This window comes from Sphingomonas gellani (assembly GCF_900110035.1).
Taxonomy (GTDB): Bacteria; Pseudomonadota; Alphaproteobacteria; order Sphingomonadales; family Sphingomonadaceae; genus Sphingomonas; species Sphingomonas gellani.
This window is the reverse complement of the sequence record NZ_FOCF01000002.1, coordinates 341,341-451,694: the sequence shown is the minus strand read 5'-3', so window position 1 is coordinate 451,694 and position 110,354 is coordinate 341,341. Positions and strand designations below refer to the sequence as shown.

At 67.7% G+C, this 110,354-nt stretch carries 110 protein-coding genes, 4 tRNA genes, 1 pseudogene and 1 riboswitch (2 of these 116 only partly in view); of the genes and pseudogenes, 48 read left to right on the top strand and 67 right to left on the bottom strand.

Translation table 11 applies throughout. From position 1 onward, the window contains the following. Nucleotides 1-821: the 5' portion of a polyprenyl synthetase family protein gene (locus BMX37_RS06405; RefSeq protein WP_093664649.1), read on the bottom strand. 208 nt of this gene lie to the left of the window's left edge; only the first 821 of its 1,029 coding nucleotides appear in the window; its start codon is at nucleotides 819-821; its stop codon lies off the left edge, out of view. Nucleotides 822-947: 126 nt separating this feature from the next. Between BMX37_RS06405 and BMX37_RS06400 the strand changes: the two genes are divergently transcribed. Both BMX37_RS06400 and BMX37_RS06395 read left to right on the top strand, forming a co-directional pair. Next, entirely contained in the window at nucleotides 948-1,226 is a 279-nt protein-coding gene (locus BMX37_RS06400) for a chorismate mutase (RefSeq protein WP_093664647.1), read from the top strand. A 130-nt stretch (nucleotides 1,227-1,356) separates the two neighbouring features. After that, on the top strand, nucleotides 1,357-1,860 hold the full coding sequence (locus BMX37_RS06395) for a hypothetical protein (RefSeq protein ID WP_139198038.1): 504 nt from the start codon (nucleotides 1,357-1,359) through the stop codon (nucleotides 1,858-1,860). Between the two features lie 922 nt (nucleotides 1,861-2,782). Here the strand turns inward: BMX37_RS06395 and BMX37_RS06390 are convergent. The 8 genes from BMX37_RS06390 to mdh form a co-directional block, all read right to left on the bottom strand. Then, the gene (locus BMX37_RS06390) at nucleotides 2,783-3,082 is read right to left on the bottom strand and encodes a GCN5-related N-acetyltransferase (protein ID WP_093664643.1); all 300 of its coding nucleotides are present in this window, start codon (nucleotides 3,080-3,082) and stop codon (nucleotides 2,783-2,785) included. Next, nucleotides 3,079-4,083 (bottom strand): helix-turn-helix domain-containing protein, encoded by a 1,005-nt coding sequence (locus BMX37_RS06385; protein ID WP_093664641.1) that lies wholly within the window; start codon nucleotides 4,081-4,083, stop codon nucleotides 3,079-3,081. The genes BMX37_RS06390 and BMX37_RS06385 overlap by 4 nt, the downstream gene beginning before the upstream one ends. A gap of 18 nt (nucleotides 4,084-4,101) precedes the next feature. Further along, nucleotides 4,102-5,508, bottom strand: a complete 1,407-nt coding sequence (gene lpdA / locus BMX37_RS06380; protein WP_093664639.1) for a dihydrolipoyl dehydrogenase — start codon at nucleotides 5,506-5,508, stop codon at nucleotides 4,102-4,104. Nucleotides 5,509-5,596: 88 nt separating this feature from the next. Beyond that, entirely contained in the window at nucleotides 5,597-6,913 is a 1,317-nt protein-coding gene (odhB, locus tag BMX37_RS06375) for a 2-oxoglutarate dehydrogenase complex dihydrolipoyllysine-residue succinyltransferase (protein ID WP_093664637.1), read from the bottom strand. 52 nt (nucleotides 6,914-6,965) lie between these two features. Then, entirely contained in the window at nucleotides 6,966-9,902 is a 2,937-nt protein-coding gene (locus BMX37_RS06370) for a 2-oxoglutarate dehydrogenase E1 component (protein WP_093664841.1), read from the bottom strand. 100 nt (nucleotides 9,903-10,002) lie between these two features. After that, on the bottom strand, nucleotides 10,003-10,893 hold the full coding sequence (sucD, locus tag BMX37_RS06365) for a succinate--CoA ligase subunit alpha (RefSeq protein ID WP_093664635.1): 891 nt from the start codon (nucleotides 10,891-10,893) through the stop codon (nucleotides 10,003-10,005). A 72-nt stretch (nucleotides 10,894-10,965) separates the two neighbouring features. After that, nucleotides 10,966-11,109 (bottom strand): GIY-YIG nuclease family protein, encoded by a 144-nt coding sequence (locus tag BMX37_RS19445; protein ID WP_425288436.1) that lies wholly within the window; start codon nucleotides 11,107-11,109, stop codon nucleotides 10,966-10,968. Between the two features lie 195 nt (nucleotides 11,110-11,304). Then, nucleotides 11,305-12,267: a malate dehydrogenase gene (mdh, locus tag BMX37_RS06355; protein WP_093664633.1), complete on the bottom strand. Its 963-nt coding sequence runs from the start codon at nucleotides 12,265-12,267 to the stop codon at nucleotides 11,305-11,307. Between the two features lie 172 nt (nucleotides 12,268-12,439). Between mdh and BMX37_RS06350 the strand changes: the two genes are divergently transcribed. Further along, nucleotides 12,440-13,588, top strand: coding sequence for an acyltransferase family protein (locus BMX37_RS06350; protein WP_093664631.1), 1,149 nt, complete (start codon nucleotides 12,440-12,442; stop codon nucleotides 13,586-13,588). Here BMX37_RS06350 and zapE read toward each other — a convergent pair. Both zapE and BMX37_RS06340 read right to left on the bottom strand, forming a co-directional pair. Further along, nucleotides 13,527-14,636: a cell division protein ZapE gene (gene zapE / locus BMX37_RS06345; protein WP_093664630.1), complete on the bottom strand. Its 1,110-nt coding sequence runs from the start codon at nucleotides 14,634-14,636 to the stop codon at nucleotides 13,527-13,529. The genes BMX37_RS06350 and zapE overlap by 62 nt on opposite strands. Nucleotides 14,637-14,714: 78 nt before the next feature. Next, nucleotides 14,715-15,494, bottom strand: a complete 780-nt coding sequence (locus BMX37_RS06340; RefSeq protein ID WP_093664628.1) for a succinate dehydrogenase iron-sulfur subunit — start codon at nucleotides 15,492-15,494, stop codon at nucleotides 14,715-14,717. Nucleotides 15,495-15,645: 151 nt separating this feature from the next. On the opposite strand from BMX37_RS06340, the gene BMX37_RS06335 reads away from it, so the two are divergent. Further along, entirely contained in the window at nucleotides 15,646-16,662 is a 1,017-nt protein-coding gene (locus BMX37_RS06335; protein WP_093664839.1) for an SDR family oxidoreductase, read from the top strand. Here the strand turns inward: BMX37_RS06335 and BMX37_RS06330 are convergent. The 6 genes from BMX37_RS06330 to sdhC all read right to left on the bottom strand — a co-directional run bounded on the left by BMX37_RS06330 (nucleotide 16,659) and on the right by sdhC (nucleotide 21,199). Further along, complete coding sequence (locus BMX37_RS06330) at nucleotides 16,659-17,105, bottom strand: DMT family transporter (RefSeq protein WP_093664626.1); 447 nt, start codon at nucleotides 17,103-17,105, stop codon at nucleotides 16,659-16,661. The two genes, BMX37_RS06335 and BMX37_RS06330, sit on opposite strands and share 4 nt — an antisense overlap. Before the next feature lie 39 nt (nucleotides 17,106-17,144). Further along, nucleotides 17,145-17,993, bottom strand: coding sequence for a glycoside hydrolase (locus BMX37_RS06325; protein ID WP_093664624.1), 849 nt, complete (start codon nucleotides 17,991-17,993; stop codon nucleotides 17,145-17,147). Further along, nucleotides 17,990-18,307, bottom strand: coding sequence for a hypothetical protein (locus BMX37_RS06320; RefSeq protein ID WP_093664622.1), 318 nt, complete (start codon nucleotides 18,305-18,307; stop codon nucleotides 17,990-17,992). Before BMX37_RS06320 ends, BMX37_RS06325 begins: the two co-directional genes overlap by 4 nt. A 296-nt stretch (nucleotides 18,308-18,603) precedes the next feature. Beyond that, nucleotides 18,604-20,406, bottom strand: a complete 1,803-nt coding sequence (gene sdhA / locus BMX37_RS06310; protein WP_093664618.1) for a succinate dehydrogenase flavoprotein subunit — start codon at nucleotides 20,404-20,406, stop codon at nucleotides 18,604-18,606. Further along, complete coding sequence (gene sdhD / locus BMX37_RS06305; protein WP_093664616.1) at nucleotides 20,406-20,789, bottom strand: succinate dehydrogenase, hydrophobic membrane anchor protein; 384 nt, start codon at nucleotides 20,787-20,789, stop codon at nucleotides 20,406-20,408. Before sdhD ends, sdhA begins: the two co-directional genes overlap by 1 nt. Then, the gene (sdhC, locus tag BMX37_RS06300; RefSeq protein ID WP_280139227.1) at nucleotides 20,789-21,199 is read right to left on the bottom strand and encodes a succinate dehydrogenase, cytochrome b556 subunit; all 411 of its coding nucleotides are present in this window, start codon (nucleotides 21,197-21,199) and stop codon (nucleotides 20,789-20,791) included. Before sdhC ends, sdhD begins: the two co-directional genes overlap by 1 nt. A 201-nt stretch (nucleotides 21,200-21,400) precedes the next feature. Here sdhC and BMX37_RS06295 point away from each other — a divergent pair, with 201 nt between their 5' ends. The 4 genes from BMX37_RS06295 to BMX37_RS06275 all read left to right on the top strand — a co-directional run bounded on the left by BMX37_RS06295 (nucleotide 21,401) and on the right by BMX37_RS06275 (nucleotide 25,753). Further along, nucleotides 21,401-22,747, top strand: coding sequence for a methyl-accepting chemotaxis protein (locus tag BMX37_RS06295; RefSeq protein WP_093664837.1), 1,347 nt, complete (start codon nucleotides 21,401-21,403; stop codon nucleotides 22,745-22,747). 267 nt (nucleotides 22,748-23,014) lie between these two features. Further along, nucleotides 23,015-23,734 carry an SDR family NAD(P)-dependent oxidoreductase gene (locus tag BMX37_RS06290; RefSeq protein ID WP_093664613.1) on the top strand — a complete coding sequence of 240 codons (720 nt, stop codon included), beginning with the start codon at nucleotides 23,015-23,017 and terminating at the stop codon, nucleotides 23,732-23,734. Continuing rightward, on the top strand, nucleotides 23,724-24,674 hold the full coding sequence (locus BMX37_RS06285; RefSeq protein WP_093664612.1) for a 50S ribosomal protein L11 methyltransferase: 951 nt from the start codon (nucleotides 23,724-23,726) through the stop codon (nucleotides 24,672-24,674). Before BMX37_RS06290 ends, BMX37_RS06285 begins: the two co-directional genes overlap by 11 nt. 509 nt (nucleotides 24,675-25,183) lie before the next feature. Then, nucleotides 25,184-25,753 (top strand): hypothetical protein, encoded by a 570-nt coding sequence (locus BMX37_RS06275; protein ID WP_093664610.1) that lies wholly within the window; start codon nucleotides 25,184-25,186, stop codon nucleotides 25,751-25,753. A 304-nt stretch (nucleotides 25,754-26,057) separates the two neighbouring features. On the opposite strand, the gene BMX37_RS06270 is transcribed toward BMX37_RS06275, so the two are convergent. Continuing rightward, nucleotides 26,058-26,438, bottom strand: a complete 381-nt coding sequence (locus tag BMX37_RS06270) for a VOC family protein (protein ID WP_093664609.1) — start codon at nucleotides 26,436-26,438, stop codon at nucleotides 26,058-26,060. Between the two features lie 13 nt (nucleotides 26,439-26,451). Next, a complete protein-coding gene (gene phhA / locus BMX37_RS06265; protein ID WP_093664608.1) occupies nucleotides 26,452-27,321 on the bottom strand; it encodes a phenylalanine 4-monooxygenase in 870 nt (289 codons plus the stop codon). Here phhA and BMX37_RS06260 point away from each other — a divergent pair. Then, nucleotides 27,302-28,072, top strand: coding sequence for a TIGR02117 family protein (locus BMX37_RS06260; protein WP_244501420.1), 771 nt, complete (start codon nucleotides 27,302-27,304; stop codon nucleotides 28,070-28,072). The two genes, phhA and BMX37_RS06260, sit on opposite strands and share 20 nt — an antisense overlap. On the opposite strand, the gene BMX37_RS06255 is transcribed toward BMX37_RS06260, so the two are convergent. Together BMX37_RS06255 and BMX37_RS06250 are read right to left on the bottom strand one after the other, a co-directional pair. Beyond that, nucleotides 28,054-28,335, bottom strand: coding sequence for a hypothetical protein (locus tag BMX37_RS06255; protein WP_093664607.1), 282 nt, complete (start codon nucleotides 28,333-28,335; stop codon nucleotides 28,054-28,056). The genes BMX37_RS06260 and BMX37_RS06255 overlap by 19 nt on opposite strands. Before the next feature lie 4 nt (nucleotides 28,336-28,339). Next, complete coding sequence (locus tag BMX37_RS06250; RefSeq protein ID WP_244501419.1) at nucleotides 28,340-29,350, bottom strand: glycerophosphodiester phosphodiesterase; 1,011 nt, start codon at nucleotides 29,348-29,350, stop codon at nucleotides 28,340-28,342. A 69-nt stretch (nucleotides 29,351-29,419) separates the two neighbouring features. Between BMX37_RS06250 and BMX37_RS06245 the strand changes: the two genes are divergently transcribed. From BMX37_RS06245 to BMX37_RS06225, 5 genes are read left to right on the top strand one after another with little or no spacing between them, the layout of a single operon-like run. Further along, nucleotides 29,420-29,950: a 2Fe-2S iron-sulfur cluster-binding protein gene (locus tag BMX37_RS06245; RefSeq protein ID WP_093664605.1), complete on the top strand. Its 531-nt coding sequence runs from the start codon at nucleotides 29,420-29,422 to the stop codon at nucleotides 29,948-29,950. Next, on the top strand, nucleotides 29,947-30,930 hold the full coding sequence (locus BMX37_RS06240; protein ID WP_093664604.1) for an FAD binding domain-containing protein: 984 nt from the start codon (nucleotides 29,947-29,949) through the stop codon (nucleotides 30,928-30,930). The genes BMX37_RS06245 and BMX37_RS06240 overlap by 4 nt, the downstream gene beginning before the upstream one ends. Nucleotides 30,931-30,934: 4 nt before the next feature. Continuing rightward, a complete protein-coding gene (locus BMX37_RS06235; protein ID WP_093664603.1) occupies nucleotides 30,935-33,190 on the top strand; it encodes a xanthine dehydrogenase family protein molybdopterin-binding subunit in 2,256 nt (751 codons plus the stop codon). A 29-nt stretch (nucleotides 33,191-33,219) separates the two neighbouring features. Then, complete coding sequence (locus BMX37_RS06230) at nucleotides 33,220-34,143, top strand: XdhC family protein (protein ID WP_093664602.1); 924 nt, start codon at nucleotides 33,220-33,222, stop codon at nucleotides 34,141-34,143. Continuing rightward, the gene (locus BMX37_RS06225; RefSeq protein ID WP_093664601.1) at nucleotides 34,130-34,741 is read left to right on the top strand and encodes a nucleotidyltransferase family protein; all 612 of its coding nucleotides are present in this window, start codon (nucleotides 34,130-34,132) and stop codon (nucleotides 34,739-34,741) included. Before BMX37_RS06230 ends, BMX37_RS06225 begins: the two co-directional genes overlap by 14 nt. A gap of 326 nt (nucleotides 34,742-35,067) precedes the next feature. Here BMX37_RS06225 and BMX37_RS06220 read toward each other — a convergent pair whose 3' ends face one another. The 13 genes from BMX37_RS06220 to BMX37_RS06165 all read right to left on the bottom strand — a co-directional run bounded on the left by BMX37_RS06220 (nucleotide 35,068) and on the right by BMX37_RS06165 (nucleotide 49,225). Next, on the bottom strand, nucleotides 35,068-36,276 hold the full coding sequence (locus BMX37_RS06220; protein WP_093664600.1) for an ABC transporter permease: 1,209 nt from the start codon (nucleotides 36,274-36,276) through the stop codon (nucleotides 35,068-35,070). Nucleotides 36,277-36,279: 3 nt separating this feature from the next. Continuing rightward, nucleotides 36,280-37,092, bottom strand: coding sequence for an ABC transporter ATP-binding protein (locus BMX37_RS06215; protein WP_244501418.1), 813 nt, complete (start codon nucleotides 37,090-37,092; stop codon nucleotides 36,280-36,282). Further along, nucleotides 37,019-38,404, bottom strand: a complete 1,386-nt coding sequence (locus BMX37_RS06210; protein ID WP_093664599.1) for an efflux RND transporter periplasmic adaptor subunit — start codon at nucleotides 38,402-38,404, stop codon at nucleotides 37,019-37,021. Before BMX37_RS06210 ends, BMX37_RS06215 begins: the two co-directional genes overlap by 74 nt. Beyond that, on the bottom strand, nucleotides 38,404-39,897 hold the full coding sequence (locus tag BMX37_RS06205) for an efflux transporter outer membrane subunit (RefSeq protein WP_093664598.1): 1,494 nt from the start codon (nucleotides 39,895-39,897) through the stop codon (nucleotides 38,404-38,406). The genes BMX37_RS06210 and BMX37_RS06205 overlap by 1 nt, the downstream gene beginning before the upstream one ends. A gap of 233 nt (nucleotides 39,898-40,130) precedes the next feature. Then, a complete protein-coding gene (locus BMX37_RS06200) occupies nucleotides 40,131-42,146 on the bottom strand; it encodes an acetyl-CoA carboxylase biotin carboxylase subunit (protein ID WP_093664597.1) in 2,016 nt (671 codons plus the stop codon). Then, nucleotides 42,136-42,381: a hypothetical protein gene (locus BMX37_RS18465; RefSeq protein WP_139198037.1), complete on the bottom strand. Its 246-nt coding sequence runs from the start codon at nucleotides 42,379-42,381 to the stop codon at nucleotides 42,136-42,138. Before BMX37_RS18465 ends, BMX37_RS06200 begins: the two co-directional genes overlap by 11 nt. A gap of 121 nt (nucleotides 42,382-42,502) precedes the next feature. After that, nucleotides 42,503-43,492 carry a biotin synthase BioB gene (bioB, locus tag BMX37_RS06195; protein ID WP_093664596.1) on the bottom strand — a complete coding sequence of 330 codons (990 nt, stop codon included), beginning with the start codon at nucleotides 43,490-43,492 and terminating at the stop codon, nucleotides 42,503-42,505. Further along, nucleotides 43,492-43,860 (bottom strand): lysozyme inhibitor LprI family protein, encoded by a 369-nt coding sequence (locus tag BMX37_RS06190; RefSeq protein ID WP_093664595.1) that lies wholly within the window; start codon nucleotides 43,858-43,860, stop codon nucleotides 43,492-43,494. Before BMX37_RS06190 ends, bioB begins: the two co-directional genes overlap by 1 nt. Further along, nucleotides 43,857-46,064, bottom strand: a complete 2,208-nt coding sequence (scpA, locus tag BMX37_RS06185) for a methylmalonyl-CoA mutase (protein WP_093664594.1) — start codon at nucleotides 46,062-46,064, stop codon at nucleotides 43,857-43,859. The genes BMX37_RS06190 and scpA overlap by 4 nt, the downstream gene beginning before the upstream one ends. Then, the gene (locus BMX37_RS06180) at nucleotides 46,064-46,843 is read right to left on the bottom strand and encodes an enoyl-CoA hydratase-related protein (RefSeq protein WP_093664593.1); all 780 of its coding nucleotides are present in this window, start codon (nucleotides 46,841-46,843) and stop codon (nucleotides 46,064-46,066) included. Before BMX37_RS06180 ends, scpA begins: the two co-directional genes overlap by 1 nt. After that, nucleotides 46,840-47,262 carry a methylmalonyl-CoA epimerase gene (mce, locus tag BMX37_RS06175; protein WP_093664592.1) on the bottom strand — a complete coding sequence of 141 codons (423 nt, stop codon included), beginning with the start codon at nucleotides 47,260-47,262 and terminating at the stop codon, nucleotides 46,840-46,842. The genes BMX37_RS06180 and mce overlap by 4 nt, the downstream gene beginning before the upstream one ends. A 48-nt stretch (nucleotides 47,263-47,310) precedes the next feature. Next, complete coding sequence (locus BMX37_RS06170; RefSeq protein ID WP_093664831.1) at nucleotides 47,311-47,580, bottom strand: GIY-YIG nuclease family protein; 270 nt, start codon at nucleotides 47,578-47,580, stop codon at nucleotides 47,311-47,313. A 118-nt stretch (nucleotides 47,581-47,698) separates the two neighbouring features. Next, nucleotides 47,699-49,225, bottom strand: coding sequence for an acyl-CoA carboxylase subunit beta (locus BMX37_RS06165; protein ID WP_093664591.1), 1,527 nt, complete (start codon nucleotides 49,223-49,225; stop codon nucleotides 47,699-47,701). Nucleotides 49,226-49,299: 74 nt separating this feature from the next. Between BMX37_RS06165 and acs the strand changes: the two genes are divergently transcribed. Then, entirely contained in the window at nucleotides 49,300-51,234 is a 1,935-nt protein-coding gene (gene acs / locus BMX37_RS06160) for an acetate--CoA ligase (RefSeq protein WP_093664590.1), read from the top strand. Between the two features lie 19 nt (nucleotides 51,235-51,253). On the opposite strand, the gene BMX37_RS06155 is transcribed toward acs, so the two are convergent. Next, the gene (locus tag BMX37_RS06155) at nucleotides 51,254-52,432 is read right to left on the bottom strand and encodes an MFS transporter (RefSeq protein ID WP_093664589.1); all 1,179 of its coding nucleotides are present in this window, start codon (nucleotides 52,430-52,432) and stop codon (nucleotides 51,254-51,256) included. Nucleotides 52,433-52,520: 88 nt separating this feature from the next. Here BMX37_RS06155 and BMX37_RS06150 point away from each other — a divergent pair, with 88 nt between their 5' ends. The 6 genes and pseudogenes from BMX37_RS06150 (at nucleotide 52,521) to BMX37_RS06125 (ending at nucleotide 58,062) form a co-directional block, all read left to right on the top strand. Continuing rightward, nucleotides 52,521-53,084: a hydrolase gene (locus tag BMX37_RS06150; RefSeq protein ID WP_093664588.1), complete on the top strand. Its 564-nt coding sequence runs from the start codon at nucleotides 52,521-52,523 to the stop codon at nucleotides 53,082-53,084. Then, nucleotides 53,071-54,153: an AbrB family transcriptional regulator gene (locus tag BMX37_RS06145; RefSeq protein ID WP_093664587.1), complete on the top strand. Its 1,083-nt coding sequence runs from the start codon at nucleotides 53,071-53,073 to the stop codon at nucleotides 54,151-54,153. Before BMX37_RS06150 ends, BMX37_RS06145 begins: the two co-directional genes overlap by 14 nt. A gap of 10 nt (nucleotides 54,154-54,163) precedes the next feature. Then, a complete protein-coding gene (locus BMX37_RS06140) occupies nucleotides 54,164-55,132 on the top strand; it encodes an NAD(P)H-dependent glycerol-3-phosphate dehydrogenase (protein WP_139198036.1) in 969 nt (322 codons plus the stop codon). Nucleotides 55,133-55,139: 7 nt separating this feature from the next. Beyond that, nucleotides 55,140-56,003, top strand: coding sequence for a phosphorylase family protein (locus BMX37_RS06135; RefSeq protein WP_093664585.1), 864 nt, complete (start codon nucleotides 55,140-55,142; stop codon nucleotides 56,001-56,003). Nucleotides 56,004-56,105: 102 nt separating this feature from the next. Continuing rightward, nucleotides 56,106-57,396, top strand: a pseudogene (locus tag BMX37_RS06130) (UDP-glucose dehydrogenase family protein). Nucleotides 57,397-57,468: 72 nt separating this feature from the next. Then, nucleotides 57,469-58,062, top strand: a complete 594-nt coding sequence (locus BMX37_RS06125; RefSeq protein WP_093664584.1) for a hypothetical protein — start codon at nucleotides 57,469-57,471, stop codon at nucleotides 58,060-58,062. A 325-nt stretch (nucleotides 58,063-58,387) separates the two neighbouring features. On the opposite strand, the gene BMX37_RS06120 is transcribed toward BMX37_RS06125, so the two are convergent. The 8 genes from BMX37_RS06120 to BMX37_RS06085 form a co-directional block, all read right to left on the bottom strand. Then, the gene (locus BMX37_RS06120) at nucleotides 58,388-59,161 is read right to left on the bottom strand and encodes an ABC transporter ATP-binding protein (RefSeq protein WP_093664829.1); all 774 of its coding nucleotides are present in this window, start codon (nucleotides 59,159-59,161) and stop codon (nucleotides 58,388-58,390) included. After that, nucleotides 59,152-60,129, bottom strand: a complete 978-nt coding sequence (locus BMX37_RS06115; protein ID WP_425288439.1) for a FecCD family ABC transporter permease — start codon at nucleotides 60,127-60,129, stop codon at nucleotides 59,152-59,154. Before BMX37_RS06115 ends, BMX37_RS06120 begins: the two co-directional genes overlap by 10 nt. Next, the gene (locus tag BMX37_RS06110) at nucleotides 60,129-60,929 is read right to left on the bottom strand and encodes an ABC transporter substrate-binding protein (RefSeq protein WP_093664582.1); all 801 of its coding nucleotides are present in this window, start codon (nucleotides 60,927-60,929) and stop codon (nucleotides 60,129-60,131) included. Before BMX37_RS06110 ends, BMX37_RS06115 begins: the two co-directional genes overlap by 1 nt. A gap of 9 nt (nucleotides 60,930-60,938) precedes the next feature. Continuing rightward, nucleotides 60,939-62,852, bottom strand: a complete 1,914-nt coding sequence (locus BMX37_RS06105; protein ID WP_425288438.1) for a TonB-dependent receptor plug domain-containing protein — start codon at nucleotides 62,850-62,852, stop codon at nucleotides 60,939-60,941. 197 nt (nucleotides 62,853-63,049) lie between these two features. Further along, nucleotides 63,050-63,255, bottom strand: a riboswitch (cobalamin riboswitch). An 83-nt stretch (nucleotides 63,256-63,338) separates the two neighbouring features. Next, nucleotides 63,339-63,415: transfer RNA gene (locus BMX37_RS06100), tRNA-Arg, on the bottom strand. Further along, the gene (gene nth / locus BMX37_RS06095) at nucleotides 63,406-64,116 is read right to left on the bottom strand and encodes an endonuclease III (RefSeq protein ID WP_093664580.1); all 711 of its coding nucleotides are present in this window, start codon (nucleotides 64,114-64,116) and stop codon (nucleotides 63,406-63,408) included. The genes BMX37_RS06100 and nth overlap by 10 nt, the downstream gene beginning before the upstream one ends. Before the next feature lie 26 nt (nucleotides 64,117-64,142). Beyond that, nucleotides 64,143-64,871, bottom strand: a complete 729-nt coding sequence (gene dapB / locus BMX37_RS06090) for a 4-hydroxy-tetrahydrodipicolinate reductase (protein WP_093664579.1) — start codon at nucleotides 64,869-64,871, stop codon at nucleotides 64,143-64,145. 193 nt (nucleotides 64,872-65,064) lie between these two features. Then, complete coding sequence (locus BMX37_RS06085) at nucleotides 65,065-66,063, bottom strand: SDR family oxidoreductase (RefSeq protein WP_093664578.1); 999 nt, start codon at nucleotides 66,061-66,063, stop codon at nucleotides 65,065-65,067. Between the two features lie 131 nt (nucleotides 66,064-66,194). Between BMX37_RS06085 and ligA the strand changes: the two genes are divergently transcribed. Next, nucleotides 66,195-68,258, top strand: a complete 2,064-nt coding sequence (ligA, locus tag BMX37_RS06080; RefSeq protein WP_093664577.1) for an NAD-dependent DNA ligase LigA — start codon at nucleotides 66,195-66,197, stop codon at nucleotides 68,256-68,258. Nucleotides 68,259-68,421: 163 nt separating this feature from the next. Beyond that, nucleotides 68,422-71,901, top strand: coding sequence for a TonB-dependent receptor (locus BMX37_RS06075; protein WP_093664576.1), 3,480 nt, complete (start codon nucleotides 68,422-68,424; stop codon nucleotides 71,899-71,901). A gap of 67 nt (nucleotides 71,902-71,968) precedes the next feature. On the opposite strand, the gene BMX37_RS06070 is transcribed toward BMX37_RS06075, so the two are convergent. Further along, a complete protein-coding gene (locus tag BMX37_RS06070; protein WP_093664575.1) occupies nucleotides 71,969-72,244 on the bottom strand; it encodes a hypothetical protein in 276 nt (91 codons plus the stop codon). A 132-nt stretch (nucleotides 72,245-72,376) separates the two neighbouring features. On the opposite strand from BMX37_RS06070, the gene BMX37_RS06065 reads away from it, so the two are divergent. After that, a complete protein-coding gene (locus BMX37_RS06065; RefSeq protein ID WP_093664574.1) occupies nucleotides 72,377-73,507 on the top strand; it encodes a sensor histidine kinase in 1,131 nt (376 codons plus the stop codon). Then, nucleotides 73,504-74,313, top strand: coding sequence for a LytR/AlgR family response regulator transcription factor (locus tag BMX37_RS06060; RefSeq protein WP_093664573.1), 810 nt, complete (start codon nucleotides 73,504-73,506; stop codon nucleotides 74,311-74,313). The genes BMX37_RS06065 and BMX37_RS06060 overlap by 4 nt, the downstream gene beginning before the upstream one ends. An 80-nt stretch (nucleotides 74,314-74,393) precedes the next feature. Here BMX37_RS06060 and BMX37_RS06055 read toward each other — a convergent pair whose 3' ends face one another. The 4 genes from BMX37_RS06055 to BMX37_RS06040 form a co-directional block, all read right to left on the bottom strand. After that, nucleotides 74,394-75,383 carry a ferritin-like domain-containing protein gene (locus BMX37_RS06055; RefSeq protein ID WP_093664572.1) on the bottom strand — a complete coding sequence of 330 codons (990 nt, stop codon included), beginning with the start codon at nucleotides 75,381-75,383 and terminating at the stop codon, nucleotides 74,394-74,396. Nucleotides 75,384-75,403: 20 nt separating this feature from the next. Beyond that, the gene (locus BMX37_RS06050) at nucleotides 75,404-76,408 is read right to left on the bottom strand and encodes a ferritin-like domain-containing protein (RefSeq protein ID WP_093664571.1); all 1,005 of its coding nucleotides are present in this window, start codon (nucleotides 76,406-76,408) and stop codon (nucleotides 75,404-75,406) included. Between the two features lie 310 nt (nucleotides 76,409-76,718). Further along, the gene (locus BMX37_RS06045; protein WP_093664570.1) at nucleotides 76,719-76,988 is read right to left on the bottom strand and encodes a DUF3297 family protein; all 270 of its coding nucleotides are present in this window, start codon (nucleotides 76,986-76,988) and stop codon (nucleotides 76,719-76,721) included. Between the two features lie 93 nt (nucleotides 76,989-77,081). Continuing rightward, the gene (locus tag BMX37_RS06040; protein WP_093664569.1) at nucleotides 77,082-77,444 is read right to left on the bottom strand and encodes a hypothetical protein; all 363 of its coding nucleotides are present in this window, start codon (nucleotides 77,442-77,444) and stop codon (nucleotides 77,082-77,084) included. A 134-nt stretch (nucleotides 77,445-77,578) separates the two neighbouring features. Here BMX37_RS06040 and BMX37_RS06035 point away from each other — a divergent pair, with 134 nt between their 5' ends. Together BMX37_RS06035 and BMX37_RS06030 are read left to right on the top strand one after the other, a co-directional pair. Continuing rightward, nucleotides 77,579-78,028, top strand: coding sequence for an EVE domain-containing protein (locus BMX37_RS06035; RefSeq protein ID WP_093664568.1), 450 nt, complete (start codon nucleotides 77,579-77,581; stop codon nucleotides 78,026-78,028). Between the two features lie 34 nt (nucleotides 78,029-78,062). Then, entirely contained in the window at nucleotides 78,063-78,755 is a 693-nt protein-coding gene (locus BMX37_RS06030; protein ID WP_244501417.1) for a hypothetical protein, read from the top strand. Nucleotides 78,756-79,026: 271 nt separating this feature from the next. Here the strand turns inward: BMX37_RS06030 and typA are convergent, their stop codons facing one another. Continuing rightward, nucleotides 79,027-80,865: a translational GTPase TypA gene (typA, locus tag BMX37_RS06025; protein ID WP_093664567.1), complete on the bottom strand. Its 1,839-nt coding sequence runs from the start codon at nucleotides 80,863-80,865 to the stop codon at nucleotides 79,027-79,029. Nucleotides 80,866-80,958: 93 nt separating this feature from the next. After that, nucleotides 80,959-81,615, bottom strand: coding sequence for a hypothetical protein (locus BMX37_RS06020; RefSeq protein WP_244501416.1), 657 nt, complete (start codon nucleotides 81,613-81,615; stop codon nucleotides 80,959-80,961). A gap of 156 nt (nucleotides 81,616-81,771) precedes the next feature. On the opposite strand from BMX37_RS06020, the gene BMX37_RS06015 reads away from it, so the two are divergent. From BMX37_RS06015 to BMX37_RS06005, 3 genes are all read left to right on the top strand, one after another. After that, nucleotides 81,772-82,986 (top strand): toxic anion resistance protein, encoded by a 1,215-nt coding sequence (locus tag BMX37_RS06015; RefSeq protein ID WP_093664566.1) that lies wholly within the window; start codon nucleotides 81,772-81,774, stop codon nucleotides 82,984-82,986. Between the two features lie 7 nt (nucleotides 82,987-82,993). Continuing rightward, nucleotides 82,994-83,710, top strand: a complete 717-nt coding sequence (locus tag BMX37_RS06010) for a hypothetical protein (RefSeq protein ID WP_093664565.1) — start codon at nucleotides 82,994-82,996, stop codon at nucleotides 83,708-83,710. A 115-nt stretch (nucleotides 83,711-83,825) separates the two neighbouring features. Further along, entirely contained in the window at nucleotides 83,826-84,068 is a 243-nt protein-coding gene (locus BMX37_RS06005; RefSeq protein WP_093664564.1) for a hypothetical protein, read from the top strand. A 558-nt stretch (nucleotides 84,069-84,626) separates the two neighbouring features. Here BMX37_RS06005 and BMX37_RS06000 read toward each other — a convergent pair. From BMX37_RS06000 to ubiA, 3 genes are all read right to left on the bottom strand, one after another. After that, nucleotides 84,627-85,406 (bottom strand): 3'(2'),5'-bisphosphate nucleotidase CysQ, encoded by a 780-nt coding sequence (locus BMX37_RS06000; RefSeq protein ID WP_093664563.1) that lies wholly within the window; start codon nucleotides 85,404-85,406, stop codon nucleotides 84,627-84,629. Further along, complete coding sequence (locus BMX37_RS05995) at nucleotides 85,399-86,748, bottom strand: TldD/PmbA family protein (protein WP_093664562.1); 1,350 nt, start codon at nucleotides 86,746-86,748, stop codon at nucleotides 85,399-85,401. Before BMX37_RS05995 ends, BMX37_RS06000 begins: the two co-directional genes overlap by 8 nt. A 79-nt stretch (nucleotides 86,749-86,827) precedes the next feature. Continuing rightward, the gene (gene ubiA / locus BMX37_RS05990) at nucleotides 86,828-87,727 is read right to left on the bottom strand and encodes a 4-hydroxybenzoate octaprenyltransferase (protein WP_093664823.1); all 900 of its coding nucleotides are present in this window, start codon (nucleotides 87,725-87,727) and stop codon (nucleotides 86,828-86,830) included. A gap of 81 nt (nucleotides 87,728-87,808) precedes the next feature. Here ubiA and BMX37_RS18750 point away from each other — a divergent pair, with 81 nt between their 5' ends. The 5 genes from BMX37_RS18750 (at nucleotide 87,809) to BMX37_RS05970 (ending at nucleotide 91,181) form a co-directional block, all read left to right on the top strand. Further along, a complete protein-coding gene (locus tag BMX37_RS18750; RefSeq protein WP_170841865.1) occupies nucleotides 87,809-87,964 on the top strand; it encodes a hypothetical protein in 156 nt (51 codons plus the stop codon). Next, entirely contained in the window at nucleotides 87,961-88,416 is a 456-nt protein-coding gene (locus BMX37_RS05985) for a hypothetical protein (protein ID WP_093664561.1), read from the top strand. The genes BMX37_RS18750 and BMX37_RS05985 overlap by 4 nt, the downstream gene beginning before the upstream one ends. A 91-nt stretch (nucleotides 88,417-88,507) precedes the next feature. Then, the gene (locus BMX37_RS05980; RefSeq protein ID WP_093664821.1) at nucleotides 88,508-89,251 is read left to right on the top strand and encodes a 16S rRNA (uracil(1498)-N(3))-methyltransferase; all 744 of its coding nucleotides are present in this window, start codon (nucleotides 88,508-88,510) and stop codon (nucleotides 89,249-89,251) included. Between the two features lie 46 nt (nucleotides 89,252-89,297). Next, a complete protein-coding gene (locus tag BMX37_RS05975) occupies nucleotides 89,298-89,723 on the top strand; it encodes a nuclear transport factor 2 family protein (RefSeq protein WP_170841864.1) in 426 nt (141 codons plus the stop codon). Between the two features lie 60 nt (nucleotides 89,724-89,783). Beyond that, entirely contained in the window at nucleotides 89,784-91,181 is a 1,398-nt protein-coding gene (locus tag BMX37_RS05970; RefSeq protein WP_093664559.1) for a glutamate--cysteine ligase, read from the top strand. A gap of 91 nt (nucleotides 91,182-91,272) precedes the next feature. Here BMX37_RS05970 and BMX37_RS05965 read toward each other — a convergent pair whose 3' ends face one another. Beyond that, nucleotides 91,273-92,562, bottom strand: coding sequence for a methyltransferase family protein (locus tag BMX37_RS05965; RefSeq protein WP_093664558.1), 1,290 nt, complete (start codon nucleotides 92,560-92,562; stop codon nucleotides 91,273-91,275). Nucleotides 92,563-92,596: 34 nt separating this feature from the next. Between BMX37_RS05965 and BMX37_RS18745 the strand changes: the two genes are divergently transcribed. Further along, nucleotides 92,597-92,803 (top strand): hypothetical protein, encoded by a 207-nt coding sequence (locus tag BMX37_RS18745; RefSeq protein ID WP_170841863.1) that lies wholly within the window; start codon nucleotides 92,597-92,599, stop codon nucleotides 92,801-92,803. 81 nt (nucleotides 92,804-92,884) lie between these two features. Continuing rightward, nucleotides 92,885-92,958 (top strand) — tRNA-Gly (locus BMX37_RS05960). 259 nt (nucleotides 92,959-93,217) lie between these two features. Here the strand turns inward: BMX37_RS05960 and BMX37_RS05955 are convergent. The 6 genes from BMX37_RS05955 to BMX37_RS05930 form a co-directional block, all read right to left on the bottom strand. Then, complete coding sequence (locus BMX37_RS05955; protein ID WP_093664557.1) at nucleotides 93,218-93,616, bottom strand: GFA family protein; 399 nt, start codon at nucleotides 93,614-93,616, stop codon at nucleotides 93,218-93,220. A gap of 149 nt (nucleotides 93,617-93,765) precedes the next feature. Further along, complete coding sequence (locus tag BMX37_RS05950; RefSeq protein ID WP_093664556.1) at nucleotides 93,766-94,527, bottom strand: SDR family NAD(P)-dependent oxidoreductase; 762 nt, start codon at nucleotides 94,525-94,527, stop codon at nucleotides 93,766-93,768. Nucleotides 94,528-94,558: 31 nt separating this feature from the next. Next, entirely contained in the window at nucleotides 94,559-95,746 is a 1,188-nt protein-coding gene (locus BMX37_RS05945; protein ID WP_093664555.1) for a zinc-dependent alcohol dehydrogenase, read from the bottom strand. Next, the gene (locus BMX37_RS05940) at nucleotides 95,743-96,330 is read right to left on the bottom strand and encodes an SRPBCC family protein (protein WP_093664554.1); all 588 of its coding nucleotides are present in this window, start codon (nucleotides 96,328-96,330) and stop codon (nucleotides 95,743-95,745) included. The genes BMX37_RS05945 and BMX37_RS05940 overlap by 4 nt, the downstream gene beginning before the upstream one ends. A gap of 200 nt (nucleotides 96,331-96,530) precedes the next feature. Then, complete coding sequence (locus BMX37_RS05935) at nucleotides 96,531-96,935, bottom strand: host attachment family protein (protein ID WP_093664553.1); 405 nt, start codon at nucleotides 96,933-96,935, stop codon at nucleotides 96,531-96,533. Between the two features lie 119 nt (nucleotides 96,936-97,054). Further along, nucleotides 97,055-97,140, bottom strand: a tRNA-Tyr gene (locus BMX37_RS05930). Between the two features lie 129 nt (nucleotides 97,141-97,269). Here BMX37_RS05930 and BMX37_RS05925 point away from each other — a divergent pair. The 3 genes from BMX37_RS05925 (at nucleotide 97,270) to BMX37_RS05915 (ending at nucleotide 100,304) form a co-directional block, all read left to right on the top strand. After that, nucleotides 97,270-98,898 (top strand): M20/M25/M40 family metallo-hydrolase, encoded by a 1,629-nt coding sequence (locus BMX37_RS05925; RefSeq protein WP_093664552.1) that lies wholly within the window; start codon nucleotides 97,270-97,272, stop codon nucleotides 98,896-98,898. A gap of 5 nt (nucleotides 98,899-98,903) precedes the next feature. Beyond that, nucleotides 98,904-99,659 (top strand): 23S rRNA (guanosine(2251)-2'-O)-methyltransferase RlmB, encoded by a 756-nt coding sequence (rlmB, locus tag BMX37_RS05920; protein ID WP_093664551.1) that lies wholly within the window; start codon nucleotides 98,904-98,906, stop codon nucleotides 99,657-99,659. A 108-nt stretch (nucleotides 99,660-99,767) separates the two neighbouring features. Continuing rightward, nucleotides 99,768-100,304, top strand: coding sequence for a GAF domain-containing protein (locus BMX37_RS05915; RefSeq protein ID WP_093664550.1), 537 nt, complete (start codon nucleotides 99,768-99,770; stop codon nucleotides 100,302-100,304). Between the two features lie 126 nt (nucleotides 100,305-100,430). On the opposite strand, the gene BMX37_RS05910 is transcribed toward BMX37_RS05915, so the two are convergent. Continuing rightward, entirely contained in the window at nucleotides 100,431-100,748 is a 318-nt protein-coding gene (locus BMX37_RS05910; protein WP_093664549.1) for a 2Fe-2S iron-sulfur cluster-binding protein, read from the bottom strand. Nucleotides 100,749-100,805: 57 nt separating this feature from the next. Here BMX37_RS05910 and BMX37_RS05905 point away from each other — a divergent pair, with 57 nt between their 5' ends. Both BMX37_RS05905 and BMX37_RS05900 read left to right on the top strand, forming a co-directional pair. Continuing rightward, a complete protein-coding gene (locus tag BMX37_RS05905) occupies nucleotides 100,806-101,435 on the top strand; it encodes a DNA-3-methyladenine glycosylase family protein (protein WP_093664548.1) in 630 nt (209 codons plus the stop codon). An 86-nt stretch (nucleotides 101,436-101,521) separates the two neighbouring features. Continuing rightward, nucleotides 101,522-101,797: a hypothetical protein gene (locus tag BMX37_RS05900; RefSeq protein WP_093664547.1), complete on the top strand. Its 276-nt coding sequence runs from the start codon at nucleotides 101,522-101,524 to the stop codon at nucleotides 101,795-101,797. A 138-nt stretch (nucleotides 101,798-101,935) separates the two neighbouring features. On the opposite strand, the gene BMX37_RS05895 is transcribed toward BMX37_RS05900, so the two are convergent. Beyond that, nucleotides 101,936-102,238, bottom strand: coding sequence for a polyhydroxyalkanoic acid system family protein (locus BMX37_RS05895; RefSeq protein WP_093664546.1), 303 nt, complete (start codon nucleotides 102,236-102,238; stop codon nucleotides 101,936-101,938). Between the two features lie 16 nt (nucleotides 102,239-102,254). Then, complete coding sequence (locus BMX37_RS05890) at nucleotides 102,255-102,674, bottom strand: VOC family protein (RefSeq protein WP_093664819.1); 420 nt, start codon at nucleotides 102,672-102,674, stop codon at nucleotides 102,255-102,257. Nucleotides 102,675-102,763: 89 nt separating this feature from the next. On the opposite strand from BMX37_RS05890, the gene lnt reads away from it, so the two are divergent. The 3 genes from lnt (at nucleotide 102,764) to BMX37_RS05875 (ending at nucleotide 106,822) form a co-directional block, all read left to right on the top strand. Then, nucleotides 102,764-104,326: an apolipoprotein N-acyltransferase gene (lnt, locus tag BMX37_RS05885; protein ID WP_244501415.1), complete on the top strand. Its 1,563-nt coding sequence runs from the start codon at nucleotides 102,764-102,766 to the stop codon at nucleotides 104,324-104,326. Nucleotides 104,327-104,394: 68 nt separating this feature from the next. Then, the gene (gene metK / locus BMX37_RS05880) at nucleotides 104,395-105,615 is read left to right on the top strand and encodes a methionine adenosyltransferase (RefSeq protein ID WP_093664544.1); all 1,221 of its coding nucleotides are present in this window, start codon (nucleotides 104,395-104,397) and stop codon (nucleotides 105,613-105,615) included. Between the two features lie 103 nt (nucleotides 105,616-105,718). Continuing rightward, nucleotides 105,719-106,822 carry a hypothetical protein gene (locus BMX37_RS05875; protein WP_139198035.1) on the top strand — a complete coding sequence of 368 codons (1,104 nt, stop codon included), beginning with the start codon at nucleotides 105,719-105,721 and terminating at the stop codon, nucleotides 106,820-106,822. A gap of 98 nt (nucleotides 106,823-106,920) precedes the next feature. Here BMX37_RS05875 and BMX37_RS05870 read toward each other — a convergent pair whose 3' ends face one another. Further along, a complete protein-coding gene (locus BMX37_RS05870; protein WP_093664542.1) occupies nucleotides 106,921-107,535 on the bottom strand; it encodes a phosphatase PAP2 family protein in 615 nt (204 codons plus the stop codon). 65 nt (nucleotides 107,536-107,600) lie between these two features. Here BMX37_RS05870 and trmB point away from each other — a divergent pair, with 65 nt between their 5' ends. Further along, nucleotides 107,601-108,281 (top strand): tRNA (guanosine(46)-N7)-methyltransferase TrmB, encoded by a 681-nt coding sequence (trmB, locus tag BMX37_RS05865; RefSeq protein ID WP_093664541.1) that lies wholly within the window; start codon nucleotides 107,601-107,603, stop codon nucleotides 108,279-108,281. 183 nt (nucleotides 108,282-108,464) lie between these two features. Here the strand turns inward: trmB and BMX37_RS05860 are convergent, their stop codons facing one another. Beyond that, nucleotides 108,465-108,716, bottom strand: a complete 252-nt coding sequence (locus tag BMX37_RS05860; RefSeq protein WP_093664540.1) for a hypothetical protein — start codon at nucleotides 108,714-108,716, stop codon at nucleotides 108,465-108,467. 172 nt (nucleotides 108,717-108,888) lie between these two features. Between BMX37_RS05860 and BMX37_RS05855 the strand changes: the two genes are divergently transcribed. Together BMX37_RS05855 and BMX37_RS05850 are read left to right on the top strand one after the other, a co-directional pair. Then, a complete protein-coding gene (locus BMX37_RS05855; protein ID WP_093664539.1) occupies nucleotides 108,889-109,350 on the top strand; it encodes a DUF2721 domain-containing protein in 462 nt (153 codons plus the stop codon). Then, complete coding sequence (locus BMX37_RS05850; protein WP_093664538.1) at nucleotides 109,347-109,736, top strand: DUF4345 domain-containing protein; 390 nt, start codon at nucleotides 109,347-109,349, stop codon at nucleotides 109,734-109,736. Before BMX37_RS05855 ends, BMX37_RS05850 begins: the two co-directional genes overlap by 4 nt. On the opposite strand, the gene BMX37_RS05845 is transcribed toward BMX37_RS05850, so the two are convergent. Continuing rightward, nucleotides 109,731-109,805: transfer RNA gene (locus BMX37_RS05845), tRNA-Glu, on the bottom strand. The two genes, BMX37_RS05850 and BMX37_RS05845, sit on opposite strands and share 6 nt — an antisense overlap. Nucleotides 109,806-109,872: 67 nt before the next feature. After that, nucleotides 109,873-110,354 carry the final stretch of a single-stranded-DNA-specific exonuclease RecJ gene (gene recJ, locus BMX37_RS05840; RefSeq protein WP_093664537.1) on the bottom strand. Its footprint extends 1,297 nt past the window's final position, so only the last 482 of its 1,779 coding nucleotides appear in the window; the start codon falls outside the window, past its right edge; it ends in the stop codon at nucleotides 109,873-109,875.

The following is a 110,354-nucleotide window of genomic DNA, read 5'->3' as shown; positions in this document are numbered from 1 at the left end:
TTCCAGAACTTGCGCTCTTCCTCCGATCCGCGAGCGTAGGCGAGGATGACGGGCAGCGTCACCTTGCCCTCGCGGAAGTCGTCGCCCGCGTCCTTGCCCATCGTGTCGGCGTCGGAGACATAGTCGATCGCGTCGTCGACCAGCTGGAACGCGATGCCGAGATTGCGGCCATAGGCGTCCAGCGCCGCCTCCTCCGCCTCTCCGCGTTCGGCGACGACCGCGGCGATGCGGCAGGCGGCGGCGAAGAGCGCGGCGGTCTTGGCCACGATGATGTCGAGATAGCGATCCTCGCCCAGGTCGATGCGGCGGGCGGCGGTGAGCTGGTTCACCTCTCCCTCTGCAATCACGGCGCTGGCACCGGACAGGATCTGCAACGCCTTCAGGCTTTCGGCCTCCACCATCAGCTCGAACGAGCGGGAGAAGAGGAAGTCGCCGACCAGCACGCTGGCGGGGTTGCCCCAGATGATGTTGGCGGTGCGCTTGCCCCGGCGCAGGTCGGAGCCATCGACCACGTCGTCGTGGAGCAGCGTCGCGGTATGGATGAACTCCACCGCGGCGGCGAGGCGGTGGTGGCGCGTGCCGGAATAGCCGATAAGCCGCGCGCTGGCGAGCGTCAGCATCGGACGCATCCGCTTGCCCCCGCCCGCGATCAGGTGGCCGGCGAGTTCGGGGATCAGCGGGATCTGGCTGCGCATGCGGTCCAGGATCACCGCGTTGACCATGTTCATGTCGCCCGCGATCAGCGCCATCAGCGGGCCGAGCGAGGGCTGCGGCCGGGGGTCGCCGGCGGGGGAGTCGAGGCGGTGAACGGTGGCGGTCATGCTGGGCACGCCTTGGCGGACGGGCGGGGGCAACGCAACCCTTGGCCGCCCCGTCCGCGCCGTCCGCACCCCCTTGCCGCGCGCGGTCGCGCTCCGCATAGGACGAACCGAGCGAAGGGAGCCCCGATGACCGACACCGTGCTGCAAGGCTATCGCAAGAGCATCGACAATATCGACGCGGCGCTGGTCCACCTGCTCGCCGAGCGGTTCAAGGTCACGCAGGCGGTCGGGCGGTACAAGGCCGAGTCCGGACTGCCCCCCGCCGATGGCGCGCGCGAGGAGCGGCAGATCTCACGGCTGCGCCAGCTGGCCGAGGATGCGGAGCTGGACCCGGAGTTTTCCGAGAAGTTCCTGCGCTTCATCATCGACGAGGTGATCCGCCACCACCAGCGCCTGCGCGGCTGAACGACGCCGTGCCGATGGTACGGCAACATGGGTTATATCGGCGGGTCATCGCGGCGTGCGACGTTGCGCAGTGCAGCGAGAACGCGTACGTTTCCGCTGGAATCGGGGGTCTGCGATGGCGACGACGGGCATGATTCTGGCGCAAATGCTGGCCTTGCAATTGGCGCAGGTGTCTCCGCCGCCCGCGCCGGAAGGGTGCGCCGCCACCTCTCCCCTGACCAGCGAATATGAGGGCTGGTACGCGATGCAGGGCGTGTCTGCCGGCACCGGCATCGCCGCGCCCGCGACGTTGGCGCTGGGCCGCAGCGTCCGGGCGACGCTGGTCCCGGTGGCGCGCGTGACCTTTCCCGCCGCCGTCGCGCGCAGTGTCGATGCCGGTGGCATGGGTGGCGTGTTCGCGGTCGATGTCGACAAGCCGGGGGTGTACCGGCTGGCGGAGGATTCGATCGCCTGGATCGACATGGTCGCTGGCGACAAGCTGTTGACCGCGGTCGCCCACGGCCACGGCCCGGAATGTTCGGGCATCCGCAAATATGTCGACTTCCGGCTGACCGCGCCGGGCCGGTACCTGGTCCAGGTGGCGGGCAGCAAGGTGGCGGGCATCGCGTTGATGGTCAGCCGGGTGGGGGATTGAGGCGGGGTTTGTCGGGGAAGGATGTGACGGGCGGCAGGGGGCGGATGGCGCGGGGGTGTGCCGCCCTTGGCTCTGCGTCGGTCGTGCTTTGGTGTGCCGCGACGAGAGGATGGCTGGGGGCCGGGTCACGCACCTGAAGTGGGGTGGGATTCTCGCAGCATGACAGGTTGAGCGGATCGGTCCGGCGATCTTGTCCGGCGAGGCACTCCGCTCATGATCTGTCTGCCCGGAGATCAGAGTTACCCGATCGCGGTGCGATAGGACGGGCGTTCGTGGTCAGTCGAGTGTGCGGTCGCATGACGCATTTCGCCGGTTGCCACTCCACTCCATTCGCAATGCGAACAGGATGGATAGGGGCAGCCGGGTTCCGTCTTGCGCGTGCCAGTGGGTCGGGGATGCGGGATGGCAGTTGGCTGTGGCTTTAGCTGTAGTTCTGGCTCTTGCCCTTGCCTTGATCACCGTCTTGGCCCAACCGCACACCACGCTGTCGAGCAGCGTGGAGAGCTGTGGCTGAATTGCATAGCGCATTTAGCTGGCCGTCGCGTCGCTCGGTTTAGTTGGCCGGTGCGTTGGATGGGTGCAGGCGGGTCGCGGAACCTGACGGCGTGGGGCGGAGATGCGGTCGCGCATCTACGCTCTGCCTTGGTCGCGGCTGGCCTGATCGTCCACCAGGTTTGAGACTGCCGTGGAGGCTCCCCCCGGCCGGAGGACGTTGCATCGGCGGATCGACAGTCACGCAGAGATGGGTGAGTGGCGAGCGGTGGCTTGGCCAGCGGGCCCGTCTGTCGTTTGGGCGTGTCCAGTGTCGGCGGGGACAGATCGGGGCACTGCGCTCCCTCTAGTCAGGGCTAACGCGGGGCGATCGCCAGCTACTCGGCCGATGGTCGCAGGCCGGCCGTGTCGTGTCGAGCCTTCAGAACTCTCATACCCGCTTGCCGCGCCATTGCAGGGAGCGGTGGTTGAGCGCGGCGAGGTCGGCGCGTCCGGCGAGGGCGTCCTGACCCAGGTCCAGCGCCCGGCGCAGCGCATCGATCGCGACGTGGCGATAGGCGGGGCGTCCGGTCACGTGATCGTACCAGCGGCCGCCGAGCGCATTGTCGAGCAGGATGCGTTGGAAGCAATGGTCCGCGCGTACGGGCCATCCACGTGCAGCGGCGCAGTCGGGCATGACGCGCCGGGTCAGGTCCAGCCACGCCGCCTCCAGCGCGGCACGCTCGTTCATGGCGCGGGCGTGGGGGCCGGAGAGGATGGACTGTTCGTGCGCTTGGCAGCAGGTGAGGTCGGCGCCCTGCCCGGCGATGCGACATCGTGCAACGCATGCGTCGCGGCGCCCAGTACGGCCGCGCGTGCGACGATGCTGGCGTGCAGGAAGCGGTTGGCGTTCTGGAGGAAGCGTCGCGGCGTGGTGCCCAGAAACGTCTCCGCATCGCGCAGAAAGTGCGGCACGTCGAAATAGCTGCCGTCGATCACGCTGTAATCGGCCGGTTCCCCTGTCCGCATCAGCGCAAGGAACGAGCGCAGGAACCGGGCGCGGCGGAGCAGCAGCTTTGGCGTCATGCCGAAATGACGCTGCGACAGCCGTCGCAGGGCATGGGTCGGGATGTCGAGCCGGGTGGCGGCGTCCCCGCTTTCGACCACGCCGTCCTGGAGCATCAGCACGGAGAAGCGGCGGATCAGCGGCTCATCGGGATGGGGCCTGGCGAGCAGCGGCGCGAGCAGGTCGTCGAGCAGCGGCTTTATGTCCGCATCGTCGTGCAGTGCGTCCAGTCCGTCGGTCAGCCGATTGGACAGCCCGGCGCCGAACACGCTGGCCAGCGGCACGACCCGGTTGTGCAGGTCGCTGGCCATGCGCCGGGCCAGCCGGGCCCAGCCGATCGCGCTGACCCCCACCCCGACCATGATGCCGCCATTGGTTTCCGCGCAAAAGGCCCGGCTGGTCGGACCGTACAGGCTGGCGCGGGAGAGCGGGCCGAAACGGGTGTTGCGGATGCTGACGCATAACGGCCCCGCATCCACCACGACGGAGATCATCGGCGGCGCGGGCATGAACCAGTTCACCGCCGGTATGCTGCCGTCATGGGCATAGACGGCATAGGCGGTGACGCATTCCGCCAGTGCGGGCGCGGGCGCGTCGTAGCGCATCCGCATGCCCGGCGGCATGGCGAAGACGGAAGCGGGAATGTTCGACGTGTGCGTGCCGCCGCGAACCTGCTCCGTCTTCAACCCTGCCCCCGCTTGCGATCAGACGTGTATGGGTTTGCCCGTCACGCCCATCGCCGCTTCCTTGATCGCCTCCGAATGGGTCGGATGCGCGTGGCAGGTATAAGCGATGTCTTCGGAGGTAGCCCCAAATTCCATCGCCTGTGCTACTTGAGCGATCATAGTACCGGCAAGTGACGAAATGATCCACGCGCCCAGGACGCGGTCGGTTTTCGCATCCGCGATCACCTTCACGAAGCCGTCGGTGTCGCGATTGGTCTTGGCGCGGCTGTTGGCGGCGAAGGGGAACTTGCCGACCTTGATCTCGCCGACCTTTTCCTTTGCGGCCTCTTCGGACAGGCCGACTCCGGCGATCTCGGGCGTGGTGTAGACGACGGACGGGATGATGTCGTGATTGACGATCCCGGTCTGTCCGGCGATGTTCTCCGCCACGGCGATCCCCTCATCCTCCGCCTTGTGCGCGAGCATCAGGCCGGGCGCGACGTCGCCGATCGCCCAGATGCCGTCGACATTGGTGGCGAAGTCGTGGTCGATCGCGACCTGGCCCCGGTCGGTCAGCTTCACGCCCGCCGCATCCAGGTTCAGCCCGTCGATGTTCGGCTTGCGCCCGATCGCGACAAGGACGGCATCGGCGTCGAGGGTCGTCGCCTCTCCACCGGCGGCCGGTTCGACCGACACGGTGGCGCGGTCGCCGTCGACGGTGACGCCGGTGACCTTGGTCGACAGCAGGAACTCCATGCCCTGCTTCTTGAACAGCTTGCCCGCCTCGCGGCGAACCTCGCCGTCGAAGCCGGGCAAGATCTGGTCGACATATTCGACCACCGTCACCTTCGCGCCGAGGCGGCGCCAGACACTGCCGAGTTCGAGGCCGATGACGCCACCACCGATCACCACCAGATGCTCGGGCACCTTGGGCAGCGCCAGCGCGCCGGTGGAGTCGACCACGACCTTCTGGTCGATCTCGACACCGGTCAGCGGGGTGACGGACGATCCGGTCGCGATCACGATGTCGCGCGCGGTCACGGTCTGGTCCCCGACCTGCACGCTGTGGTCGTTCTGGAACGCGGCGCGGCCCTTCAGCCACGTGACCTTGTTCTTCTTGAACAGGAACTCGATGCCGCCGGTCAGCTCCTTGACCGCCTTCGCCTTTTCGGCGTGCATCTGGTCGAGGTTCAGCGTGGCACCCTGGATGTCGACGCCGAACTTTGCGAGATGACCGCCGGTCGCCTCCTCGAACAGCTCGGACGCGTGGAGCAGCGCCTTGGACGGGATGCAGCCGACGTTGAGGCAGGTGCCGCCCAGCGTCTCGCGGCTTTCGGCGCAGGCGGTCTTCAGCCCGAGCTGCGCGGCGCGGATCGCGGCGACATAGCCACCCGGCCCGGCACCGATCACGAGGACGTCATAGTCGTACTGCTGTTGGTCAGCCATCTTCGGAGCACCTTTTTGTGCCCCCGCACAGGCGGGGGCCCAGTCCGCGCCCCCGCCGGCGCGGGGACAGGGGGTTATATAGTGGGTCTTACAGGTCGATCAGGATGCGCGTCGGATCCTCGATCGCGTTCTTCAGCGCGACAAGGAAGGTCACCGCCTCGCGACCGTCGATCAGGCGGTGATCATAGCTGAGCGCGAGATACATCATCGGGCGCACCACCACCTGGCCGTCGCGGACCACCGGGCGTTCTTCGATCCGGTGCAGGCCGAGCACGGCCGCCTGGGGCGGGTTGATGATCGGCGTCGACATCAGCGATCCGAACACGCCGCCGTTGGAGATGGTGAAGGTGCCGCCCTTCATCTCGTCCATCTTCAGCGTGCCGTCCTTGGCGCGCTTGCCGAAGTCGCCGATCGTCTTTTCGATCCCGGCGACCGTCAGGTCCTGCGCGTCACGGATCACCGGCACGACCAGGCCGTTGGGCGCGGACACCGCGACCGAGATGTCGGCGTAATCGTGGTAGACGATCTCGTCACCCTCGATCGAGGCGTTGACGGCGGGGATGTCCTTCAACGCCATGGTCGCGGCCTTCACGAAGAAGCCCATGAAGCCGAGGCGCACGCCGTGCTTCTTCTCGAACAGGTCCTTGTACTTGGCGCGGGCCTCGATCACCGCGGTCATGTCGACGTCGTTGAACGTCGTCAGCATGGCGGCGGTGTTCTGCGCCTCCTTCAACCGCTTGGCGATGGTCTGGCGCAGGCGGGTCATCTTGACCCGCTCTTCCTTGCGGCCGGGCTGGGCGGCGGCAACCTGCGGCGCGGGTGCCGAGGTGGCGGCGAGTGCCGCGGGCTTGGCGGAGGCGGCGGCGGCGACGTCCTCCTTGGTGATGCGCCCGTCACGGCCGGTGCCGGTGACGGTGGACGGGTCGACGCCATGTTCCAGGATCGCACGGCGCACGGACGGCGACAGCGCGGCGGGCGTGTCGCCCCCGCCCTGATTGTTGCCGCCCTGATTGTTGCCGCCCTGGTCGTTGCCGGCAGGCGCATCCTGCGTGCGGGGGCGGATCTGCTCGCCCGGGCCCGGACCGGTGCCGGCCTTCGCCTTGTCAGCCATATCGGCATTGCCCTGCGTCGCGGCGGGCGCGGGTGCGGCCTGGGCGGCCGCGCCGTCGCCCGATCCGACCGTGGCGATCATCGCGCCGACCGAGACGGTGTCGCCGACCTTTACCGCATGTTCGCCCATCACGCCCGCGACGGGCGAAGGCACCTCGACCGACACCTTGTCGGTTTCCAGGCTGGCGATCGGCTCATCGGCCTTGACCGGGTCGCCGGGCTGCTTGAGCCACTCGCCAAGCGTGGCTTCGGTGATCGATTCCCCGAGAACCGGGACCAGGACTTCAGTTGCCATCTGCTTCTCGCCTTGTTGCGCCCCCGCATCCCGCGGGGGCCCAGACACAGTTTCAGTTCTTCTTCGTACGCCGCACTTCGTCGCGGACCGAATGACCCAGCGCGTCGGCGACCAGCGCCGCCTGTTCCAGCTGGTGCCGCTTCATCAGCCCGGTCGCCGGAGAGGCGGAGGCCGCACGGCCCGCATAGCGCGGCCGCTTCGGCGTGACGCCCGCCTTGACCATCGCCTCTTCGACAAAGGGTTCAACAAAGGTCCAGTAGCCGTTGTTGCGCGGTTCCTCCTGCGCCCAGACCACTTCCTCCAGCGCGGGCATGCGCTGCAGCCGCGCGATCAGCGCATCGGTCGGGAACGGGTAGAGCTGCTCGACGCGGACGATCTGGGTGTCCGTGTCGCCGGCGGCGTCACGCGCCTCCATCAAGTCGTACGCCACCTTGCCCGAACACAGCACCATCCGCTTGGTCTGCGCATCGGCCGCCCCACGCGGGTCGGACAACAGGCGATGGAAGTGCGCGTCGCCCTGGAAATCGGCCGCCACCGACACCGCCGCCTTGTGACGAAGCAGCGACTTGGGCGTGAAGATCACCAGCGGCTTGCGGAAGCTGCGGTGCATCTGCCGGCGCAGCAGGTGGAAATAGTTCGCCGGCGTCGTGCAGTTCGCGACCTGAAGGTTGTCTTGCGCGCAGAGTTGCAGGAACCGTTCCGGACGCGCGGAGCTGTGCTCCGGCCCCTGCCCCTCATATCCGTGCGGCAGCAGCAGGACCAGGCCGTTGGCGCGCAGCCACTTGGCCTCGCCCGCCGCCAGATACTGGTCGATCATGATCTGCGCGCCATTGGCGAAGTCGCCGAACTGCGCCTCCCACAGGACCAGCGTCTTCGGGTCGGCGAGCGCATAGCCATATTCAAAGCCGAGCACGCCATATTCGCTGAGCGGCGAGTCCAGCACCTCGAACCGGCCATGCTCGCTGGTCGCGAGCGGCACATATTTGTGCTCGTCGTTCTGGTCGACCCAGACGGCGTGACGCTGCGAGAAGGTGCCGCGCCCGGAGTCCTGACCCGACAGGCGGACACCGTACCCTTCCGCGAGCAGCGCGCCATAGGCCAGCGCCTCGCCGGTCGCCCAGTCGAAATTCTCTCCGGTGGAGAACATCTGCCGCTTGGCATCGAGGACACGGGCGAGGGTCTTGTGGATCGACAGATGGTCGGGGACCGTCGTCAGCTTCGCGCCGAGCGCGTCGAACAGCTTGGGCGTGATGCCGGTTTCGGCGGCGCGACGCGCACCCTCCCCGTCCGACGGTGCGGACAGGCCCGACCAGCGGCCGGCGAACCAGTCGGCCTTGTTCGGCTTGTACCCCGAACCCGCCTCGAACTCGCCCTCCAACAGGGTCGTGTACTGCTTCACGGCCTCATCGACCCAGGCCTTGTCGACGACACCCTCGGCGGTCAGCCGCTGGGCGTACAGGTCGGCGACGCCGGGATGATCCTTGATCGCGCGGTACATCACCGGCTGGGTGAAGCTCGGCTCGTCGCCCTCGTTGTGGCCGAAGCGGCGGTAGCACCACATGTCGATGACGACGTCGCGGTGGAACTTCTGCCGGAACTCCATCGCCATCTTGGTGGCGAAGGTCACCGCCTCCGGATCGTCGCCGTTGACGTGGAAGACCGGCGCCTGAACGCCCTTCGCCACATCCGACGGATAGGGCGAGGAGCGCGCGAACTGCGGGCTGGTGGTGAAGCCGATCTGGTTGTTGATGATGTAATGGACGCAGCCGCCGGTGTTGTAGCCGCGGATGCCCGAGAAGCCGAGGCATTCCCAGACGATGCCCTGCCCCGCGAACGCCGCGTCGCCGTGGATCAGCACCGGCAGCGAGGCGTCGTGGTTCTCCAGGTCGCTGTTCAGCGTCTGGATCGCGCGAACCTTGCCCAGCACCACCGGATCGACGGTTTCGAGGTGCGACGGATTGGCGACCAGGCTCATGTGCACCTTGACCCCGTCGAACTCGCGGTCGGACGAGGTGCCCAGATGGTATTTCACGTCGCCCGAGCCCTGGATCTCCTCCGGGTTGGCGGAGCCGCCGGCGAATTCGTGGAAGATCACGCGCAACGGCTTGCCCATGACGTTGGCGAGCACGTTCAGGCGGCCGCGATGGGCCATGCCGAACACGATCTCGCGCACGCCGTACTGGCCGCCGTACTTGATGACCGACTCCAGCGCCGGAATCATCGATTCACCGCCGTCGAGGCCGAAGCGCTTGGTGCCGACATATTTGCGGCCCAGGAACTTCTCCCACTGCTCGGCCTGGATCACCTTCGACAGGATCGCCTTCTTGCCGTCGTTGGTGAACTGGATCGCCTTGTCGCGGCCCTCCATGCGGTCCCGGAGAAAGCGGCGCTCCTCCACGTCGACGATGTGCATGAACTCCAGGCCGACATTGCCGCAATAATTGCGGCGCAGCGTGTCGACCAGTTCGCGCACAGTCGCCCAGTCAAAGCCCATGGTGCCGCCGAGATAGATCGGACGGTCGAGGTCGACGTCGGTGAAGCCGTGATATTCGGTGCGCAGGTCGTCGGGCAGCTCGCGCCGCGACAGTTCCAGCGGATCGAGATTGGCGGCAAGGTGGCCGCGCACACGATAGGTGCGGACGAGCAGCTGGGCGCGGATCGCGTCGGCGGCGGCGCGGATCACCTCGTCCTTCGACGGCGCAGCGGCGGCAGCGGCGGCGGGCGCAGGCTTTCCACCGCGCGCGGGCTTGGGCGCCGGCTCCATCTGCGTCGGATCGAGCGCGGCGGTCAGGTCGTCGGTGGTGGACAGCGGCCAGCGATCGCTTTTCCAGCTCGCGCCCTGCGGTCCGGCCTCAAGACCCTGGAAGAAGTTCTGCCAGCCGGGTTCGACGGAGCCGGGGGAGCTCTGGTAGCGGGCGTAGAGCGCCTCGATGAAGGCGGGGCTGACGCCCGCCGCGATGTCGGAAAAGTCCTGGCCTTCGTAGCCCATCTTCGTCTCCTTCGTCACCCCGGCCGAAGCCGGGGTCCAGGGTCGAGAGCGGTGCGCCCGTGGCTCTGGATCCCGGCTCGCGCCGGGATGACCGATTGGTTTAGCCCTTCAACACTTCAAGCAGGGTCGAACCGAGTTCGGACGGTGAGGCCGCCACCTTGATCCCGGCCGCTTCCATCGCGGCGATCTTGTCCTCGGCGCCGCCCTGGCCGCCCGACACGATCGCGCCGGCATGACCCATGCGACGACCCGGAGGCGCGGTACGGCCCGCGATGAAGCCGGCCATCGGCTTCTTGCGGCCACGCTTCGCCTCGTCACGGAGGAACTGCGCCGCTTCTTCCTCGGCCGAACCGCCGATCTCACCGATCATGATGATCGATTCCGTGGCGTCGTCGGCGAGGAACAGTTCCAGCACGTCGATGAAGTTTGTGCCGTTGACGGGATCGCCGCCGATGCCGACCGCGGTGGTCTGGCCCAGGCCGGCGTTCGAGGTCTGGAACACCGCCTCATAGGTCAGCGTACCCGATCGGGAGACGACGCCCACCGAACCCTGCTTGAAGATGGAGCCGGGCATGATGCCGATCTTGCACTCGCCGGGCGTCAGGACGCCGGGGCAGTTCGGGCCGATCAGGCGCGACTTGGAACCGGACAGCGCACGCTTGACGCGCACCATGTCGAGCACCGGAATACCCTCCGTGATCGCGACGATCAGCGGCACCTCGGCGTCGATCGCCTCCAGGATCGAGTCCGCGGCGAAGGGCGGCGGCACGTAGATCACGGACGCACTGGCGCCGGTCTTCGCGACCGCCTCCGCCACCGTGTCGAAGTTCGGCAGACCCAGCTCCTCATGGGTGGTGCCGCCCTTGCCCGGCGTGACGCCCCCGACCATCTGCGTGCCGTAATCCAGCGCCGCCTTGGTGTGGAAGGTGCCGGTCTTGCCGGTCATGCCCTGCGTGATGACCTTGGTATTCCGGTCGACGAGGATGCTCATCTGGGTTCCCAACTCCTTGTGTCCCCGCGAAGGCGGGGACCCAGACTGGGCTCCCGCCTTCGCGGGAGCACGTTAGCGACAAATGGATTCGAACAGATCGTTCCAATCCGGGTTAAGGTCTTCAATCAGGCGCAGTTTCCATTGCCTGCTCCACTTCTTCAACCGGAGCTCACGCTGTCTTGCTGGCTCCAGTTCGTCGTGCACCTCATACCACACGAGGTGCCTGCAACCGTACTTCCTCGTGAACCCGTCGACGGCGCCGGTTCGGTGTTCTCACGCGCGCCTTAGCAGATCCACTGTCGAGCCGAGGTGCAGCGTGCCATTTCGTCCGCTCGCCACCATGTAAACGCAGGCCTGTTCGATCATCCCAGGCGCCCCGCTACTGGCCCCCGGCCTTCGCCGGGGAACCGGTCACTTCAACGTTTCGTCGATCCCCTTGCACGCGACCAGCAGTTCCTTCACCGCGTCGACCGACACCTGCAGGTTGCCCTTCGCCTCGTCGGACAGCTTGACCTCGACCACCTTCTCGACGCCGCCGGCGCCGATCACCACCGGCACGCCGACATACAGGTCGTCGATGCCGTACTGCCCGGTCAGGTGGGCGGCGGCGGGCAGAATCCGCTTCTGGTCGTACAGATACGCTTCCGCCATCGCGATGCCGCTGGTCGCCGGCGCGTAATAGGCCGAGCCGGTCTTCAGCAGCGCGACAATCTCGCCGCCGCCGCCGCGCGTGCGCTTGATGATCTCGTCCACCTTTTCCTTGGTGGAGAAGCCCATGTCGATCAGGTCGGCGACAGGAATGCCGGACACAGTGGAATATTCCAGAACCGGCACCATGGTGTCGCCATGGCCGCCGAGCACGAACGTGTTCACGTCCTTCACCGACACGCCGAACTCCTCGGCGAGGAAGTGGCTGAAGCGCGCCGAGTCGAGCACGCCCGCCATGCCGACCACCTTGTTGTGCGGCAGGCCGGAGAATTCGCGCAGCGCCCAGACCATCGCGTCGAGCGGATTGGTGATGCAGATCACGAACGCGTCGGGGGCGTTGTCGCGGATGCCCTCACCGACCGCCTTCATCACCTTCAGGTTGATGCCGAGCAGGTCGTCGCGGCTCATGCCCGGCTTGCGCGCGACACCGGCGGTGACGATGATGACGTCAGCGCCCTTGATGTCGGCGTAGTCGTTCGACCCCTTGATGCTAGCGTCGAAGCCCTCGACCGGGCCGCACTGCGACAGGTCCAGCGCCTTGCCCTGGGGCACGCCCTCGACCACGTCGAACAGGACGATGTCGCCCAGCCCCTTCAGCGCGGCGAGATGCGCGAGCGTGCCGCCGATGTTGCCGGCGCCGATCAGCGCGATCTTCTTGCGGGCCATCCAGTGCTTCTCCGTAACCAAAGGTGCGTCTGTTTGCGGACGCGACATAGGCGCATCGGCCAACAGGGGCAACCGCTAAACGACCAGATACATTCGCGGTATCGATACTGGTTCGCAGTAGCGATAGCGGGCGCTAAGCACATCTTAATCGCTATGGGTCATAGGGTAAGCCGTGCCACCTGCCCCCCGCCCCGCGCGCCCACTGCTTGCGCTGGACCTGCTGCGTTTCCTGTGTGCGGTGAGTGTAGTCACCTATCATTATCTGGGCGCGGCGGCACATTCGCCCAGCCCGCATGCGAAACTCGCGTTGAGCGGTGTTGCAGTGCCGACCGGTGCGATCGCAGCGACATGGTGGGGATGGGTCGGTGTCGAAATCTTCTTCGTCATCTCCGGCTATGTCATCGCATGTTCCGCGCGTGGGGCGACATGGTCGGGCTTCCTGCGGCGACGGGCCCTGCGGCTGTATCCGGCGGCGCTGGTCTGCGCATCGGTTAGTCTGGCGGTGCTGCTGGCCGGGGCGGTCGCGCCTGCCGGGCGGCTTTTCGCCGAATGGAGTGTCAGCGCCGCCCTGCTGCCGGCGGGTGCGCCGGTTGACGGATCCTATTGGACGTTACCGATCGAGATCGCATTCTACCTGCTGATCGCCGGGATGCTCGCGCTGCCTGTGCGCGGCGAGCGAATCCTGGAGGCGAGCGGCTGGGGATTGGGACTCGTCAGCACCGCAGTCCTGCTGTTCGGACCGCCGCTCGGCTGGACGGAGGGCGCGCTCCATGTGGTGGCGCAATTGTTGATCTATGGTCCGGAATTCGCGCTGGGGATGGCGCTGGCCGACAGTCACGGTGCCGCGTCGCAAAGCCCGTTGCGACTGCTATGGGTGGCGGTGCTCGCGGCGATGACGCTGGGAACCACCTGGGTAAGCGCCGTCGAGGGGGCGGTGCGGATCGGCGCACCGATGCAGCCATGGGTGCCGACGCTGATCGTCGCGATCGGCCTGGGCATCCTGATCGCGGCGCCGCGATTGCAACCCGGACTGGAGCGCTTGCGGGGCGCGCGGCACATTCCGATGCTGGGGCTGATGACCTATCCGCTCTACCTGGTCCATCAGGATGCCGGGCTGACGATCGCAGCAGCGCTGGTGCGGCGTGGCGTGTCCTATGGCGCGGCGGTGGCAGTCTCGGCAGCGCTGGCGTTGGCCTTCGCCTGGGTCGTCGCGGCGCGGGTCGAGCCGGCGGTGCGCGGCTGGCTCGCCGCGCTGGACCTCAGGCGCTTCCGTGCCCCTGTTCCAGATAGCTTTCGGAACGCATTTCCTCCAGCCGGCTGACCGTGCGCTGGAACTCGAAGGCGCCGTCGCCGCCCGGGTAGAGGCGGTCCGGCTGGGCGTCGGCGGCGGCGAGCAGCTTCACCTTGTGCTCATACAGCGCGTCGATCAGCGCGACGAAGCGCGCGGCCTCATTGCGGTTCTCCGGGCCCAGCACGGGAATGCCGACCAGGATGACGGTGTGGAACCGCCGCGCCACGGCCAGGTAATCGGCGGCGCCCCGCGCCTCCCCGCACAGGCGCTGGAAGGAAAAGACGGCGACGCCCTTCAGTGCCTTGGGCACGTGCAGCGTCCGGCCCTGTACCGTCAACTCCTCGGAGGGGACATGGGCGCGATCCTCTACCGGATAGTCGGTCAGGCGAAAGAAGGCGGCGGACAACTGCTCGGTTGCGACCGGGCCGTTGGGCACCAGCCACGTGTCCTGCGCCCCCAGCCGGTCGCGGCGGTAATCGGTCGGGCCGTTCAGCGCCAGCACGTCCATGCGGTCTTCGATCAACGCGATGAAGGGCAGGAAATGCTCGCGGTTGAGGCCGTTCGCGTACAGGTCTGACGGCGCGCGGTTGGAGGTGGTGACCACCGTCACGCCGCTTTCGATCAGATGGGTGAACAGCCGCGACAGGATCATCGCGTCGGGGCTGTTGGTGACCATCATCTCGTCAAAGGCGAGCAGTCGCGCATCCTCCGCCAGCGCGGCGGCGACAGGCGCGATGGGGTCGCCCGCCTCCTTGCGCCGTTCGACGGCGATGCGGGCGTGGACGTCGAGCATGAACTCCGCGAAGTGGACGCGGCGTTTGCGGCGGATGTCCACATTGGCGAAGAACAGGTCCATCAGCATGGACTTGCCCCGGCCCACGCCGCCCCACAGGTACAGCCCGCGCGGCGCCGACGGCTTTCCGCGCAGCATCCGCCACAGCGTGCTGCCGCGGCTGGGCACGGCCATCAGTTCCGCGCGAAGCTGTTCGAGGCGGGCGGCGGCGGCGGCCTGTTCGGGGTCGGGGCGCAGTTCCCCGGCGGCGACGAGGGCGTCGTAGGCGGACTGGACGCTGGTCATGGGAGTCTCAGGCCCCGCTCGCGGATCGGGCGCCCGGTCGATGCCCGGACGACCGTAACCACGGGGCGAGGGAGCGGATCAGAGGACCCGCTCTGCCTCCATTTTCTTGATTTCCGCGATCGCCTTGGCCGGGTTCAGACCCTTGGGGCAGGTGTTCGCGCAGTTCATGATCGTGTGGCAGCGATACAGGCGGAACGGATCCTCGAGATTGTCGAGCCGCTCTCCCGTCACCTCGTCGCGGCTGTCGGCCAGCCAGCGATAGGCCTGGAGCAGGATCGCCGGGCCGAGGAACTTGTCGGAGTTCCACCAATAGCTGGGACACGAGGTCGAGCAGCACGCGCACAGGATGCATTCGTACAGGCCGTCCAGCTTCGCACGATCCTCCGGCGACTGGAGCCGCTCCTTGCCGGCGGGTGCGGGCGTGACCGTCTGCATCCACGGCTTGATGGAGGAATATTGCGCGTAGAAATGGGTGAAGTCGGGGACCAGGTCCTTGATGACTTCCATGTGCGGCAGCGGCGTGATCTGCACCGTGCCCTTCACATCCTCGATCGCGGTGGTGCAGGCGAGGCCGTTGCGACCGTCGATGTTCATCGAACACGACCCGCAGATCCCCTCCCGGCACGAGCGGCGGAAGGTGAGCGAGCTGTCCTGCTCCGCCTTCATCTTGATGAGCGCGTCGAGCACCATCGGGCCGCACTCGTCGAGGTTGACCTCGAACGTGTCGTAACGTGGGTTCTCGCCCGAATCCGGATCGTAGCGATAGACCTTGAACGTCTTGGTGCGTCCCTGGCTGGACGCCTTGTGGGCCTGGCCCTTCTTCACGACACTGTTCTTGGGCAGCCTGAACTCGGCCATCTGGCGCTCCTTTGCTGCGATGCGGCTATGCCTTTCGGCGACGGCGCGCAACCCCTTGAGACGAGGCCGATGGCGCGGACGGATTGAAAGGGGGCAAGGAACCCCTGCCCGATCAACCGGTTGGCTGAGGCGTGCCACAAAGGATCGCATGATGACCGTGACGTTGAAGCCGCTTGCCGAGCAGGTGATGGTGATTACCGGCGCAAGTTCGGGGATCGGGCTGGTCACCGCGCGCATGGCGGCGCGACAGGGGGCGAAGGTGCTGCTGGTGGCGCGCAGCGAGGCGGCGCTGGCGGATGCGGTGCAAGGGATCGTTTCGAGCGGGGGCGCGGCGGATTACTTCGTCGCCGACGTCGCGGACGAGGCGGCGGTGCAGGCGGCGGCGGAGCATGCCGTGCGCCGGTTCGGGCGCATCGACTGCTGGGTCAACAATGCGGGCACGGCGATATACGGCAGGCTGGAGACGATCGGCGATGCCGACCATCGCCGGCTGTTCGAGGTCAATTACTTCGGCGCGGTGCATGGCTGCCTGGCGGCGATCCCGCACCTGCACGCGGCGGGCGGCGGCGCGCTGGTCACGGTGGCATCGATCGCGTCGGACATGCCCAGCCCGCTGATGGGCGCCTATGCCGCGACCAAGCATGCGGTGAAGGCCTATGTCGAGACGTTGCGCATGGAGCTGGCCGAGCGGGACGCGCCGATCGCGGTGACGCTGGTCAAGCCATCGGGCATCGACACGCCGATCGGTCAGCACGCGACGAACCTGGCAGGGGGCGAGGCGCAGATCCCGCCGCCCGTCTACGCGCCCGAGCTGGTCGCGGATGCGATCCTGTTCTGCGCCAGCCATGTGCGGCGCGACATCACCGTCGGTGGCGCAGGGCGGGCCCAGGCGCTGTTCGCGCAACATTTCCCGCGGCTGTTCGAAAAGCTGGCACCGGTTGCGGCGCGCGCCTTTATCGACAAGGAGAAGCGTCAGCCGAAGCCCGCGAACCTGTTCGCCGCCGACGCTCCGGGCACGGGACAGGAGCGGTCAGGCGAACATGCGCCCAAGCCGTTCAGCCTGTACACCGCCGCCGCCAAGCACCCCGGCGCGACGGCGGTGGTCGGCCTGGGCGGGCTGGCGCTGGCGGTCGGCGTGCTGTTCGCCAACGGCCGCAAGCGCGACTAGCTGCGGCCCACCAGCGCCGCCCCCGCCAGGACCAGCACCGCGCCCGCGATCCGCGGCAGCGACAGGTCGTGGCGCGGGAGGCCGAGCAGGCCGTAGCGGTCGAGGACTAGCCCGGCGAGCAGCTGTCCCGCGATCGCGGCGGTCAGGAGCGCGCCGGCACCGATACGCGGGGCGAGGAAGGCGGCGGCCGCGACGAAGAACGCGCCGTACAAGCCGCCCAGCCAGACATAGGGCGGCAGCGCCCGCATCTCCGGCGTCCAGCGCGCGGTGCCGGTCGCCAACGCCATCGCGCCCAGGGCGACGATGCCGACCGCAAAGGAGATCAGCGCCGCCATCAACGGCGACCCCGCCGCCCGGCCGACCAGGGCATTGGTCGGCGCCTGCACCGCCAGCAGGATGCCGCCGACAAAGGCGATGGCGGAGAACAGCAGGCCCGATGTCATGACGCCGCCCTGAACCCGCACGGGGCGGACGGCAAGCGTTCAGCACACCTCCGCCGTGAAGCGCGGCAATGGGCCGGGCGGCACGCGATCGGGATGTTGCCAGAAGCGGTCTGCGGCAAGGTGGTGCCGGTCGCCATAGACCTGGCGCAGCACGGCGGCGAGCGGCGGATCATAGGCGGACAGGTCGGCATCCGACAGCACCGTGCGCCCGTCGAACCGCGCGACGGGGGCGGAGTTGAACCAGAACTGCGTCCCCACCGCCCAATATTCCTCCGCGGTGGTGGAGGCATATTCGCCCTGCCAGCGCCCCGCCTTCATCGCGGCGGCGTAGGCGGCATGGATGCGCGTGTAGAGCGGCAGGTCGGCGGTATAGCTGGCGCGGAAGATGTCGTGCGAGAACTCATGCACGAAGATGTTCTGCCCGTGGTAGCGATCGTTCGCCCCGGCGAGCAGGTTCTCCGTCGCCGCGCTGGTCAGGAGGCCGCCCATGCCCCGCGCGCGGGCGTCCCAATATTGCCGGTCGGTGTAGCGGCCGATGCGTTCGTCATAGTGCTTGCGCTCGCACCGGGTCAGGCGCGCATCGTCGGGGGCCGGCTTCTTCCAGTCCGCCTGTTCGGGCAGGTCGAGGGTGGTTTCCTCCGGCGCCATGACCGCGACGCGGTAGCCCTGCCGCACCATCTCCCTTGCCAGGTCGGGGCGGTGAGAGAGCATGTCGGTGACGATCGCGGCTGCGGTGTCGAGCGCTTCGGGCTGGGTTCGTGCGGAGGACACGACCGGGATGCCGGCGGCGTTGCGATATTGCGTGTAGAACGGGTCGAGGTGCAGGGCGGCGGGCGGCGAAGCGGCTGCGCTGGCAAGGAGAGCCGCGGCGAGCAGGCGTGCGATCATGTGGCGATAATCTCGCCGGAAGACATTTGTACCGGATTGTGACCTGCATGCGCGGGGCGTGCGCTCTCGATCGAGCTTTCGAGAACGCGGCAGGCGATCAAGGTGCGGTGACGGTACGTGTCCGCCCGAATACCGCTTGCCGGATTGTGGCGGGGTGCTCCCTGGTCCTGAAAGCTTATCCGCTGCACCGTCCAGCCCTCGAACGCCGCGACGTCCTCACATGCGGCGTCGCGGTCTGCCTTGATTACGATCGGATCGTGCAGGCCGAGCGGATCGGCCTGCGCGGAGGGGCGCCATCGGACAGTGACGGTCACGGCGCCTCGCGTCGCGTCCTCAGAGAAGCAATCGTAGCAGCCCGGCTCAGGGAGCTTGGGGGATCGTCGGGTGCGGGGGCGATCCGCACCGTCAGGATGCCGTCGAAGCGCGCCTCTTCCCGCTCTCGCGCGCGGAGCCGGGCACGCACCGCCTCGATCAGCGAGGCGCAGTGCCCGTTCCGGATGCGATGTTGCGCCGCGTCGTCCGAGGGCCCGAGTGTGACTGTCACCGCGTTGGCAAACCGCAAAGCCACCATGCGACGGTGAAAGTGTCACACTCGTTCAGCAAGATGCCCTCAATACACCCGCTTCTTCGGCTTGATGTACTCCACCTCGTCGGTGAGGGTGTAGTCGTGGACGGGGCGGTAGTCGATCGCGGTGGCGCCGCCGGTGCCGCCCCAGCCGGTGAAGGTGGTGATGGTGTGCTTCATCCACTCGCCGTCGTTGCGGTCCGGATAGTCCTCGTTGACATGGGCGCCGCGCGATTCCTTGCGGTTGGCGGCGGAGTTCATGGTCACGACCGCCTGCGCGATCAGGTTGTCGAGTTCCAGCGTTTCCACCAGGTCGGTGTTCCAGATCATGGATCGATCCTGGATGCCGACGTCGCTCATCCGGTTGTAGGTGGCGGCGATCAGGTCCTTGCCCTCGTTCAGCAGGGCATCGTCACGGAACACGGCGCAATGCTTTTGCATGGTGCGCTGCATCTCGGAGCGGATCTGTGCCGTCGGGGTTCCGCCCTTCGCGTTGCGGAAGTGGTCGAGCCGGGTGAGCGCCAGCTCCTCCGACCCCTTGGGCAGCGCATTGTGGGTGGTGTTCGGCTTCGTGATGTCCGCGATCCGCTTGCCGGTGGCGCGGCCGAACACGACCAGGTCGATCAGGCTGTTGGAGCCGAGGCGGTTGGCGCCATGGACCGACACGCACGCCGCCTCGCCCACCGCGAACAGGCCGGGCACGACGCTGTCCGGGTTGCCGTCCTGCAGACGCACGACCTCCCCGTGGAAGTTGGTCGGGATGCCGCCCATGTTGTAGTGGACGGTCGGCGTGACGGGCAGCGGCTGGCGGGTCAGGTCGACGCCGGCGAAAATCTTGCCGGTTTCCGTGATGCCGGGCAGCCGCTCGTGCAACACCTTGGGATCGATATGATCGAGGTGCAGGAAGATATGGTCCTTGTGCTGACCCACGCCGCGCCCTTCGCGCATTTCCATCGCCATCGAACGCGACACGACGTCGCGCGAGGCCAGGTCCTTCGCGGACGGGGCATAGCGCTCCATGAAGCGCTCCCCTTCCGAGTTGGTCAGGTAGCCGCCCTCACCGCGCGCACCCTCCGTGATGAGGACGCCCGCGCCGTAGATGCCGGTCGGGTGGAACTGCACGAACTCCATGTCCTGGAGCGGCAGGCCGGCGCGCAGCACCATGCCGCCGCCATCGCCGGTGCAGGTGTGCGCGGAGGTCGCCGAGAAATAGCAGCGGCCATAACCGCCGGTCGCCAGCACGGTGTTGTGGCTGCGGAAGCGGTGGATGCTGCCATCCTCCATGCACAGCGCGATGACACCACGGCAGGCGCCGTTTTCCATGATGAGGTCGAGCGCGAAATATTCGACGTAGAAGTCCGCGTCGTAGCGCAGCGACTGCTGGTACAGCGTGTGCAGCATCGCGTGGCCGGTACGGTCGGCGGCGGCGCAGGTGCGCTGAGCAGGCGGGCCCTCGCCCATGTTCTGCATCATGCCGCCGAATGGGCGCTGGTAGATGCGCCCCTCGTCCGTGCGGCTGAACGGCATGCCGGCGTTTTCCAGCTCGTACACCGCGGCCGGCGCCTCGCGCACCATGTATTCGATCGCGTCCTGGTCGCCGAGCCAGTCGGACCCCTTCACGGTGTCGAACATGTGCCAGGTCCAGTGGTCCGGGCCCATGTTGCCGAGGCTGGCGGCGATGCCGCCCTGTGCCGCGACGGTGTGGCTGCGCGTCGGGAACACCTTTGTGATGCACGCGGTCTTCAGCCCGTTCTGAGCGCATTCCATGACCGCGCGCAGGCCGGACCCGCCCGCCCCGACGACCACCGCGTCGTACGTGTGGTCGATGATCTTGTAGGCAGCAGGCATCAGTGAGAGGCTCCGAACGCGATCTTGAGGATCGCGAAGATGGCGACGGCGCCGAGGCCGACGGTGAAGAAGTTCAGCAGGACCAGCGCGACGATGCGCGTTTCGTCATGCTGGTAATCCTCAATCACCACCTGCAACCCCAGGCGGAAATGGTAGAACACCGACAGGACCAGCAGCGCCATGGGGATCGCGACCCAGGCCGACTGGAGCCAGCCGTGCAGCGACACATAGTCGAAGCTGGACCGGTTCAGGATCGAGGCGACGAGCCACAGCATCAGGAACAGGCTGGATCCCGCGGTGATACGCTGCCGCCACCAATGGTGCGTGCCCTCCTTGGCGGAGCCGAGCCCGCGAACGCGGCCGAGCGAGGTGCCGGTGCCCATTACTTCATCCCCAGGTAAAGCCAGAACGCCGCCGTCGCGACCACCGAGAACAGCAGCGTCGCCAGCGCCCCCGTCTTGTTGCGCTTCAGCTCGAAACCGGCGCCGGTGTCGAGCACCAGGTGGCGGACGCCCGAAGCCATATGCTGGAACAGCGCCAGCGTGATGCCGATGCCGACCACATAGCCGATCACGTTCAGGCGGCCGTCGTCATGCGTGAAGACGTCGCGGAACGTGGCATAGGACCCCTCCCCACCCGCAAGCGCGGCAAGGAACCAGACCAGCAGCACGCTGCCCACCGTCGACAGGACGCCGCCGGTCGCGCGGTGCAGGATGGAGACCAGCATGTGCGGGCCCCATTTATACACCTGTATATGGGGGCTGATCGGGCGGGCGGGCGTGCGCGAGGCCAAGATGCTGTTTCCTTGGGTATTGGCGGCAAAGGGCGGATCGTCGGACCTATTAGGCGTCCCGTGCCATGATGCAAGCCGCGCGGGCATCGCAGGGTGGCCGGGTCGGCCGGCCTAACCGCCTGTTAACCAGCGGCGGGGTAGCCGGTCGGTGACCATCCATCGCTCGCACCCGTGAGGACCCTGGCCGTGCCGAAGACCATAATACCTGCCCCAACCACCGTGGCGGCGACCATCGACCTGGACGCGCTGATCCGGGTGTTCGACGGCGGCGACAATACGCTGGTCGAGCGGGCGGGCGAGCTGTGGCCGATCCTGGAGCCGGATGCGGCGGAAATCGTGCAGGCCTATTGGGACCATTGGCGCCGGGCCAACCCGAACGCGCCGGAATGGTCCGCGCTGCAGGCGGAAAACCGGATGCGTGCGGGCAAGACCTATCTGCGCAACCGGTTCTGCAACGTGGCGGGCCGCGAGTGGGTCGAATCGCTGGAACGCTCCGTCGCGTCCGCCTATGCCGCCGACGTCACCACCAAGGACGTGCTGGCCATGTCGTGCGCCAGCGACCGCGTCGCGCTTGCCGTGTTGATGCGCCGTGTGCCCGCCGACGACCCGCGCCATGGCGACATGGTCGACGTGCTGCTGCGCCTGTTCGGGATGGAAACCGAGATCACGGTGGAGCTGTTCGCCGGGTTCGCCGCGCATGTCGAGCTGCATGGGCGCGAGCGGCTGGCCGATGCGTTCCGTGACGGCATCGCCACGATCGTGGAAACCGCGACGGACGAAGGCCACGCGCTGCGCAACCAGGCGGCGCGCAGCTCCGCCTCCGCGCGCGGGGTGCTGGGCAAGGCGTCGGAGGTCGCGGCGGCGGCCGAACAGTCGGCGGTCGCGATGCGCGAGGCGGCGCAGACCGCGGCCGGGCTGATCCGCGCGATCGAGGATGCGCGCACCGAGGTCGAGGCGGCGGCGGAAATCTCCACCCGTGCGGCCAGCCAGGCGGGCCAGGCGGTCGGCATGAGCGAGGCGCTGAGCGATCACGCCAAGTCGATCGAATCGATCCTGGGCCTGATCCGCGACATCGCCGGGCAGACCAACCTGCTCGCGTTGAACGCCACCATCGAGGCGGCGCGCGCGGGCGATGCGGGGCGCGGCTTCGCTGTGGTGGCGCAGGAGGTGAAGAGCCTGGCCAACCAGACCGCGCGCGCGACCGATGACATCGCCGCGAAGATTGCCGCGATCCAGTCGGCCACCCGGTCCACGGTGGACACCAACGCGTCGATCAAGGCGACGGTGGCGGAGGTGCAGGACAGCGCCGACCGCATCCGCTTCGCCATGGAGGCGCAGGCGCAGACGGTGACCGCGATCACCGCCGCCGTGGACGAGACGGCGTTGGCGGCGGACAGCATGTCCAACACCATCGCCGCGATCCGCGAGGATACCGAGGCGGTGGCCAGCGAGATCGACGGGGTCGGTCGTGGCTTCGACGGGCTGGACTCGAAGCTGGTGCAGTTGAAGAGCAGCGCGGGCGAGTTCGTGGCGAAGTTCGCCGCCTGACCGGGTGTGCGTGGGCCGGGTCGGCGGCGCGTGGGCGCTGCCGCGCCCGGAACCCTCGCGAAGGCGGTTCGGCGCAACCTCCGCGTGCTTCACTGAGCGAAGTCGAGTGATCGCGTCGTCCGGCGGCCGTTCGCGACCGCCCCTCTGACGGGCGCGGCGGGCTTAAGGTTGTCGACGCCATATCTCGCAGCGCGGGCAGCTACGCTCCCACATTGGTTTGCCGTTCAGGGCGTGGCGCAACGCGGCGTGGCCGTTTAAGGCGCGGCGATGACCATTCTCCTGACCGGGTCCAGCCGCGGCATCGGCGCTGCGATCCATGACAGCCTGACCGCACGCGGCGCCACCGTGATCGGCCATGCCAGCCGCGATGCGGACGGGCGCATCGGCATCGACCTGGACGAGCCGGATGGCGCGGACCGGCTATGGGCGGCCGCGCTGGAGCGGGCGGGCGGGCGCATCGATGCGCTGGTCAATAACGCCGGGGTGTTCGAGGCCAACCCGCTGGACGGCGACGATGCCGAATGGCTGGCGGGGTGGGAACGGACCATGCGGATCAACCTGACCGCCTCGGCGCAACTGTGCCGGCTGGCCGTGCGTCACTGGCAGGAGCGCACCACGCGCGACGGGTACACGGGCGGCCGCATCGTCAACATTGCCAGCTGCGCCGCCTATCGCGGCGACAGCCCCGCGCACTGGCATTATGCCGCGTCCAAGGCGGGCATGGTGGCGATGACCAAGACGATCGCGCGCGGTTACGCACGAGAGGGCATTCTGGCCTTTGCCGTGTGCCCGGGTTTCACCATGACGGGCATGGCGGACGATTATCTGGCCAGTCGTGGCGGCGACAAGCTGCTCGCCGATATCCCGCTGGGCAAGGTCGCGGACCCGGCGGAGGTCGCCTCAGTCGCCACCTATCTGACGCTGGACGCGCCGCCATCGATGACGGGTGCGGTGCTGGACGTGAACGGAGCAAGCTATGTCCGCTGAATCACAGGCCGCGCCCGACAGCTGGAAGGTCACCCTGCCCTGCACCCGTGCCGAGGCGGAGGCGATCGACGCGGCGTCGGACATGGCCGTCGACGCCGTGCTCATGACCACGGAGGAGGTGGAGGACGATGTCGAGCGCTGGCGACTGGACGCGTATATGGACGCGGAGCCGGACGCGGACGTGCTGGCGGCGCTGACCGCGCTGGTGCCGAGCGCGGCTGGTACCGCGCCGACGATCATGCCGCTGACCGCCGAGGACTGGGTGGCGATGAGCCAGTCGGGTCTGGAGCCGATCCGGGAAGGGCGCTTCGTGGTGCATACCGACGCGTTTCCGGCGGAGGCTCCGGCGGGGGGTCGCGCGTTCCTCATCAATGCGGGACAGGCGTTCGGCACCGGGCATCATGGCACCACGGCGGGTTGCCTGGCGATGCTGGACCGCCTGGCGGACCGGCGGTTCGAGCGGGTGGTGGACCTGGGCACGGGCACCGGCCTGCTTGCCTTCGCCGCACGCGAGCTGTGGCCCGAGGCGGCGGTGATGGCGACCGACATCGACCCCATCGCGATCGACGTGACGCGCGAGAATGCGGAGCGCAACGCGGTCGCGCGCGTCGATCTGGTCGTGGCGGACGGCACGCGCGACGCGGCGATCGCCAATGCGGGACAGTTCGACCTCATCGTCGCCAACATCCTGGCCGGCCCGCTGATCGCGATGGCGCCGGAGATCGCGGCCATCGCCGCGCCGACTGCGACGATCGTGCTGGCCGGCCTGTTGTCGCGCCAGTTCGACGAGGTCGCGGCGGCCTATCGCGCGGCCGGGTGCCGGGTGGACGAAACCGACGTGCGCGGCGACTGGACGGTGGTGCGCCTGACCGCCGGCGTCGCGGCGGCGAGCGGTGCGGCGGCTGAGGGCGACCGGGAGGCCTGGGCGACCGATAGCTGAGGGTGATGGGTCAGGTTAGCCTTCGGGCGCGGCAATTTAGCTGGACGCCGGCGGTCGCCCGGTCGGGGGTTGCTGCCGGCCGAATGGGCTGGCCATTGGCTTTCGTCCGCTTGCAGACGCTCGCCTCGCTGATCAAGATTGCCGGATGAGCTATGACAAGCGACCACCCAATTGGGGGTGTTTGACCGCGATAATGCTTATGACCCCGATCGCGATGGTCGTGCTTGGTGCAACTATGATGGGCGGTGGCGGATGTGAGGGACGTAAACCGACCTGCGTTGGCGACTACACGCCCTTGTGGATCATGATGGGTGTCTTGGTCGCTGTCTCAATCGGGCTAGCCTTAACCGTCAACATTCTGGTCGCGGGAGTCCGCTCTTGGCTCAGGAAGCGGATCGGCAGCTAAGCACCCGAAACCGGACTGGCGAATCCCGCCCAGTTCAGAACATTGGAAATTGCCAATGCGCCGCCCGATTGCGGACCTTAAGCTCGCCGCTTAGCATGCTCGTATGAGGGTCCGGTTCGCCGCAGCCATTTTGTTGAGCGTCAGCCCGCTTGGTGCCTGTTCGGCCTTTGCGACGCGGAAGCTGGAAGGCCATGTCTTCGCTATTCCCAAGCTGAACGACATCCCGGACAGCGACGCCCCGTTCTTCCTTCAGCCCCTCAACCCAGACGACGGGTTCTCTTTCTACCTCAATCCGCAAGCGCGCTTGCCGGAGCAGATTCTGATTGGCGTAGCGAGTAGGCACAGGATGTGCGCCCGTGCTGCAGGAACGCAGGCACTCATAAACTCGACCGTATGTGCGGCCACTCCGCTGCTCTGGCGCGGTCGCCCGCTCCGCAAGGTAAGCGATGGCGTCTTCTGGTCTTACAACTTGCCGGCAGCGGCCGGTCAGAAAGCGCCAGCGTCGCTGGCGAGTTGTTCTGCCATCAGCGGAGATCCAAGAACGGGGCTCTGCACTGCGAACCTGCCGTTCGACGATCTCGTGCTGACGGTACACTTCCGAGATGATCAGGTCGGTTCGCTTGCGTCGTTCTTCGATCAAGCGGCTGCCGACCTGCGCAGTTGGGAGCAGTAGGAGGTAGAGGCAGCTATGCGAACGGACGCACCGCATAGCTGCCGTTCCGCACCCCCCATTCAGGCCACTTAGCCGATGGCGGCGATTTGCATGCGTTCGTGTCCCGGATCACAGCGTCTCACGTGGCCACTGCCAGGTTCGGTGGTAACTGGAACACGCGAGCCGTTGGTCGGCGGAGTACTTCCTCCTCGGGGTGGGGCGTTTGACGAGCCGCTGATCCTTTAGTTGCAGGCGGCTGTCGATCCGTCTCCGAATACACGCCGGAAGTTCACGCTGAATCCATCCCCAATCCAGCCCCCATCGATCAGCCCGCCGGCTCCCACAATTCGACCGCGTTTCCTTCCGGGTCGTGGATGCGGGCGAAGCGGCCGACGCCGGGTTGGTCCCAGTCGGGGCTGGTGATGACCTCTACGCCCCCGGCCCGCAGGTCGTCGAGCATCGCGTCCAGCCCCGACACGCGCAGGTTGAGCATCCATGCCTTGTCGGCCGCGAAATAGTCGCTGTCGGCGGGAAAGGGCTGGAACGCGACGGGGCCGCCCTGCACGCCCCAGGTCCACTCGTCCGCCACGCCCGCTCCGGGTGCGGCGCAGCCCGGCCCGACGCCCAGATGCCGTTTGTACCAGGCGGTCAGCGCGTCAGGATCGCGGGCGCGAAAGAACAGGCCGCCGATGCCGAGTACGGGCATGATGCGCTCTCCCTCAAGCGGCCTTGCCGCGCGCGTAATCCTGCGTGCCGTGGGTCAGCACGTCGTCCCCGGGCACGATCTGCGCCACCGGAATGTCCGGCTGCTGCTTCAACGTGTCGTAAAGGGGGGCGAAGTCCGTCTCCACCGTCAGGCGCAGAAGCTCGTCGAAGCTGGGGATGACGAAATAGTTCTGCTGGAAATCGTCGATCCGGTATTCGGTCCGCATCACCCGCGCCAGGTCGAGCATGATCCGGTTGGGACTGGGATCGTCGAGCGCGAAACGGCTTTCGGAAAAGCTGGACACGATGCCCGCGCCATAGATGCGCATCCCCTCCGGCTCCGCGACCAGGCCGAATTCCACCGTGTACCAGTAGAGGCGGCCCAGATACTTCAGCGCGTCCAGGCCCAGCGCCCGCTGCCCACCACGGCCGTATGCGGCCAGATAGTCGGCGAACACCGGATCGGCGAGCATCGGCACATGCCCGAACACGTCGTGGAAGACGTCGGGTTCCTGGAGATAGTCGAGCTGGTCCGGGCGGCGGATGAAGTTGCCCGCGACGAAGCGGCGATTGGCCATGTGGTCGAAGAACACGTCGTCGGGAACCAGGCCGGGCACGGCCACCACCTGCCAGCCGGTCAGTTTCATCAACCGGTCGGACAGCTCCTCGAAATCGGGAATGCCGGGGCGCGACAGCTTCAGCACGTCCAGCCCGCGCAGATACGCCTCCGACGCGCGGCCGGGCAGCAGCTTCGCTTGGCGCGCGAACAGCGTGTCCCAGGTGGCGTGCTCCTCCGCGGTATAGTGCGACCAGTCCTGATCGACCGTCCAGTCGGCCCGCGCGCCCGGCGGGGGCGAGTCGAGCATGTGCGTTTCCTCTGCCATGGCATTGATCTATCATGATCCGGTGGCGGAGCGAAATGGACGGGGGAGGCCCGGCAGGCGGGCGTGGCGGGCCGGCAAGGGCGTGCTGCTGGCGATGGCAATCGCGGTGTTCGGCTATGTGGCGGCGGGCCTGACCGGAGGCGCGCTGGCGGCGAATGGCGAGTGGCGGCAGCCGGACGAGGGCGTCACCATCTATCTGGAAGACAACGGCATCCACACCGACCTGGTGCTGCCGAAACGGGCGGCGGGGCTGGACCTGTCACCCCTGACACCGGCCCGCGATCTGGCCGATCCGCGCTTTGCCGGCTACCCCTGGCTGGCGGTGGGCTGGGGAGAAGCGGCGTTCTTTCTCGACACGCCGAACTGGTCCGACCTGCGCCTGGCCACGGTGCTGCACGCCGGGCTGGGCAGCGACCGGACGCTGGTACATGTGGAGCATGTGCCGCAACCCCGCCCCGACGCGGTCAACGGCACGCGGCGCATCGTGCTGAGGCCGGAGGAATATGGGCGGCTGGTCCGCTTCGTCGCCGCCAGCATCCGCCCGGGTGGCGCGCGGCATCGCGGGTACGACCGGTACGATGCATTCTACGAGGCGAGCGGGCATTACGACGCGCTGCGCACCTGCAACGCCTGGACCGGCAGCGCGCTGCGCCATGCGGGGGTCAGGGTCGGGCGCTGGACCCCCTTCCCCATCACGGTGCTGGGCTGGTTCCCACCGCCGGGCGGCCCCCCTCAATTGCCGGCGCGATAGCCCGCATAGCTGCCGCAGCGCTGGTCGTCGGGATGCTTGTGGCACTGCTTCTCGAACTCACGCCGTTCGCGCCCCTCCTTCGCCTCCTGCTTGCGCATCTTGCGGCCGTAGTTGCGGTCGGCCTCTTCCTGGCTGGTGGTGCTCCAGTCGACGACCTTGCCCGCCGCCTGGAACGGTGCCTTCACCACGCTGGCGGCAGTGCTGACGCAGCCGGCGGTCATCGGCAGCACGCACAGGGTCGGGAGAAGGGCACGGATACGCATGGGCTCAAGGGTCCTTTCGGCAAAGCGCCTGGGCGCCAATGTCGGGATGATCGGTGAAAAAGCCGTCAATTCCAAGCAGGAGCGCCGCCCGCAATTCGGCCAGCAGGTCCCCCGACGCGCCGGCCTGCGATCCATGCCGGTATCGGGCGGGCAGAAATGCGTTCTCGCGCCTGTAGGTCCAGGGATGCACGCGCAATCCGGCCGCGTGCGCATCGCGGACAAGGCCGGACGGGGTGTCCCCGGTCCATAGCTGCGCCTTGGCGGGGCCGATGCCATAGGCATAGCCCGCGATGTCGCGCAGCCCGTCCGGCGTCAGCATCGCCGCATAGCTGGGCCACGTCTCATCCGCCGGGCCGCCCGCCGCGTCGACAAGCTGGATCAGGCGTATGTTCGTGATGCGGCTGAGGCGACGCAGATTGCCCACCTCGAACGACTGGATGAACACCGGCGCATCCGGGCCGGTCCAGCCGGCCGCGTGCAGCTGGTGGACCAGCAGCGCGTCGACGGGATTGCCGATCGCCGCGAAATAGCTGGGGTGCTTGGTTTCGGGATAGATGCCGATGGTGCGACCGGTGTCGGCCGAACGCCTGAGCGCCAGTGCGATGATCTCCGCCAGGGTCGGGACGGCATAGCGGCCGTCATGCGCGGCGCTGTCGGGACGCAGGTCGGGCAGGCGTTCGCGGGCGCGCAGCGTCTTCAGTTCCGCCAGCGTGAAATCCTCCGTGAACCACCCCGTGACCGAACGGCCGTCGATCAGCTTCGTGGTGCGTCGGCCAGCGAATTGGGGATGATCCGCGACGTCTGTGGTGCCGCCGATCTCGTTCTCGTGCCGGGCGACCAGCACGTCGTCGCGCGTCGGTACCAGATCGGGTTCGATGAAGTCGGCACCCTGGTCGATGGCGAGGTCATAGGCGGCCAGGGTATGTTCGGGCCGCATGCCGCTGGCACCGCGATGCGCGATCAGGATCGGCGGCGACAGCGGGTGGTCCGAGGCGGTATTTTCGTTGCGAATCATTCTCATGCCCTCATCACGGAAACCGTGTCGCGCCACCGCGTTACGTTGCAAAGGCAATCGGGGCAGATCATGCATTTCACCATCAACGGCCAGCATCATGAGGTCGAGGCGGACATTCGCACCAGCCTGCTCGACCTGGCGCGCGAGCATCTGGGGCTGACGGGCAGCAAGAAGGGGTGCGACCATGGCCAGTGCGGCGCGTGCACGATGCTGGTCAACGGACGCCGCATCAACAGCTGCCTGACGCTGGCGGTGATGCACCAGGACGACGAGATCGTGACGATCGAGGGCCTAGGTCAGCCGGACAAGCTGCACCCGTTGCAGGCCGCGTTCGTCAGCCATGACGGATACCAGTGCGGGTACTGCACGCCGGGCCAGATCTGTTCGGCGGTCGGCATGCTGGACGAGGCGAAGAAGGGTTGGCCCTCGCACGTGTCCGCCGACCTGACCGACGCGCCGTTGGACGATCACGAGATTTCCGAGCGGATGAGCGGCAACATCTGTCGCTGTGCCGCCTATCCCAACATCGTCGACGCCATCGCGGAGGTAGCCGGCCTGTCCGATGAACAGCGCCAGCCGGAGCGGGAGGTCGCGGCATGAGGAGCTTCACCTACGCCCGCGCGGACACTGCCGAACAGGCCGTGCGCGACAACGACGCCGACGGCTGTGTCTTTATCGCGGGCGGCACCAACCTGCTCGACCTGATGAAGCTGCAGGTGGAGACGCCGGAAAAGCTGGTCGACATCAGCCGCCTCCCACTGGCCGAGATCGAGGAGCGCGAGGATGGCGGTCTGACCATCGGCGCGCTGGTGCCGAACAGCGACCTGGCCGCCGACCGTCGCGTCATCGAGAAGTACGAAGTGCTGAGCCGCGCGTTGCTGGCTGGCGCGTCGGGACAGCTGCGCAACAAGGCGTCGACGGGCGGCAACCTGCTGCAACGCACGCGCTGTTATTATTTCTACGATCTGGCATCCCCCTGTAACAAGCGTGAGCCGGGCACCGGTTGCAGCGCGATGGGCGGGTTCAACCGCGTGCTGGCAGTGCTGGGCACCAGCGAGCATTGCATCGCCACGCACCCGAGCGACATGGCGGTGGCGATGCGGGCGCTGGATGCGACGGTCGTCACGCTGAAAAAGGATGGCGACAAGCGGCGCATCTCCATCCACGACTTCTACCGCCTGCCGGGCGACACGCCGCACATCGAGACGGTGCTGGAGCCGGGCGAGCTGATCACCCATGTCGAGCTGCCCGCGCCTGTCGAGGGCGCGCGCCATGTATACCGCAAGGTGCGCGACCGTGCCTCCTACGCGTTCGCGCTGGTGTCGGTCGCCGGCGTGGTGACGGTGGAGGACGGGCGCATTGCGCATGCCGCGTTGGCGTTCGGCGGCCTCGGCCCGATGCCGTGGCGCGATGACGCGGTGGAGGCGGCGCTGGTCGGCCAGGCACCATCCGATGCGGCGTTTGGCGCGGCGGCGGATGCGCTGTTTCGCGATGCACAGGGCTATGGCCACAACGATTTCAAGATCCCCCTCGCCCGTCGCACGCTGATCGCGACGCTGCGCGAACTGACGGCGGAGTAAGCACATGCTGGGTTTGGAAAAGCTGTTCGGCGGGGACGATACCAACGCGCTGAAGATGGACGAGCCGCATCCCGAAAGTCTGCTCGACACCGGGGCGCAGGACGTGATCGGGAAGCCGCTGGACCGGATCGACGGGCCGCTGAAGGTGGCGGGTCGCGCGACCTACGCCGCGGAATATGACCTCGACAATGTCGCGTACGGATTCCTGGTCGGCTCCACCGTGGGCAAGGGCAAGGTGGTCGACTTGCATGCCGAGATCGCGAAGGCGGTGCCCGGCGTGATCGACGTCATCACCGACTACAAGACGTTCCTGCGCAATCCAGGACAGGGCGGCGAGACCAAATCGCCGACCCAGGGTGTGGAGAGCGTAGATTACTGGGGAGAGCCGGTCGCGATCGTGGTCGGCGAAAGCTACGAAGCGGCGCGCGACGGCGCGTACCGGCTGCAACAGGCGATCGACTTCGAGACAAAGGAAGGCCGCTATAATCTGGACGCCTACCGGGACGAGGCGAAGACGCCGCCGCCCGGCGTGATCCCGCCCGATTACAAGCAGGGCGATGTGGAAAAGGCGCTAGCAGAGGCCGCGGTCACGCTGGACGCCACTTACGACACGCCCAGCCAGAACTCGGCCGCGATGGAGTTGCACGCCAGCATCGCGAGCTGGGACGAGGATGGCCGGCTGACCATCCACGGCGCGTATCAGATGCCATCGTCTGACCGGCAGCAGTTGGCCGACGCGCTGGGCCTGTCGAAGGACAAGGTGCGCATCATCGCCCGTTACGTCGGCGGCGGCTTCGGATCGAAGCTGGGCATCGCGCCCGAAAGCGTCGCGGCGGCGGTGGCTGCAAAGACGCTGGGCCGGCCGGTCAAGGCGGTGATGGCGCGCCAGCAGGTATTCGACGCGACCGTGCGCCGGTCCGACACGGAACAGCGCGTGCGGCTGGGCGCGGACGCGGATGGCCGTATCACCGCGATCGCGCACGAGACGCTGGGGTCGAACCTGCCGGGCGAAGGCTTTTTCGAACCGACAGGTGCGTCGACGCACTTCGTCTATCCGGGCGAGAACCGGCTGATCACGCACCGCGTGGTCGAGCTCGACCGGCTGCTGTCCGGATCGATGCGTGCGCCCGGAGAGGCGGTCGGCATGCTGGCGACCGAAAGCGCGATGGACGAACTGGCGGACAAGATCGGCATGGACCCGATCGAACTGCGCCGCCGCAACGAGCCGGAGCAGGACCCGCAGAAGCAGGTGCCGTTCTCGACGCGCCAGGTGGTCCCCGCGCTGGACAAGGGCGCCGAGCTGTTCGGCTGGGACAAGCGCAAGGGCGTCGCCGAGGATCGGCGCGGCGAGTGGTTCCATGGCCTGGGCGTCGCCACTGCGGCGCGGTCCAACGTGCTGCAACCCTCCGCGGCGAAGGTGACGATCGATGGTCAAGGCCGCGCCATCGTCGAAACCGACATGACCGATATCGGCACCGGCACCTATACCATCCTGGCTCAGATCACCGCCGAGATCCTGGGACTGCCGATCGAGGTTGTGACCGTCCATCTGGGCGACACCGATGCCCCTCCCGGTGCAGGATCGGGCGGATCATGGGGCGCGGGATCGTCCGGATCGTCGGTCTATCTGGCGTGCGAGGCGCTGCGCAAGCAGGTCGCGGACAAGATGGGCGTCGCCGCCGAGACGATGACCATGAAGGACGGCCGCGTCATCGCGGACAACCGTTCGGTGCCGCTCGCCGAACTGGTTGGGGACGGCATGTCCGCGACCGGCGAGATCAAGCCCGGCAAGCAGGAGAAGGAGACGACCCAGGCCTCCTATGGCGCGCACTTCGTCGAGGTCGCGGTGAATGCCGTGACGGGTGAGGTCCGGGTGGTGCGGATGCTGGGCGTATTCGCCGGAGGCCGCATCCTGAACGAGAAGACCGCCCGGTCGCAATGCATCGGCGGCATGGTGTTCGGCATCGGCGGTGCGCTGACCGAGGAGATCGTCCACGATCCGCGCAATGGCCGCGTCGCCAACCGCGACCTGGCGGAATACCACGTGCCGGCCAATGCCGACGTGCCGCAGATCGAGGTGCATTTCCTGCCCGAACGCGACGTCCATGCCAATCCGATCCATGCCAAGGGTCTGGGCGAGCTGGGCATCTCCGGTGCCGGCGCGGCGATCGCCAACGCGATCCACAATGCGGTGGGCGTGCGGGTGCGCAGCTTTCCGATCACGCTGGACAAGCTGCTGGACGGTTTGCCCCCGGTGTGATGTGGCGGGCATCGTGGTAAGACAGGCGGATGGCTGAAAACGACAGTGTGATCGCGGCGGCGCGGGCGTGGCGGGGTGAACCGCTGGCTCTCGCCACCGTCACCTCCACCTGGGGCTCCGCCCCCCGCCCCCGCGGCAGCCACATGCTGGTCCATGCGGACGGGCGGTTCGAGGGGTCGGTATCGGGCGGCTGCGTCGAAAGCGACATCATGCAGACCGCCGCCGAGGTGATCGCCGGCGCGCCGTTTCAGGTGAAGCGCTACGGTGTCGCCGACACGGCGGCGTGGGAAGTCGGCCTGCCCTGTGGCGGCGAGATCGAGGTCATGGTGCAGCCCGTGTCGGCCGAGGGGTTCGACCCGGAGCTGTTCGACCGCATCGCGGAGGCGCGGGACGACGGCCGCGCGCTGACCGTCGCCACCGACCTGTCCACCGGGCACAGCTACCTGAGGCCGGTGGAGACGGGATCGGTGTTCGCCAACCGCTACGACCCGCCGCGCCGGCTGCTGATCGTGGGCGCGGTGCAGATCGCACAGGCGTTGGCGCAACTGGCACGCACGCTGGGCATCGAGACAGTGGTGATCGACCCGCGCGGCCGCTTCCTGACCGAGGAACGCTTCCCCGGCGTGACGCTGGACGATCGCTGGCCGGACGAGGCGGTGGAGGCATGGCGGCCCGGTCCGGCGACGGCGGTGGTGACGCTGAGCCACGATACCAAGATCGACGATCCGGCGCTGATCGCGGCACTGAACAGCCAGGCCGCCTATGTCGGCGCGCTGGGGTCGCGGCGCAGCCATGCCGCCCGGCGGGAGCGGCTGGCGGCGGCTGGGCTGTCGGTGGAACAGCTCGACCGGATCGACGGCCCGGTCGGTATCGACATCGGCGCGATCGGCCCGTCGGAGATCGCGCTGTCGGTCGCGGCGGCGATGATCGCCGCCTTCCATGACAAGGTCTGACGGTGGCGCCACCGTCAGGCCGAGGATCGAACGCAGCGCGCTGATCCTGCTGGCGGCGGGCCGCTCGTCCCGTTTCGGCGCGGGGTGCAACAAGCTGGAACAGGACCTGCACGGCCTGCCCCTCGGCCTGCACGCTGCGCGGGTGCTTGCGTCACTGCCCTTTGCGGTACGGGTCGCAGTGGTTGCCGGCCATGATCTCGACCTGAGCGCGTACGGATTTCAGGTGATCCGCAACCACGACCCGGCGGCGGGCATGGCGCGATCGATCAGGCTCGGCGTGGAAACGGCGGAACGGCAGGGTGTAGAGGCCGTGGTGGTGGCGCTGGCCGACATGCCGTGCGTGACCGCCGCCCATGTCGAGCGGCTGTTCGAGGCGGCCGACCGCGCCGGGGTCGTGGCATCAAGCGATGGTGATAGCGCCAGCCCGCCAGCCCTGTTCGGGCGCGCACATTTCGCAAGTCTGAGGGGACTGAGCGGCGACATAGGGGCCCGCGACCTGATCCGCGCCGCCCGTCACGTCATGGCCAGACCGGCCGAACTGGTCGATGTCGACACGGCGTTGACGCTGGACGCTCTACGGACTGCGCGCGAGAGCTAAGGCTGGAGCATGGCAGAGGGGCGGCTGCACCTGTAGGCGGCGCGGCGCCACTGCTACCTGACGGCGGGTCGAGCCTCGCACCTGCCGGCGATAGCGGCAGGCCGATATCGCGCCCCATGCCGCCACGTCTCTGGCGAGCGGCGTACGGTTCATGGCGGCACATGATCCCACGGACCCGCCGCAGCTCTGCCTAACCCGTCGACCGAGGCGGATCCTCACCTCCATCTTCAAACAGTGCTTGATCGCCGCGCTGGGCGAGGTCCGTCACATATCCCGCTCCGGCTCGGATGCATCTCAGCCTCACCCCCGATTGGCGCCCACCACGCTTATTCGTGCCGCAGCGCGTCGATGGGGTTGAGGGCGGCGGCGCGGCGGGCGGGAAAGTAGCCGAACACGACGCCGATGATCGCCGAGATGGCGAAGGCGAGGATGTTGATCCCCGGCACGAACAGGAACGGCAAGCCGCCCAGCGCGGAAAGCGCGCCGACCGCGAGTTGCGCGATCACCAGCCCGATCAGCCCGCCCAGGCACGACAGGGCCACTGCCTCCACCAGGAACTGCATCAGCACCTCGCGCGCGACCGCGCCGATGGCCAGGCGTATGCCGATCTCCCGCGTGCGTTCGGTCACCGACACCAGCATGATGTTCATGATGCCGATGCCGCCGACCACCAGGCTGATCGCCGCGACCGCCGTGACGATGCGGGTCAGCAGAACGGTGGTGGAGGAGAAAGTGTCGGAAATCTGCTTGGTATCGAAGATGTTGAAATCGTCCTCCTTGCCGCCGGTGATACTGCGCCGTTCGCGCAGCAGGTCGGTGATGGAGGATTGCACCGCGTCGGTGGAGAAACGCTGATCGACGCCGACCAGCATCAGGCGGATGTCGCGGTTGCCGGTGAAGCGGCGCTGCACCGCCTTGATCGGCATGACCACCGTGTCGTCCTGATCGCCGCCGAACCCCGCCTGGCCGCGCGTGGTCAGCGTGCCGATCACGTCGCAGCTGATGCTGCCGACGCGGAACCGCTTGCCGACCGGATCGATGCCGGGGAACAGGTTCTTCACCACCGTACCGCCGATGATGCACACCGCCTTGCCCGCCTGTTCCTCCGCCGGGGTCCAGCGGCGGCCGTCGAGCAGCGGCCAGGGTTGTACCTGGAAGATCGCGTCGGTGGTGCCGTTGACCGTGGTGGACCAGTTCGCGCCCTCGTACACCGCGGTGACGGTGGCCGATGCCTGGGGCGCGACCGCCGTGACGCCGGCGACCTGATCGGCGATCGCGGTCACGTCCTCCGGCTTGAAGTCCGGCGGTCGCGGGCCGCCGCCGCCGCGGCCGAAACCCTGGCCGGGCCGGACCTGAAGGATGTTGGTGCCGAGCGCGGCGATGTTCTTTTGCACCTGAAGCGTGGTGGCGCGGCCCAGCGTCACCATCGTCACAACCGCCGCGACGCCGATGATGATGCCGAGGATGGTCAGGAACGAGCGCAGCTTGTGCCGGGCGATCGAGCGCAGTGCGAGGGTGAGGATGGTGCCGAACATGGCTCAATCGTTCTCCGGGACCACGCCGGGGCGGTGGTTCCGTTCGATACGTTCGACCAGCCCGTCCTTGAAGTGGACCACCGTGCGCGCGAAGGCGGCCATGTCGGGCTCGTGCGTCACCATCAGCACGGTGATGTTGCTGGTCCGGTTCAGGTCGGTGAGCAGCTCCATGATCTCCACCGACCGTTCGGAATCGAGGTTGCCGGTCGGCTCGTCCGCCAGCAGCACGTCGGGTTGGGTGACGATCGCGCGGGCGATGGCGACGCGCTGTTGCTGGCCGCCCGACAGCTCGGCGGGCGTGTGGTCCCACCAGCGATCGAGCCCGACCTTTTCCAGCGCGGCCATGGATAGATCACGCCGCGCCTTCTTCTCGTCGCCACGGTACAGCAGGGGCAGCTCGACATTCTCCAACGCCGAGGTGCGCGACAGCAGGTTGAAGCCCTGGAACACGAAGCCGAGATATTTGCGCCGAAGCAGCGCGCGCTGGTCGCGGTCCAGCGTCTGCACCGGGAAGCCGCGAAACAGGAACTCGCCCCCGGACGGCACGTCGAGACAGCCCAGGATGTTCATGGTCGTCGACTTGCCCGATCCGGACGGCCCCATGACGGCGACGAAATCGCCGCCATCGATGTCCAGGTCGACGCCCTTCAGCGCCTGAAACTGGGTCGCGCCGCTGCCATAGGTCTTGATGACGTCGCGCAGCCGGATCAGCGGCGCGGCGTCGGCCGGGGGGGCGGCGGGGTTACTGGCCACCGCCCTGCCCGCCCCGCCGCTGACGACCGCCACCGCCGCGCCGGCCCGATCCACCGGCGGCATCGGACCCGCCGGACAGCTGGCCGGTGATGACCTGCTGACCCGGTTTCAGGTCGCCGTCGATGACCTCCGTGCTCGACCCGTCGGTGTCGCCGGTGGTCACCTGCACCGCCTGTGGCGAGCCGTCGGCACCCTTCACGTACACCGTCTGGCGGGCGCCGCGCACGGTGGTGGCGGTGCGCTCCGGCCGGTCACGACGGAAGCGCGGGGCGAGCGAGCCGGCGATCCCACCGCCGGCCTGATCGCCGCCCGCCGTGGGACGGAAACGCAGGGCTGCGTTGGGCACCAGCAGCACGCCGCGCTTGTCCGACGTGACGATGTCGGCCGTGGCGGTCATGCCGGGGCGCAGTTGCAATGTCGGGTTGGCGACGGTCAGGTCGGCGGCATAGCTGACCACCTGACCCGTCGTCGCGGTCGCGCTGGTGGCGGAGGAAGAGCTGGTCGCGGAATTGACCGTCAGGTTGGACCCCAGGTCGACGCGGGTGATCTCCGCCGGGAAGGTCCGCCCCGGAAAAGCATCCACGGTGAAGCTGGCCTTTTGCCCGACCTTCACCTGTCCGACATCGGCCTCGTCGATCGCCACCTCCAGCTTCATCTTGCTGAGGTCCTCGGCGATCACGAACAGCGTCGGCGTGTTGAACGAGGCGGCGACCGTCTGGCCGGGATCGACCTGGCGCGCCAGCACAACGCCGGACACCGGGCTGCGGATGATGGCGCGGGCGCGCTGCGTCTGACTCTGGGCGAGTTGGGCGCGGGTCGCGACAACCGTCGCCTGCGCCGCCTTCAGCCCGGCGAGCGCGCGTTGGTAATCGGCGCGGCCGGCCTGCAGCTCCGTGCCCGAGGGGACGCGGCCGTTCGACAGGCGATACACCTCCTCCAGCCGGTTCAGCTGCGCGCGGCTTTCGGCGACGGTCGCCTGTGCCTGGCCGACCTGCGCCTGGTTGGCGTTGATCTGCGCGCTGATCTGGCGGATCTGATCCTCGATCTGTTCGGGATCGATCAGCGCGAGCGGCTGTCCGGCGGAAACATGGTCGTTGACGTCGACCACCACCTTCGTGACCAGACCTGACAGCTGCGAACCAACCGTGACCTGGTTGGTGGGCGCCAGCTTGCCCGTGGCGGAAACGGACACGGTCAGGTCGCCGCGTTCCACCTGGGCGGTGGCGTACCCCGCCTCGCCCTTGCCCGAGAACCAGCTGCGCGCGAGCAAGGCCAGCAGGATGACGCCGATCGCGACCAGCACCCATTTCAGGTAGCGGCGCCACGCCGGCACGGGCCGGGTGCCCAGGAACTCGTCGAGCTGTTCGTTCGCCATCAGTTGCTTTCCGTGGAGGCACGCGGCGCACCCGCCGCCGTCGCGGCGCTGGCGGTGCGGGCATCGGGGATCGCGGCCGCTTCCCACCCGCCGCCGAGCGCCGCGTACAGCGCGACCAGCGCCGTCGCCTGATCGGAGCGGGCCTGGGTCAGGCCGTTGCGGGCGCTGAGCAGCGCGGATTCCTGCTGGTTCAGGGTCGTGAAGTCGGCCAGGCCGGTGCGGTACTGGCTGCGCGCCAGGATCGCGGAATTGTTCGCTGCGTCATAGGCGATCCTGAACTGCGCCTCCCGCTGGCGCGCGGTGTCGAGCGCGACGATCGCGTTTTCCACATCCTCCAGCGCGGTCAGCACGGTGCCCTTGTAGGTCGCGAACGCGGCATCGGTCGCCGCCTCCGCCGAACGCACCTGCGACCGCAACCGGCCACCGTTGAAGATCGCCTGGGTCAACCCGGCGAACAGGCCGCCGGTGATCGCATCGCCCAGATTGCCGATCGAGGTGGCGTTGGTCTGGATGTTGCCGGTGATCGCCAGCGCCGGATACAGCTGTGCCTTGGCGACGCCGATCCGCGCGGTCGCGGCGGCCAAGGCGCGTTCGGCCGACAGCACGTCGGGCCGCTGGCGCAGCGTGTCGGCCGGAATGCCGACGCCGACGGTCTGCGGCCCTGTGGGGATCGGCCGCACCGCCGCCATCTCGGCTCGCAGCGCGCCGGGTGCCTGGCCGGTCAAGACGCCCAGCCGCGCGACGGCGGCGGCATATTGCTGTTCCAGCGTCGGGATGGTCGCCGCGGTCTGCGCCCGCTGCGCACGGGCCTGTTCGACATCGACGGAGGACACCAGCCCGGCCTGCACGCGGAAACCGGCGATCTCCAGATTGTCGTCCTGGATGGCCAGGCTGGCGCGCGCATTCTCCACCTGGGCCTGATAGGCGCGGGCGAGGACGTAGTTGCGCGCGACCTCGCCTTCCACCGACACCAGCACCGCGGCATAGTCGAAGCCCGCCGCCTGTTCCTCCGCCCGCGTCGCCTCCACCGTGCGGCGGACCTCTCCGAACAGGCCGAGCTGGTATTGCGCGTCGAGGCCGAGCGAAAAGCTGTCGCCGGCGGAGCGCGAGATGGTGGTCACGGTGCCGTCGGGCAGCGTCAGGTTGCTCTGGCCGCCGACCAGGTTGAACGAGCGGTTGTAGCCGCCCGAACCGCTGATCGTCGGCAGCAGGCTGCTGCGCGACTGGACCAGCGCCTCGCGCGCCTGACGCAGCCGCGCGACCGATTGGGCGAGGTCGGTGTTGGCGGTGCGCGCCTGCGTCACCAGCCGGGCCAGCACGGGATCGTTGAAACGATCCCACCAGCGCGTCAGGTCCTCCGCCGTCGCGGTCGCGGGAACGGAATAGGCGTCGGGGACGCCCAGCTCGGCCGGCGTGCCGGGGCGATAGTCCGGCCCGACCGAACAGCCGGCCAGCACCATCGGGGCGAGAAGAAGCGCGCGGGGGCGGATCATGGCGTCATGTCTGGCCAGCACACCTGCTCCCGTCCAGCGCTATAATGTCGCAATTTGTCGCGGTTGCGGGACGGCTGCCCTACGTTCGTATCCGCGCGGGCGGTGGTGCGGCACAGGGCCGGTCCGTGCGAGATCCAGCTGCCACACCACGCCTGCGCGTCCCAGCCTCAAAGGACGCCCCCTGCCTGCGTGGGAACACCGGCCATCGGATCGGAGCAGCGCGTGCGGATCCGTCACTCCAGTTCGAGGATCACCTGATCCACCGCCAGGCTGGCGCCCGCCGCGACCTCCACCGACTTCACCGTGGCCGCCTTTTCGGCGCGCAGGATGTTCTCCATTTTCATCGCCTCCACCACGGCGAGCGGCTGGCCGGGCTGCACCGTGTCACCGGGCTGCACATCCAAGCGGACCAGAAGCCCCGGCATCGGCGCGATCAGGAACCGCGATAGGTCGGGCGGCACCTTTTCGATCAGATGCTTTGCATAGGGCGCGATGCGGGCCGGCAGAACCCGCGCGACATGGCTGGCACCGCGCGCGGTCAGGCGGAAGCCGGTGCGCGTGCGCTGGAGGCGGACGGACAGCGGCTCGCCATCGACCTCCGCATGGACCAGCCGATCGCCGGGCGTGTATTCCAGCGCTAGGTCGACTTCCTCGCCGTCGATGACGATCGTGTCGCGCGACAGCAGCACCTGATGCTCCCGGCCGCCGATCCGCACCACCCATTCGCCGGGTGGCGGCAGGCGGCGACCGAGCTGGCCGTCGACCCGCCGCGCCCGGTCCGCCTCCGCCGTCGCGGCGAATGCGGCGATGCCGGCCAGCGTGCGCAGCAGCGGCTCAGCGGCGGGCGCGCCGGCGAACCCGTCGGGATATTCCTCTGCGATGAAGCCGGTGGTGAGCGCGCCGGACCGGAAGCGGTCGTGCTGCATCAGCGCCGACAGGAAGTCGATGTTGTTGCCGACCCCATCCAGCTCGAACGCATCAAGCGCCGCGACCTGCAGGTCCGCCGCCTCGTCACGCGTCGGCGCCCAGGTGATGAGCTTGGCGATCATCGGGTCGTAGAACATCGACACCTCGCCGCCCTCACGCACGCCGTCATCGACGCGGACATAGGCGGTGTCGGTCGTGCCGATCGGCTGCTGGTGCGCGGCGGCCTCCGGCGGGGCGTAGCGGGTCAGGCGGCCGATCGAGGGCAGAAAGCCGCGATACGGGTCTTCCGCATAGACGCGGTTCTCGATCGCCCAGCCGTTCAGCACGATGTCGTCCTGTCCGAAGCCAAGCGGTTCTCCGGCGGCGACGCGGATCATCTGTTCGACCAGATCGATACCGGTGATCGCCTCGGTCACGGGATGCTCGACCTGGAGGCGCGTGTTCATTTCGAGGAAGTAGAAGCCCTGGCCGGTCGTGTCGGCGCCGGACACGATCAGTTCCACCGTGCCGGCCGAATGGTAGCCGACGGCGCGGGCCAGCGCGACCGCCTGCTCCCCCATCGCGCGGCGCATGTCGGGCGTGACGAAGGGGGACGGTGCCTCCTCCACCACCTTCTGGTGGCGGCGCTGGATCGAGCATTCGCGCTCGCCCAGATAGACGATGTTGCCGTGCCGGTCGCCCAGCACCTGGATCTCGATGTGGCGCGGGCTTTCGATGAATTTCTCGATGAACACCCGGTCGTCGCCGAAACTCGCCAGCCCCTCGCGCTTGGTCGCCTCGAACCCCTCGCGCACGTCCTGTTCGCCGTAAGCCAGGCGCATGCCCTTGCCGCCGCCGCCGGCCGATGCCTTCATCATCACCGGATAGCCGATGTCGGTCGCGATCCGCACCGCCTCGTCCGTGTCGGCGATCTCGCCCAGATAACCGGGCACGACGTTGACGCCGGCCTGTTTGGCCAGCTTCTTCGATTCGATCTTGTCGCCCATCGCGGCGATGGCGTTCGGCGGCGGGCCGACAAAGGCGATGCCGGCATCGGCACAGGCGCGCGCGAAGCTTTCCCGTTCCGACAGGAAGCCATAGCCGGGATGGATGCAGTCGGCGCCGGTTTCGCGCGCGGCGAGCAGGATCAGTTCGGCCTTGAGGTAGCTTTCGGCGGCGGGCGCCGGGCCGAGGCGGACGGACTCGTCGGCCATCAGCACGTGCGGCGCGCGCGCATCGGCGTCGGAATAGACCGCGACGGTGGCGATCCCCATCCGCTTCGCCGTGCGCATGACGCGGCACGCAATCTCTCCGCGATTGGCGACCAGGATTTTATTGAACATTAGCGACTCCCGCGCCGAAAGATGCCGACCGTCCCCACAGCCAAAGCGCGGGGAAGCCGATCAGAATAGCCAAGGCAATGACGTGCTTACGATCACTGCACGTTGTTCCGCCCACCCATCCAATAATTACATTTTCTGGGCAGTCGCCCATCAGTGTGACCAGCGCGATCAGGAAGAACAGGCCCACCAACGCTCCCGTCCACAGGACGAAGGCGATGACCCGTCGCCAGTTCATCGCGCGACCTCCCCGTTCCCCCGAGAAGGCCGGAGTCCAGCTTCGGCGCGGAACGCCGACCGCGCTACCGCGCGAGTTCCTGTCCAGGGCTGGACCCCGGCCTGCGCCGGGGAACAAGAGGTCACTCCGCCGCCACCCGCATCGGCTCCTCGCCTTCCATCGCGCGCAGGCCCAGCTTTGCGAACAGCGCCGCGTCGGCGCTGTCGCCGGCGTTGCCGGTGGTGAGCAGCTTGTCGCCGGTGAAGATCGAGTTCGCGCCTGCCATGAAGCACAGCGCCTGTGCCGCGTCCGACATGCTCTCACGACCTGCGCTCAGGCGTACCATGCTCTGCGGGCAGCAGATGCGGGCCGCGGCAACGACGCGGACGAATTCGATGTCGTCGACGCGCGCCATCGGCGTGTCGGCGAGCATGTCGCCAAGCGGCGTGCCACGGATCGGCACCAGCGCGTTGACGGTGACGCTTTCGGGATGGCGCGGCAGTGTGGCGAGCGCGTGGACGAAGCCGATGCGGTCCTCCCGCGTCTCGCCCATGCCGACGATGCCGCCGCAGCACACCGACACGCCCGCATCGCGGACGTTGGCCAGGGTATCCAACCGGTCCTGATAGGTACGTGTGGAGGTCACGCGATCATAATATTCGGGCGAGCTGTCGAGATTGTGGTTGTAGTAATCGAGGCCCGCGTCCGCCAGCATGCGCGCCTGGCCCGCGTCCAGCATGCCCAGCGTCATGCAGGTTTCCAGGCCCATCGCCTTCACGCCCTCGATCATCGCGACGACCTTGGGCATGTCGCGCTCCTTGGGTGACCGCCACGCGGCGCCCATGCAGAAACGCTGCGACCCGGCCGCCTTCGCCTCGGCGGCGGCGGACAGGACGCTGTCGACGTCCATGATCTTTTCCGCCTTCAGGCCCGACCCATGGTGCGCGGATTGCGAGCAATAGCCGCAATCTTCCGGACAACCGCCGGTCTTGATCGACAGCAGCGTGCACAGCTGCACCTCATCCGCCGCCTGGTGCGCGCGGTGCACCTGCGCCGCGCGGAACACGAGTTCGGTGAAGGGCAGGTCGAACAGGGCGCGAATTTCGGCGCGGGTCCAGTCGGTACGGATCATCAGTGGGGATCGCCCTTGAGCTGGCGGGTACGGGCACGGGTCAGCTGCGCGAGGCAGCCGCTATACTGCATGGGCTGCATCGAGCCGCCCTCATATTGCTGGGCGACACGGCGGCATTCGCTGTCGCGGAACTGGAGCCATGCGCGCTGCGACGCGAGCAGCAGGGCCGCCGCGTTACCGCCGCCCCGCCGGGCGTCCGCCATCGCCGAGCGATACTGGACGTTGAGCGCGGCGTCGGCGCGCCGGTAATCGCTACCGGCCTGCGCGTTCAGCGTCTGCTGCGTCTGTGACAGGGCGGGAGTGGTCAGGGCGGAAGCGGTCAGGGTAGCTGCGCCCAGCAGGGCGAGCGACGTAAGGGAAACTCTCATTCGGCAGCATCCTCCTGGGGCGGCATGTTGTGACCGAGCAGGCGCAACACCTCCTCGGCGGCTTGAATCAGGTTGGTACCGGGGCCAAAGATCGCCTGCACGCCGGCATCGCGCAAAGCCTGATAGTCCTGGGACGGGATGACCCCGCCGGCCACCACCTTGATGTCCGAGCGGCCGGCATCTCGCAGGTGGCCGATCAGTTCGGGGATCAGCGTCTTGTGCCCGGCGGCGAGGCTGGACGCGCCGACCACGTCGACGCTCTTCTCGATCGCCAGCGCCGCCGCTTCCGCCGGTGTCTGAAACAACGGGCCGGGCACGATCTCGAACCCCAGGTCACCGAACATGGACGAGACGAGGTTGGCGCCGCGATCATGGCCGTCCTGGCCCATCTTCGCGACCAGCATGCGCGGGCGGCGGCCCAGGCGGCGCTCCGTCGCGTCGACGCCCTCGGTCAACCGGGTCCAGCGGGCATCACCCTGATACGCACTGCCATAGACGCCGCTGACCGGCGTCGGCTGCGTGCCGAAGCGACCAAAGGCGACTTCCATCGCGGCGGATATCTCGCCCAGCGTGCAGCGGGCGCGGGCACATTCCACCGCCAGCGCCAGCAGATTCCCGCTGCCCGTCGCCCCGATACGGAGCGCGTTCAGCGCCGCCATCGACGCCGCCTCGTCACGGGTGGCGCGCACCCGCTCGATCCGGCGGACCTGCGCCTCGCGCACGGCGTGGTTGTCGATGTCGAGCACGTCGACCGACGTGTCCTCCGCCGGGCGGTACTTGTTGACGCCGACGATCACCGTTTCGCCCTTGTCGACGGCGGCGGCGCGCGCGGCGCTCGCCTCCTCGATCATCGCCTTGGGCCAACCGGCGGCGACCGCGCGGGCCATGCCGCCCTCCGCCTCCACCTTTTCGATGATCTCCCAGGCCCTTGCGACCAGTTCCTGCGTCAGGCTCTCGACATAATAACTGCCGCCGAGCGGGTCGACGACCTTCGTGATACCCGCCTCCTCCTGCAACACCAGTTGGGTGTTGCGGGCAATGCGTGCCGAGAAATCGGTGGGCAGCGCGATCGCCTCGTCCAGCGCGTTGGTGTGCAGCGACTGGGTGCCGCCCAGTGCCGCGGCCAGCGCCTCCACGGTTGTGCGGATGACGTTGTTGTAGGGGTCCTGTTCCTGAAGCGACACGCCGCTGGTCTGGCAATGCGTGCGCAGCATCTTGGAGCGTTCGTCCTTCGCTCCCAAGTCGGTCATCACCCGGTGCCACAGGGTGCGCGCCGCCCGCAGCTTCGCCACCTCCATGAAGAAGTTCATGCCGATCGCGAAGAAGAAGCTGAGACGCCCTGCGAACTTGTCGATGTCCAGCCCGGCCGCCATCGCCGCGCGCGCATATTCGCGCCCGTCCGCGATGGTGAAGGCCAGTTCCTGCACCTGCGTCGCGCCCGCCTCCTGCATGTGATAGCCGGAGATGGAGATGCTGTTGAACTTCGGCATCTCCGCGGAGGTGTAGGCGATAATGTCCGCGATGATCCGCATTGAGGGTTCGGGCGGATAAATGTACGTGTTGCGGACCATGAACTCCTTGAGGATGTCGTTCTGGATCGTCCCGTCGAGTTGCGCGCGCGACACGCCCTGTTCCTCACCCGCGACGATGAAGAAGGCGAGGATCGGGATCACCGCGCCGTTCATGGTCATCGACACCGACATCCGGTCGAGCGGGATGCCGTCGAACAGGATCTTCATGTCCTCGACGCTGTCGATCGCGACACCCGCCTTGCCGACGTCGCCGACGACGCGGGGATGGTCGCTGTCATAGCCGCGGTGCGTGGCGAGGTCGAAGGCGACGCTCAGCCCCTTCTGCCCCGCCGCCAGATTGCGGCGGTAAAAGGCGTTCGATTCCTCCGCGGTGGAGAAGCCGGCATATTGGCGGATCGTCCAGGGTCGTCCGGCATACATTGACGCGCGCACCCCGCGCGTGAACGGCGCGAAGCCGGGCAGGCCAGGATCGGCGGCGACATCGTCGGCCGTATACAGAGGCTTGACGTCGATGCCTTCGGGCGTGTGCCAGGTCAGGTCCGCGCCCTTGACTTCCTTCTCGGCCAGGCGCTGCCAGTCGGCGAGGGTCGCCTGCGCCGCCGGTTCGGGCAGGTCGCGCGGGCGCGGCGCGGCTCCGGCATCCTCACCCGAGTTCTGTTCTATCTCGGCCATCAGCGACCAGTGAACGTCGGCGACCGTTTCTGCAAGAAGGCTTGGGCGCCCTCCTTCCCGTCGTCGCTGCCAAGCGCCGCGCGCTGCGCCGCCGCTTCCGCGGTCAGCGCGGTGGGGTAGTCGCTTTCCATGGCGCGGTGGACGGCGCGGCGCATCAGTCCCAATGCCACGGTCGGTCCGGCGGCAAGGCGCTCCGCCAGCGCGAGCGCCCGGGCGTCTAGCATGTCGTCATGCACGACCTGATGCACCAGGCCCCAGTCATGCGCCTGCACGGCCGACACACGCTCCCCCAGCATCATCATCTCATAGGCGCGGGATCGCCCGATTAGGCGCGGCAGCATCCAGGTCGCGCCGCCATCGGGAACCAGCCCGATATTGACGAACGCCTGCAGGAAATAGGCAGTGTCCGACGCAACGCAGAAATCCGCCGCCAGCGCCAGCGAACAGCCGATACCGGCCGCCGCGCCGCGCACCGCGCTCACCACCGGCACCGACAGGTCCGCGATGGCGAGCAGCGCGGGGTTGTAGCCATCGGTCAGCGCCGCCTGCACCGCCGCGCCGGGATCGTCGCCGCCCAGCGCGACGCCCGCGACGTCGGCGCCCGAACAGAATGCCCGCCCCTGCCCCTGGATCAGCACGGCCCGCGCGCCGCCGAGATCGGCCAGCGCCTCACGCAGTGCCACGAACATCGCGGGCGGTGCGGCGTTTAGGCGATCGGGGCGGTTCAGCGTCAGCACCAGCACGTCGCCGCGCCGCTCCACCAGGACTTGGTCCGTCATCGATGTTCGTCCCTCGGCGTTTCCATCAATTCCACCAGAACGCCGCCCATGTCGCGGGGATGCATGAAGACGATGGGCGTGCCGTGCGCGCCGATGCGCGGTTCGCCCAGCAGGGTTGCACCCTTCGCAGCCAGGTCGGCGATCGCGGCATGGATGTCCGCCACCTCGAAACACAGGTGATGCTGTCCGCCGGCCGGGTTCTTCCTGAGGAAGCCGGCGATGGGCGACGCGTCGTCATACGGCTCGATCAGCTCGATCTGCGTGTTGGGCGCGTCGATGAAGCACACGCGCACGCCCTGCGTCGGGAGATCGAACGGCTGCCCGATCGCGTCGGCGCCAAGCAGCTGGCGGTAGGTTTCCATCGACCGGTCGATGGAAGGCGTTGCGATACCGACATGGTTGAGGCGGCCGAGGGTCATCGATCACGATCCGTCATTGCGAGCGCAGCGAAGCAATCCAGCCCGACCTCAGCCATGGACAATCCCTTCATACAGATCGGCCCAGCCCGGGTTCATCGTGGTGATGAGGACGAGCTTCTTGGCACGCGATCCACCCTTTATCTGCTTCTCGCGCGCGATCGCCGCATCCATGGTATCCGCCACTTCAAACCAGACCAACAGCTTGCACCCATAACGTTTGGTGAAACCGTCCGCGACACCTTCGCGATGTTGCCATGCCCGTCGCGAAAGATCGGACGTCACTCCCGTATAGAGCATCCCGTTGCGCCGGCTGGCCATGATATAGACCGCCGGCTGCTTCACGGGCGGCGATCCCGCGCGGCGAAGGAAAGTCGAGAGAAGCCAGTGCGGATGCCACCGTCATGGATTGCTTCGCTGCGCTCGCAATGACGGCCACTCACAGCGGAATGTTGTCATGCTTCTTCCACGGGTTTTCCAGCGCCTTGCCTTTCAACTTGCGCAGGCCGAGAGCGATGCGGCGCCGGGTGGAGTGGGGTTGGATCACCTCGTCGATGAAACCCTTTGAGGCGGCGACGAAGGGGTTGGCGAAGCGGGCCTCGTATTCCGCGGTGCGCTCCGCGATCTCTTCGGGCGTGCGGCCGCGGAAGATGATCTCGACCGCCCCCTTGGCGCCCATCACCGCGATCTCGGCAGTCGGCCAGGCATAGTTGAGGTCGCCGCGCAGGTGCTTGGACGCCATCACGTCGTATGCGCCGCCATAGGCCTTGCGCGTGATGACCGTGATCTTGGGCACCGTCGCCTCGGCATAGGCGAAGAGCAGTTTGGCGCCATGCTTGATGATGCCGTTATGCTCCTGCGCGGTGCCAGGCAGGAAGCCGGGCACGTCGACGAAGGTCACGATCGGGATGTCGAACGCGTCGCAGAAGCGGACGAAGCGTGCCGCCTTTTTTGACGAATTGATGTCCAGCACGCCGGCCAGCACGGTAGGCTGATTGGCGACGAAGCCGACGGTACGCCCCTCGATCCGGCCGAAGCCGCAGATGATGTTGGCGGCATGGGCCGGTTGAATCTCGAAGAAATCGCCCTCGTCCACCACCTTCCGGATCAGTTCGTGCATGTCATAGGGCTGGTTGGCGTTAGCGGGGATCAGCGTGTCCAGGCTGTCCTCCTGCCGGTCCCACGCGTCGCTGGTCGGCCGTTCGGGCACGGACGCGCGGTTGGAGGCGGGCAGGAAGTCGATGAAGTCGCGCGCGGCGAGCAGCGCCTCGATATCGTCCTCGAACGCCACATCGGCGACGCTGGTCTTGGTGGTGTGCGTGACCGCGCCGCCCAGCGCCTCCTGCGTCACCACCTCGTTGGTCACCGTCTTCACCACGTCCGGGCCGGTGACGAACATGTAGCTGGAATCCTTCACCATGAAGATGAAGTCGGTCATGGCGGGCGAATACACCGCACCGCCCGCGCACGGCCCCATGATGAGCGACAGCTGCGGGACCACGCCGGACGCCAGCACGTTGCGCTGGAACACCTCGGCATAGCCGCCGAGCGAGGCGACCCCTTCCTGGATGCGCGCGCCGCCGCTGTCGTTCAGGCCGATCACGGGCGCGCCGACCTTCAGCGCCATGTCCATGACCTTGCAGATCTTTTGCGCATGCCGTTCCGACAGCGAGCCGCCGAACACGGTGAAATCCTGGGAAAAGACGAACACCAGCCGGCCGTTGATCGTCCCGGAGCCTGTAACAACGCCGTCGCCGGGGATCACCTGATCCTGCATGCCGAAATCTGTGCAATTGTGCTCGACGAACATGTCGAGTTCCTCGAACGACCCCTCGTCCAGCAGCACGTCGAGCCGCTCGCGCGCGGTCAGCTTGCCCTTGGCATGCTGCGCCGCAATGCGCTTTTCACCGCCGCCGATCCGGGCGGCTTCACGCCGCCGGGCGAGTTCCTCGATGGTGGCCGACATTCACCTCTCCACATGTTTGCGTGTCCTATTCGGTCGGGCTAGGTCTGATTGCAACCCGATCGTCAGGAGAGAGCATGGCTGAGGACGTCTATCCGGTTCCGGCGGAATGGCAGGCGGAGGCGGGCGTCGACGCGTCGGCGTACGAGGCGATGTACAAGGCCGCGCGCAGCGACCCGGACGCGTTCTGGCTGGAACAGGCGGGGCGCCTCCACTGGACGAAAGCGCCGACAAAGGCGGGTGAATGGTCGTTCGACGAGGCGAATTTCGGCATACGCTGGTTCGCGGACGGCACGCTGAATGTCGCCGCCAACTGCATCGACCGCCATCTGGCGGAGCGCGCGGACACGGTGGCGATCATCTGGGAACCGGACGCGCCCGACGAGGAGCCCAAGCGCTTCACCTATGCGCAGCTGCATGCGGAGGTGTGTCGTTTCGCCAATGTGCTGAAGGCGAACGGCGCGAAGAAGGGCGACCGGGTCACCATCTACCTGCCGATGATCCCGGAGGCGGCGTTCGCGATCCTGGCCTGCGCCCGGATCGGCGCGATCCATTCGGTCGTGTTCGGCGGGTTCAGCCCCGATGCCATCGCCGGGCGGATCGAGGATTGCGACTCGACGCTGGTGGTGACAGCGGACGAAGGGCGGCGCGGCGGCAAGCGTGTCCCGCTGAAGGCGAATGTCGATGCCGCCGTGGCGCGCGCGTCGTCGGTAAACCGCGTCATCGTGGTGAAGGCGACGGGCGCCGATGTCGCGATAGGCGAGCGCGACCGCTGGTACCATGAGGAAGCCGCGAAGGTGGCCGCAGACTGCCCGGCCGAGCCGATGAATGCGGAGGACCCGCTGTTCATCCTCTACACCTCCGGCTCCACGGGAAAGCCCAAGGGGGTGCTGCATACCAGCGGCGGATATCTGTTGTGGGCGGCGTACACGCACGAACTCGCCTTCGACTACAAGCCGGGCACGGTGTTCTGGTGCGCCGCCGACGTCGGCTGGGTAACCGGGCACAGCTATATCCTGTACGGCCCGCTGGCGAACGGTGCGACGACGCTGATGTACGAGGGGCTGCCCAACTGGCCCGACGCCAGCCGTATCTGGCAGGTGGTGGACCGGCATCAGGTGCACACGCTGTTCACCGCGCCGACCGCCCTGCGTGCCCTGATGAAGGAAGGGGACGCGCCGGTCCACGCCACCTCGCGCGCGTCGCTGAAGCTGTTGGGATCGGTGGGGGAGCCGATCAATCCGGAGGCGTGGCGCTGGTACCACGACGTCGCCGGCGACGGGCGCTGCCCCGTCGTCGACGCGTGGTGGCAGACGGAAACGGGCGGCATCATGATCGCCCCGCTGCCCGGCGCCACCGCGCTGAAACCCGGCTCCGCGACGCGGCCGCTGCCCGGCGTGCTGCCGCAGCTGGTCGATGAAAAGGGCGAGGTGCTGCACGGCGCCACGTCGGGCAATCTGGTCATCGCGGGCAGCTGGCCGGGGCAGATGCGCACCGTCTGGGGCGATCACGAACGGTTTTTCCAGACCTATTTCACGACCTATCCGGGCAAATATTTCACCGGCGACGGATGCCGCCGAGACGAGGACGGATATTATTGGATCACCGGACGCGTCGACGACGTCATCAACGTGTCGGGGCACCGAATGGGCACCGCCGAGGTGGAATCGGCGCTGGTCCTGCACCCGCGCGTCGCGGAGGCGGCGGTGGTCGGGATGCCGCACGACGTGAAGGGCCAGGGCATCTATGCCTATGTCACGCTGAACGCCGGCGACGAGGGGTCGGCGGAGCTGCGCGAGGAATTGCGCCAGCATGTGCGGCGTGAGATCGGCCCGATCGCCACGCCCGACGCGCTGCAATTCGCGCCCGGCCTGCCCAAGACGCGGTCAGGCAAGATCATGCGCCGCATCCTGCGCAAGATCGCGGAGGGCGAGGTGTCCAGCCTGGGCGACACGTCGACGCTGGCGGACCCGGCGGTGGTGGACGATCTGGTGGCGAACCGCGCCGGCTGATGCGGAAAGGCGGGCCGGCTCAGCCGGTCCGTCGCGCAACCAGCATCGCAACGGCCCAGATCAGCAGGCCCGCGATCGCGAGCGCGCACCCGACCCACCCGGTCGCGGTCAGGCCATAACCGGCGGAGATCGCCATGCCGCCGAGCAGCGGGCCCAGCGCATTGGCCGTGTTGAAGGCGGAATGGTTGAGCGCGGCGGCCAGCGCCTGCGCATCCCCGGCCACGTCCATCAGCCGGGTCTGCAACACGGTGCCGAGCGCGCCGCCGATGCCGATCGCGAACACGCAGAGCGTGATCGCCCAGAAATGCTGGGCGGCAACCGTGTAGGCGGCGAGACACAGCGCGCTCCAGACCAGCAACCCACCGGCGGTGGCCATCAGCGCGCGGTCGGCGAAACGCGGCACGACCAGGTTGCCGACCGTCAGCCCGACGCCGAATACCGCCAGCACCACCGGTACGCTTGACGCCCCGGCCCCGGTCACCTCCATCAGCGTCGAGGCGAGGTAGGTATACACGCAGAACATGCCGCCAAAGCCGATCGCGCCGATCGCCAGCGTCAGCCACACCTGGCCCCGCGCCAGCGCGGACAGTTCGCGCAACGGACTGGCATCGGCATCCGGCCGGTCATGCTCCACCACCGCGAACACCGTCGCCGCGGTAATCAGCGCACAGGCCGCGACCACCGCAAAGCCCCAGCGCCAACCGACCGCCTGCCCCAGCCAATTGGCGAACGGCACGCCGATGATGGTGGCGACCGTCAGTCCCAGCATTACGCGACCCACCGCCATCGTGCGCCGCTCCGTCGGCACGAGAGAGGCCGCGACCAGCGCCGCGATGCCGAAATAGGCGCCGTGCGGCAGTCCGCTGAGAAAGCGGAAGGCGAGCATGGCGTGATAACTGGGTGCCATGGCACTGGCGGCGTTCGCCACCGCGAAGAAGCCCATCAGCGCGATCAGCAGCGTCCGGCGGCCCATCCTTGCACCCAGCACCGCAAGCAGCGGCGCGCCGACGACCACGCCCGCCGCATAGGCGCTGATCACATGCCCGGCGGTGGGTTCGTCGATCCCCAGCCCCTTCGCGAAAAAGGGCAGCAGGCTCATGGTCGCGAACTCGGTGGTGCCGATCGCGAAGCCGCCGAGCGCCAGCGCGAAGTGCACCAGGCCGACGGGCCGAGCATGCGGGGAAGCGGAAAAAGGCATCCGCCAATATGCTGCGCCGCAACAACGACGCAAGGCACGCCGCGCAAGAAGTGGGGAACGGCCGGCGCGCTGGCCGGTTCTGCCGGGCATGACCAGCCTTGATCCCCGCACCACCGCCCTAATCCTGATCGACCTGCAACAGGGGATCGCCACCGACGACAAGGCGCCACGCACCGGTGCCGAGGTGGTGGGCGCGGCCAAGGCGCTGGCGACACGCTTCCGCCAGGCGGGCGCGCCGGTCGTGCTGGTCCATGTCGCCTTCGCGCCGGGATCGATGCCCAGCCAGAAGGTCGACAAGCCGGGCCTGCCGCCGGAGGGCACGCCTGCCGCTTTCTCCGAGTTCGTCCACGGGCTGCGCGAGGCGGACGACATTGTCGTGCTGAAGCGCCATTGGGGTGCGTTCACGGGCACCGACCTCGACCTGCAACTGCGCCGGCGTGGGGTGCGCACGGTGGTGATCGGCGGCATCGCCACGCATATGGGTGTCGAATCGACCGCGCGGTCCGCCTGGGAACTGTCGTATGACGTGGTGATCGCGGAGGACGTGACCTCCGCCATGTCGGCCGAAACCCACCGCTTCGCGGTCGAGACCATCTTCCCGCAGATCGCGCGCGTCTCTTCGGCCGACGCCATCGTCCTTGATCGGCCGTAAGGCGACACGCGCCCTCCTGCTCCTTCTCGCCTCCGCCGCGCTGGCGGCGGCGCTGGAGTGGGTGGGCATCCCAGCCGGTTTGTTGCTGGGACCCATGATCGCCGGCATCGCCTTTGCCGTACGCGGCTGGACGGTAACGATTCCGGCCGCCGCCTTCCGCGCGGCGCAGGCGCTGGTCGGTGTACTGATCGCCGGGTCGATCGACGCCGATCTGCTATCCGAGGTCGGTCGCAGGCCCTCGCTGTTTGCGGGCACCACGGTCGCGACGCTGGCGGTGAGCGTGGTGATCGGTGTCGTGCTAACCTGGCGCCGCTGGCTGCCCGGCACCACGGCACTGTGGGGCGCCATGCCGGGCGCGGCCACCGCGATGGTGCTGATGGCGCGGGAGAACGGCGCCGACGCGCGCCTGGTCGCGGTGATGAGCTATGTGCGGGTCGCCTGTGTGGCGGCGCTGGCATCCATCCTGTCGGTCCTGCTGGCGGGGCATGGCAGCGGAGCCGCGGGCGGGTCGCCCTGGATTGGTGCGGTCGACCCGACCGGCGTGGCGACGGCGACCGGCATCGCCATCGCGGGCGCGGTTGGGGGCGCGAAGCTGCGCCTGCCCGCCGCCGCCCTGGTCGGGCCGCTGCTGCTCGGCGCGGCGCTGCATCTGGCGGGAATACGGTTCGCCTTGCCGTCTTGGTTGCTGGCGATGGCCTATGCGGTGGTCGGCTGGCGCATCGGATTGTCCTTCACGCGGGAGATCGTGGCGGTGGCCGCGCGGGCGCTGCCGCGCATCCTGCTGGCGACTGGCGCGACGATCGTCGCGTCGGCCGGGCTGGCCATGCTGCTGGCGCATGTGGCGGGCGTGTCGCCCGTGACCGCCTATCTGGCCACCAGCCCCGGCGGCATGGATTCGGTGGCGATCATCGCGGCGGAAACGCCGGTGGACGTGTCGTTCGTCATGGCGATGCAGGCGCTGCGCTTCTTTGCGGTGCTGGCGGTCGGGCCGGCGCTGGCCCGGCTGCTCGCGCACCGCTTCGCCGATCGCGACGGGCGGGCAAGTGGACAAGACGCGCCCACCGGTTAAGGACATCGGGGTGACCAGCCACCCTACCCTTGCCGTTCTGGGCGCCGGATCGTTCGGCACCGCGATCGCCACCGCCCTCGCCCGCGGCGGCAATGCCGTCACCCTGTTCTGCCGCACCGCCGAACAGGCGGAGGCGATCAACCGCACGCGCGAAAACGCCCGCTTCTTTCCGGGCCATGTGCTCAGCCCGCAGATCGACGCCACCGCTGACCTGGACGCGGTGATGGGCGCGGAGGTGCTGTTCCTGGCGTTTCCGTCCCGCGCGATGGACGATTATGCCGGCCGTATCGCTAACGAGGCACGCCGCGACGCGGTGGTGGTCAACCTGATCAAGGGGCTGCACCCCGAACATTTCACCTTTGCCGAACTGTTCCGCCGCACCGCGCCGCACATCGCCTATGTCGCGTTGAAGGGGCCGACCTTTTCCCGCCCGCTGTTCCTGGGCGAATGGTCGGGCATGACCTGCGGCGCCGACGATCCGGAGGTCGGACGGCAGGTGTCGGCGCTGTTCGGGGGCGGCTCACTGGCGCTGGACGCGATCCCCTCGGCCAAGTCGGTCGACATCGCCAGCGCGCTGAAGAACGTCTACGCCATCGCGCTCGGCCTAGTCGGGTCCACCGGCCCGTCCGAGAACACGACGTTCATGGCGGCTACGCTCGTCATCAAGGAACTGAAACGCCTGCTCGACGCGCTCGGCTGTCACCCGGATGTGCTGTGGAGCTTTTCGGGCGTGGGCGACATTCTGCTGACCGGGCTGTGCGACACCAGCCGCAACCGCACCATCGGCCTGATGATGGGCAAGGGCATTCCCATCGACCTGGTACGATCCGACTTCGTCGCGGAGGGCGTGCGCGCTGTGGACGCGCTGGAGGCGCATTGCGGACAGGTGGACACGCCGCTGCTCGATGCGGTGGCGGAGGTGTTGCATGGGCGACAGGGGCCGGCGCATATCTTCGAACGCTTCGGCACCTCGGTCTGACGCGGCGATGCGCTGGACGATCGGCATATTGGGCGGCTCGGGCCTGTACGCGATCCCCGGTTTGAAGGACGCCGAATGGCGCACGGTCGACAGTGCATGGGGAACGCCGTCCGACCAGATCCTGCACGGCACGCTGGGCGGTGTCGGCATCCGCTTCCTTCCACGGCATGGACGCGGCCACCGCATCCCGCCCGACGCGGTGGATGCCCGCGCGAATATCGACGCGCTGAAGCGGGCGGGCGCGACTGACATCCTGGCGGTGTCCTCGGTCGGATCGCTACGCGAGGAACTGCCGCCGGGCCGCTTCGTGGTCGTCGACCAGTTCATCGATCGCACCACCGGGCGCGTGGCGAGCTTCTTCGGCACGGGTCTGGTCGGCCATGTGTCGCTGGCCGATCCGGTCTGTCCCCGCCTGTCCTCCCTGGCGGCGCGCGCGGCGGAGGCGGCCGGCGCGGCGGTGACCCTCGGCGGCACGTACCTGGCCATGCAGGGGCCGCAATTCTCCACCCGCGCCGAAAGCAGGCTGTACCGCGCATGGGGCGCCGATGTGATCGGCATGACCGCGATGCCGGAGGCGAAACTGGCCCGGGAGGCGGCGCTGCCCTACGCGCTTGTCGGCATGGTCACCGATTATGACAGCTGGCGAGAGGCGGAGGCGGGCGTCGACGTCGCCGCCATCGTCGCCCAGATGCAGGGCAACGTTGCGGTGGCTCGGGACATGGTGGCCGCCTACGCGCGGCTGCTGCCGGACACCCGCGCGCCCTCCCCGATCGACCGGGCGCTCGACGGGGCGGTACTGACCGCGCCGAGTGCGCGCGAGCCGGAACTGGTCGAAAGGATCGACGCACTGGCCCGCCGCCGGCTCGACTGATCCTCACAAGAGGGTTCCGCGCCGCAACATCGCCTTGCATATCGTGAGGGCCCGGCTGGGCACCGCGATGAATACGAAAGGACTCTCACTTTTCGCATCGCAATGATCGGGTCGGGCTATGTGGGCCTGGTGTCGGGGGCGTGCCTTGCCGATTTTTGGGCATGACGTCTGCTGCGTCGACAAGGATGCCGGCAAGATCGAGCGGCTGCTGGACGGCGTGATGCCGATCTACGAGCCGGGCCTGGACGATCTGGTCGCGCGCAACGTGGAGGCGGGGCGGCCGCGCTTCACCACCGACCTGGCCGAGGGCGTCAAGGATGCCGACGCGGTGTTCATCGGCGTGGGTACGCCCTCGCGCAAGGGCGATGGCCATGCCGACCCGTCCTATGTCTATGCGGCGGCAGCGGAGATCGGCAAGGCGATCACCGTCTATACCGTGATCGTCACCAAATCGACGGTGCCGGTCGGCACCGGTGACGAGGTCGAGCGCATCATCCGCGAGGCGAACCCGGATGCCCAGTTCGGCGTCGTCTCCAACCCCGAATTCCGGCGCAAGGGCGCGGCGATCGACGACTTCAAGCGGCCAGACCGCATCGTGATCGGCTCCGACGACGAACGCGCGACCGAGGTGATGCGCCAGGTCTATCGCCCGCTCTACCTCGACCAGGCGCCGATCATGGTCACCGAACGCCGGACGGCCGAACTGATCAAGTACGCCGGCAACGCCTTCCTGGCGACCAAGATCACCTTCATCAACGAGATTGCGGACCTGTGCGAACAGGTCGGTGCGAACGTGCAGGAGGTCGCGCGCGGCACCGGGCTGGACAACCACATCGGGTCCAAATTCCTCCATGCCGGCCCCGGCTATAGCGGGTCGTGCTTCCCAAAGGACATGCTGGCGCTGCTCGAGACCAGCCAGGACTACAAGGCGCCGCAGCGGATCGTGGAGGCGGTGGTGGCCGTCAACGACCAGCGCAAGCGCGCCATGGGGCACAAGGTGATCGCCGCGATGGGCGGCGAGATCCGGGGCAAGACGGTGGCCGTGCTGGGTCTGGCGTTCAAGCAGAACACCGACGACATGCGCGACAGCCCGGCGATCGCGGTGATCCAGGCGCTGCTCGATGCGGGCGCGAAGGTCCGCGCCTATGACCCGGAGGCGATGGAGCAGGCCAAGCCGCTGCTGCCGACGATCGAGTACCCGAAGGGATCGTAAGAGACGATGGACGGTGCCGACGCGCTGGTCGTGGTGACGCCTTGGGACGCGTTCCGCGCGCTGGACCTGAAGCGGATCAAGTCGCTGCTCGCCAGCCCCGTGGTCGTCGACCTGCGCAACATTTACGACCCCCAGCAGGTCCGCGCGGCTGGTCTGGAATATACCGGCATTGGTCGCTGAGCCACGAGCGGCGGGGAACGACATCGTTGCGTAAGCGTAACTCCCCTCGACACGCAAACGAGGGAGATCTTTATGCGTAATTCGATCCTCGCCGCTGGCATGCTCGCCGCGCTGACCGCCGTTCCCGCGCTGGCGCAGACCAGCCCGGCCCCCGCGGCTGCACCAGCCGCCGGACAGACGACCACCCCCACCCCGGCCGCGCAGGCGGGCGTCCCGGCCGCACCGGCACAGGTGAACCAGGGCGCGGCCGTTTTCGACCTGACCGGCGCGTCGATCGGCACGGTGGTGCAGATCAACGGCACCACGGCGGTCGTCGACACCGGCACCAACAAGGTCGGCGTGCCAGTCGGCAACTTCGCCGCCGGCCCGAACGGCCTGGTCCTGTCGAACACCAAGGCCGATCTTGATGCGGCAGCCGGTCAGGCCGCCGCGCAAAGTCAGGCACAGCTGAAGACCATGCTGGTCGCGGGCACCGCGGTGCACGGCGTCAACGGGCAGGTGCTGGGCAAGGTCAAGTCCGCCGATGCAGAACTCGTCACGGTGACCAGCGCCAAGGGCGGCGACGTGCGCCTGCCGGCGTCCGGCTTTGCCGTCACGCCCGCCGGGTTGACGGTCGGTATCGCTCAGGCCGATTTCGACAAGGCCGTGGCCGCTAGCCGCAAGTAAGGGCTTTGGGGTCTGGCGGCGTGTGCTGCCGGACCCTTTTTCCTACGCGCGAAGAGCCGTGGAGTTGCTCGGCTGTCGCGGCATATACCTCGAATGAAACGGACTTGGCGCCGTGGCGCGGTGGTCGCCGTTGGCAGGTCCGTCGCCGTGGACTGTCCCGCCGTGAATAAGCGCTTAGAGATATGCGAGCAGTCGGACTCTCAACTTTCGGCGGTCAACGGCATTTTCGGGAAGCGGCCAACCTCGGCTGAGCGCTGATCTATCGCCGGCTTGAGGTATTCTGGGCGTACGCTCAGATCATGACGATCGAAATCGATCGCTGCTATTACAAACGCTCCGAAGACAGCACGTATGGAATGCCTCCCGCTGTGCGTCCGACCTCCACCTCCACGCCATAGGCCTGCGCGATAGTCTGCGGCGTCAGCACTGTGTCCGCCGATCCGGCGGCGAGAACCTTGCCCCCCGCGAGTAAGAGCGCCGCGTCCGCGGTGCGCAACGCGAGGCTAAGGTCGTGCAATACCAGCACCACCCCCGCACCCGCTTGCCCTGCGGCGCGCAGCCGCGCCAGCACGTCGAGCTGATAGGCCGGGTCCAGGCTGGCCAGCGGCTCGTCGACCAGCAGCCAGTCGGGCCGGCCCGCCAGAACGCGCGCCAGCAATACCCGCGCACGCTCCCCGCCGGACAACGTCAGCACGGGCCGGTCCGCCAGATGCGTCGTGTCCGTCGCGTCCAGCGCCTGCTCCACCGCCTGCTCATCATGCGCGGAGGGCGCGGCATAGGGCGAACGGTGCGGCATGCGGCCGAGGGCCACCAGGTCGCGGACCATCAGGTTCCAGTGGACGGTCCCGTCCTGCGGCAGATAGCCGATCCGCCGCGCCCGCTCGCGCGGGGTCATCGCGCCGATCGGCTGTCCGTCCAGCGAGACGCCTCCCGCCGATGCCGGCAACAACCCGGCGAGCGCCTTGAGCAGCGTCGACTTGCCCGCGCCGTTCGGCCCCAGGATGGCCGTGATGCGCCCGGACGCGAAGCGCGCATCGACCCCATCGACCAGCACTCGACCGGCTCGGCTGACCGACAGGCCGGTCGCGGTCAGCCCCACGCCCGCCCCCGGCCACGCCACAGCAGCAACAGAAAAAAGGGCGCCCCCAGCATGGCCATGGCGACGCCCAGCCGAACCTCTCCCGCGCCGGGGGCCAGCCGGACCAGGCTGTCGGCGGCGAGCACCAGCGCCGCGCCGCCGAGCGCCGAGGGCAGCAGCAACGCGCCCGGCCGCGCGCCGAACAGCGGCCGCAACAGGTGCGGCACGACCAGCCCGACAAAGCTGACCACGCCCGTCGCGGCGACCCCCGCCCCGACGACCAGGCCGGTGCCGACGATCACCAGCAGCCGGATGCGAACCGGCCGTACCCCCAACGAACGCGCGGTGTCCTCCCCCAGCGCCAGCGCATCCAGTGCGGGCGCGGTAAACAGCAGCATCGCGCCCCCGGCCAGCATCGCCGGCGCCGCACGCGCAACATCGTCCCAGCTGCGATCGGTCAGTGCCCCCATCAGCCAGTCCATGACCGACGCGACCACATAGGGGTTGGGTGCAATCGCGATCAGGAACACGGTCAGCGCGCCCGACAGGCTGGCGAGTACCGTGCCCGCCAGGACAAAGGTGATGACGCCTTCCGCACGCCATGACAGCGCGGCGAGCAGGGCCATGGCACAGGCCGCGCCGACCATCGCCGCGCCGAACACGACGGCGCCCCCGGTCGCCCCGACCAGGATCGCCGCGACGGCACCCAGCGCGGCTGTGGCGGAAACGCCCAGCACGGCCGGGTCCGCCAGCGGATTGCGGAGGAAACCTTGCAGCACCGCGCCGGAAAGGCCGAGCGATGCGCCCAGCAGCAGGCCCAAGACCGCGCGCGGCGCACGCAGCTGCGGGATGATGATCCAGCGCGGATCGTCGCCGAACCAGCCAGATGCGGGCACCCAGACCTTGCCGATGACGAGCGACAGCAACGCCAGCACGATCACCGCCATTCCCAGCGCCATCAGCTTAACGGATCGTGGCACCCGCGCCATCATGACAGGCCGGCCCGGATCGCACGGAGCCGCGCCATGGCCGGGATGATGGTGGGCCCGCCGCAATTCACCAGCATCCGGTCGAAGGAAGCAGTCCGTGTCTCCGGCAACAGGCGCGCCCGCAACCCGCTGCTGCGCCCCTTATCCGGAGCGATGATGACTGCCGGCGGGCGTGCGACCAGCAATTCGGCGGGAAGCGTGCCGGTATAGGAGAGCCCGTAATCGGCCGCCGCGTTGCGTAGGCCGGCATGGTGCATCATGTCGTCCAGCAACGTGCCACCGCCCGTGACCAGATCGCCGGTGATGAATAACAGCGCCGCCGGTGCCGGCCCGGCAGGGCGATGTCCGGCCGCAGCACGCGCCATGTCCGCGACCAGCGCCTCGCCCCGTGCGACCTGTCCCACCGCCGCGGCGACCTCTCGCACCTGCGCCTCGCTTTGTTCGATCGTCGCAGGGACATCCAGGAACAGCGTGCGCAAGCCGGCTCTGCGATACGCCTCGCGCGTGGCGGCGGGCGTGAAGCTGGACGCCAGCACCAGATCGGGCGCGAGCGCGACCACCTCCTCCGCCGTCCCTGCCGTTGCGCGGAACCGGTTGGCCAGATCGAGCGGGATCGACGTTGCCGCCGCGTCCTGCGAATAATGGCTGATCGCCGTGATCCGCGCGTGCGGCACCAGGCGCATCAGGATGGCGTCGGTGCAGGGATTGACCGACACGATGCCACCCCCACCCCTCGCCACCTGCGGCTGAGCGCAACCGGACAGGCCGGCGGCGAGCAGCAGGAGCGAGGCGCGGAGCATTGCGGTCGCTTAATAGCGGATACGGACGCCGGCGTAAGCGGCGCGGCCGGGCTGGCCGTAATCCGCAACCGTTTGGTAGCGTTCGTTGAACACGTTCTCGACGCGCCCGTACACGGACAGGTTGTCCGTGATCGGCAGGGCGGCGCGGAGGTCGGCCAGCACATAGCCCTGCAAGCGGCGGAGGTTCCCCGCATCGTTGAAGCTGTTGCCCACCGACGTCAGCGTCGCACCCGTCTCCAGCCCGAACGTCCAACGGTAATCGGCGTTGACCGTCACGCTGTGGTCGGGCCGCCGTGCCAGGCGATTGCCCTGGTTCGGATCGCCTGCCGAGCGGTTCTTCGTTTCGAGATAGGTGTAGCTGGCGGACACGGTGAACGCCTCCACCGGCTTCAGCGCCAACGCGAATTCCAGACCCTGTGCGCGGGCCCGCGCCACATTGTCATAGGTGCCGAACGGCCGATCGACGCAGATACCGGTCAGCGGCGTGTCGCAGGATATGAAGGTGATGAGGTCGCGCGAGTTGCGGTGGAACCACGTCGCGCTCGCCTCCAGCGCGCCGTCCAGCGCCCGCTGGGTGATGCCCGCGTCCCAGCCCTTCGACCGCTCCGGGTTCAGCGCCAGATTGCCGTACTCGCTTTGCAGCTGATACAGGGTCGGGGTCTTGAACCCTTCGGAATAGCTGGCGCGGATCGTGGTCGCGCCGTCGTTGGGCGAATACACGCCGCTGCCCGAAAAGGTCGTCTCGCCGCCAAAGACGTTGTGGTCGTCGTGCCGGACGCCACCGGTCGCGGTCAGCCCGGCGATCGGCGTCACCGCCAGCTGTCCGTACACGCTGAACAGCCGTGCCCGTCCGCGCGGCGATCCGAAGCCGTAGCTGGACGTGGTCGAACGGCTGACCTCCCGCTCCGCGCCGAACGTACCCTGGGCGATGCGACCCAGATCGACGATGCCCTGATACTCCACCCGGTCGTTGCGGCCGCGCCCTCGAAAGGTCTCGACGGTCGTGCCGTCGGTCGGGTCGTAATTCTCCCGGTTCGTCTGGGTATGCGCGTAGCCGATCCGATTGCGCAGCCGGCCGTCGAACAGCGCGAGGTTCGCCCCGGCATAGCCCGTCCATTGTTCGGTATCGGCAAATTCGGGCGTGTCGGCGAAGGTGTAATTCGGCGCCGGGAAGCCGTCGATGTGGGTGCGCCCGTTGGAATAGAAGCCGCGCACGTCGACCGACAGTGTCGGCGTCAGCGCGATCCCCAGGCTGCCGTTCGCACCATAGTTGCGATAGCCGTCACGCTCCGCCCCGCCGTCATAGGCGGAGATGCCGTCGGTCCGGTAGTAGCCGCCGCCGAAACTGGCCAATACAGGGCCCATCTTGCCCGAGACATTGGCGTAACCCTGCCCCGTGTCGTGCCAGCCACCCTCCGCGCGCGCGTTCACGCGCAGGTCATCGGTTGGCTGGCGCGTGATGAGGTTGACGACGCCCCCGATCGCCTGACTGCCCCACAGCACCGACTGGGCACCGCGCAGCACCTCGATCCGGGCGATGTTGCCGACCAGCAGCGTGCCGAAGTCGAAGCCGCCGCCGGGTGACGACGGATCGTTGATCTTGATGCCGTCGATCAGCGCGACGGTCTGATCCGCGTCGGCACCGCGGATGTTGACGCCCGCCAATGTGCCTGGACCACCGTTGCGGGTGATCGACACACCGGGGGTCTGGCGCAGCAGGTCGGCGACCAGCACGGACTGACGACGCGTGATCTCCGCGGTGTCGAGCACCGTGACGGCCTGACCCACCCGGTCGATCGGGGTCGCGGCACGATTGGCGGTGACCACCACGTCGGCGCCGGCATCGGCGGCCTCGCTCAACCCCTCCGTCGATTGAGCGGACGCGGCGGACGCGGCGGACAGGTCGGACGGCGCGGCAGGCACCTCCTGCGCGGCGACGGGGGTGGCGAGCGCAATGCCCGACAACAGGAACACGGGGATGGAACGGGTCACGACAGCCTTCCTCAACACACATGCGAGGACGCGCTCCGCGATGCCGAGACAGGCTCCACCGCGCGACCCCCAGATACGTCGTCACGCGAGGAAAACCCCCGATCGCCCGGCACACCCCGTCCGCGCGAAGGACAACCACAGAACAGGCCGGTCTCCTGGCTCCCGGGTCTGACGCCGATCTTCCGGCCTTCCCGGATCGTATCGATCCAGTGGCACGCGAGGGAAAACGGCTCGCCGGTCACAGTTGCGGGGGCAGCTCCGGATGGAGGGCAAGGCCCATTTTCCGGATTCCCGTTTCATCCCGTCTCCGGGAACCTGTTGCGCCGCGCGCCATAGTCGTCACAAGTACGATCGGCAAGCGGCGTCACGCTTGCGGCTATCGGCCTAGCGGCCGCAAAATGTCGAGAGAGGAAAGAGTGGCGCACCCGACAGGATTCGAACCTGTGGCCTCTGCCTTCGGAGGGCAGCGCTCTATCCAGCTGAGCTACGGGTGCGTACCGGGCGCGCCTAGCAGGCCGGGCGGGGGAGCGCCAGCCCCTTCCTGCGCGGCCTTGTCGGCGGGCGGCGGTGTCTTGGGGGTGAAGGCGCACAGGTCGGCGACGACGCAACGCCAGCATTCCGGGCGTCGCGCCTTGCAGACATAGCGGCCGTGCAGGATCAGCCAGTGGTGCGCACCGGCGCGGAAGGGTCCGGGCGTGACCTTGTCCAGCCGCTGTTCGACGGCGAGCGGCGTCTTGCCGGGCGCCAGGCCGGTGCGGTTGCCGACGCGGAAGATGTGCGTGTCGACCGCGAACGTCTCCTCCCCCCAGGCGACGTTGAGCACGACATTGGCGGTCTTTCGCCCGACGCCAGGCAGCGACTCCAGCGCCTCGCGGCTGCGCGGAACCTCGCCGCCATGCTCGTCTACCAGGATGCGGGCGGCGGCGATGACGTTCTTCGCCTTGGAATTATACAGGCCGATGGTGCGGATGTGCGCCTTCAGCCCCTCCTCGCCCAGTTCCAGCATCTTCGCGGGCGTATCGACGTCGCGGAACAGCGCGCCGGTGGCCTTGTTCACGGACACGTCGGTCGCCTGCGCCGACAGCGCCACCGCGACCAGCAGCGTGTAGGGGTTGGTCCAGGCAAGCTCCGTCTCGGGCGCGGGGTTCGCCTCCGCCAGGCGCCGGTAGAATTCGAATACATCCGCCCTTTTCATCGGCCGCGCCACCTGTCGCCCTCCCCCTACAGGCCCAGCACGTCGTCCATGCGGTAACGGCCGGGCGCACGGTTCGCCAACCACAAGGCGGCGCGCACGGCCCCCTTTGCGAACAGGGAGCGATCGTCGGCGCGGTGGCTGAGTTCCAGCCGCTCGCCCTCGCTGGCGAAGATCACCGAATGGTCGCCGATGACGGAGCCGCCGCGCAGGGAGCCGAAGCCCAAGGTCCCCTCCGTCCGCGCGCCGACCAGGCCGGCGCGACCATCGACGCGGATTTCCGCCAGGGTGGTGCCGCGACCGCGCGCCACCGCCTCGCCCAGCTGGATCGCTGTGCCCGACGGGGCGTCCACCTTGTGCCGGTGATGCATTTCCGTGATCTCGACATCCCAATCGGTGCCGAGCCGCGCCGCAGCCTCCCGCACCAGGATGCCGAGCAGGCTGACGCCCAGCGACGTGTTGCCCGTCTGGAGCACCGCGATGTCGGCGGCGGCCGCATCGATCATCGCGTGCTGCGTCGCGCCGAGGCCTGTGGTGCCGACCACGATGGGCGTACCGGCGTCGCGCGCGGCTACAAGATGCGCCTCCAGCGCAGCGGGGGCGGAGAAATCGACCAACACGTCGGCGGCGCGTGCGATCAGGCTGGGATCGTCACCCGCCTCGCACCCGCCGGCGAAGGTCGCACCGGCCTGTTCGATCTGGTCGGTGATGGCGCGGCCCATGCGTCCCGCGCTGCCATAGATGCCGATCGCGGTCATGCGCACATGTCCGTCACGTGGTGAAGTGGAGAAAGTGGAGAGCTGAAACGCATGTCTCCACTTCGGTCATGCGACGGGGTGCAAATGGCGGATATATGCGACAGCCGGGTCATGTCGGCGCTGTTCGCACGGGTGGCGGGCGTAGGACAGGGCTAAAATCGCCCCTCGCCCCGCCCGGCCACCGCGAGGGCGATCAGATCGTGCCGGTGCCGCCATTGGCGCCGAAGATGCTGCCGTCGGTGTAGCTCAGTTCGCCGGACGCCAGCGCGACATACAGCGGCGCCAGTTCGGCCGGCTGCCCGGCCCGTCCGAGCGGCGTGTCCTGCCCGAACTGCCCCATCGTGCCCGGCAACTGGCCGCCCGCGACCTGGAGGGGAGTCCAGATCGGGCCGGGCGCGACGCCGTTCACGCGGATGCCCTGCTTCGCCAGCTGTTTCGCGAGCCCCTTGGTGAAGATCGCGATCCCCGCCTTGGTCGTGGCGTAGTCGAGCAGTTCCTCGCCCGGATTGACCGAGTTGACGGAGGTCGTGTTGATGATCGCGGACCCCGGCTTCATCATCGGCACCGCCGTCTTCGTAATATAGAACATCGCGTACAGGTTGGTCTTCATCGTCCGATCGAACTGATCGAAGCTGATGTCCGCGATCGACGCCTTGGATTGTTGATAGGCCGCGTTGTTGACCAGTATGTCCAGGCCGCCCAACTCGCGCGCGGCGCGGGTGGGCAGGTCGACGCAGAAGTCCTGCCGGGTCAGGTCGCCCGGGATCAGCACCACCTTGCGCCCCTCACCCCTGAGCAGCTTCGCGACATCCTGCGCGTCCGCTTCTTCGGAAGGATAATAGTTGATGGCGACGTCCGCGCCCTCCCGCGAGAAGGCGATGACGGCGGCGCGGCCGATCCCCGAGTCGCCGCCGGTGACCAGGGCGCGCCGCCCCTGCAGCTTGCCCGAGCCGCGATAGCTCCTCTCCCCGCAATCGGGGACGGGGGTCATGTCGCGTTGGAGCGCGGGCCATTTCTGCCGCTGTTCGGGAAACGGCTGCTTCGTGTATTTCGTCTGCGGGTCGGCGAAGGGCGCGGGCGGCGGATTGGCGGGCCCCTGCCCCGATCCTTGCGCGAGGGCGGGAGTCGCGGCGGCGGCGCCGACGATCGCGGCCCCCTTCAGCATGTCGCGGCGGTTGGTGGCGTCGGTCATGAGCAGGCTCCCGGATGTTACGGTGATTGCACGGGAAAGCGCATGACGGGGCGTCGAGTTTCCCCCGGGTGAACGCATTGTCGCACGCGATCTCTTGCGAAGCGCATCGGCCCTACCCTAACCGCAAGGCCATGACCCCGACGCTGCCCGCCACCGCCGACGAAGCCGCCGCCGAGCTGGAAAGGCTGGCCGCAGAAATCGGGCGTCACAACCGTCTGTACCACACCGACGACGCGCCGGAGATTTCGGATGCGGATTACGACGCGCTGGTGCGGCGCAATGCGGTGATCGAGGCGGCGTTTCCCGACCTGATCCGCGCGGACACGCCCAGCCGCCAAGTCGGCGCCGCGCCCGCCGGACACCTGGCCAAGGTGCGCCATGCGAGACCGATGCTGAGCCTGGACAACGCCTTTGCCGACGAGGACGTGGCGGAGTTCGTCGGGCGGGTCCGCCGCTTCCTGAAACTGGCGGAGGACGAGCCTGTCGCCCTGACCGCGGAGCCGAAGATCGACGGCCTGTCCTGTTCGCTGCGGTACGAGCAGGGGCGGCTGGTGCAGGCGCTGACCCGCGGCGACGGGACGACGGGCGAGGATGTGACGGAGAATGTCCGCACCATCGCTGACATACCGCAGGCCCTGGCCGGCGACGCGCCGGCGGTGATGGAGATCCGGGGCGAGGTCTATATGGCCAAGGACGCCTTCGCCGCGCTCAACGCCCGGCTGCTGGCGGAGGATGGCGAGGGTGCGCGCCAGTTCGCCAACCCGCGCAACGCCGCCGCTGGATCGCTGAGGCAGAAGGATCCGGGCGTCACGGCCGGCCGACCGCTCCGCTTTCTGGCGCATGGCTGGGGCGAGACGAGCGCGCCGGTGGCGGACGGGCAGTTCGACGCGATGGCGCGGATCGCTGGCTGGGGCCTGCCCGTGTCCGACCTGCTGGTACGATGCGCGGCCGTGGACGATGCGCTGGCGCAATATCGCCGGATCGAGGCGGAACGGGCGGACCTGCCATTCGACATCGACGGCGTCGTCTACAAGGTCGATCGGATCGACTGGCAGTCGCGGCTGGGCAGCGTCGGCCGCACGCCGCGCTGGGGACTGGCGCACAAGTTCCCGGCCGAGCGCGCGCAGACCGATCTGGAGCGGATCGATATCCAGGTCGGGCGGACGGGCAAGCTGACCCCGGTCGCACGCCTGCATCCGGTGACGGTGGGCGGCGTGGTGGTGACCAACGCGACGCTGCACAATGCCGACGAGATCGCGCGGCTGGGTGTCAGGCCCGGCGACCGGGTCGTGCTGCAACGCGCGGGCGACGTGATCCCGCAGATCGTGGAGAACCTGACGCGCGACGAGGCGCGAGAGCCATGGACGTTTCCGACGCACTGCCCCGAATGCGGGTCGGAGGCGCTGGCCGAGGAGGGCGAGGTGGATATCCGCTGCACCGGCGGGCTGATCTGTCCGGCGCAGCGGGTGGAGCGGTTGCGCCATTTCGTCAGCCGGGGGGCGATGGACATTGCGGGGCTGGGCGCGAAGCAGATCGAGGACTTCTTCCGCGACGGCCTGATCGGCTCACCCGCCGACATCTTCCGCCTGAGCGAGGAACGCCTCGCCCCGCGCAAGAAGGATGGTCGGGTGTGGGCGGCGAACCTGCTGCGCGCGATCGAGGAAAAGCGCGCCCCCGACCCGGTGCGGTTCCTGTTCGGCATCGGCATCCGTCATGTCGGCTCCATCACCGCGCGCGACTTGTTGAAGGCGTTCGGCACGGTGGAGCGGATCGCGGCGGTCGCCGAGGCGGCGGGCGATGACCCGGCGGCGCGGGCGGAGATCGAGGCGGTGGAGGGCGTCGGCCCGATCGTGGCGGAGGCGCTGGTCGACTTCTTCGCCGAGGAACACAACCGCGATGCGTGGCGCGACCTGCTGAGCGAAATCCACCCCCTGCCCTTCGCCGCCGAAACGCGCGCGTCGGAAGTGAGCGGCAAGGCGGTGGTGTTCACCGGCACGCTGGAGACGATGAGCCGCGACGAGGCCAAGGCACAGGCCGAGGGCCTGGGCGCGCGCGTGTCGGGATCGGTGTCGGCGAAGACCGACCTGGTGGTCGCCGGACCCGGCGCGGGATCGAAGCTGAAGAAGGCGGCGGAGTTGGGCGTGCGCGTCATCGACGAGGCCGAGTGGGCTGGGATCGTCGCCGCGTCGGGTTGAACGGGCGAGGCGTTGCGATTTTGCAACGCAGCGGAAACAACGACGCGGAGTCGGAACCAAACGGTCGCATGTGTAACGCAACCGCAATATTGGACTCCGAAGGGGCGCGGGACCGGGAGAGATTCTCGGATGCTGAGCAAGCTGCTCCAAGGGGGTTTTTTTGATGCGCAATTACCTGTTTATGGGGGCGGCGGCGGTCGCGCTCGTGGCTCCCATGGCGGCTTCCGCCCAGGAAACGACGTCGACGATCCGGGGCACGGTGATGTCCGGCGGCAATCCGGTCGCTGGCGCGTCTGTGCAGATCGTCAACGTGCCGAGCGGCACGACCTCCAACGCTACGACCGACGCGAACGGCACGTTCACCGCGGGCGGCCTGCGCCCGGGCGGCCCCTACACCGTCACGATCACTGCGGCAGGTTTCTCCAGCACCCAGATCACCGACATCAACACCGTCGTCGCACAGGCTTATGAACTGCCGATCGAGCTGACCGCAGAGGACGCCGCCGGCACGGCTGGCGACATCGTGGTCACCGCATCGCGTCTGCCCAATGCCCGTTCGGTCTCGCAGGGTCCCGCGACGGTGCTCAGCGCCGCCGACATCGCCAATGTGGCATCGGTCAACCGCGACATCCGCGACCTGTCACGTCGCGATCCGTTCGCCCGTCTGGACGACACGCCCACCGGCGGCCGTGCCATCTCCTTCGCCGGCCAGAACGCGCGCTACAACCGCTTCACCGTCGACGGCGTGCCGATCACGGACAATTTCGGCCTCAACGCCGATGGTCTGCCCAGCCGCCGTTCGCCGATCCCCTATGATGCCATCGGTCAGTTCCAGGCGCAGGTCGCCCCGTTCGACGTGCGTCAGGGCAATTTCCAGGGCGGTGCCGTCAACATCATCCTGAAGTCGGGCACCAACGATTTCCACGGCACCGGCTTCTACGCGCTGACCAACTCCGACCTGGTCGGCAAGCGCACCAAGCCTGGTCCCGCGATCACGACCGGCCGTACCTCCGTCCCTGAGTTCAAGATCCAGAACTATGGCGCGGAACTGGCCGGCCCGATCATCAAGGACAAGCTGTTCTTCATGGTTGCCGGCGAGCGCCTGCGCGGTGGCCGTCCGATCGCCGAAGGTCCGATCGACAACAATGCCGGCGCCGCGATCCCGAACCTGACCCAGGCACAGGTCGATCAGGTGTCGTCGATCGCCAAGAACGTCTACAACTACGACACCGGCGGCGTGCAGCGCTCGCTCGGCGACAAGGACGACCGCGTGGTCGCCCGCATCGACGCCAACATTTCCGACACGCAGCGGCTGGCGCTGACCTACACCTACGCCAACGACGCGATCACGCTGCTGAACAACACGTTCACGTCGATCACTTCTGGCAGCCCGGGCCTCGGCCTCGCCTCGAACGCCTATACGCAGGGCAACCGGCTGCACACGGGCGTGGTGCAGTTGAACTCCGACTGGAGCGACAGCTTCTCGACCGAGGCACGCGGCTTCTACAAGCATTACACCCGCATCCAGGAGCCGACGCTGGGTCGTGGGTTCGCGCAGTTCCGCGTCTGCACCAACCCGACCTCGCTGGGCTCGCTGACGGGTTGCGAGGCAAGCCAGGCGGGTGAGACGGGCACGGATGCCGTGGTCTCATTCGGTCCGGACTCCTCGCGCCAGACCAACCAGCTCTACACGGAAACCTGGGGCGGCCTGTTGCAGGGGCGCCTGACGATGAACGGCCACGACCTGCGGATCTTCACCGAGATCCAGGACGTGTCGATCTTCAACTCGTTCCTGCAGAACAGCGCCGGCAGCTATTATTTCGACTCGATCGCCGACTTTCAGGCGGGTCGCGCGAACAGCATCGCCTATGGCAACTCGATCGTCCGCGACTCGAGCGGCAACCAGGCGTTCAATCCGGACGACGCAGCGGCGAAGTTCGGGTACCAGAGCTTCACCTTCGGCATCATGGACAACTGGCGCGTCACGCCCACGCTGACCTTCAGCTATGGCGCGCGTTACGACCTGTACGCGATGCATGACCAGCCGGCGCTGAGCACCCCCTATCTCAACCGTTATGCCAATGGCGCGATCGTCAACGGCGAGCGCCTGACGATCGGCGGCAACAACACCAATATCTCCGGTTTCAACCTGTTCCAGCCGCGCGCCGGCTTTGACTGGAAGCCGGCACAACGCCTGTCGATCCGCGGCGGCGGCGGCATCTTCGGTGGTGGAACGCCCGACGTCTACGTCTCCAACAGCTTCTCCAACACGGGCGTGCTGACCAACTCGCTGTCGATCACCCGCACGGCCACCGGGTTCAACGGCTTCCCAGGCGGCACCCCGGCCGCGACGCAGATCGCGGTCGGCAATGCGGCGCTGAACGGCGTGACCGGCACGTCCATCCCGGCGGCCGTCAACACGACGCTGGGCAACGCCACGGTTGCGACCAACGCCACGGTCAACGCGCTGGACCCGCACTTCAAGGTGCCGTCGCAGTGGCGCGCGACCATCTCGGGCGAATACACCGCCAATCTGGGGCCGCTGGGCGACAACTGGATCTTCGGTGCCGACTTCCTGTATTCGGACGTCCGTAACCAGGTGTACTTCACCGACATCCGTTCGCAGCCTATCGCCGGGTCGCTGACACCGGATGGCCGCCAGCGTTATGCCAACGTCATCGACGGCGCGACCAGCACCAACACGAACACCGACATCCTGCTGACCAACACGAAGAAGGGCCGCGCCTATATCGCTGTAGCCCGACTGGACAAGTCCTGGGACTTCGGGCTGCACATCAACGGCAGCTTCACCTACCAGGACGTGAAGGATCAGGCGCCGGCAACGTCGTCGACGGCGGGTTCGAACTATTCAAACGGCGCCTTTGTCGACCCGAACAATGTCGCCTATGGAATCTCGAACGATCAGGTTAAGTACTTCTTCAAGTACGGCGTGAACTTCGATCATGCGTTCTTCGGCAATGCCAAGACGCAGATCGGCCTGTTCGGCGAGACGCGGATCGGCCATCCGTTCTCCTACACGTTCCAGGATTATCAGCCCTCGGGCGGCAATCCTCGCTCGGCGATCTTCGGGACGACGGGTCGGAGCACGGCGACCGGCACCGGTGGTCAACGCTACCTGATGTACGTGCCGACCGTGAACGACCCGCTCGTGTCGTACAGCAGCGTGGCGTACCAGGATGCCGTGAATGCGTTCATCGACGCGTCGGGCCTGGGCAAGTATCGCGGCAAGATCGCGCCGCGAAATGCGTTCAATTCGAAGTGGTTCACCCGCCTCGACCTGCACGTCGCCCAGGAAGTGCCGACTGGAGTGTTCGGCTCACGCCTGCAGGTGTTCGCCGACATCGAGAACTTCACCAACTTCATCAACAAGAAGTGGGGGCAGCTGCGCGAGTACACTTTCCCGTACAACGCAGCCGTGACCCAGGTGCAGTGCCTGACCACCCCGGTTGCGACGGGCGCGACGCCGACGGCGGCGCAGACCACCGCCAACGTCGGGCAGGCTTGCAACCAGTATCGCTACTCGCCGCTCGGTGGCACGACCAGCTTCACGACGCCGACCGACCAGGTCTACGTCAACCAGTCGCTGTACTCGATCCGGATCGGCGCGCGCCTCACCTTCTGAGCCGCCATCCAACGCAGCCTATGAAGGGGCCGCCGTCCAGATCGGACGGCGGCCCTTTTCGCATGGGTCAGGCCAGGTCGTTCTCGCTGATCACCACCAAGTCCTGGTCATAGTCGCGGGCCAGGGCGCGGGCGGCGAGGGGTTCGATGCGGGGCAGGTGTTGGCGCACCTGCGCGACGGCGTCGCCATCCTGCGGGACGGTACCGGCGAGCGCCTCCACCACGTCGTAGCGCAGGGCGAAGCGGTACCGGTCGCTGTCGGCGTCGCCCGAGAATTCGACCTGTCGTTCGTCGACATTGTCGAACAGGCTGGCGGGATCGATGGTGATGCGCGGATCGGTCATGCGGCGTCCTCTTTGTCCTTGATCTCCGGCTAAGCGCTCCAGCGGGCGGGAGGTTGCGCCGCTCCGCGACCTTCCGCAGGTGGCGTCCGCGGGCGCTTTTGCGCGGCCGCGCGGCGGTGTAGAGGGCAGACCATGGCCACCCAGCCCGCTTCTCCCCACACCGCCGCCGCCCGCCCGCCGCTGTCCGTGCGCCCGTTCTTCGAGAACAAGAGCCGCGCCTTCTGGACGCTGCAGGCCGCCGGCTGGACAGGCTATCTGGTGCTGCGCGGCGCGTCCGCCATCTCCAACGGCCTGACCCTGGATGCGATCATCCCGATCGTGATCGAGGCGATCGTGGGGTACTGCCTGACGCTGCTGCTGTCGGCGCTGTACGGCTATTACCGCACGCTGCCCCGCGTCGCCGGCCTGTTGCTGACGGTCGTGACGCTGGGCGTCGCGACGCTGCTATATGCGTTCATCGACGCGTTCAGCTTTTCCCTGATCCGCAACGCGGCGCCGGGCGTGTCGCTGACCAACCTGCTCGGCACGATATACGTCGCGTTCACGGTCATCGCGGGGTGGTCGGCGCTGTATTTCGGCATCAATTTCTACCTGATCGTCGAGGAACAGATCGACCAGATGCAGCATCTGGAGACGCAGGCCTCCTCCGCACAGCTCGCGATGCTGCGCTATCAGTTGAACCCGCATTTCCTGTTCAACACGCTCAATTCCATCTCGACCCTGGTGCTGCTGAAGCAGACGGAACGGGCCAATGCGATGCTGAGCCGTCTGTCCTCGTTCCTGCGCTACACGCTGGCCAACGAACCGACCGCCCATGTGACCGTCGCGCAAGAGGTGGAAACGCTGAAGCTGTACCTGGAGATCGAGAAGATGCGGTTCGAGGACCGGTTGCGCCCGGTCTTCGATATCGATCCGCGCGCGGAGCGGGCCCGCCTGCCCTCCCTGCTGCTGCAACCGCTGGTCGAGAATGCGATCAAATATGCGGTCACGCCGCAGGAGGACGGCGCCGAAATCTGCCTGCGCGCGCGGCTCGCCGGAGATCGGGTGCAGATCGCCGTGACGGACACCGGGCCGGGCTTGAACGAAATGCGGATCGCGCCAAGCCTTTCAACCGGCGTCGGGCTTGCCAATATACGGGAGCGATTGGTCCAGGCTTATGGCGCGGACCAGCGACTGGATACTCGGTCCCGACCCGAGGGCGGGTTCTCGGTGGAAATCGAGATCCCGTTCCAGCTCGAGGACGTCAACAGAGAGGTTTCATGACCATCCGTACCATCCTGGTCGACGACGAACCGCTGGCGATCCAGGGGTTGGAGCTGCGGCTCCAGCCGTTCGACGATGTCGAGATCATCGCGCGGTGCCAGAACGGGCGCGAGGCGATCAGCGCGATCAAGACGCACAAGCCGGACCTGGTGTTTCTGGACATCCAGATGCCCGGTTTCGACGGGTTTTCCGTGGTGCAGGGGCTGATGGACGTCGAGCCGCCCTTGTTCGTGTTCGTCACCGCCTATTCCGACCATGCCCTGCGCGCGTTCGAGGCGCAGGCGGTCGATTACCTGATGAAGCCGGTCGAGGAGAGCCGGCTGGCCGACACGCTGGAACGTGTGCGCCAACGCCTGTCGGAACGGCGCGGCAGTCAGGAAGCCGACAAGCTGAAGGAAGTGCTGGCGGAGGTCGCGCCGGATGCGGCGGCCGACCTGGCCGATGGCGGCGGCAGCGGCGACGCGGTGGCGGCCAACCGGTTCGAGAAGATGATCAACATCAAGGATCGCGGCCAGATCTTCCGAGTAGATGTCGACACGATCGAGCTGATCGAGGCGGCCGGCGATTACATGGTCATCAAGAGCGGCGAGAACTCGCTGGTCCTGCGCGAGACGATGAAGGATCTGGAAAAGCGCCTGGACCCGCGCCGGTTCCAGCGTGTCCACCGTTCGACCATCGTCAACCTGGATCTGGTCAAGCAGGTCAAGCCGCACACCAATGGCGAGTGCTTCCTGGTGCTGAATTCCGGCGACACGGTGAAGGTCAGCCGCAGCTATCGCGACGTGGTGGCGCGCTTCGTTCACTGATCGACGGCGCCGGGCGCCGGCGGCACAAAAAAAGGGCCGCGCTTCGGGTGAAGCGCGGCCCCTTCTCATTCGATCAGCGATCAGCCGTTGGCGCCGCTCGTCTTGATGTTGCCGTTGGTGCCGGCCGGGAAGAACCCGCCCGAGGTCACCGCCGCCTTGTTCAGATAGGCGATGTTCAGCACCTGCGCAGCGGTCCGCCCGAAGACGATGCCGTTGCTGTCGGCGGGCACGATGTTGGACGTGTTCGCATCGCCGACGATGCCCTCGTCAAGGTTGGTCGGGCCATCCAGGCTGTCGCGCGCGTCGGAGATCAGGCCCGCATTGGTCCTGAGCGACGGCGTGGCGAGACCGCGACGATAGAGCAACGTCCGGATCAGGCCGGAATGGTACGCCTCGGTCGCCAGGATGCCGGCCGCCGCCTCCAGGATGGTGGCGTTGGTCAGCAACTGGGCCGATCCCTTGTACGCGGTCACGCCCACGTCGGAGAGCAGCATTCCACCGAGCAGCCAGTTGTCGTCCGACGCATACGGGTCGAACGTACCGGTCGCGGTGACCACCCCTGCCGCGCGAGCAGCCGCGGTGAACGCGCCCGACGCGCCGCCGTCGATGTTGATCTGCGGCATGGCCACAGCCGACGCGCCCAGCTGGGAGCGCAGGAACACGACATGCTCGTTCTCGTCGGCGGCGATCTCGCGCGCGTAAGAGGCGACCGTCGGATCGGTGAAGGTCACCGCTCGCCCGCCGACCACGTCGCCCTGCGTGCCGGTGCCGGTGCGAAGGGTACCGTTCAGCGGCGAGCCCGTTGCGGCGGCGATGTAGTAGTTCGCCTCCAGATATTCGAGGTTCAGCGCGAAGTTGAGGACGTCAGCGTCCGCCAGCGGCGCCGGGGTCGGCGTGGGCGTCGGGGCAGGCGTGTTGTCGTCGTCATCGTCGTCGTTGCATGCCGCGAGCAAGGACGAGCCGCCGATGGCGATGGAGGCAGCGCCCGCCGCCTTCAGGAAGCGCCGACGTGCCGCACGGCGCTTTTCGCCGAGTTCCAGCACCTCGATCAAGGTTTCACGATCGATCATGATAAATCCCCTCTGCTGGATCAGGCGTTGTTGGCGCTGGTCTTGATGTTGCCGTTGACGCCCATCGGGAAGAACCCGCCCGCCGTGACCGCCGCCTTGTTCAGATACACGACGTTCAGTACCTGCTGCGCCGAGCGGCTGTAGGCGATGCCGTTGCTGTCGGTCGGCGCGATGTTGGAGGTGACGCCGATCGCGGTCGTCGACTGGGCGATGCCCTGGTCGAGGTCGCTGGAGCCGTCCAGGCTATCGCGGGCGTTGGAGACCAGCTCGGTGTCGCCGCGAATGGTCGACGCCTTCAGGCCGGGATTGTTGCCCATCTGGTCGATGGTCGTGCGGATGATGGACGCGTGATACGCTTCCGCCGCGAGGATGCCGGCCGCCGCGTCGATATACGTCTTGTTGTTGATGAGCAGCGACGAGGAGCCCTTGTACGCCGTCACGCCGACATCCTCGAAGATGAAGGCCGCGTAGAGGAACGACAGGTCGTTGGCATAAGCGTCGAAGAAGCTGGTCTGCGTCGCCGGATTGCCCGAGTCCGCGATGAATCCGGCGGCGCGGGCCGCGCTGCTGAACGCACCATTGGGCGTGATGCCGACGTCGATCTGCGGCTGGTTCACCGCCGAGTCCTTTAGGGCGCTCCGCAGGAAGTTGACGTGCGCCAACTCGTCCTGCGCGATCTCTCGCGCATATTGCGCCACCAATGGGTCGGAAAAGCGCACCTGACGCGCGCCGGCGTTCAGCGACAGCGAGTTGGCGGGAACGCCGCCGCTGCCGATCGAGGCGGTCGGGATCGGCGTGCCGAATGCCGCGTAATAATAGAAGTTCGCCTCGAGGTATTCGAGGTTGAGGGCGAAGTTCAGTACGTCCGCTTCGCTGGGCGCAGACTGTGCGCTTGCCGCGGAGGAATAGGCGAATGCACCGCCTACGGCCGCCGCGCCCAGAAACATGCGGAACATGTCGCGCCGCCCTTCACGCCGCCTGGCGCGATCGTCGAACGTGCGAACCAGTTGATCGCTTTCCGTCATAATCCTTCCCCTACTCCTAAGGTTGGACCAAAAGCTCCGAAGCCAGGCTTGCACGCCCGGCAGCGCCAAGGGCGTGCAAGGAACAAGCGGAGACGACAATGCTGCTGCTCCTCCGGCGGAAACGCTTGAAAAACAAACAGGGCGCGGGCGACGGAAAATAAATCGCGGAAGATGGGAAGCGGCTAACGTGGATCAAGCCCCCTGCGGTTCGCGGTGGCCGTTAAACGCAAAACGGCCGCGCGGGCGATCCCACACGGCCGTTCCAATGCGCCGCCGCTCAACTCGGGCGGCGTGTGTCAGTGGGTCGGCGTCATTCTGCCGTCGGCTGTTCCTCCGCGTCGGCAGACCGCTCGAACCATGCCTCGACAGGGCCGATCAGCTTGATCGTCAGCGGCTGACCGTTGCGATCGACCTTCTTGCCGAGCGCGACGCGGATCCACCCTTCGGAGATCGAATATTCCTCCACGTCGCGCCGCTCGGCCCCCTTGAACCGGATGCCGACGCCCCGCTCCAGCAGGGCCTGGTTGAAGAAGGGGCTGCGCGGATTGATCGAAAGGCGATCGGGAGGAGTATCGGTCATGATCCGGGCTTAGCCGCCGCTGCGCAGGTCGGGCCACAAAAAAAACGGCACCGGGCGGGTGCCCGATGCCGTTTCGTTCAGGAGGACGCCGCCTCAATAGCCGTAATAGCCGGGATCATAGTCACGGTAGTAACTACGCGGGTAATAGCGCTCTTCGACCACGACGGGCGGCGGGGGCGGCGGCGCGTAATAGCGCTCGCGATACACGACGCGTGGCGGCGCATCGTAATAATAGCCGCGATCATAGTAGCGGCCACGATTGTCGTTGGCGATCGCCGCGCCCAGACCCAGCCCAACGATGCCGCCGAGCAGGGCGCCCGCCGCGACATTGCCGCCGCCGCGATGATAATGGCGGTAACCACCACCCCAGCGCTGTGCGTCGGCGGGTGCCGCAGCCGCCATCGCCGTCGCGGCGAGTGCCACGCCCAACCCTGCCTTTTTCAGAAAACCGTTCATCTCGAACCTCCTAACAACAACGCCCGGTCCGCTCCGAGACAACGCACAAGAGTGCGAGCGTGTTGCGCTTTTTGATCGAGTCGGGCTGAATAAGGCCGGAATGGGGCGTTAACCCGGCGTTTAGGGGAAATGGGATGGGCCGCTGGCTGTTTAAGAGCGAACCTGCGAGCTATGGCTGGGATGACCTGGTTCGGGACGGCGGGACCGAGTGGGACGGCGTGCGCAACGCTGCCGCCGCGGGTCATCTGAGGGCGATGGCAGTCGGTGACGAGGCGCTGATCTACCATAGCGGCGAGGCCCGCGCCGTTGTCGGTTTGGCGGTGATCGCTCGCGCCGCGCGGCCGGACGGGCAGGACGATCGCTGGGTTTCAGTGCGGGTCGAGCCGGTGACGGCACTGCCCCGCCCGGTCGCGCTGGCGACGATGAAGGCGACGCCCGCGCTCACCGGCATGGCCATGCTGCGCCAGCCGCGCCTGTCGGTCGCGCCCCTGACGGCGGAAGAGTGGGAGATCGTGATGAGGCTGGCGGGCGCGCAACCATTTGTCACGCAACCCGCTGGCATGGCACGCGTTTCCGGAGGCTAATCATGATCGTCTGGGCAGGAGCAAGGGGTTGAGGGTGAACGCGGCGGGATGGTGCGGCATGGCCGCGACGGTGTTGGCCCTGTCGACCGCGACCGCCCAGGCCGAAACCCCGCGTGAGTTGCTGACCCGCGCGTCCTTCGTCGATCGGGACAAGTCGGCCGCGCTGGGGCGGATCAACACCGCCTTTCGTGCCGCTTCGATAGAGGTGCGCGACGAGCCCGGTGACGCCGAGGCGGAACTGATGCAGGCGACGGCGCTTGGATATCGCGCCAAGCTGACGGGTAGCCGGACGGAGGCGGTACAGGCGCGCAAGCAGTTCGAGGCGCTGGTCAGGCGCGATCCCCGCAACGCGGAGGCGCAACTGGCGCTGGGCGCGTGGCACATCGGCGCGGTGTATCGGTTGGGCAGGCTGGTCGGGCGCGCCGCGCTGGGTGCGCAGCAGCCTGCGGGCTATGCCGCGCTCGACCGGGCGGTCGCGCTGGGCGGCAATCGCGCGCTGTTCTCCGGGCTGGCCGCCCTGTTGCGGTTGCAGATGGACCCGAGCGATCAGCGCGGGCGTGCGCTGGCGGAGGATGCTGCGAAGGCCGGAACTCCGACGGTGCTGGACCGCATCCTGCAGCGCGCCGCGACACAGGTGCTGGTCCCGGCACGGGCCGGCAACACGGATGCGACCAAGTCGCTCGCGGCGCGCCTGTTGCCGTTCGGGCAATTGCCGGGGGAGAGTTGACGGACGCGGCGGACGCACTGCGTCGACAAATGAAGACTCTCAGGGCGCGCCATGCGCTTGCCCTTCCGGTCATCTGATACGAGGCTGGACGTGCTTCGTCAGCCCGCATTCTGGCTGGCTGACGAACGTGCGTCGCTTGGACGGCTGCCCCTACAGAGAAGGGCGCGAGGCCGGGCGCATGTTAAAGATCGGAAAAGGGGCGAGCGACTTCAGCGCCCTATCTATGCGAAGGACCTTCCGGACCCGCTGATGCGGGCCCGGAGGGAAAACGTCAGGCCGCTTCCTTGGACCGGCTGGCGCGCTTGCGCTCATGCGGGTCGAGGTGGCGCTTGCGCAGGCGGATCGACTTCGGCGTCACCTCCACCATCTCGTCGTCGTCGATATAGGCGATCGCCTGTTCCAGCGTCATCTTCTTCGGCGGGGTCAGGCGAATCGCATCGTCCTTGCCGCCCGACGCGCGGAAGTTGGTCAGCTGCTTCGCCTTCATCGGATTGACCTCAAGGTCATCCGTCTTGGCGTTCTCGCCGACGATCATGCCCTCGTACAGGGCCTCGCCGTGACCGACGAAAAGGATGCCGCGATCCTCCAGCGGACCAAGGGCGTAGGACTGCGCCTCGCCCGCTCCGTTGGAGATCAGGACGCCGTTCTTGCGTCCCTCGATGGCGCCCTTGTGCGGGCCGTACTTCTCGAACAGCCGGTTCATGATGCCCGTGCCGCGCGTGTCGGACAGGAACTCACCATGATAGCCGATCAGGCCACGACTGGGCGCGGAGAAGGTGATGCGCGTCTTGCCGCCGGTCGACGGACGCATGTCGGTCATCTCCGCCTTGCGCAGGTTCATCTTCTCGACGACCGTGCCCGAATGCTCCTCGTCGACGTCGATGACGACCGTCTCGTATGGCTCGGTCCGCTTGCCGTCCTCGTCCTCGCCGAACAGCACGCGCGGGCGGCTGATGCCGAGCTCGAAGCCTTCGCGGCGCATCGTCTCGATCAGCACGCCGAGCTGAAGCTCGCCGCGCCCGGCGACCTCGAAGCTGTCGCGATCCGACGCCTCGGTCACCTTTACCGCGACGTTGGTTTCCGCCTCGCGGAACAGGCGGTCGCGGATCATGCGGCTGGTCACCTTGGTGCCCTCACGCCCCGCCATGGGCGAGTCGTTCACCGCGAAGCGCATCGACAGCGTCGGCGGGTCGATCGGCTGCGCGTGCAGCGGTTCCGACACCGCGGTGTCGGCGATCGTGTTCGCCACCGTCGCCACCGTCAGTCCGGCGAGCGAGATGATGTCGCCTGCCCGTGCCTCTTCGACCGGCACACGCTCCAGCCCGCGAAAGCTCATCAGCTTCGACGCGCGGCCCGTCTCGATCACGTTGCCGGCATCGTCCAGCGCGTGGATCGGCTGGTTGACCTTGACCACGCCCGAATTGACGCGGCCCGTCAGGATGCGGCCCAGGAAGTTGTCGCGGTCGAGCAGCGTCACTAGGAAGGTGAACGGCGCGTCCTCATCCAGGTTGGGCGGCGGGACATGGTCGACGATCTTCTGGAACAGCGGGGTCAGCGTACCCTCGCGGCGGTCCTGATCCTCGGACGCGTAGCCGTTGCGGCCGGACGCGTAGAGGACGGGGAAGTCGAGCTGTTCATCGGTTGCGTCCAGCGTCACGAACAGGTCGAACACTTCGTCCAGCACCTCCTGGATGCGGGCGTCGGAACGGTCGACCTTGTTGACCACCACGATCGGACGCAGGCCGAGCGCAAGCGCCTTGCCGGTCACGAACTTGGTCTGCGGCATCGCGCCCTCGGCCGCGTCGACCAGCAGGATGACGCCGTCGACCATCGACAGGATGCGCTCCACCTCGCCACCGAAATCGGCGTGCCCGGGCGTGTCGACGATGTTGATGCGCACCGCCTCGCCGCCTTCCGGCGTCCACTCGATCGACGTCGGCTTGGCAAGGATGGTGATCCCGCGCTCCTTTTCGAGATCGTTCGAGTCCATCGCGCGTTCCTCGACGCGCTGGTTGTCGCGGAACGTGCCCGACTGGCGGAACAACTGGTCGACAAGCGTGGTCTTGCCGTGATCGACGTGGGCGATGATCGCCACGTTGCGGAGGCTCATGCGGAATCCTGTTTTTGGAAGTTCGCGCGCCCCTACAGGAAATTGCGGGTTGCGGGAAGGGCCACGCTGTCCCTTCCCGCAAAGGACCGGTCGTCAGTTCTGCGTGGTGGTGACGGTGGTGGTCGTCTTCTTGGTCGCAACGGGCGTGCGACGGGTCGCGGTGCGCACCGTCCGACGCGGGGTGGCACGGCGCGCGGTGGTGGCGGACGCCGCACGCGACGTTTCCTCCACCGTCGTGACGGTGGTCTGCGGAGGCGCGGCGCGGGCCGCATCCGCCTGGGCCTGCGCCGCGGCGGCGGCCTGCTCTGCGGCGGAGGCGCGGGCGTTGGCGGCAGCGATATCGGCCTGCGCGCTCGCGGCCTGCTGCTGGGCACTAGCCGCCTGTTCCTGCGCATCGGCGGCGGCGGCAACGGCAGCGCCGGTCTGCGCCTGCGCCGCCTCGGCCTGGCTGCGTTGCGCCTCCCCGAGCGCGAGGTCGGCATAATGCGATGCCTGGTGCGCCTGGGCGATCGCGTCGTCCTTCTTGCCGCGCGACAGGCTTTCACGGGCGCTGCGCAGCGCGGCGGCGGCATCGGCCTGCATGCGCGGCACCGAACCGGACGCGCCCAGCTTGTTCGCGGCGTCGATCTTGGCTTGAGCCTCGGACAGGGCGGACTCGGCGCGTTCGTGCTTGCCGGCCTGTGCCGGGGCGGCGACGAGCAGGGCGGCAGACAGGCCGACGGCGGCCAGCGGATGGAAACGGCGCATCATTGACACTCCTTCGTTCACACGATGGGCGTGCCAACGAGCGCTGCCGTGACCGGTTCCGGTTGCGTTACGACATCGGGACGGCGTATTAGGCCAACAACACAGTTGATCGCGGCTCCCATCAGGACGATGATCCGCATCGGCCCAGGAGAAACATGCATGGCGACCACCGCCGACACCGCAACCGCCGAACCGACACTGACGCTGACCCCGCCCGATCCGGTGCCGACCGTTCAGGCGGAAAAGGCCGCCGGGCTGGTCCCGGTCGACGAGGGGAAGAAGAACCAGCTGGAGGCGCGCGTCGACCAGTTCGTCGACGATCTGGTCGCGCAGGACGTGAACTCGCCGGAGTTCGGCAAGCGCGTCGATGCGATCACGGCGATGGGCGCAAAGGAGATCCGCGACGCGGCCGGCCAGTCCAACCGCTTCCTCGACCGCCCCGTGCGCGCGATGGACAAGGACAATGGCGTCGGTGCCGACCTGGCGCAGTTGCGCCGCGTGGTGGAGGACCTGGACCCCGGCAAGAAGGGCAACCTGACCGCGCCGCAGAAGCTGTTCGGCATCATCCCGTTCGGGTCCAAGATGCGCAACTATTTCGACGGCTACAAATCGTCGCAGACGCACATCAGCTCCATCCTGAAGAGCCTGGCGTCCGGCAAGGACGAGCTGTTGATGGACAACGCCGCCATCGACACGGAGCGGGCGAACCTGTGGGCGGCGATGGGCCGGCTGGAACAGATGATCCACCTGTCCAAGGCGATGGACGCGCGGCTGGAGGACAAGGCGAACGACCTGGATCACACCGATCCCGCCAAGGCCAAGGCGATTCGCGAAACCGCGCTGTTCTACACCCGCCAGCGCACGCAGGACCTGCTGACCCAGATGGCGGTCACGGTGCAGGGCTATCTGGCGCTCGACCTGGTCAAGAAGAACAATGTCGAGCTGGTGAAGGGCGTGGACCGCGCCTCCACCACCACGGTCGCGGCCCTGCGCACCGCGGTGACGGTGGCGCAGGCGCTGACCAACCAGCGGCTGGTGCTGGAACAGATCACCCAGCTGAACACCACCACCGCCAACATCATCGATTCGACCGGCCGGCTGCTCAAGGAGAACACCGCCCGCGTCCACGAACAGGCGGCGTCGGCGACTATACCGCTGGAAACGCTGCAACGCGCGTTCCAGAACATCTACGACACCATGGATGCGATCGACACGTTCAAGGTGAAGGCGCTCGATTCGATGAAGACCACCGTCACCGCGCTCGGCAACGAAGTGGAGAAGTCGCGTGGATACATCGCCCGCGCGGAAGGGGCAGCGCAGGGCGGCGGCCAGCTGAGTGGACCTGCCAGCCAGTTCAAGCTGGAGGCGATGTAGGCGCGCCATGGCAAGCGAGGTCGACCAACAGATCGAACGCGCGCGACAGGCGATGGCGCGGATCGCGGACAGCCGCGACGGCGGCGGCACGCCGATCGCTCGGGGCCGGTCGCGGAAATCGGGCACGGCGGCGAAGCGGCTGAAGGCGATCGTGATCGCGGCGGCCGCGATCCTGCTGGGCGCCGTGGCATGGGGTCTTGTGATGCCGATCGGCATCTTCGGCGCACTATTGGTGCTGGTGCTTCTTGTCGTGGCAACGGTGGCAATCGCCGCCGCGCCGGGACCACGCCCGGTCTCGACCGAAAAGCTGCGGGAAGCCGACCTGAAGGTGTTGCCGGCGCAGACCGGTCGCTGGCTGGAATCGCAACGCTCCACCCTGCCGATCGCGGCGCGGTCGGTCGCGGACAGCATCGGCGCCCGATTGGACGCGCTGGCCCCCCAGCTGGGACGGGTGGACAGTGACGGGGAAGAGGCGCTGGAGATCCGCCGCCTCATCGGGGAACAGCTGCCCGCGTTCGTCGCCGATTACGGGCGCGTCCCGGCGGCGCTGCGCACGGTGGACCGCAACGGCCGGACGCCCGATTCGGAACTGGTGGCGGGATTGTCCCTGATCGAGCGGGAGATCGCCGACATGACGCAGAGGCTGGCGCAACCGGACCTGGACACGCTGCAGACCCGTGGCCGCTACCTCCAGATGAAGTACCAGGACGAGGCGGAGGGCTGATTTTGTGTTGCACGCCTGCAACATATGCCCACAGGTGACCGGACACGGCCAAATTCACTTGTCACTAACCTTTGCCGATGCAATAGGCGCGCGGCACGAAAGGGAGTTTATCCAAATGCGTCTTGGCAAGTACATGGCGGCCGCAGCGGCTGCCGCTCTCGCGGTGAGCCCGGCCCTGGCCGCTCCCGTGAACCCGGCGGCGAGCCTGTCGGTTTCGAAGTCGGTTCGCTCGACCTCGGCTCACGGCAAGGACAAGCTGGCTGGCGGCGGCATCATCGTCGCGATCCTGGCAGTTGCGGCCGTTGCGGCCGGCATCGTCGTCGTCGCTGACGAAGATGACAGCCCCGACAGCAACTGAGCTTTTCCAAGCTTGGAAGTTTACGGAAAAGGGGGGCTTCGGCTCCCCTTTTTCTTTGCGTATGCGGTGTAGCCGGTCCCTCGCTTCGTCAGGGGCAGAACGGTGGAGCGAGCTTACCGGCCATGGCGATGGAGGCGGCAGGTCCGAGCCGTGGACGGGCAGACGGGCCGTCGTGTCCGATCAGATTGCCGGAGCAGTTGAGCAGCAGGCGTTGCGTGCCTTCTGCGGTCATCGTGCTGACGTGCGCTGCCGATCACAGCATCGCAGCTGAAGTGTCGCAATATGGCGCCTATCACTGCGGGTCGGCACCTTGCGTCAGGTACGGAGTGCTCCCGAACTGCGGATATGCGGGCCCTGACGGCAAGCTAGTTTTATGCGGGCAGCTTAGTTGACCAGCCCCGTGTCGGGTTGCGGGTAAGGGGAAGCGTCGAGCGCCTGCGGACCTGCCCCAGACCTCAACAACAGGGCCTCGAATGTGCCCAGCGGGCCTGAGCTAGCCGCGCTTCCCCACGCTCGCTCCGGACCGCCCGCCCTAGTCTCGCACCCGGGTCACTTACCCTACTCCCTGACGCGGGCGGCCAGGCGGGCCAGCGCCGCTGCGTGGAGCGCGGGTGCGGACACCAGCACGCCGAACGCGCGCGGCACGGGCTGGTTGAAGGCGAGCTGCTGTCCCAGCGCATCGGTGACCGTCGCCCCCGCTTCCGTCGCGATCAGCGCCGCGGCCGCGACGTCCCATTCGTTGCCCCAGCGCTGGGTCGCGACCAGATCGGCCTCGTCGGCGGCGACCATCGCGATGCGCAGCGCGATCGAGTTCGGCTTCGCGACGGACACCATGTCGCGGTCCGCGCGCGGCAGTCCGTCGCTCGGCACCCTCGCGCCCGCCAGGGACGCGCAGGTGCCGGCATGCACGGGCACCCCGTTGCGGGTCGTGCCCGCGCCCTCCACCGCCTGCCACGACTCCTCTCGTGCCGGGGCATGGAGCAGGCCCAGCACCGGTCGCCCGGAGTCCACAAGCGCGACGGACACTGCCCAGCCAGGACGCCCGCGGACATAGTCGCGCGTCCCGTCGATCGGATCGACCACCCAGATCCGCCGGTGCCGGAGCCGTACCGGATCGTCGGCAGTCTCCTCCGACAACCATCCGGCATCCGGCAGAACCGCGCTCAAGCGCTCGCGCAGGAACCGGTCGATATCCAGATCGACCTCGCACACCGGATTGCCCGGCGCCTTTTCCCATCGGCGAAAGTCGGTGCGCCAGCGCGACAGGGCGAGCGCGCCCGCTTCCGCAACAACGGATCGCGTCGCCGTCACCAGATCCGGGTCGACCGGGTCAGCCACCCGCCACCGTCATGCCGTCAACCCGCAGCGTCGGCACGTTGATCGCGTAGCGGAACTCCAGGTCGTTCGCCGGCTTCAGGGCGCGGTACATGTCCTTGAGGTTGCCCGCGATAGTGAACTCCGCCACCGGACCCGCGATCACGCCACCGCTGATGCGAAAGCCCGCCGCGCCCCGGCTGTAATCGCCGGTCACGCCGTTGACGCCCTGCCCGATCAGTTCCGTTACGTACACGCCCTCACCCACGTCGGCGAGCAGGGTTGCGACGGGCACATCGCCTGCCTCCATGAACAGGTTGCTGGTGGACACGCCGGGCGCTCCCCCGATGCCGCGCGCGGCATGACCGGTCGGCTCCAGGCCGAGCTGCCGCGCTGCGGCGGAGTCGAGCAGCCAGCTTTCCAGCATGCCCCGCTCCACGATGGCGAGCGGCGATACCGGCAGGCCTTCACCATCGAACGGACGCGACCGAAGCCCATGCGGGCGGTGGGGATCGTCGCGGATGGTGATGCCGGGCGCGAAGACCTCCGTCCCGAGCGCGTCGAGAAGGAAGCTGGTTCGCCGGCTGATCGCCGCGCCCGAGATCGCGCCGGTCAGGTGGCCGACCAAGGACGCCCCGACACGCGGGTCGAACACCACGGGCATGGCACCACTGGTCATCCGCCCCGGATCGCGCCGTGCGACGGCGCGCTCACCGGCACGTCGACCCACCGATGCCGGGTCCTCCAGCAATCGCCGGAGGCGCGCGCCATGATGCGCATAGTCGCGCTCCATCGCGCCGCCCTGCCCGGTCGCCAGCACACTGGCCGAGATGCCATAGCCGGTCGCGGCATAGCTGCCCGCGAAGCCGTGGCTGGTGGCAAGCGCCCAGACGCTGCGCGAGGCGCTGGCGCCGCCGCCCTCGGAATTGGTCACGCCAGGCACCGCGCGCGCCGCATCCTCCGCCGCCATAGCGGCATCGCGCAGGGTCGACGGCCCGACCTCCCCGCCATCGTCCAGGTCGAGCAGCGGCGGCGAACCGCGCAGCAGGCGCTCCGCGGGCGCGAGGCCCGCCCAGGCATCCTCCGGCGCCTCCCGCGCCATCGCGACCGCACGCTCCACCAGCGCGTCCATGGCGGCGGGCGACAGGTCGGACGTCGACACGCTGGCCGAGCGGCTGCCGACGAACACGCGCAGGCCCAGTTCCTCGCTCTCGGAGCGGCCCACATCCTCCAGCTTGCCGAGGCGCACCGACACATCGAGGGCGGCGTCGGCAGCGAACACGGCGTCGGCGGCATCGGCGCCGGCGCGCGCGGCACGGGATACGAGGTCCTGGGCGCGGTCGCGCGCGGCATTGTGGTCAAGCATGACAGCGACTTAGAGACGCCGCCCGCCGGTTGCTAGGTGCGAAACGTCGCTGCGGCCTCGTCCACGCCGTGATCCCGGACTACAGCCGCGTGCCGACCACGACGCAGGCCAGGAACATCAGCAGCCCGGCAAAGCGGTTGGATCGGAACAGCGCCAGCGCCCGGTCGTCCCGCAGGGTCGCCACCTGCCACCCCAGATGCGCGGCGATCGGCAACAACGCGGCCAGAGCCAGCGGATCGGGGTGGACCAGCCACACCGCCCCCGCCCAGCATGCGATGGCGACCGCGTAGAATCCGCCTACACCCATGCGGATGTGCGTGCCCAGCCGCCGGGCGGAGGAACGCACACCGACCAGTGCGTCGTCCTCCCGGTCCTGCATCGCGTAAATGGTGTCATAGCCGATGACCCAGGCGATGGCGCCGCCATAGAGCAACGCCAGCGACCAGTCCGCCCGCCCGCGCACCTCCACCCACCCGACCAGCGCCGCCCAGGTGAACACCAGCCCCAGCCACGCCTGCGGCCACCAGGTGATGCGTTTCATGAACGGGTAAGCCGCCACCAGCGCCAGGCTGGCCAACGCGACCAGCGCGGCGGGCAGCGACAGCTGCACCAGCACCACCAGCCCGACCAGGCTGAGCGCGCCCAACCAGGCCCATGCCAGTTTCAGCGACACCAGCCCGGACGGGATCGGCCGCGCGCGCGTGCGGGCGACCTGTGCGTCCAGATCGCGGTCGACGATGTCGTTGTAGACGCAGCCCGCCCCACGCATCGCGATGCTGCCGAGCAGGAACCAGAGCAGCAGCGGCCAGCGCGCGGGCAGCCCGCCGGCCAGCGCGATCGCCCATGCGCCCGGCCAGAACAACAGCCACCATCCGATCGGGCGATCGAACCGGGCAAGAAGGGCCAGCCCGCGCGGAATGGGCGGCAGGCGGCCCACCAGCCCCTTGTGTTCGCTGTCGGGCACGATGTCGGTGGTCATGCCGGCGTCCATGGCCCCGTGTCGAACGCCGATGCAAGCCGTGGCTCGCCCTTATCGCGCCGTTCGGGCATGACGGGCACAATGATCGGTTTGTCCGTGGCCATCGGCCGCTTCATCGAAGCCTTGTTCTGGGCGATGTTCCGCGTCGCCGGGGGGCTGGCGGCGGCGATCGCGGGCGGCGTGCTGGCCCTCATCATCGCCTATGTCGGATTACGCTGGCTGTTGCGCCGGCGGTGAGAAAGCAGCGGAAGCGTATCGGCGGGGGCGACGTGGCGAAGCGGGACCTGACCATGGCCGAGCGACGGCAGGCGGGTTTCGGATGCGGCCTGTTGTTCGGGCTGATGCTGCTCGCCGTGCTGGGATCGATCGGGGACGATATGTGCCGAACCGCGACGTTCGGCCGCTCCACCGCGCCCGGCGGATGGTGGCGGGCGCGGGTCCAGATGACGGATTGCGGCGCGCTGAACGGCTTTTCCCGCGTCGTCCGGGTCCAGCCAAGCTGGCTTCCCGAAGACCGATGGCTGTCCTGCCGGGCGGCTGCGCTGGACGGGGCCCATGCCGTCTCGTTGATCTGGACAAGGAACACGCTGCACGTCGTGACCGATGCGCAGCAGAGCGACGTCATCGACGTGGCGCGCACATGTCAGGGCTGGCGCGTGCAGCTTCATCTGCGATCGGGCGGACCTTGAGGACCTGAGCGACACAGCGGCCGTCGTGCAGCGTCGATCGCAGCCTCGCCCGCCCCTCGCGCTGATCGACCGCACCGGCTATGTCCCCGCCATGCCCGCCACCCCTGCCTGGCCGCCGCAATCGACGCCGCGGCTGTTCGTCGATCATCCGCTGTCACCGGGTCCGCTCCGCCTGGACGGGCCGGCGGCGCACTATCTGGTCGGCGTGATGCGCATCGCGGTGGGCGATCCGGTGAAGCTGTTCGACGATGTCAGCGGCGAATGGCTGGCGGTGGCGACCGAGGTCGGCAAGCGTGCGCTGACGCTGGACGTGACCGAGTGCCTGCGCCCGCGCGAACAGGTGCCCGACCTGTGGCTGTGCGCCGCGCCGTTGAAGAAGGGACGCGTCGACTGGCTGGCGGAGAAGGCGTGTGAGCTGGGGATCGCGCGCCTGGTACCGGTGCTGACCCGCCGCACGGTCGTGGACCGGCTCAACACCGACCGGCTGCGCGCGCACATGGTGGAGGCGGCGGAGCAGTGCGGACGCACCGCCCTGCCCCAGCTGGCCGAGCCGGTGAAGCTGCCCGCCCTGTTGCGCGACTGGCCGGCAGGCCGCGCGTTGTTCTTCGCCGACGAGACGGGCGGCGTGCCCGCCGCGGAGGCTATGCGCGCGCATGCCGGGCCGGCGGCGATCCTGATCGGGCCGGAGGGCGGGTTCGATCCGGAGGAACGCGAAGCGATCCGCGCCGTCCCCGGTGCGATCGGCATCGGCCTGGGACCACGCATCCTGCGGGCCGACACGGCGGCGGCGGCGGCGGTGTCGCTGTGGATGGCGGCGGCGGGGGACTGGCGCTGACCGACCTGGTGTATTACCACATCGACACACCATGAAGGGCCGAAGCATGACCATCCTGCGCGTACTCGCTCCCCTCGCTCTCGTTGCGACCGCGCCGGCGATGGCGGCGCCGGGTGACGAGGCTGCGGTGTCGCGGCTGACCGATGCGTTCGTGGCCGCGCAACGGGGGTTCGATCAGGCGGCTCTCGCGCGGCTGACCGCGCCCGGTTATGTCGAGATTTCGCCACTGGGCGATGTCGACGCGCGCGACCGGATGCTCGGCTTCTACGCACCCGACAAGAAGCGCGATTCGCCGCCCCTGATCCTGACCGAGCGCAGCGTGCGGCTGTATGGCGATACGGCGGTGGAGACGGCGCGTCTGGCGTTCGGACCGGCGGCGATGCGCGCGACCTATGTGGCCCATCGCCAGGGCCGGGAGTGGGTGCTGATATCGGCACAGTTCACACCCATTCGGACACCCCGCCCGTCCTGATGCCGGACGGCTGCCCGGCGGCACTAGCGGCCCCGTTCATCCACGCGTAAGGCGCGGCGCATGACCACCAAGACCGACGCGCCGCAGGGTGTCAAAAGCCCTTCGCCGATCATCGAATCGAAGGACCAGCTTATCGCCAGCTTCGCGCGGGGCGAGAAGCCGGCGGAGCGTTGGCGCATCGGCACCGAGCATGAGAAGTTCGTGTATCGCCGCAGCGATCATGGCGCCCCCTCCTATGCGGAGCCGGGCGGCATCCGCGACCTGCTGGGCGAGCTGACCCAGTTCGGCTGGCGCCCGGTCGAGGAGGACGGCCCGCATGGCCGCAACGTCATCGCCATGTCGGGGGCGGACGGGAGCATCAGCCTGGAGCCGGCCGGCCAGTTCGAGCTGTCGGGCGCGCCGCTCGAATCGCTGCACCAGACGTGCGCGGAAACCGGCCGACACCTGGAACAGGTGAAGACGGTCGGGGACAAGCTTGGCCTCGGCTTTCTCGGCCTGGGCATGTGGCCGGACAAGACGCGCGCCGAACTGCCGGTGATGCCCAAGGGCCGTTACGACATCATGCGCCGCCACATGCCCCGCGTCGGCAGCCTGGGCCTGGACATGATGCTGCGCACCTGCACCATCCAGGTGAACCTGGACTATGCGTCCGAGGCGGACATGGCGAAGAAGTTCCGCGTCGGGCTGGCGTTGCAGCCGCTGGCCACCGCGCTGTTCGCCAACTCGCCCTTCACCGAAGGCAAGCCAAACGGCATGTTGTCGTTCCGCAGCCATATCTGGTCCGACACCGACCCGGCGCGTACCGGCATGCTCCCCTTCGTGTTCGAGGACGGGTTCGGGTACGAGCGCTACGCCGACTACGCGCTCGATGTGCCGATGTACTTCGTCTACCGCGAGGGGCGCTATATCGACGCGGCCGGGCTGTCGTTCCGCGACTTCCTGCGCGGCGAATTGTCGGTGCTGCCGGGTGAGAAGCCGACGCTGGACGACTGGAGCGACCATCTGTCGACCGCTTTCCCGGAAGTGCGGCTGAAGACGTTCCTGGAGATGCGCGGCGCCGATGGCGGGCCGTGGAACCGGATCTGTGCGCTGCCGGCGCTATGGGTCGGGCTGCTCTACGACAATGGCGCGCTTGATGCGGCGTGGGACGTGGTGAAGCATTGGACGCTGGAAGAGCGGCAGGCGCTGCGCGATGCAGTGCCGGCGCAGGCGCTGAACGCGCCGATCCCCGGCGGCCGCCAATTGCGCGACATCGCGGGCGAGGTGCTGGACATCGCGCATGCCGGGCTCGCCGCCCGCGCACGGCACGGACAGGCCGGCGATGACGAGACTGGCTTCCTCGATCCCCTGCGCGAGATCGTGCGGCGGGGCACGGTGCCGGCCGAGGTGCTGCTGGAGCGGTACCATGGCGAATGGAATGGCGACGTGTCGCGCATCTACGCCGAGGCGAGCTTCTAGTCAGGCGCGAGGCGCGGTACCATCCGTGCCGCTGCGAGTTGCGCGCCTGGCTGGCCCGCCTTGCAGCGTGCGAGGACTGACGACGCGGAACTCAGGTCCGCGTGCGCCCCGCCCCGCCGATCCAGCGGAAGAAGCGGGGCACGGGCGCGTGGCGACTCATCCACGCGCTGTATTCGGCATAGGCCGGGTCGAGCATCAGGTGCCGTTCCTCCGTACGCGCACGCCAGTAATAGACACCGCCGACCGCAGCCATCAGCAGGGTCGCCCGCGCGGCATCGATCAGGCTGCCGGTCGACAGGATCGGGATGGTCGAGATCCACCAGAAAAGGTTCTTCGACAGATAGGCGGGATGACGCGACCAGGCATAGGAGCCGTGCGTCAGGATGCCGCGATGCGTCAGATTGGAGAAGCGCAGGCCGAACGCCACGGTAGACCAGGCATAGATCACCGTCAGCGCGACCAGCACCGCGGCGATCCCCGCCCTTATCCAGCCATGATCGGACAGCCAGTAGATCCAGTCCGACGTGCCCTGATGATAATCGAGCGGACCGCCAGCGGTCATCAGGACGAAGGGCGGATAACAGATCAGCGCCGCCATCCACGCCGCCGCGAACGGGTTGGCCGAACGGATATGCGAGTCGAGAGGGCGGAGCGTCAGGATGTAGCCGACCGTCGCGAAGGCGACGTCGACGGTGAACATCAGCGTGACCAGCCATCCGGACAGCGCCACCGGATGCCGCCACGTCGCCGCGATGTCGGTGCGCACGAAGCTGCCGAACCCAGCCGGCAGGATCGCCAGCATGAAGGCGAGGAAGAACCCCTTCACCGCCCAGGCGCGCAGGTGAGCATAGAGCGCGTCGGCCTGCCAGCCCGGCTGATGCAGCAGCCATGCGCCCAGATGCCATGCACCGTCTCGCGGCTCGACCAGGTAACGGTCGAGCCACAGCACATAGGGGATCGATGCCACGACGACGACGGGCGCGGCATGGCCGAGGCACCACATCGCGAACAGGTAATCACCCTGCCAGTAGAAGCGCCCGGCGAAATAGACGATCGCGAGCGCCGCCCATGTCGCCCACAGGCCGACCAGCTTCACCACGCTGACCACCCGCGTCTCGCGCAAGGGCTTGGGGTCAGACCAGTCGATGCCGGTGGACGGATGGCGATACACCTTGTCGACCAGCAGCGACCACGCCAGCATCGGCACGCCGCAAGCGACAAGCTCGATCAACGCCGCATAGGGGCCGTCCAGGTGGAAGTGCCGGGCCAGCGCGAGCCATGCCACGCACCCGACCAGTCCCGCCACCCCGACACCGCCGCTGACCGCCGATCGCGGACGCGGATCGTGCGCAGTGTTTCGGGAGGGTGGGCGGCGCGACATAGGCGTCACGATAGGCGGTGATGGTAAGCATCGCGTGAACTTCGATGTGGGCGGCGTCGCGCTGCGGTCCGGCGCGGATCGTACAGGCTGGATAGCTTCTTCCGCCACCATGCGGGCGGCGGAGGCAGCCGAGGCCGATCAGCGTATGGTCGGCGTACCACTCGACCTCAGGCGTCGTCCCAACCGCACCTGCATCGCGGTGCCACTTGCGCCGGATGCTTGCGCGGCAGGCACCGTTTAGTTAGATGCTCGCCATCGCGTGTCGGAATTCCAGCGGAATGAAGGCAGCGGTTCCCCAGGAACCGAGGTTTTCTGCGGGTTTGCGGGTATAGCACAATGGTAGTGCAGCAGCCTTCCAAGCTGAATACACGGGTTCGATTCCCGTTACCCGCTCCACCTCCCCTTTCCGAACGGCTCTGTGCCGGTGTGCCGCTAGCACGGCTGGCATCTGACCCAGCGGGACACTGGCAGAGGTTCGGTCTCTCATGCGTCGCCGATCTCTTCGACTCATCCGCCATTGTTGAGACACACCGAGCCTTCGCGTCCTCTGGCTGAAGCACGGCATGGCCGCGCAGTGGTTCATTGGTAGCGGTGTGGTGGCCCGAGGGCATGAGCGCGGTTGTCGGCCGATCGGCACCGCCGGGAATGACAACGCCTAGTCGAAGTGCTCCACGCCCTCGCCCGCCACGACAACCCATGGATGCCGCCGCGCCTCGAAGCCTGACACGGTCGGCGGTGGGAAGGTCGGATCGGCAAACGCGCCGACCGCGACCGCGATCAGGTCCGGCAGCGCGTCGCTGCTGTAAAAGACCGTCGAGCCGCATGTCGGACAGAAGCGAAAGGTGGCCGTTGATCCGCTATCGCCGGTGACGCTCCATGCGTTGTACTGCCCGACGATCCGCACGCGCTGTTGTGGGAAGCGCGCCTGAACCGCGAAAGCGCTTCCGCTCCGTTTCTGACAATTGAGGCAATGGCACACCGAGATCCGGACGGGCTCGCCCTGGCAGACCGCCTGAAGCTGTCCGCAACGACATGTGGCGATCCTCTCGACCATGTCGGTGATGCTAATATCCGATGAGGCTCGACGCAACGGCGGAACACCACCAACGCGGACCGGCCATAAAGCGAAGGGAACGGCAAGGGCCTTCCCCTCACCGTTCCCTTCACCACCGGCCAGCAGCAGGCCGTGCCTGGCTTGCGACCTCAGTCGTTCGCGGTGCCCGGCTCCGCCATGTGGCGATGCTGTTCGGCTAGGACCGCGTTCGGCGTGATGTTCGCGACCGAGGACTGGATCTTGTTCTTCCAGCCCGACACGATCGCCGCCTTGCCGCTCATCACCGCGTCATAGCCATCCTTGGCCACATCGGCGGGGTCGGACTTCTTCGGATCGGTGCCGACCGAGGTGTCCATCATGTCGCCGCGCTTGAAGAACTCGGTTTCCACCGGTCCGGGCATCAGGTTGGTCAGCGTGACGCCGTCAGCGTCCTTGATCTCGTTCTGGATCGCCGCGACGAAGCTGTCCACGAACGCCTTGGTGCCGTTATACACCGCCTGGAAGCTGCCGGGGATGTACCCGGCGATCGATCCAGTCACCAGCACCTTGCCCGCATTGCGCGCGACCATCGGCTGCAACACCTTCTGGAGCAGATAGGCGGTGCCGACGATGTTGGTGTCGACGACATGCTTCCATTCCTTGGGATCCTGGTCGAGGAACGCGCGTCCCAGGCCGTGGCCGGCATTGGCGCACAGCAGATCGACCTGACGTCCGCCGGCCGCCGCGAGCAGCTTGTCGACGCCCTCCACGGTGGACAGATCGACCTCCAGCGTCTCCGCCCCCGCAACCTGTTCGGTGAAGGGCGTGTCGGCGGCGAGCAGCAGATCGTATCCGTCCTGCGCCGCCAGCTTGGCGAGTTCCAGGCCGATGCCGGTCGAGGAACCGGTCACGATCGCGAATTTGTTGGCCATGATGTTTAATCCTTTCGTGAAGCGGTGAAGATCAGGCAGCGCTCTGCATGCCGGTTTTCAGGACGATCTTGGTGACTTCGTTCTGCTGGTCGTGGAACATCTTGTAGCCCTTGGGTGCCTCTTCCAACGGCATGCGATGCGAGATCAGGAAGGTCGTGTCGATCTTGTCCTCCATGATCGCGTTGAGCAGCGCGGGCATGTAGTGCTGGACATGAGTCTGACCGGTCTTCAGCGTCAGCCCCTTTTCCATGAAGGCGCCCAGCGGGAACTTGTCGACGAAGCCGCCATACACGGCCGGCATCGACACGCGGCCGCCCTTTCGGCATGCAATGATCGCCTGACGGATCGAGTGAGGACGATCGGTGCCGAGGAAGGTCGACGCCTTGATCTGATCGACCACATTGTCGACGAACAAGCCGTGCGCCTCCAGCCCGACCGCGTCGATCACCGCATCGGGGCCGATGCCGCCGGTCATCTCCATCAGCGCGTCGTAGACCGACGATTCCTCGAAGTTGATCGTCTCCGCGCCGAACTTCTTCGCCAGTTCCAGGCGGTGCGGGAAATGGTCGATCGCGATCACCCTCGCCGCGCCCATCAGGAACGCCGACTGGACGGAGAACAGGCCGACCGGGCCGCAACCCCACACGGCCACCGTGTCGCCGGGTTCGATCTCCGCATATTCCGCCGCCTGCCATCCCGTCGGCAGGATGTCGGACAGGAACAGCACCTTGTCGTCATCGACCCCGTCCGGGATCACGATCGGCCCGACGTCGCTGAACGGCACGCGGACATATTCCGCCTGTCCGCCAGCATAGCCGCCGGTCATGTGGCTATAGCCGAACAGGGCCGACATCTCATGCCCGTACAGTTCCTGCGCGATGTCCTGGTTGTCGGCAGGCAGGCCGTTCGGACACGCCGAATATTGATGCTTTCCGCAATGGTAGCAGGAGCCGCAGGCGATGGTGAAGGGCACCACCACGCGCTGCCCCTTCTTCAGGGTGGAATTGGCGCCGACCTCGACCACCTCGCCCATGAACTCGTGGCCGAGAACGTCGCCGGCCTTCATGGTCGGGATATAGCCGTCATACAGATGCAGGTCCGAACCGCAGATGGCGGTCGACGTCACCTTGATGATGCAGTCCCGCGGGTTGACGATTTCGGGATCGGGCACGTTGTCGATGCGGACGTCGTGCTTTCCGTGCCAGGCAAGCGCTTTCACAACCCCATCTCCTCGAATTGCTTGGGATTCATCGCGGGCGTGGCGACTTCACCGGTTTCCATCAGTTGCTTGAAACGGCGCAGGTCGCGACGGGCCTGGATGCCGGGTTCTCGCTGGAACATCTTGGCGATGACCTTGCCGACGATGCCACCGGGCGGATCGTAGAGGATGGTGGCGGTCACGACCGTCCCGCGCCCCTCGACCGGCTTGAACTCCACGCGACCGGAATTGGGGATCTGCGCGCCCTCCTCGCTGGTCCAGGCGATCAGGCGGCCGGGCTGCTCCTCCGTTACGCGCGCCGTCCACTCGACACGGCCGATTGGCCCCTTCACCACCCAGTGCGAGCGGGTGTCGTCCAGCACGTCGATGGAGACGACATTCTCCATGAAACTGGGCAGGTTGGCGAAATCGCGGAAAAAGGCGAACAGCTCGTCGGCCGGCTTGTTGATGGTCACCGCGCGGCCGAGGATGTGCGATCCCTGCGCCTCGGCAATGGTGCCCGACAGGGCCTCCACCGCCGCATCCCCTCGTTTGGATGCGGTGGCCGGCGCGTCGTCGCGCGTGTCGTCTCTGGGCTGGGTCATGAATCTCGTCCTCGGCTGAGAACGCGATCAACAGTCGGTATCGTGCACCGTTCCCGTCGTTACACCCGCGATCCGATGATAAAGGGGATCGTTTCGGCTCAAGGACTTGGCGCAGGACCGGCGGCGCGCGGCCGGGGCGTCCGCTCGGGGGTTTAGCCGCCCCTCCCGCTATTTGGGATCGGAAGGGGCGGCAGTCACCGTCAGGCGGCCGCGATGGCCATTGCGATGTCATCGGTGGAATGGCCGGTCAGGTCCTTGGACAATTCGCCGACCAGCTTGCCCTCCAGTGTCTTGTGGTAATGCTTGCGCAGCTCGCCCAGCGTGCGCGGTGCCGCGATCACGATCAGGTCGTCGATCTTGCCGGACAGCACGCGCGCGTTGAGGACCTCCGCGACGCCGGCGGCAAAGCTGTCCTCATCCTGCTGGCTGTCGCTGGGATTGGCCGAACTGCTTTGATGGCGACCGCCGGAACCCTTGTTCTGCGTCGACACATCCGCATCGGGCAGCGCCGACAGGTTGGGCGCACCCTCGTCGCCGGTGTTGTGGAACAGGTTGAGCTTTTCCCCGTCGACGACGGCGATCACGGCATTGCGTGGGATCTTCATGACGCTCCTTCGTTGGCGCCCCGATGGGGCAACGGCAATGGAACGCGAACGGCGTCGATAACGATCCCGGCGCCGCGCGAAGGTGCGTGCCGCAGGAGCATCGGGTCAGTGCTGGATAATGGTGGAAGGGACTGGATTCGAACCAGTGTACGCTCACGCGGGCAGATTTACAGTCTGCTGCCTTTAACCACTCGGCCACCCTTCCACGGGTGTCGCCTCAACGGGCGAGGCGCGCTCCTAGGCGAAGGACGGAGCGACTGTCAACGCACACTCTTGCTCATGGCGCATCGGGCGCATAGCACGGCGCCGTTCCACCTCCATCTCGGGAGCCTAGATGCGCCGCCTGCTGCTTGCCGCCACCGCCCTGGCCACGCTTTCGCCCGCCTTGTCTCCCGCCGTCGCGCAGAAGGGTCGGCCGGACACGGACGCCGCGCTCGCCGGCATCCTGGACCAGGGCACCAATCACAGCGAGGTCATGGTGACGGCGCAGCAGCTGTCCGACGTGATCGGCCCCCGCCTGACCAACTCGCCCGCGATGCGTCGGGCGGAGGCGTGGACACAGGCGCAGTTCGCCCGCTGGGGCCTGAAGAACGTCCACAAGGAAGGGTTCGAGTTCGGCCGCGGCTGGTCGATCGAGCGGTCGTCGGTGCGGATGCTGACCCCGCGCCCGATCCAGCTGACCGCGATCCCGATCGCCTGGACCCCCGCCACCAACGGCCCGCTGACCGCGCCGGTGATCGTCGCGCCGATGAAGAAGGTCGAGGATTTCGACAAATGGCGCGGCAAGCTGTCGGGCAAGATCGTCATGACGACCCTGCCGGACACGGGCGACGAGCCGGACGAGGCACCGTTCAAGCGCCTGTCGTCGGAGGACCTGTCGAAGCTCGACCGGTTCCAGCAGCCGACATACGACCCGGCCGCGCTCGACAGCCGGCTGAAGCGGCTGGACTATGCGCAGAAGCTGGACGCGTTCCTGAAGAGCGAAGGCGCGGTCGCCTATGCCACCATGTCGTATCGCGACGGAAAGCTGGTGTCGGGCGAGGGCTATCTGTTCGGCAAGGGTGAAACGCCCGCCCTGCCCGGCGTGCAGATCGCGGCGGAGGATTACCGCCGCCTCGCGCGCCTGGCGAAGACCGGGCCTGCGCCGACGTTGGAGATCAACAGCGACGTCCGCTTCGACGACAGCGACAGCAGGGCGTACAACATCATCGCGGAAATCCCGGGCAGCGATCCGAAGGCCGGATATGTCATGGCGGGCGCGCACCTGGACAGCTGGGTCGCGGGCGATGGCTCCGCGGACAACGGGGCGGGCAGCGCCATGATCATGGAGGCAGCGCGCATCCTGGCGGCAACGGGCGTGCGACCGAAGCGGACGATCCGCTTCGCACTATGGGCGGGCGAGGAGCAGGGCATCCTCGGCTCCATGGCGTATGTGGAACAGCATCTGGCCACGCGCGGCACCTCCGCCGACACCGCGGGCGGCCGGGGCATGCAGCGCTATTACGGCTATTCCAACCGCTGGCCGGTCACGCCCCTGCCCGGCTACAAGGACTTGGCCGCCTATTTCAACATCGACAACGGGTCGGGCAAGCTGCGCGGTCTGTATGCGGAGCGCAATCCGGCGGTGGTGCCGATCTTCCGCGAGTGGCTGGCGCCGTTCGCGTCGATGGGCGCGACCACCGTGGCACTGCGCCCGACCGGCGGCACCGACCATGTGTTCATGCAACAGGTCGGCGTTCCCGGGTTCCAGTTCATCCAGGACCCGCTGGATTACGAAAGCCGCATCCACCACAGCTCGATCGACACGTTCGATCACCTGAAGGCTGCGGACATGCGCCAGGGATCGATCGTCCTGGCGTCCATTCTGCTGAACGCGGCGGACGCGGACAAGGCACTGCCCCGGCCGCCGGTACCGACCCAGCCAGTCGTCACCGATCCGTTCGCCTATAGCGACGAGAACTGAGAATCATGGCACGCAAAGGTCATCGGCCGTCGCAGGGCACCGCGCAACGTCCCCGTTTCTGGGGACGCCATGCGGTGCTGGCCGCGCTGGACAATCCGGAACGCACCGTGCGCAAGCTGTGGGGCACGCGGGAGGCGCTGTCCGGGCTGGACCTACCGGCGACGCTGCCGATCACCTTTGCCGATGTCGCGGATCTCGGCCGGCTGGTGCCCTCCGACGCGCCGCACCAGGGCCTGGTCGCTGAGGTGGAGCCGCTGGAGGATATCTGGCTGGGCGACCTGTTGCAGCAGGATCCCGACGGCACGCGGCCGCTGGTAGTGCTGGATCAGGTCACCGATCCGCACAATGTCGGCGCGATCCTGCGATCGGCCGCCGCGTTCGACGCGCTGGGCATCGTGACGCAGGACCGTCATGCTCCGCCCGAAAGCGGCACCGTGGCGCGGTCCGCCTCCGGGGCGCTGGAAAGCGTGCCGTGGGTGCGCGTGGTCAACCTGGCACGCGCGCTGGAGGAGATCGCGGAGGCGGGATTCTGGCGCATCGGCCTGACCGGTCATGCCGATCAGACGCTGGCGCAGGCGCTGGGCAACGGCCGCCGCTTCGCCATCGTGCTGGGCGCCGAAGGCGAAGGCATGCGGCAGAACACGGAGGCGCATTGCGACGAATTGGCGAAACTGCCGATCAGTTCGCGGGTGGAAAGCCTGAACGTGTCCAACGCCGCCGCGATCGCGCTCTATGCCGTGGCGGCGCGGGAAGCGGGCTGACCGATCCACTTCGGCGGCAATTTTTTTGTTGGAAGTGGTTGTAAATTGAATGACATAACCCGTTCGGGGTAGATAAGCCGCCGCCAAACGAACGGGGACTGCAACATCATGGGACTGACCTTGTATGATCCGGCCCCGACGCCGGATGACGAGCCATCCCGCGCCCGTGCAGTGGAGCTTTCGGGCGCACTCGGCGTGCGGGATGATGCGGTGTTGCAGGCCTTGGTCGAGAAGGCACGAAACAGCTGCGACACCCAGATGGCGGCCGTGTCGATCCTGCACAACGACTGGCAGTTCCTGATCGCGACGAGCGGCCTGCCGGGCGGCGCGTACAGTCGACGCACCTCATTCTGCGGCCACATCCTGAACGAAGGCGGGGGTGTGTTCTGCGTACCGGACGCGCTGGACGACGAGCGTTTCGCCGGCAATCCAGTCGTCGAGCAGGATGGCGGCATCCGCTTCTATGCCGGCGCACCGATCCGCGACCAAGACCAGCGTATCCTGGGCGCCCTGTGCGTCTTCGACTCCCACCCGCGAGAACGGTGCCCGCATGACGTGGAACTCGTATTGCCGGTGCTGGCGGAAGAGGTGCGCAGGCGTCTGCTCGACTTCGCGCCGGTGCCGGCGGGACTCGAGCCGACCTAGCGGCCGGCCCGGCGCGAGATGGCTTGCCGGCATGGCACGCGGTGATCGTTCCGGGGCGCAGGGCTCCCGCGCCTCTGGGTCATCGGAAGGCGGTGGACTCGCTAACGCAAGTTCCCGCCCCTCACATCACTCGTCGGCGCCGATCGTGATGCGCGCGCCGTCCAGCGCGGCGCTGACCGGCACCTGGCAGGACAGGCGGCTGGTCTCGTCGCGATCGTCGATGGAGTCGAGCAGGTCGTTCTCGTCCTCGCTCATCGGGGGCAGCGCATCCAGATAGGCGGGGTCGATATGGACGTGGCAGGTGGCGCAGGAGCAGTTGCCGCCGCACAGCGCCAGAATCTCGTCGATCCCGGCGTCGCGGATCGCCTCCATCACCGACAGGCCGGCATCCGCATCGATGGACCGTTCTTCCCCCTCACGGGTAACCACGATAAACTGCGGCATGCATTCAACTCCTGTATTCGCGTGTCGCCTTGCCGCGCCCGCCCGCCCGGATCAAGCGTGGCACTGACCGCGGAGCAGATCAGGGCGGGAATGGATGCGCTGGCCGCAGCCGAACCTGCCTTCGCCCGTGGGCTGGCCCGCGTCGGCTACCCCGACCCGCGCGTGCGGGAGCGTGGCTATGCCACCCTGCTGCGCACGATTGTCGGACAACAGGTCAGCGTCCATTCCGCCAACGCCGTGTGGCGCAAGCTGGAGGCGCTGGTCGGTGACCCGCGCGATCCGGCCGCGATCAGGGACGCGAGTGACGAGACGTTGCGCGCCGCAGGGTTGTCGCGACAGAAGACCGGCTACGCGCGCAGCTTGGCCGACGAGGTGCTGAGCGGTCGGCTCGCCCTGGACGCCCTGCCCGAAGACGACGAGGAGGCGATCGCCCAGCTGGTCCGGGTCAAGGGCATTGGCCGCTGGTCGGCGGAGGTCTATCTGCTGTTCGCCGAAGGACGGCCGGACATATGGCCGGCGGGCGATCTGGCCGTGCAGATCGAGGTCGGCCGGCTGCTCGGCCACGACACCCGGCCGAGCGAGAAGCAGATCCGTGCGCTAGCCGAGGCATGGCGCCCGCATCGCGGTGCGCTCGCGATCTTCACCTGGCATCATTACGGGGCGGGGCCCGACGCGGCACCGGTCTGACCCGGAACGACGGAACGCGATTGGGCGCATGCATCCAGATCGCTTCGCCAGCGTTACGATCGTTCTTGGAGGAACAGGAGCCTGGCATGGACGTCATCAAATTGCCCTTTGGCGAATCCGCACCGCAGGAAACCGATTGCATCAGCATCGGCGCGCGTGAAGACGGGCGCTTCGACCTCAATTGCTCGGCGCTGCTGAGCTGCGGCGACACGGACGAAGCGGAGTCGGTCTCTCTGATCGGGGGGGCGCCCTATGACAGCTATGAGGAGGCGGAGGCCGCCGGGCTGGCCTGGGCGGCGGATCACTGCGTAGAGTCGCTGTATGTCAGCAGCCTGCCGGTCGGAGCGGTTTCCGGGGTCTGAGACTTGATCGAGGCTGTTCGCGAACAGCCCCTGTTAGTTCGCTCCAGCCGTCGCGCAAAATGGGTCAGCTTCTACCGGCGTCTCGCAAGGCATGAACCCTGCATTCGCGGCGGACGCCGGTGCGGGAACCTCTGCCCGTCATTTCAGCAGCTTTGGGCCTTCCTTTTCGATCAGCGCACGAACCTGACCTGCGAACAGGCCGAGCAGGGCGGGCAGGTCGACCATGGCATGGACCTTGTCCTCGAACACCGTCAGCTCGCTGCGGATCGATTGTCCCATCGCCTGCACGGTGAAGTACATCGTGTCGCCCTCCCACCGATGCTGAACGGCCGCGCCGCCGGGAATCTTCTCCCCGATGCGGCCGATCCCGCCGTCCAGCCGCTGCCGCACGGCCTCCTTGCCGAGCTTGTGGGGGATGTCGAGGGTGATGGGAGTGCTCATGAAGTGATCGGGTCCTTTATCGGGCGAAAAGCTGGGCGTCGTCGGCGAACGCCTTGAACTCCAGCGCGTTGCCGCTCGGGTCGCGGAAGAACATGGTGGCCTGTTCGCCGACCTGTCCCTTGAAGCGGATGTGCGGCTCGATGCCGAACCGTACGCCGGCGTCGCGCACGCGGTCGGTCAACGCCTGCCAGTCATCCATTGTCAGCACGACACCAAAATGCGGCACGGGCACATGATGGCCGTCGACCGCGTTTTCCACCGCAACCGGCTTCGCCGCCGGGTCCAGATGGGCCACGATCTGGTGGCCGAGCAGGTCGAAGTCGATCCACTGGTCGCTCGACCGCCCCTCCGCACAGCCCAGCACCTCTGCGTAGAAGTGTCTGGCCGCTGCCAGGTCGTGGACCGCGAAGGCGAGATGAAAGGGACGCAGGGTCATGCCCATGCGCCTACACCATCCCGCTCGCAATGCGAATGGCATCCGGCTGCCACTTGCGGGCGCGTTGGAGGAGCCTCACAGGACCCTGCGTGACCCGCTCGCTCCGCAACCCCTATCCCGCCCTATCCTGCATCCTGCTCGGCGCGGTCGCCGCGCTGGGCTTTGCGCCGCTCGACCTGTGGCCGCTGACCCTACTGGGCCTCGCAGGCTGGATGCTGCTGGTCCATGGCGCACCGACCGGTCGGCAGGCGCTGTGGCGCGGCTGGTTGTGGGGCGTGGGTCATTTCACGATCAACAACAACTGGTTCCAGCACGCCTTCGACTTTCAGGACAAGATGCCGCCGGTGCTCGGCTATTTCGCGGCTGTCGCGCTTGCCCTGTATCTGGCCGTATATCCGGCAATGGCCGCAGGGATCGCCTGGCGAGTGCGAGGCGTGCGGGCCGGCGGAGACGTGGCGACGCCCGATGCCGGGTTTGTGCTCGCGTTCGGGGCGGCGTGGATCGCGACCGAATGGCTGCGTGCGGTGATGTTCACCGGTTATGCCTGGGACCCGCTGGGCGTGACATGGTTGCCGCTGATCGGCGTGGCGCGGCTGTCGGCCTGGATCGGCACCTATGCCCTGTCGGGTGTCGCCGTGCTGGCGGCGGGGGCGATGGCGCTGCTGGCGTTTCGTCGATGGACGCTTGCCGCGATCATGGCGCCGTTGCTGGCGCTCTCGGCCCTCAGCGCGCCGTGGACGCGGGCGCCGGACACCGGACCGGGCGACCCGATCGTCCGCATCGTGCAGCCCAATATCGGGCAGGACACGCGCGGCGAGGACGATGCCGAGCCGGTGCTGCGTGCGCTGCTCGCGCTATCCGGGCGTCCGGGCCCCTCCCCGCGCCTGGTGCTGTGGCCGGAAGGGGTGGTGCGCGACCTGTTGGAGGATGGGTATCCGCTCTATTATTACCGGGGCCGCTATCCTTGGGTGATACGTCGCCGGATCGCCGCTGTGCTCGGGCCACGCGACCTGCTGCTGGCGGGCACCACGCCGTTGCGGTTCGATGGGCAGGAGAACTTGATTGGCGCCAGCAACTCGGTCCGTGCGCTCGACGCCTCCACCCGTCTGGGCGCGCAGTACGACAAGGCGCATCTGGTGCCCTATGGCGAGTATCTGCCGATGCCGTGGTTGTTGAAGCCGCTGGGCCTGTCGCGGCTGGTGCCCGGTGATCTCGACTTCGACGAAGGGCCTGGGCCGCGCAACCTTGCGCTGCCCGGCTTCGGCGCGGTGGGCGTGCAGATTTGTTACGAGATCATCTTTTCGGGGCAGGTGGTGGACCGCGCGCATCGTCCGCGCATGCTGTTCAACCCATCGAACGACGCCTGGTTCGGCCGCTGGGGCCCGCCACAGCATCTGGCGCAGGCCCGCATGCGCGCGATCGAGGAAGGGCTCCCTATCCTGCGCGCGACCCCGACCGGCATTTCGGCGATGATCGCGCCGGACGGCCGCCTGCTCGCCACGGTGCCGCACGAACGCGCGGGCGCGATCGAACGCCGCGTGCCCCCCGCCCTGGCGCCGACGCTGTTTGCCAGGACGGGCAACTGGATGGCGCTGCTGCTGACAGTTTTGCTTGCCCTCGCCGCCATTGCCGCCCGCCGCCGTCAGCGCTAGGAGGAGATATAAAGAAAGCTTTATACGGCATGGCAACGGCCGGCTTTCGATCTAGAGAAGGAATATCGATGCGTTCCAATTTCCTCTTCACGTCCGAGTCCGTGTCCGAAGGGCACCCGGACAAGGTCGCCGACCAGATCAGCGACTCGATCGTCGACCTGTTCCTGTCCAAGGATCCCGAGGCCCGCGTCGCCTGCGAGACGCTGACCACCACCAACATGGTCGTGCTGGCCGGCGAGATCCGCGGTCGCGGCGTGTACGAGAACGACGAATGGGCGCCCGGCATCCTTGACGAGATCGAGGCGACCGTCCGCGCCACGGTGAAGCGTATCGGCTACGAACAGTCCGGCTTCCACTGGGAGACCTTTGACTTTTCCAACAACCTGCACGGCCAGTCGGCGCATATCGCACAGGGCGTGGACGAGAGCGGCAACAAGGACGAGGGCGCCGGCGACCAGGGCATCATGTTCGGTTACGCGACCGACGAGACGCCCGGCCTGATGCCCGCCACGCTGTATTACAGCCACAAGATCCTGGAGCGGATGGCGGCGGATCGCCATTCCGGCGTCGCTCCCTTCCTTGAGCCCGACGCGAAGAGCCAGGTGACGCTGCGTTACGAGGACGGTGTTCCCGTGGCGGCAACAGCACTGGTCGTGTCGACGCAGCACAAGCCCGGCTTCTGCGAAAAGGGCGACAATGCCGATGCGGCCAAGTACGCCGAGTTGCACGCATACGTCATGGGCGTGTTCCGCGACGTGCTGCCGGACGGCTTCATCTCCGACGATACCAAGATCTACATCAACCCGACCGGCACGTTCGAGATCGGCGGCCCGGATGGCGACGCCGGCCTGACCGGGCGCAAGATCATCGTCGACACCTATGGCGGCGCGGCCCCGCATGGCGGCGGCGCGTTCAGCGGCAAGGACCCGACAAAGGTCGACCGGTCCGCGGCCTATGTCGCCCGCTATCTCGCAAAGAACGTGGTTGCGGCCGGGCTTGCCAAGCGCTGCACCATCCAGCTGTCCTATGCGATCGGTATCGCCGAGCCGCTGAGCGTCTATGTCGACCTGCACGGCACCGGCACGGTGGACGAGGCGAAGCTGGAGGAGGCGCTGCCCAAGCTGGTGCGCCTGACGCCTAAGGGCATTCGCGAGCATCTGAAGCTGAACGCGCCGATCTACATCAAGACCGCCGCCTATGGTCACTTCGGCCGCGAGCCGGAGGGTAACCTGTTCACCTGGGAGAAGACCGATCTGGCGGACATGCTGAAGGCCGAAGTCGCCGGCTGACGCCTGTGCTGTCGACCGCCGCCGGATAAGGACGGCCCGGTCGATTGACGAAGGCCTGTAATGATCTAGCCTCCCGCGACACGATGTCGGGGGAGGCTTTTTTATGCGCGGAATGCTGCTCGGTTGTGTGGCGGTCATGTGCGCGGTGCCGGGCATCGCATCCGCGGCGGATCGAAAGGCCACGGCGGCTCCGCAAGCCGGTAACCAGGCGCTGCGCACGCTCCCCATTCCGGCCGGCAAGGGATGGAAGCACGCGGAAACCGGCCTGATCCTGCGCGCTTCGTTGACCGGCCTGCCCCGCACCAGTGCCGTCGACAGCACCACCGACGAGCATGACGTGATGATCGAGTTCGCCAACCCGGGTCTGGCGACCGCTGCGACCATCTACATCTTCCACCCGGCGCAGGATGATGTGGCCATGTGGTTCGACCGGGCCGACTATGCCGCGCGGCGGCGGCCCGACTTCGGCGGTGCCGAGCCGGTGGGTGCCGGGCCGGTCGCCTTCGTCCCGCCCGGCTCCACCGCGACAGCGGCGCTGCGCCAAATCTACACGCCCAAACATGGCCCGTATCGCAGCAGCGCGCTCGCCATGCTGCCGCTTGGTGCGTGGCTGGTGGCGGTGCGGCTGAGTTCGACCGAGATGGACCCTGCGGCGCTCGACGCGCGGCTTACCGCTTTGATCGCGGAGATCGGCTGGCCTGCCGGGGCGCCTGCACCGACCCGTGCGGCCGTTCCCATCCCTGCCTGTCCGGACCCCATCGCCTTTCGGCATGCGCGCATGAAGAAGCCCGATATGGCGCAGGCTGTACTTGGCTCGCTGCTCGCAGTGGTCGCGGTTTCCCATGCGGGGGATACCAAGTCGGCTGAACCAAAACCATGGTGCCGCGACGGCGCACCAACTGACACCTATGGCGTGTATCGACGAGCGGACGACCGCAATGGCTACACCCTCGCACTAGGCGACGCGGGGCGTGTCGCGAGCGTTTATCCGGGCAACAGCAACGTGCAGCTACCCGGCGCGGTCGGCGGCTGGACCGTTTCGATGACCGACGTCGACAACACGGTCGCGATGTACCCCAGCTTCGACACCATGCCCCAGCCGTCGCAGGTAATGGACCTGATCGCTCGCGGCGCGGTCGTGTCGCGCACCAATGCCGGGTCGGACAAGCAGCGCTCGACGACGATCAACGCCACCATGATCAAATAGGCCGAAACTCGCGCTCCATCGTCCGGGACCTTGGATCGGCGGGGTCGACGTATTTCGAGTGTCCGATGGGTGCCGGCCGGTGGGCGACGCCACCCTTTCTACTTGTCCGAAGCTTCGTCCCCCAACCGCCGGTCTATGATCGGCTCCAGTCGGTCGAACAACTCGCCGACCAGCGCTTCCGCGAACCAGCCGATAGCGGCGCCTGCGAGGACGTCGGACAGGTAGTGACTGCCCGTGGGGGGCTGAACGGCCGCAATCGCGCCGGCCGCGACGGTGGCCGGGATGCCAACCCCGTCGATCTCATGCGCTGCGGCTCGCGCAACCGCGACGGCGCCGGCCGTGTGCCCCGACGGGAAGGAGTTCATGTCATGGTCGCGGCTGTGCCCGGCTGCGAACTTGTGGCCGCCATCCTCCAGGGCCTTTTCGGGACGGGTGCGATCCACCTGCCGCTTGACCACCATCTTGATGCCGGTCGCCACCAGATGCGCTGCGAGCATACGCGACCCGCCACGGATCAGCTGACCACGGCGGGTGACCAGGCCGGCGCCGATGGTCAACGCCGCGGTCGCGATCATCTGCGGCTGGTCGCCCAACTCCGCCAACACCCCGGCGACCTTTGCGGTGCGGGTGTCGCGGAATTGCGCCGCGCGGTGGGTCGCATCCCGGTCCAGTTTCGCGATCTTTCCGGCCGCCTGCTTCGCTGTCTTGCTCATCGCCCGTTCCAACGATCCCGTCCCGGCTTTGCTCCCCGGCCAACCAGCCGCTACAGGGCGCCGCGATGAACGACCCTTCCACCATTCGCCGCCTGTATGGCCGTCGTCAGGGACACAAGCTGCGCGCCGGCCAGGCGGCACTGGTCGACGATCTGCTGCCGCGGGTCGCCGTGCCGGAAACCGGACCGCTCGACGCCGTGACCCTGTTCGGGGACGATCGCGCGATGGAGGTGGAGATCGGCTTCGGCGCGGGCGAGCATCTCGCCGCACAGGCCGCCGGCCGCCCCGATCATGGCTTTATCGGGTGCGAGCCGTTCCTGAACGGCGTGGTCGGCGCGCTGGGTCACGTGCGCGACGGCGACCTGAGCAACGTGCGCCTGCATATGGGGGACGCGCTGACCGTGCTGGAGCGCCTGCCCGATGCCAGCCTGAACCGGGTCTACCTCCTGCATCCGGATCCGTGGCCCAAGGCGCGCCATGCCAAACGGCGCATGGTGAATAACGGGCCGCTCGACATGATCGCGGCGAAGCTGCGGCCCGGCGGGGAGTTCCGTCTGGGCACGGACGACCCGACATATTGCCGCTGGTCGATGATGGTGATGAACGCGCGTCGCGATTTCGCCTGGCTCGCGACCAGCGCCGCCGATTTCCTCACCCGTCCGGACGACTGGCCGGAGACCCGCTACGAGCGCAAGGCAAGGCGCCAGGGGCACGAGGTGTGGTATTTCCGCTATCGCCGGGTCTGAACGCACCTGAACCGGTGCGGCCGGGCGTTTACCCGAGCGCGTCGTCTCATCTTTCGCCGCTGCTGACTCGGCCGTAGCGGCTGACACTCGACACACTTGGAAAAGCGGCAGGCGTCCTGTCACTTGCCTCAAAAAGAAAAGGGGGCCCAAAGACCCCCTTTTCCCATCGACTGGCTTTGTGGCTCAGTTGCTGTTCGAATCATCGTCATCGTCATCGTCGGCGACGATGATAATGCCCGCGACCACTGCGGCAGCGGCGATCACGGCGACGATGATGCCGCCACCGGCCAGCTTGTCCTTGCTGTTGGCCGTGGAGCCGGCGCGAGCCGACTTCGCAACCGACAGGCTGGCGGCGGGGTTCGCCGGGGCGGCGATCGCCGGAACCGCAGCGGTCGACAACGCGGCAGCGGCCGCGAGGTACTTCGCAATCTTCATGGTAGGCTCCCAATTTGAGTTAGGACTCATGCCATAATAGTCGGCATCGAACAACGTATCTTCGAGTACAGTGCACTCATATCGGCGCATGCTGCGACCCGCTCCTCCCGTCCCTTGCGTCTCCACTCCGCCTGCTTGCCTCATCGCGTCGCGGAACCTAGCCTTTGCGGCAATGCCGACCTTTGCTCCGACCGTATCCACCATCGCCGAATCGATTCAGCTGTCGCTGTCGCCCGTCTTTATGCTGGCGGGCATCGGCGCGCTGCTGAACATGCTGGTGGGGCGCCTTTCGCGCGTCGTGGATCGGGCACGGGCGTTGGAGCTGCTGCATCCCCGTTCGGCGGGCATGGAGCATGACCGCCATGTCTGGGAACTCCGCCTGCTGGATCGGCGCATGCGGGTCATCAACGCGGCGCTGGCGCTGGTGACGTTGAGCGCGGTGATGACCTGCCTGGTGGTCGCCACGCTGTTCGTCGCGGAACTGACGCATCTGCGGATCGGACGTCTGCTCGCGGGCGCGTTCATTACCGCGATGGCGCTGCTGATCCTGGGACTGATCTGTTTCATGCTGGAGGTGCGGCTGTCGCTGCGCGCGATCCGCATCCGGCCCGAATTGCTGAAGGCCAAGGCATGAACCAGCGCCGCCTCCTTCAACTGACGATAGCGATCGCGTGTCTGGTGCCGCTGCTGATCGGGGGCAAGGGCGTGCTGTCGGGTCCCGGCTTCCTGGGCCATCCGCCGGTCGTGCCGCGCGATCTGGACAGCCACTTCCGCTACGTGTCCGGCATCTTCCTGGGCGTCGGCATCGCGTTCGCGACATGCATTCCGCGCATCGAGGTCCGGGGCGCGCGCTTTCGGTTGCTGGGATCGCTGGTCATAGCCGGCGGATTGGCACGGCTGCTGAGCCTGATCATGGTCGGCGCACCGTCCCGTGGTCATCTGATCGGCTTGGCGATGGAGCTGGGCGTCGTGCCCATGCTGATGCTATGGCAGGCGCGCGTCGCGCGCCGGAGGTGGTGACCCCTACGGGAATCGAACCCGTGTTTCAGCCGTGAAAGGGCCGCGTCCTAACCGCTAGACGAAGGGGCCATGCCGGAGCGGCCCGCCTAGGGGGTCGCGCGCAGCGGGTCAAGCGGCCTTTGACCAAAAACCCGCCTCAATCCGCCCAGGCCGCGTCGTCCACATGCAGCTCCGCCGCCGGGCGGGAGGCCCAGTCGTCGAGCTTCGCACGCCCCGCCAGCCACAGCCGCCGATGAGGCGCCGCACCGAGCAGCGCCTGCCCCAGCTCCGTCTCCGCCGCGCGGAACGCCATCGCCTTCAGGCTGCGCCCATCCTCGCCCGCCACGACGCAGCGGACATGGCCGTTGCCGACCACATCGGCGCGGATCACGCGCACCGGCCCGGCGGCGACGCGGGGGGCCGGCCAGCCGGTGCCGTAAGGCCCCCCAGCCTCCAGCATCTCCACCAGCGCGGGGTTCACGCCGCCGGTCGCGAGCACCGCATCGACCAGCAACGCGCGATCCGCACGCGACCGCTCCACCGCCTCCGCCAGCCGTTCTTCCAGAAACGCGGCCAGGTCGGCGACCCGGTCGGCGGCGACCGTCAGTCCGGCCGCCATCGCATGGCCGCCACCCGCGA

What these genes read in the sequence shown, in the direction of transcription:
- BMX37_RS06400 (WP_093664647.1), top strand. Translation starts at nt 948, where the DNA reads ATGACCGACACCGTGCTGCAAGGCTATCGCAAGAGCATCGACAATATC.
- BMX37_RS06395 (WP_139198038.1), top strand. Translation starts at nt 1,357, where the DNA reads ATGATTCTGGCGCAAATGCTGGCCTTGCAATTGGCGCAGGTGTCTCCG.
- BMX37_RS06390 (WP_093664643.1), bottom strand. Translation starts at nt 3,082, where the DNA reads ATGAACGAGCGTGCCGCGCTGGAGGCGGCGTGGCTGGACCTGACCCGG.
- lpdA (WP_093664639.1), bottom strand. Translation starts at nt 5,508, where the DNA reads ATGGCTGACCAACAGCAGTACGACTATGACGTCCTCGTGATCGGTGCC.
- odhB (WP_093664637.1), bottom strand. Translation starts at nt 6,913, where the DNA reads ATGGCAACTGAAGTCCTGGTCCCGGTTCTCGGGGAATCGATCACCGAA.
- BMX37_RS06370 (WP_093664841.1), bottom strand. Translation starts at nt 9,902, where the DNA reads ATGGGCTACGAAGGCCAGGACTTTTCCGACATCGCGGCGGGCGTCAGC.
- sucD (WP_093664635.1), bottom strand. Translation starts at nt 10,893, where the DNA reads ATGAGCATCCTCGTCGACCGGAATACCAAGGTCATCACGCAGGGCATG.
- mdh (WP_093664633.1), bottom strand. Translation starts at nt 12,267, where the DNA reads ATGGCCCGCAAGAAGATCGCGCTGATCGGCGCCGGCAACATCGGCGGC.
- zapE (WP_093664630.1), bottom strand. Translation starts at nt 14,636, where the DNA reads ATGACCAGCGTCCAGTCCGCCTACGACGCCCTCGTCGCCGCCGGGGAA.
- BMX37_RS06340 (WP_093664628.1), bottom strand. Translation starts at nt 15,494, where the DNA reads ATGGCCGAGTTCAGGCTGCCCAAGAACAGTGTCGTGAAGAAGGGCCAG.
- BMX37_RS06335 (WP_093664839.1), top strand. Translation starts at nt 15,646, where the DNA reads ATGACCGTGACGTTGAAGCCGCTTGCCGAGCAGGTGATGGTGATTACC.
- BMX37_RS06330 (WP_093664626.1), bottom strand. Translation starts at nt 17,105, where the DNA reads ATGACATCGGGCCTGCTGTTCTCCGCCATCGCCTTTGTCGGCGGCATC.
- BMX37_RS06325 (WP_093664624.1), bottom strand. Translation starts at nt 17,993, where the DNA reads ATGATCGCACGCCTGCTCGCCGCGGCTCTCCTTGCCAGCGCAGCCGCT.
- sdhA (WP_093664618.1), bottom strand. Translation starts at nt 20,406, where the DNA reads ATGCCTGCTGCCTACAAGATCATCGACCACACGTACGACGCGGTGGTC.
- sdhD (WP_093664616.1), bottom strand. Translation starts at nt 20,789, where the DNA reads ATGGGCACCGGCACCTCGCTCGGCCGCGTTCGCGGGCTCGGCTCCGCC.
- BMX37_RS06290 (WP_093664613.1), top strand. Translation starts at nt 23,015, where the DNA reads ATGACCATTCTCCTGACCGGGTCCAGCCGCGGCATCGGCGCTGCGATC.
- BMX37_RS06285 (WP_093664612.1), top strand. Translation starts at nt 23,724, where the DNA reads ATGTCCGCTGAATCACAGGCCGCGCCCGACAGCTGGAAGGTCACCCTG.
- BMX37_RS06275 (WP_093664610.1), top strand. Translation starts at nt 25,184, where the DNA reads ATGAGGGTCCGGTTCGCCGCAGCCATTTTGTTGAGCGTCAGCCCGCTT.
- BMX37_RS06270 (WP_093664609.1), bottom strand. Translation starts at nt 26,438, where the DNA reads ATGCCCGTACTCGGCATCGGCGGCCTGTTCTTTCGCGCCCGCGATCCT.
- BMX37_RS06260 (WP_244501420.1), top strand. Translation starts at nt 27,302, where the DNA reads ATGTGCGTTTCCTCTGCCATGGCATTGATCTATCATGATCCGGTGGCG.
- phhA (WP_093664608.1), bottom strand. Translation starts at nt 27,321, where the DNA reads ATGGCAGAGGAAACGCACATGCTCGACTCGCCCCCGCCGGGCGCGCGG.
- BMX37_RS06255 (WP_093664607.1), bottom strand. Translation starts at nt 28,335, where the DNA reads ATGCGTATCCGTGCCCTTCTCCCGACCCTGTGCGTGCTGCCGATGACC.
- BMX37_RS06250 (WP_244501419.1), bottom strand. Translation starts at nt 29,350, where the DNA reads ATGATTCGCAACGAAAATACCGCCTCGGACCACCCGCTGTCGCCGCCG.
- BMX37_RS06245 (WP_093664605.1), top strand. Translation starts at nt 29,420, where the DNA reads ATGCATTTCACCATCAACGGCCAGCATCATGAGGTCGAGGCGGACATT.
- BMX37_RS06240 (WP_093664604.1), top strand. Translation starts at nt 29,947, where the DNA reads ATGAGGAGCTTCACCTACGCCCGCGCGGACACTGCCGAACAGGCCGTG.
- BMX37_RS06235 (WP_093664603.1), top strand. Translation starts at nt 30,935, where the DNA reads ATGCTGGGTTTGGAAAAGCTGTTCGGCGGGGACGATACCAACGCGCTG.
- BMX37_RS06230 (WP_093664602.1), top strand. Translation starts at nt 33,220, where the DNA reads ATGGCTGAAAACGACAGTGTGATCGCGGCGGCGCGGGCGTGGCGGGGT.
- BMX37_RS06225 (WP_093664601.1), top strand. Translation starts at nt 34,130, where the DNA reads ATGACAAGGTCTGACGGTGGCGCCACCGTCAGGCCGAGGATCGAACGC.
- BMX37_RS06220 (WP_093664600.1), bottom strand. Translation starts at nt 36,276, where the DNA reads ATGTTCGGCACCATCCTCACCCTCGCACTGCGCTCGATCGCCCGGCAC.
- BMX37_RS06215 (WP_244501418.1), bottom strand. Translation starts at nt 37,092, where the DNA reads ATGCCGCCGGTGGATCGGGCCGGCGCGGCGGTGGCGGTCGTCAGCGGC.
- BMX37_RS06210 (WP_093664599.1), bottom strand. Translation starts at nt 38,404, where the DNA reads ATGGCGAACGAACAGCTCGACGAGTTCCTGGGCACCCGGCCCGTGCCG.
- BMX37_RS06205 (WP_093664598.1), bottom strand. Translation starts at nt 39,897, where the DNA reads ATGATCCGCCCCCGCGCGCTTCTTCTCGCCCCGATGGTGCTGGCCGGC.
- BMX37_RS06200 (WP_093664597.1), bottom strand. Translation starts at nt 42,146, where the DNA reads ATGTTCAATAAAATCCTGGTCGCCAATCGCGGAGAGATTGCGTGCCGC.
- BMX37_RS18465 (WP_139198037.1), bottom strand. Translation starts at nt 42,381, where the DNA reads ATGAACTGGCGACGGGTCATCGCCTTCGTCCTGTGGACGGGAGCGTTG.
- bioB (WP_093664596.1), bottom strand. Translation starts at nt 43,492, where the DNA reads ATGATCCGTACCGACTGGACCCGCGCCGAAATTCGCGCCCTGTTCGAC.
- BMX37_RS06190 (WP_093664595.1), bottom strand. Translation starts at nt 43,860, where the DNA reads ATGAGAGTTTCCCTTACGTCGCTCGCCCTGCTGGGCGCAGCTACCCTG.
- scpA (WP_093664594.1), bottom strand. Translation starts at nt 46,064, where the DNA reads ATGGCCGAGATAGAACAGAACTCGGGTGAGGATGCCGGAGCCGCGCCG.
- BMX37_RS06180 (WP_093664593.1), bottom strand. Translation starts at nt 46,843, where the DNA reads ATGACGGACCAAGTCCTGGTGGAGCGGCGCGGCGACGTGCTGGTGCTG.
- mce (WP_093664592.1), bottom strand. Translation starts at nt 47,262, where the DNA reads ATGACCCTCGGCCGCCTCAACCATGTCGGTATCGCAACGCCTTCCATC.
- BMX37_RS06170 (WP_093664831.1), bottom strand. Translation starts at nt 47,580, where the DNA reads ATGGCCAGCCGGCGCAACGGGATGCTCTATACGGGAGTGACGTCCGAT.
- BMX37_RS06165 (WP_093664591.1), bottom strand. Translation starts at nt 49,225, where the DNA reads ATGTCGGCCACCATCGAGGAACTCGCCCGGCGGCGTGAAGCCGCCCGG.
- acs (WP_093664590.1), top strand. Translation starts at nt 49,300, where the DNA reads ATGGCTGAGGACGTCTATCCGGTTCCGGCGGAATGGCAGGCGGAGGCG.
- BMX37_RS06155 (WP_093664589.1), bottom strand. Translation starts at nt 52,432, where the DNA reads ATGCCTTTTTCCGCTTCCCCGCATGCTCGGCCCGTCGGCCTGGTGCAC.
- BMX37_RS06150 (WP_093664588.1), top strand. Translation starts at nt 52,521, where the DNA reads ATGACCAGCCTTGATCCCCGCACCACCGCCCTAATCCTGATCGACCTG.
- BMX37_RS06135 (WP_093664585.1), top strand. Translation starts at nt 55,140, where the DNA reads ATGCGCTGGACGATCGGCATATTGGGCGGCTCGGGCCTGTACGCGATC.
- BMX37_RS06125 (WP_093664584.1), top strand. Translation starts at nt 57,469, where the DNA reads ATGCGTAATTCGATCCTCGCCGCTGGCATGCTCGCCGCGCTGACCGCC.
- BMX37_RS06115 (WP_425288439.1), bottom strand. Translation starts at nt 60,129, where the DNA reads ATGGCGCGGGTGCCACGATCCGTTAAGCTGATGGCGCTGGGAATGGCG.
- BMX37_RS06110 (WP_093664582.1), bottom strand. Translation starts at nt 60,929, where the DNA reads ATGCTCCGCGCCTCGCTCCTGCTGCTCGCCGCCGGCCTGTCCGGTTGC.
- nth (WP_093664580.1), bottom strand. Translation starts at nt 64,116, where the DNA reads ATGAAAAGGGCGGATGTATTCGAATTCTACCGGCGCCTGGCGGAGGCG.
- dapB (WP_093664579.1), bottom strand. Translation starts at nt 64,871, where the DNA reads ATGACCGCGATCGGCATCTATGGCAGCGCGGGACGCATGGGCCGCGCC.
- BMX37_RS06085 (WP_093664578.1), bottom strand. Translation starts at nt 66,063, where the DNA reads ATGACCGACGCCACCAACCGCCGCGACATGCTGAAGGGGGCCGCGATC.
- ligA (WP_093664577.1), top strand. Translation starts at nt 66,195, where the DNA reads ATGACCCCGACGCTGCCCGCCACCGCCGACGAAGCCGCCGCCGAGCTG.
- BMX37_RS06075 (WP_093664576.1), top strand. Translation starts at nt 68,422, where the DNA reads ATGCGCAATTACCTGTTTATGGGGGCGGCGGCGGTCGCGCTCGTGGCT.
- BMX37_RS06070 (WP_093664575.1), bottom strand. Translation starts at nt 72,244, where the DNA reads ATGACCGATCCGCGCATCACCATCGATCCCGCCAGCCTGTTCGACAAT.
- BMX37_RS06065 (WP_093664574.1), top strand. Translation starts at nt 72,377, where the DNA reads ATGGCCACCCAGCCCGCTTCTCCCCACACCGCCGCCGCCCGCCCGCCG.
- BMX37_RS06060 (WP_093664573.1), top strand. Translation starts at nt 73,504, where the DNA reads ATGACCATCCGTACCATCCTGGTCGACGACGAACCGCTGGCGATCCAG.
- BMX37_RS06055 (WP_093664572.1), bottom strand. Translation starts at nt 75,383, where the DNA reads ATGATCGATCGTGAAACCTTGATCGAGGTGCTGGAACTCGGCGAAAAG.
- BMX37_RS06050 (WP_093664571.1), bottom strand. Translation starts at nt 76,408, where the DNA reads ATGACGGAAAGCGATCAACTGGTTCGCACGTTCGACGATCGCGCCAGG.
- BMX37_RS06045 (WP_093664570.1), bottom strand. Translation starts at nt 76,988, where the DNA reads ATGACCGATACTCCTCCCGATCGCCTTTCGATCAATCCGCGCAGCCCC.
- BMX37_RS06040 (WP_093664569.1), bottom strand. Translation starts at nt 77,444, where the DNA reads ATGAACGGTTTTCTGAAAAAGGCAGGGTTGGGCGTGGCACTCGCCGCG.
- BMX37_RS06035 (WP_093664568.1), top strand. Translation starts at nt 77,579, where the DNA reads ATGGGCCGCTGGCTGTTTAAGAGCGAACCTGCGAGCTATGGCTGGGAT.
- typA (WP_093664567.1), bottom strand. Translation starts at nt 80,865, where the DNA reads ATGAGCCTCCGCAACGTGGCGATCATCGCCCACGTCGATCACGGCAAG.
- BMX37_RS06020 (WP_244501416.1), bottom strand. Translation starts at nt 81,615, where the DNA reads ATGATGCGCCGTTTCCATCCGCTGGCCGCCGTCGGCCTGTCTGCCGCC.
- BMX37_RS06015 (WP_093664566.1), top strand. Translation starts at nt 81,772, where the DNA reads ATGGCGACCACCGCCGACACCGCAACCGCCGAACCGACACTGACGCTG.
- BMX37_RS06010 (WP_093664565.1), top strand. Translation starts at nt 82,994, where the DNA reads ATGGCAAGCGAGGTCGACCAACAGATCGAACGCGCGCGACAGGCGATG.
- BMX37_RS06005 (WP_093664564.1), top strand. Translation starts at nt 83,826, where the DNA reads ATGCGTCTTGGCAAGTACATGGCGGCCGCAGCGGCTGCCGCTCTCGCG.
- BMX37_RS05995 (WP_093664562.1), bottom strand. Translation starts at nt 86,748, where the DNA reads ATGCTTGACCACAATGCCGCGCGCGACCGCGCCCAGGACCTCGTATCC.
- ubiA (WP_093664823.1), bottom strand. Translation starts at nt 87,727, where the DNA reads ATGACCACCGACATCGTGCCCGACAGCGAACACAAGGGGCTGGTGGGC.
- BMX37_RS18750 (WP_170841865.1), top strand. Translation starts at nt 87,809, where the DNA reads ATGATCGGTTTGTCCGTGGCCATCGGCCGCTTCATCGAAGCCTTGTTC.
- BMX37_RS05980 (WP_093664821.1), top strand. Translation starts at nt 88,508, where the DNA reads ATGCCCGCCACCCCTGCCTGGCCGCCGCAATCGACGCCGCGGCTGTTC.
- BMX37_RS05975 (WP_170841864.1), top strand. Translation starts at nt 89,298, where the DNA reads ATGACCATCCTGCGCGTACTCGCTCCCCTCGCTCTCGTTGCGACCGCG.
- BMX37_RS05970 (WP_093664559.1), top strand. Translation starts at nt 89,784, where the DNA reads ATGACCACCAAGACCGACGCGCCGCAGGGTGTCAAAAGCCCTTCGCCG.
- BMX37_RS05965 (WP_093664558.1), bottom strand. Translation starts at nt 92,562, where the DNA reads ATGTCGCGCCGCCCACCCTCCCGAAACACTGCGCACGATCCGCGTCCG.
- BMX37_RS05955 (WP_093664557.1), bottom strand. Translation starts at nt 93,616, where the DNA reads ATGGTCGAGAGGATCGCCACATGTCGTTGCGGACAGCTTCAGGCGGTC.
- BMX37_RS05950 (WP_093664556.1), bottom strand. Translation starts at nt 94,527, where the DNA reads ATGGCCAACAAATTCGCGATCGTGACCGGTTCCTCGACCGGCATCGGC.
- BMX37_RS05940 (WP_093664554.1), bottom strand. Translation starts at nt 96,330, where the DNA reads ATGACCCAGCCCAGAGACGACACGCGCGACGACGCGCCGGCCACCGCA.
- BMX37_RS05935 (WP_093664553.1), bottom strand. Translation starts at nt 96,935, where the DNA reads ATGAAGATCCCACGCAATGCCGTGATCGCCGTCGTCGACGGGGAAAAG.
- BMX37_RS05925 (WP_093664552.1), top strand. Translation starts at nt 97,270, where the DNA reads ATGCGCCGCCTGCTGCTTGCCGCCACCGCCCTGGCCACGCTTTCGCCC.
- rlmB (WP_093664551.1), top strand. Translation starts at nt 98,904, where the DNA reads ATGGCACGCAAAGGTCATCGGCCGTCGCAGGGCACCGCGCAACGTCCC.
- BMX37_RS05915 (WP_093664550.1), top strand. Translation starts at nt 99,768, where the DNA reads ATGGGACTGACCTTGTATGATCCGGCCCCGACGCCGGATGACGAGCCA.
- BMX37_RS05910 (WP_093664549.1), bottom strand. Translation starts at nt 100,748, where the DNA reads ATGCCGCAGTTTATCGTGGTTACCCGTGAGGGGGAAGAACGGTCCATC.
- BMX37_RS05900 (WP_093664547.1), top strand. Translation starts at nt 101,522, where the DNA reads ATGGACGTCATCAAATTGCCCTTTGGCGAATCCGCACCGCAGGAAACC.
- BMX37_RS05895 (WP_093664546.1), bottom strand. Translation starts at nt 102,238, where the DNA reads ATGAGCACTCCCATCACCCTCGACATCCCCCACAAGCTCGGCAAGGAG.
- BMX37_RS05890 (WP_093664819.1), bottom strand. Translation starts at nt 102,674, where the DNA reads ATGACCCTGCGTCCCTTTCATCTCGCCTTCGCGGTCCACGACCTGGCA.
- metK (WP_093664544.1), top strand. Translation starts at nt 104,395, where the DNA reads ATGCGTTCCAATTTCCTCTTCACGTCCGAGTCCGTGTCCGAAGGGCAC.
- BMX37_RS05875 (WP_139198035.1), top strand. Translation starts at nt 105,719, where the DNA reads ATGCGCGGAATGCTGCTCGGTTGTGTGGCGGTCATGTGCGCGGTGCCG.
- BMX37_RS05870 (WP_093664542.1), bottom strand. Translation starts at nt 107,535, where the DNA reads ATGAGCAAGACAGCGAAGCAGGCGGCCGGAAAGATCGCGAAACTGGAC.
- trmB (WP_093664541.1), top strand. Translation starts at nt 107,601, where the DNA reads ATGAACGACCCTTCCACCATTCGCCGCCTGTATGGCCGTCGTCAGGGA.
- BMX37_RS05860 (WP_093664540.1), bottom strand. Translation starts at nt 108,716, where the DNA reads ATGAAGATTGCGAAGTACCTCGCGGCCGCTGCCGCGTTGTCGACCGCT.
- BMX37_RS05855 (WP_093664539.1), top strand. Translation starts at nt 108,889, where the DNA reads ATGCCGACCTTTGCTCCGACCGTATCCACCATCGCCGAATCGATTCAG.
- BMX37_RS05850 (WP_093664538.1), top strand. Translation starts at nt 109,347, where the DNA reads ATGAACCAGCGCCGCCTCCTTCAACTGACGATAGCGATCGCGTGTCTG.